This window comes from Amycolatopsis sp. NPDC114484, assembly GCF_055633755.1.
In genome coordinates this window covers 95271-180479 of sequence record NZ_JBVKDQ010000020.1, presented here as the reverse complement: position 1 = coordinate 180479, position 85209 = coordinate 95271, and the positions used below count along the sequence as shown (strand labels likewise).

Annotated in this window: 46 protein-coding genes and 4 pseudogenes; 8 read left to right on the top strand and 42 right to left on the bottom strand. The window is 69.3% G+C overall.

The genetic code is table 11. The features are described from left to right. Window positions 1–140 (top strand): annotated as a pseudogene (locus tag ACZ7SW_RS36155) (IS5/IS1182 family transposase); the annotation flags it as partial. A 43-nt stretch (window positions 141–183) separates the two neighbouring features. Here the strand turns inward: ACZ7SW_RS36155 and ACZ7SW_RS36150 are convergent. The 8 genes and pseudogenes from ACZ7SW_RS36150 to ACZ7SW_RS36115 form a co-directional block, all read right to left on the bottom strand. Further along, entirely contained in the window at window positions 184–1077 is an 894-nt protein-coding gene (locus tag ACZ7SW_RS36150; RefSeq protein ID WP_470234858.1) for an oxygenase MpaB family protein, read from the bottom strand. Then, window positions 1037–2188, bottom strand: coding sequence for an SDR family NAD(P)-dependent oxidoreductase (locus tag ACZ7SW_RS36145; RefSeq protein ID WP_470234857.1), 1152 nt, complete (start codon window positions 2186–2188; stop codon window positions 1037–1039). The genes ACZ7SW_RS36150 and ACZ7SW_RS36145 overlap by 41 nt, the downstream gene beginning before the upstream one ends. A gap of 70 nt (window positions 2189–2258) precedes the next feature. After that, window positions 2259–3128 (bottom strand): annotated as a pseudogene (locus ACZ7SW_RS36140) (FAD-dependent monooxygenase); the annotation flags it as partial. A 94-nt stretch (window positions 3129–3222) separates the two neighbouring features. Next, window positions 3223–3414, bottom strand: a pseudogene (locus tag ACZ7SW_RS36135) (FAD-dependent monooxygenase); the annotation flags it as partial. 256 nt (window positions 3415–3670) lie between these two features. Beyond that, a pseudogene (locus ACZ7SW_RS36130) lies at window positions 3671–3961 on the bottom strand (methyltransferase); the annotation flags it as partial. A 679-nt stretch (window positions 3962–4640) separates the two neighbouring features. Beyond that, a complete protein-coding gene (locus ACZ7SW_RS36125) occupies window positions 4641–5573 on the bottom strand; it encodes a hypothetical protein (protein ID WP_470234856.1) in 933 nt (310 codons plus the stop codon). 480 nt (window positions 5574–6053) lie between these two features. Beyond that, the gene (locus ACZ7SW_RS36120; RefSeq protein ID WP_470234855.1) at window positions 6054–9482 is read right to left on the bottom strand and encodes a right-handed parallel beta-helix repeat-containing protein; all 3429 of its coding nucleotides are present in this window, start codon (window positions 9480–9482) and stop codon (window positions 6054–6056) included. A gap of 76 nt (window positions 9483–9558) precedes the next feature. After that, a complete protein-coding gene (locus tag ACZ7SW_RS36115) occupies window positions 9559–10590 on the bottom strand; it encodes a hypothetical protein (RefSeq protein WP_470234854.1) in 1032 nt (343 codons plus the stop codon). Window positions 10591–10816: 226 nt separating this feature from the next. Here ACZ7SW_RS36115 and ACZ7SW_RS36110 point away from each other — a divergent pair, with 226 nt between their 5' ends. Further along, window positions 10817–11842, top strand: a complete 1026-nt coding sequence (locus tag ACZ7SW_RS36110) for a sensor histidine kinase (protein ID WP_470234853.1) — start codon at window positions 10817–10819, stop codon at window positions 11840–11842. A gap of 29 nt (window positions 11843–11871) precedes the next feature. Here ACZ7SW_RS36110 and ACZ7SW_RS36105 read toward each other — a convergent pair whose 3' ends face one another. The 14 genes from ACZ7SW_RS36105 to eccD form a co-directional block, all read right to left on the bottom strand. Further along, window positions 11872–13965, bottom strand: coding sequence for a hypothetical protein (locus ACZ7SW_RS36105; protein WP_470234852.1), 2094 nt, complete (start codon window positions 13963–13965; stop codon window positions 11872–11874). Next, window positions 13962–14621, bottom strand: a complete 660-nt coding sequence (locus ACZ7SW_RS36100; protein WP_470234851.1) for a response regulator — start codon at window positions 14619–14621, stop codon at window positions 13962–13964. The genes ACZ7SW_RS36105 and ACZ7SW_RS36100 overlap by 4 nt, the downstream gene beginning before the upstream one ends. A 105-nt stretch (window positions 14622–14726) precedes the next feature. Next, window positions 14727–15284 carry a sigma-70 family RNA polymerase sigma factor gene (locus ACZ7SW_RS36095; protein ID WP_470234850.1) on the bottom strand — a complete coding sequence of 186 codons (558 nt, stop codon included), beginning with the start codon at window positions 15282–15284 and terminating at the stop codon, window positions 14727–14729. 67 nt (window positions 15285–15351) lie between these two features. Next, on the bottom strand, window positions 15352–15807 hold the full coding sequence (locus ACZ7SW_RS36090; RefSeq protein ID WP_470234849.1) for a hypothetical protein: 456 nt from the start codon (window positions 15805–15807) through the stop codon (window positions 15352–15354). 75 nt (window positions 15808–15882) lie between these two features. After that, window positions 15883–19227 carry a hypothetical protein gene (locus ACZ7SW_RS36085; RefSeq protein WP_470234848.1) on the bottom strand — a complete coding sequence of 1115 codons (3345 nt, stop codon included), beginning with the start codon at window positions 19225–19227 and terminating at the stop codon, window positions 15883–15885. Window positions 19228–19321: 94 nt separating this feature from the next. Next, window positions 19322–19642, bottom strand: a complete 321-nt coding sequence (locus ACZ7SW_RS36080; protein WP_470234847.1) for a hypothetical protein — start codon at window positions 19640–19642, stop codon at window positions 19322–19324. Next, on the bottom strand, window positions 19639–20091 hold the full coding sequence (locus ACZ7SW_RS36075; protein ID WP_470234846.1) for a YbaB/EbfC family nucleoid-associated protein: 453 nt from the start codon (window positions 20089–20091) through the stop codon (window positions 19639–19641). Before ACZ7SW_RS36075 ends, ACZ7SW_RS36080 begins: the two co-directional genes overlap by 4 nt. A 44-nt stretch (window positions 20092–20135) precedes the next feature. After that, window positions 20136–22439: a hypothetical protein gene (locus ACZ7SW_RS36070; RefSeq protein WP_470234845.1), complete on the bottom strand. Its 2304-nt coding sequence runs from the start codon at window positions 22437–22439 to the stop codon at window positions 20136–20138. Continuing rightward, the gene (locus ACZ7SW_RS36065) at window positions 22432–24456 is read right to left on the bottom strand and encodes a hypothetical protein (protein ID WP_470234844.1); all 2025 of its coding nucleotides are present in this window, start codon (window positions 24454–24456) and stop codon (window positions 22432–22434) included. The genes ACZ7SW_RS36070 and ACZ7SW_RS36065 overlap by 8 nt, the downstream gene beginning before the upstream one ends. A gap of 135 nt (window positions 24457–24591) precedes the next feature. Beyond that, the gene (locus tag ACZ7SW_RS36060) at window positions 24592–25074 is read right to left on the bottom strand and encodes a hypothetical protein (RefSeq protein WP_470234843.1); all 483 of its coding nucleotides are present in this window, start codon (window positions 25072–25074) and stop codon (window positions 24592–24594) included. An 80-nt stretch (window positions 25075–25154) separates the two neighbouring features. Beyond that, complete coding sequence (locus tag ACZ7SW_RS36055; protein ID WP_470234842.1) at window positions 25155–25451, bottom strand: WXG100 family type VII secretion target; 297 nt, start codon at window positions 25449–25451, stop codon at window positions 25155–25157. Window positions 25452–25496: 45 nt separating this feature from the next. Beyond that, entirely contained in the window at window positions 25497–25793 is a 297-nt protein-coding gene (locus ACZ7SW_RS36050) for a hypothetical protein (protein ID WP_470234841.1), read from the bottom strand. Window positions 25794–25854: 61 nt separating this feature from the next. Then, a complete protein-coding gene (eccB, locus tag ACZ7SW_RS36045) occupies window positions 25855–27258 on the bottom strand; it encodes a type VII secretion protein EccB (protein WP_470234861.1) in 1404 nt (467 codons plus the stop codon). Between the two features lie 43 nt (window positions 27259–27301). Beyond that, window positions 27302–28657, bottom strand: coding sequence for a type VII secretion integral membrane protein EccD (gene eccD, locus ACZ7SW_RS36040; protein ID WP_470234840.1), 1356 nt, complete (start codon window positions 28655–28657; stop codon window positions 27302–27304). Window positions 28658–28838: 181 nt separating this feature from the next. Here eccD and eccCa point away from each other — a divergent pair, with 181 nt between their 5' ends. From eccCa to ACZ7SW_RS36025, 3 genes are all read left to right on the top strand, one after another. Further along, window positions 28839–32825 (top strand): type VII secretion protein EccCa, encoded by a 3987-nt coding sequence (gene eccCa, locus ACZ7SW_RS36035; protein WP_470234839.1) that lies wholly within the window; start codon window positions 28839–28841, stop codon window positions 32823–32825. Between the two features lie 35 nt (window positions 32826–32860). Further along, entirely contained in the window at window positions 32861–34075 is a 1215-nt protein-coding gene (locus ACZ7SW_RS36030) for a S8 family serine peptidase (RefSeq protein WP_470234838.1), read from the top strand. Window positions 34076–34176: 101 nt separating this feature from the next. Next, on the top strand, window positions 34177–37260 hold the full coding sequence (locus ACZ7SW_RS36025) for a hypothetical protein (protein ID WP_470234837.1): 3084 nt from the start codon (window positions 34177–34179) through the stop codon (window positions 37258–37260). A gap of 207 nt (window positions 37261–37467) precedes the next feature. On the opposite strand, the gene ACZ7SW_RS36020 is transcribed toward ACZ7SW_RS36025, so the two are convergent. The 3 genes from ACZ7SW_RS36020 to ACZ7SW_RS36010 all read right to left on the bottom strand — a co-directional run bounded on the left by ACZ7SW_RS36020 (window position 37468) and on the right by ACZ7SW_RS36010 (window position 58933). Then, window positions 37468–38526 carry an Hsp70 family protein gene (locus ACZ7SW_RS36020; protein WP_470234836.1) on the bottom strand — a complete coding sequence of 353 codons (1059 nt, stop codon included), beginning with the start codon at window positions 38524–38526 and terminating at the stop codon, window positions 37468–37470. A gap of 51 nt (window positions 38527–38577) precedes the next feature. Then, window positions 38578–40554 carry an Hsp70 family protein gene (locus ACZ7SW_RS36015; protein WP_470234835.1) on the bottom strand — a complete coding sequence of 659 codons (1977 nt, stop codon included), beginning with the start codon at window positions 40552–40554 and terminating at the stop codon, window positions 38578–38580. 205 nt (window positions 40555–40759) lie between these two features. Beyond that, complete coding sequence (locus ACZ7SW_RS36010) at window positions 40760–58933, bottom strand: hypothetical protein (protein WP_470234834.1); 18174 nt, start codon at window positions 58931–58933, stop codon at window positions 40760–40762. A gap of 706 nt (window positions 58934–59639) precedes the next feature. Here ACZ7SW_RS36010 and ACZ7SW_RS36005 point away from each other — a divergent pair. Next, window positions 59640–60941: a ferredoxin reductase family protein gene (locus ACZ7SW_RS36005; protein ID WP_470234833.1), complete on the top strand. Its 1302-nt coding sequence runs from the start codon at window positions 59640–59642 to the stop codon at window positions 60939–60941. Window positions 60942–61080: 139 nt separating this feature from the next. Here the strand turns inward: ACZ7SW_RS36005 and ACZ7SW_RS36000 are convergent, their stop codons facing one another. From ACZ7SW_RS36000 to ACZ7SW_RS35970, 7 genes are all read right to left on the bottom strand, one after another. After that, a complete protein-coding gene (locus ACZ7SW_RS36000) occupies window positions 61081–61581 on the bottom strand; it encodes a hypothetical protein (protein ID WP_470234832.1) in 501 nt (166 codons plus the stop codon). A gap of 352 nt (window positions 61582–61933) precedes the next feature. Beyond that, entirely contained in the window at window positions 61934–63121 is a 1188-nt protein-coding gene (locus ACZ7SW_RS35995) for an MBL fold metallo-hydrolase (RefSeq protein ID WP_470234831.1), read from the bottom strand. 190 nt (window positions 63122–63311) lie between these two features. Further along, on the bottom strand, window positions 63312–63584 hold the full coding sequence (locus ACZ7SW_RS35990; RefSeq protein ID WP_470234830.1) for a hypothetical protein: 273 nt from the start codon (window positions 63582–63584) through the stop codon (window positions 63312–63314). Next, window positions 63581–64597, bottom strand: a complete 1017-nt coding sequence (gene gntD, locus ACZ7SW_RS35985) for a guanitoxin biosynthesis L-enduracididine beta-hydroxylase GntD (protein WP_470234829.1) — start codon at window positions 64595–64597, stop codon at window positions 63581–63583. Before gntD ends, ACZ7SW_RS35990 begins: the two co-directional genes overlap by 4 nt. A 3-nt stretch (window positions 64598–64600) precedes the next feature. Next, window positions 64601–66301 (bottom strand): carbamoyltransferase family protein, encoded by a 1701-nt coding sequence (locus ACZ7SW_RS35980; RefSeq protein ID WP_470234828.1) that lies wholly within the window; start codon window positions 66299–66301, stop codon window positions 64601–64603. Window positions 66302–67014: 713 nt separating this feature from the next. Beyond that, window positions 67015–67272: a DUF6924 domain-containing protein gene (locus tag ACZ7SW_RS35975; RefSeq protein ID WP_470234827.1), complete on the bottom strand. Its 258-nt coding sequence runs from the start codon at window positions 67270–67272 to the stop codon at window positions 67015–67017. A gap of 59 nt (window positions 67273–67331) precedes the next feature. Then, window positions 67332–67484 (bottom strand): hypothetical protein, encoded by a 153-nt coding sequence (locus ACZ7SW_RS35970; RefSeq protein WP_470234826.1) that lies wholly within the window; start codon window positions 67482–67484, stop codon window positions 67332–67334. Between the two features lie 321 nt (window positions 67485–67805). On the opposite strand from ACZ7SW_RS35970, the gene ACZ7SW_RS35965 reads away from it, so the two are divergent. Then, window positions 67806–68039 (top strand): hypothetical protein, encoded by a 234-nt coding sequence (locus tag ACZ7SW_RS35965; protein WP_470234825.1) that lies wholly within the window; start codon window positions 67806–67808, stop codon window positions 68037–68039. Window positions 68040–68150: 111 nt separating this feature from the next. Here the strand turns inward: ACZ7SW_RS35965 and ACZ7SW_RS35960 are convergent, their stop codons facing one another. From ACZ7SW_RS35960 to ACZ7SW_RS35930, 7 genes are all read right to left on the bottom strand, one after another. Then, window positions 68151–71558 (bottom strand): BTAD domain-containing putative transcriptional regulator, encoded by a 3408-nt coding sequence (locus ACZ7SW_RS35960; protein ID WP_470234824.1) that lies wholly within the window; start codon window positions 71556–71558, stop codon window positions 68151–68153. Window positions 71559–71630: 72 nt separating this feature from the next. Next, window positions 71631–75278, bottom strand: a complete 3648-nt coding sequence (locus ACZ7SW_RS35955) for a BTAD domain-containing putative transcriptional regulator (protein ID WP_470234823.1) — start codon at window positions 75276–75278, stop codon at window positions 71631–71633. A gap of 341 nt (window positions 75279–75619) precedes the next feature. After that, complete coding sequence (locus tag ACZ7SW_RS35950) at window positions 75620–76249, bottom strand: helix-turn-helix transcriptional regulator (RefSeq protein WP_470234822.1); 630 nt, start codon at window positions 76247–76249, stop codon at window positions 75620–75622. Window positions 76250–76334: 85 nt separating this feature from the next. Continuing rightward, the gene (locus ACZ7SW_RS35945) at window positions 76335–76535 is read right to left on the bottom strand and encodes a hypothetical protein (protein ID WP_470234821.1); all 201 of its coding nucleotides are present in this window, start codon (window positions 76533–76535) and stop codon (window positions 76335–76337) included. 141 nt (window positions 76536–76676) lie between these two features. Then, window positions 76677–79382 (bottom strand): AAA family ATPase, encoded by a 2706-nt coding sequence (locus tag ACZ7SW_RS35940; RefSeq protein WP_470234820.1) that lies wholly within the window; start codon window positions 79380–79382, stop codon window positions 76677–76679. Window positions 79383–79640: 258 nt separating this feature from the next. Further along, window positions 79641–80270 (bottom strand): helix-turn-helix transcriptional regulator, encoded by a 630-nt coding sequence (locus tag ACZ7SW_RS35935; RefSeq protein WP_470234819.1) that lies wholly within the window; start codon window positions 80268–80270, stop codon window positions 79641–79643. 67 nt (window positions 80271–80337) lie between these two features. Beyond that, a complete protein-coding gene (locus tag ACZ7SW_RS35930; RefSeq protein WP_470234818.1) occupies window positions 80338–80982 on the bottom strand; it encodes a helix-turn-helix transcriptional regulator in 645 nt (214 codons plus the stop codon). Window positions 80983–81213: 231 nt separating this feature from the next. Between ACZ7SW_RS35930 and ACZ7SW_RS35925 the strand changes: the two genes are divergently transcribed. Then, window positions 81214–81522 carry a hypothetical protein gene (locus ACZ7SW_RS35925; protein WP_470234817.1) on the top strand — a complete coding sequence of 103 codons (309 nt, stop codon included), beginning with the start codon at window positions 81214–81216 and terminating at the stop codon, window positions 81520–81522. A gap of 42 nt (window positions 81523–81564) precedes the next feature. Here ACZ7SW_RS35925 and ACZ7SW_RS35920 read toward each other — a convergent pair whose 3' ends face one another. Genes ACZ7SW_RS35920 through ACZ7SW_RS35910 form a run of 3 tightly spaced genes read right to left on the bottom strand, consistent with a single transcriptional unit; the run spans window position 81565 to window position 84562 of the window. Further along, entirely contained in the window at window positions 81565–84150 is a 2586-nt protein-coding gene (locus ACZ7SW_RS35920) for a helix-turn-helix transcriptional regulator (protein ID WP_470234816.1), read from the bottom strand. Continuing rightward, window positions 84150–84278, bottom strand: coding sequence for a hypothetical protein (locus tag ACZ7SW_RS35915; RefSeq protein WP_470234815.1), 129 nt, complete (start codon window positions 84276–84278; stop codon window positions 84150–84152). The genes ACZ7SW_RS35920 and ACZ7SW_RS35915 overlap by 1 nt, the downstream gene beginning before the upstream one ends. Window positions 84279–84313: 35 nt before the next feature. After that, a complete protein-coding gene (locus ACZ7SW_RS35910; protein ID WP_470234814.1) occupies window positions 84314–84562 on the bottom strand; it encodes a hypothetical protein in 249 nt (82 codons plus the stop codon). Window positions 84563–85209: the final 647 nt, after the last annotated feature.

Sequence of the window (85209 nt, the reverse complement as noted above, 5' to 3'; positions counted from 1 at the left end):
GATGGGTCATCGAGAGGACGATCGCCTGGCTGACCGGCTACCGACGCCTCACCATCCGCTACGAACGCAAACCCAGCCACTACCTCGCCTTCCTCACCCTCGGCACCGCCATCACCTGCTACAAGAAACTCACCAAATGAGACATGCTCTAAGCCGACGCCCGAAACCCGCGACAGATCGATACTACTGCGCTGCGCGCGACAACGCGCGGTGCTCGATTTCGCGGGCTTCGACCATCAGTTTGTGCACGTGATCGCCGAGCGCGCGTTCAATCGTGTCGCGAATAAAGGCAATCTTTGCCACCGTGAAGATGGCGATACCGATCTGACGAGTGATGGCCATGCGCACAGATGACCGACGTCGACCGTACATGGCGCGTTCCAGCGGTCCGAGGGTGGCAAGGACCAACTCCATGATAGCCCACACGCCGAGTCTGATCAGTGGTGCCGCCCACGCTGGCTTGAACGGGCCGACACGGGCCGCCTCGACCATCTGTCTCGCGGCCGCCGAGTAGTTCAGTGCGGGAAGGATGTCGGCTTCGTACCGCGCCAGCCATTCCGTCCACGTCTTCGGCAACGTTGCTGGATCGATGTCCAGCAAGTTAGCGTAGTTGATGCCTTCCTGCCAGTATTGTTCAAGATCGTCATCGGACAACTTGCCCAGGTAAGCCTCGTAGACCGCTGGATAGCTGCCCCAGATCAGCCCGAACCCGTTTCGGGCGATGTCCGGGTCCACCGCGCTGTAGTTTGACTCCGTCACTGGGTCGTAGCCCTTGACCTTGGCATGCCTGCCCTGCACCCATTTGCCTGCCCGGGTCGCCTCTTCGGTGTCGCCAAAGACTGCCGTGTAGGCCCAGTACGTGAACATGCGGCCCCGTGCAACCGGATCGGCGAAGTGCGCCTTACTGTGGTCGACGACAGCTTGCGACGTCCTGGAGTCCAGAGCGGTGTAGACCGAAGCCCGCAACCCGCCGAGGAACGCCGCCGGATGCCCCATGATCTTCCAAGTCGCCGATCCCGGTCCGTAAAAGCCGTCATCACTCCGTGGACCGGTACGATGGGGAAAGTTCAGTTGCATAATCGTCCTTTGAAGGTTGTATACGAGATCGCCCGGAAAATATGCTGATTGCGACGCTGAGGTCTTCTCCGCGGGGCAGGCAGTTGTGTTCGAAATTAATGATCGTGAGGGTGCCTGGGGTGCTGTTGCCGGTTTTGCGGGCTGGTGCTGATATGCTGCGGGCAGCGCCATCGGTTGGTGAGCGGGGCGAATCCGCGTTCCCCGAGCGCAGGCAGCAGGTTGGCGCAGAAGTGGTTGTAGACAGCAGGGTGCCGAGCGCGTGCTCGCGGGCCGAGGTCGGACGTGCGTGGGTCCTCGTGCGACCGGCGAGATCCAAGCCAGCAGTCCGTCCCGGCGCATCACGGCCTCGATGTTGTCGCCAAAGTCGTGAGTCTTGCCCGCGTACTAGACCTCGACTGCTTCGCTGCGGTTGCTGAGCGTCTTCTCCGCGCGGCGGTCGGAATCCGCGGCTTTCCCGTCCAGGATCGAGTGCGACCAATCCTCGTAGCGCGTCGTGCAGGTCGGAGAGCGCGCGGCCAGCGCGCCGATCGCCTCGTCTAGGCCAGTGGCAGGACGTGGCCAGGGAAATCCCGAACCCCTTTCCAGGAAACGGAACGTTGTGCCTTTCCCGGAGCCAGGCCAGTGCGAACGCCGCTTGCCTGAGGCCCGTCAGAGCCCGCCGCGTCCCGGTCGCGGGCGTAATGATCAAGCCGGGACTGATGGCACTGCCCCGGACGCCAACCGGGCCGTCGTCTTCGGCCAGCTCACGCGTCGTGCCGATAACCCCGTGCTTGGCGGTCTCATGTGCGAAACCCTTTGGAGCGTTCGCTGCCGCGCTGATGCCCTGTACCGAGACGATGTTGACGACGGCTCCATCGCCTCGGGCAACCAGATGCGGCCACCCCGCCTGCGTGGTGTGGAGTGTGAGGTCGAGTTCGTTGCGCGGCACGAACCTCCAGCCGTGAATCGATGTCTCGATGATCGGCCCGGACTTCGTCGCCGTGACGTTATTGAAGAGCACGTCGAGGCCCTTGTATTCTGTGACGGCGGCACAGTTCCGCTGCTGGGCGACCAGACGATCCGCCATGTCGAGGGAGCGCTGTAACGATGGTCGCACCTTCTGCCCTGCCATGCGCGGACCGTAACAGCCGCCTTGTCCACGTGTCGTGGCAGCAGTGCTATCTGACGAAGAATTTCGGTACTTATGGGCACCTGTTGAACGGTGCCGGCATCGACACCCGCAGCAACCACCTTCGGCCGAGTTCCGTATCAGCCGCGACCGCCGGGAGCGAATCGCGCACAAACCGTTCCCGCGGCATTTCGGCAGCGAGCAGGAGGCTGTTGAGGTCTGCCTGGACGGTGATGCGCGCGGCCGCCTTTCGCCGCCGGACCGCGGCGTATTCGTCGATCGCCGCGTCCGAGCCGGAACGAAGAGCCTCGTCCAGCGCCGCCGCCAGGAAACTCGCGTCGTGCAGGCCCTCGTTCCTGCCGAATCCGCCGACCGGGTTGTGCACAGGCGCGGCGTCCCCGGCCGGCAGCACCCGGCCGGCCTGGAGCTGGTCCGCTATCCGCTGCCGAACGCGGTACACCGATGCGTTCTTGACCCCGAAGGGCGCGTCGATGCCGAGAAACCGGGCTGCTCTCGCCCGCACCGCGACCGGCCCGCACACCGACGCTTCACCTTCGTCCGGACCGGCCCGGAAGACAAACCGGGCGTGGGCCAGCGCCACGCTCTGGTCCGGATCGGACAGATAGCCGACCCGACCGGCTTGCGGCAGCAGCGCATCGAGGTCGAGCTCGAGGTCGGCGGGAAGGAAGCGCTCGGAGAAGGCACGGCCGGCCAGCCGGATGCCTTGCGACTCGCGAACGGTGCTGCCCACCCCGTCCGCTCCGACCACGAAACGACCCCGGATCTCGCGCCGTCCGGCCGCGGTCGTCACCGCGACCGTCGCTCCGGCGCCATCCGCGCGCACTCGTCCCGCCCGGTGCCCGAAGCACAGCGAACCGCCGCGGCGCAGCAGTTTTCGATGAAGCAGCCGGGTCACCGTGCTTTGTGGACACTGCAGTCGAAACGCGCACGGGGTGTCTCCGACGACGAGCGCGAACGGGAGATCGGGCGATCAGCTGCCTTGTCCGGCGATCCCAGTACTGCAGCCGGTCGACGGTTCGACCGCGAGCCACCGCTTCGCGGAGAACACCCCACTCGCGCAGCAGCTCCAGCGTCGGCGGATGGAAGGCGCTCGCCCGTTCCTCCTCGCTGGGACCGGAACCAGCGTCCAGCACGACGGCATCGTGTCCTGCCCTCGCGAGCGCGGCCCCGAGAGCCGCGCCGGCCGGACCGGCGCCGACCACGATCACGTCCGCGTCGAACCTCGTCACGACCGACCGCCGACCGGCCCGCTCCGGAGTCGGAGTTCATGCCGGACACGCGACCAGCAAGGCGGTTTCGAGCGGCTGCGGATGCGCCGAACCCAGCCGGAACCCGCCGGCCGCGAGCAAGTCCGCGAGCTCGGCCCTGGTCCGTGCCCGGCCCCCGGTCGCTGCCGCCGCGATCCGCACGAAGGACGACGCCCGCGCGGGCCGGGCGTTGCCCGGGAGTTCCGCGCTCCAGAACCAGCAAGACCGCGTCCGGAGGAGTCGCTTCGCGGCACACCCGCAGGATCCACACGCATTCGTCGTCCGGCCAGTCGCTCATGATACGGGACAGCAGGTAGACATCGCCGCCGGGCACCGCTTCGAAGAAGGCGCCGCAGACCGCGCTCCGCCGAGCGCCGATTTCCGTGCCGGCGAACCGTTTCCGGCAGCCGTCGATGACCTCCTCGCGATCCATGACGACCCGTGCGTCTTCCGGAGAGGCCCGCGGCACCGCCTCGATCAGCAAGCCGTCGCCTCCGCCCGCGCCCACTGCCCGCACGGCCTACGTGAGGTCGACCGACCGCACCGGCTGCTCCGCGACCACCGGACTGATCGCGGAGCAGTCGGCACGCCGGCTCCCGGCACGAAACCGGCTCGGGCAAGACAGCGGAGCAGCCGCGCTGCCCAGGACTTCGCGGCAGGTTCTGCGGCCGGTCGAATCCTGACTTCCCCGTGCTGCCCTTTCGAACTCGCGAATCCGGCGGACGACGGCATCCCGCCGGCCGGTCCGGCGGCGAATGTCCTGCATTGTTCCGCGACCGGCCGGGCAAGATCGGGAAACCGAAGTGCGTCCGCACAGAATCGAGAGACCTGCGGGCAGCGAGATGCGGCTCGGCCGTCGGCGAACGTCCACCTTCCGCAGTGCAGTCACGCCTGCGTACAACCTGGCGTCACCAGCCTGTTCGCCGCATTCACCATCGCCGACGGGCCGTGATCCACTGCCGGCACCGCGCCGCGAAGTTCAATAAGTTCCCTGCTGCCACTGACAAAGCCGTGCCCGCCGAACTAGACCTGCACGTGCCGCGCGACAAGGTTCGCGCATGAATCGAGAGCCGGAACCGCGCCCCGAAACCCGTCACCTGCGCGAAGACCGCAGTTCGAGAGCCTCCTCTCCTCGGCCAGGCCGAAGCGCGTTCCAACGGCTGAGGCACCGCCAACCGCCGTCGCGATCAGCGGACTTCTGGCTGCCGATGCGGTCTGAGGCTTTCCGGCTCCCACTGGGACGGCTGAGTTTCCGCACTGTTGCGCAGCCCCCACCAGGTGTGGCCGACTCCGGTCCTGGTGTGCCGGGGTGAAAGGCGGAGAGGCCCGGTCGCGGGCGAGCCGCTGTTCCAGACTTCCTCGACCAGCTCGGGGCTCAAGCTCGTTTCGTCGCTTCGCACAGTCGGCCGATCGGCTATGCGGCCGGCTGTGATGACCGCGTCGTATATGGCGTAGGCACAGAAATGGAGAGGTCTCGGCAGGGCAAGAGGCAGCCGCGCCGCCAAGGATTTCGCCGCGCGCGTGGCGGGGACCGCCGGCGAGCAGCAGAGGAGATCGACTCGCTGTGCGATTCGGGCGGCGAGACGGCTCGTGTTCAGTTCCCGGCTGAGTCCGACGCCTTCGCCGCCGAACCATTGAAGGTTCAGCAAGGACGGGTGTTGTGCGGCGCAGAGCAGCGTGGCGACGATCTCGTCCCCGTGCAGCAGGGCGAGGATCGCCGTCGACCGGTGCTTGACGCCGACCCGGTCGGACAGCCGGCGCAAGTCGCCCGGCCCGACATGGCCCGGTCGGACCCAGCAACCCGATTCCGCGGTGACACCGAAAATTTCGCCCTGTCGGCATAGTTCGAGGAACATCTCCCTGCCGTACGCGTCATCACGGCCGATGCAGAAGATTTCTCGTATTCCCCGTTGTGCCAATGACCTTACGACAAAGGCGCCATGCTCTTCCCTGTCGGGGAACACCGACAAGGCCGGGCAGTCCGGCGAGTCCGGCAGCGAACTCGCGCCGTAGCTCACGAGCAGAAATCCGCGCCGGGGAGCCTGAAGCAGATTGCGCACTCCCTGGCTGGTCTCGGGCCCGACGATCACCGAGGGCGCGGCGATCGGCAGGGTCGCCACGATTCGCCCGGCGTCTTCGACGCTCGGAGTTCCCCGGACAGGCCAGACGCGGATCCGGCCCGCGGCTCGCAGCGCGGAAGTTCCCGCGCTGAGATCCGCGAGAGCCAACTCGACAGCTGCCCGGGTGTCGGAGTGCTGCTCCGAGACGAGTACGTGGAGTTCTCCGCCGCTCTCGGCAGGGCTGCGCGGCGCCTTCGGTCGCCCCTTTCGCGCGTATCCCATCGAGACCCCTACCGCGGATTCTCCGGCAGTTTTGCGGCGACCGCGGCGATGACCGGGTCGGCCGGTATCCGGACAACGCGTGGTCGACCGGTTTCCGGCGATCGGTCAGATGCCAGCCCAGCCAGGTGATCTGGCCGGGGGGTGAAAATCCGGTGCTGCGATCGCCGCACCGATCCCAGGTGATCATCCGCATCCTCGCCGTCAGGGGTCGCGCGGCCGTCGCCGCGAAAGTTTCTTTTCTTGCCGCGAAAACGGGCCTCACGTTTCCGCGGCCAGCGCCCCGTTCATCCCCACCGTCCCGGCGGCCGGAATGTCGGCCGATCGCAAGGTGGACAGCTCGACGACGGTCGGCGAAGCCAGCCCGCGCATGCGCTTCGCGTGCCGGGTGATGGCCTCGTCCAGCACCTGCCGGGCGTACCGGCCGTTGCCGAACGCCGGTCCCCGCTCGATGTTGGCGAAATGCGCGCGCAGCGCGCTGATCGTCTGGCCGTCGCATTCGTATCCGGCTGCGGACGAATGGCGGTTGATGATGGTGACCAGCTCGTCGGTGTTGTAGTTGCCGAACCGGACCCGGTGCGAGAACCGGGAAGCCAGCCCCTGGTTGGCGGCCAGGAACCGCTCCATGTCCCCCTCGTAGCCGGCGGCGATCACCACGACCTCGTCCCGGTGGTCCTCCATGAGCTTGACCAGGGTGTCGATGGCTTCGCGCCCGAAGTCCGAGCTGGCCCCGCCGCGGTCCGACAAGGTGTACGCCTCGTCGATGAACAAGACGCCGCCCCGTGCCCGGTCGAAGGCTTCCGCCGTGCGCTGCGCGGTCTGGCCGACATAGGACGCGACCAGGTCGGCGCGCGCCACCTCGATCACCTGACCGCGCTGGAGGACGCCCATCGCGGCAAGGATCTGCCCGTAGACCCGGGCGACCGTGGTTTTCCCGGTGCCCGGCGGGCCGGCGAAGATCAGGTGCCGGTTCATCGCGTGCACGGGCAGCCCGGCCGCTTCGCGCTGGCGCGCCGACGCCAGCAGGTCGACCATGTTCCCGACCTCGCGCTTCACATCGTCAAGCCCGACCATCTCGTTCAGCTCGGTCAGCAGGGCGTCCACCCGTTCCTTGTCGACCGCGCCGGCCCCGGCGCCGACGCCGCCGCTGGGCAGTTCGCCGATGTCTTCCGGCAGCAGCCGGGTCATCGTCACCGTCGTGAGTTCCGGCACGTCGGCCAGCCGGTAGGCCTGCCGGCCCAGCATCTCCTCGAACACTTTCCGGGCGCTGCGCCCGTTGCCGAAAGCCGCGTCGCGCGGCATCCGCTCGAAATAGGTCAGCAGCGCGTTGCGGGTCTCGAACTCCAAGCGGTAGTCGTTGGTCTGGCAGAGACCTTCGACGATCGAAACCAGTTCGCTCGCCGTGTAGTCGGCGAACTCGATAGTGCGGGTGAATCGGGACGCCAGACCGGGGTTGGTAGCCAGGAACGAGCGCATTTCGTGGGTGTAGCCCGCGACGATCACGACCACCTCCTCGCGGTGGTCCTCCATCAGTTTTACCAGCGTGTCGACGGCCTCGCGCCCGAAGTCCGGCCCGCCGCTCGCGCTCGCGGCGAGGGTATACGCCTCGTCGATGAACAAGACGCCGCCGATCGCGTCGTTGAAGCGCTCCGTCGTCTTCAGCGCGGTTCCGCCGACCACGCTGGCGACCAGGTCCGCGCGCCCGGTTTCGATCAGCTGGCCCTGCTCGATCACGCCCAGCTCGGCGAGAATGCGCCCGTACAGGCGCGCCACCGTCGTCTTGCCGGTGCCCGGCGCGCCGGTGAAGACGAGGTGCCGGCTCAGCGGCGGCACCGGGAGCCCGGCCTGTGCCCGCCGCTCGGCCATCTGATGCAGCCGGACCAGCGTCGCGACTTCCTTCTTGACCTCGGCCAGCCCGATCAGCGAGTCGAGCTTCGCGAGTTGCTTGCGCACCCGGTCCCGCCGGCCGGACTTGAGATGCGAGACCGAGTCCTGGGAGCCAGTGCCGACGTCGTCGCGATCGGCCCGGTCCGCGTCCTCGCCGGAGCCGGCGGGTTCGGCCGGTTCGGCGTCCGTCTCGGCCGAGGTGACGTCCCGATCGTCCGGAAGCCCGTTTCCGTCGCTTCGGACACCGGCGACCTTGAGTGCGGGAGCCTCGGAGATGATCCGGATCCCGCGCCCGCCGTTGTTCCGGACCTGACAGTCGGCGATGACGACGGCTTCGTCGGTCTGGACGCGGATCGCGTCGCCGCCGCAGTCGATCACCTCGCCGCCGGAAACCGAGCCAGTGCTGCCCGCCAGCCAGTCGATGCCTACCGAGAAGCCGCGAAGCCCCGATTCGGTCAGGTCCAGCGTTCCAGCGTCCACCGTGATGCCGGCGGCCTTCCCGTCCCGGAGCTGACACTGGTGCAGGACGGCCCGCGAACGGTCCACGGCCAGGGCCGGACCTCGCGTGTTCCGCACTGTGCAGTCGCTCATTTCGAGCTTCGCGCCGCCTGTCGCTTTCAACCCGCCGGCGCCCGCGTCGTGCACCTCCACCGCAGAAAGCACCGCGGACGAATCGCCGCCGACAACGATCGCCTCCGCTCCGGACCGGCGGATCTCGGCGGTGTTCACGCGCACCGGCCCGGCCGCCTCGATACGCACCGCTTCCTGCTGCGTGTCGCGCACCGTGAGTTCGTGAAATTCCGGCGCGGCCGAACCCTCGACGATCAGGCCGACCGCGACGTCCGACACCAGCAGGGTCTCGAAGGTCGTCGTAGAACCCGCACCGACGAAAACCCCCGCCTGCGCCCCGCCGACGACCTCCGCTCCGACGATGCGGCCCGCCGCCCGGTCGACCACGTGAATGCCGTAGCCGGAGCAATTGCGCACCGACAGGCGTTCGACCACTGGCGCAGCACCGTCGAGCAAGACCATGCCCTGCCGCTCGACGTCGGTCGCGACGCAGTCCTCCAACCGCGGCTCGGAGTTCGAGGCGACGAGGAACGCCGCGCCCGCGCCGCCGGTCACCTCCACCCGCCGCAGCTCGGTCGTCGACCCGCCCTCGATCGCTACCGCGGGATTGCCGATCCGCGTCATCCGGCAGTCCTCGAACACGCCTTGGCCGTGCTCTGTCACGAGCACCGCACTGCCCTCGACGTCGGTGAAGACGCAGTCCTCCACCCGGGGGTTCGCGCCCGTCCGGACCACGACAGCGGAGGTGACAATCTGCTCGAACCGGCACTGCTCAAGCAGACCGCCGGCCCGTTCGGCCATCACCACGCCGGCGTTGACGGAATTGCGCACGACGCATCCGTGCGCCAGCAGCGTCGCTTCGCTGTGGCACCACACCGCGGCAGCGGAGGCGGCCTCGACAACGCACTCCTCCATCCGGAGCTGGCCGGCCGGGACCTCGATCGCCGCCGAGTCCTCCCCGTTGTGCACGATGACGAGGCCCGACAGGGTCGCGCGCTCGGTGGCCACCCGGACCGCCGGACCGCCGGCGCACTCCAGCCGGACCTGTCCGGACGAGCCCGCCGCGGACAGCGTGACGTCCCGGTCCAGGACAATCGATTCCCGGTAGGTACCCGGCCGGATCGAGACGACATCACCGCTGTTCGCCGCGGTGATCGCGTCCCCGATGGTGTGAAAGCAGTCGGGCTCGGCCGGCGCGACGGTGTGCACGACGCGTCCGCGGGTGCGTGTCATCGGCGATTGCCTCGTTTCGTTGTCGAGCGCGACGGCGAGCCGCGCGGGGGATCCCGCTGGAGAGGCGGGCGGGTGGCTAGCTCAGCCGCGGCTCGCGGTCAAGCAACGCGTCCAGCGCCAGATGCCGCTGCAGCCGAGACAGGAAATCGCTCGGAGGCCCGGCCTGTTCGATGTGCGCGCGCAGAGCGGCATCCGGAGCCAGTCCGTGCTGTTCCAGGTAGTAGAGCGTCGCGTCCGGCCACACCCACAACCCGTCGCTGCGGTACCCGGTCGGGACGCACACCTCCTCGCCGGTGACGATGTCGTTCATCCAGCCGAGGCTGGACAGAATGCGTTCGCCGCCCCGCAGAAATCGCGCCAGGCCGGCTTTCTCGGTTTCCGGGACGCGCGCGTGGTCCGGCGCGAAAAGCGGCTCGCCACGCGGATTGACCCCGTCGTAGACGGCTGCGACCCGCGGCGGCACGAACTCCTCCGCGACCCAGACCAAGGCGGCGGCCGCGAGTGCTTCCTCGTGGTAGCGCGCGAGCGCGGCCCCCTCGGCGAAAACCTCGATTCGGGACGGGTCCTCGCCCAGCCCCGCGATGTGTTCTTGGATCCGGCCGGCGATCTCGACCGGGTCCGCGTCGGGCAGGAGTTCGACAAGCCGGACATGGGCGGTTTCCCCGTCCGCGGTGCGCGACGCGCGCCACACCGCGCGGGCGGCCAGCGGCGCGTCCGGGTCGAAGGACTCGGCGGTGCCCTCGTCGGGGTCGAACCCGATCGCGGCGTTGATCACCGCCTCGTCGACGTCGTCTGCCCACTCGTCGTCGAAGTCGGCCGCGCCGAAGGTGCAGGCCAGACCGGCACCGGCGGGCGGAGCGCTCGCGGCGTCCACCGCAGCGGTGCCGAGGGCGTATTCTTCGCACAAGCGCCGCGCGGCGCACTGCTCGGCGGGGGCCAGGAGAATCTCTCCGGTGCCGATCGCGGTGCACAGCTTGTCGAGCGCCGCCGCCGGATCGTTCACCGCGAGATCGAACCGCATGCCCGCGAGATGCCTGTCCGGCAGGCGTCCGGCGAGCCCGAACACCAGGTCGTACAGGTCCCGCCTGGACTGGTCGACCGCGGTCATGGGGTGCCTCCCGAGTAGCGAAACCGGCATGCTTTAACCACGCGCTGCCCGCGCCGGATCGTTCACGTATGTGCGAAACGCGATCGCGTTCATCCCGACGGCGCAGCGGCCGCGTGTATATCCCGTACGATCGGGCCGAGCAAGGAGCGCGAATGGCCGACACAGTCACCGGTCGACGGCGACCCGCGAACGAGCCGGCCGCCGCGCAGGTACGGCGGACCGTCTGATGACGGTAAGAACCGCGATCCAGCCGTCCGCGGCGCGCCGGAAGCTGCCGGATGTGCTCGCCGCCATCGTCGCCGCCGCTGTCGCGCCGCATCCGCCGGCGCGCGGGGCGCTCGCCGAACTGGTCCGTGCGGGGATCTGCGCGCGCCGGTGCTCTGTGGTGGATGTGCGCGCCGACCGGCCGGTGGTCACCGGCGGCCCCGCGGCGGTGCCGGTCTGGTACGAAGCCAGGCAGATCGGCTTGATCGAAGTCGAGATGGGGCCGGCGGCGGTGGCCCGGCCGTCGTGGCGCCGGCAGCTCCGCCGCATCGCCGCGGTCCTCGGCCCCGCGCTGCGCGCCGTGCAGCTGCGCGAGGCGCTCGCCGAGCAGCAGCGCCGCCTCGACGAGGTGGCCGATCAGGTCCGCGCGAGCCGGGTGCGCGCGGTCGCCGCTCAAGACGAGGAGCGGCGCGCGCTGGAACGGAACCTGCACGACGGCGCGCAGCACCATCTGCTGGCGCTGCGGGCGGCCATCGGGCTGCTGGAATTCGAGCTCGGTTCGGGATCAGCGGAAGGCGCGAGGAAGCGGCTCGCGTACATCACCCAGATACTCGATCTGACCGAACGAGGGCTGACCGCCACCGCGACCGGCACGCTGCCCGAAGTCCTCGTCCAGTCCGGGTTGCTGGTGGCATTCTCCGAAGAATTGCGGCACAAGCCGCGGGTTTCGGTCCAAGCCGACGAAACCGTCCGGGACCGGCGGTATCCGCTCGAAATCGAAGTGAACGTCTACTACGCGTGTCTGGAAGCGGTGAACAATGCGGCGAAACACGCCCCGGGCGCGCCGGTGCGGATCGAACTGCGGCACAGCTACCGCGGCCTGCAGTTCGAAGTGACCGACGACGGGCCTGGATTCGATCCGGCGACCTTGTCCCCGACATCCAGCCTGGCGCTGCTCGGCGACCGGATCTCGGCCGTCGGCGGCCGGCTGAGCCTGCACTCGGCGGCCGACGCGGGAACGCTGATCTCCGGCATCATACCGATCTGATCGCCGACCCGCGCCGCCCGGAAATTCGGTCAGGATTTCACCGCCGCGAGAATTCCTTCGCAGGTGCGCACCACCGTGTCCGCCAGCCGGCCCTCCCGGCCTCTGGCCCACCACCGGGTCAAGGCATCCGCGGCCGCGGCTTCCACTTGCTGAGGAGACGCATCGTCCTCGATGCCGAGCCGCGCCGGCGCGGCGCGCCCCTGGCCGCCGAGCAACCGAATGGCTTCCCGCGCGAACGGCAGCGGCAACGCTCCGGCGCCGCGGTGCAGCATGGCCAGTGCGTCCAGCTCCCGCAGCTCGTGCGTCGCGGCCGAGATCTGCTCCGCTTCGGCAAGCAGATCGGGCGCGTCCTTCAGCACCTCCGCGGAGAGCCGGAGCGCGGACCGCAGGCGCAACACGTCCGACCAGGCCAGCACCCGGCTCGACACGACGGAATTGAGCGGGAGAGCCCGCCCCTTCTCGGTGATCAGCACCCGGTCGCGCGATCGTCCGCCGCAGGCGGCGAACACTCCCAGGCACGGCACCGCGTCGGCGAGATATCCGCCCGGCCCGGGACCGTTCTGGGCGGTCGACGGCAGCAGCACGAGCACCGCGTCCGCGTCGGTGACCGTTCCGGCCCGCCGGACCAGTTCGGCTGCGGTCAGCTGCGGTTCGGCCCGGCAGAGCGACACCTCGACCCGGCGCGCCATCGCGTTGTCCAGCACCAGCCGGAACCGGGCGGAGCCCGGCCCCGGCCAGGTCCGCGCGTCCCGCTCGCCGCTCGTCGTTCCCGGATCCGGAACCCGCTCCGGGATGCCGGTCCCGTTGCCCTGAACATAGGACATGACGTCCGCGCCTTCGGCGACCGGCAGCCGCCGCCGCCGGAGCAGGCTGCGCGCGGCCAGCGCACCCAGCTCCAGGTCGCTGGTCAGCAGGCCGAGACGGACCGGCCGGTACGCCCGGTCGGCGATGGCCGCCAGCCGGTCCGCGGCCGGCTCGCCGATCCGCGCCAGCCGGGCCCGTCGCACGAGGTCGTCCACCGGCGCCAGCAGTCGTTCGCCCGGCGGTCGCTCCGCCGTCGTCCTGCGCGACCGCGCGGTCGTGACCGGCCGGAGATCGTGCGGCAGCGACAGCCGGACGACCCCCTCCCCCAACGTGAACCCGACGCTGAGCCGGCCGCCCAGCGCACTCGCATGGCCGGCCGCGACGCTGACCAGCGAGCGAAGCCGATCCTGCGCTTCGACCTCGGCCCGGAGGGTGACCGTCAGTTCGTCGCCCGAGTTCGACAGCTCGGCCCGCACCGGCCGGGTGCCGCCGGTGGCGTACTCGCGCAACACGATCGCCGTCAGATGATAGGCGGCCACCGACAACTCGGCGGACACCGCGCGTCGCGGATCGTCGTATTCCGACACGATCACCCGGCGCGGCAGGCCGCTGGCGAGTTCCACCAGCGCCGGCCGCAGCCCGCGCTCCTGCAGGACCGGCGAATGCGCGCCGGCCACCACGCCCCGGAAGCGTTCCACCAACTCGATGACGCCCTCGCTCATCCCGCACGCGACGGACATCGCGGCAGTCGTGTCCCCGGCGTCCAGACTGGCTTCGCACTGCGCGACCGCGCTGCGCACCGCGTTGAGCCGCGGTGTGCTGATGCCGAGGATCTCGGTGACCACCGCGCGCCGTTCCCGATCTTGTGCGGCGGACATTCCGGTGCTCGCGGCACCCGCCTGTGCTTCGAGAGCCCGGGTCCGCTCGACGAGGTCCTGCCGCTCGGCTTCCAGTTGCGGGACCGCGAGCAGCATCGCCGAGCATCGAGCGGCATGCTCGAGAAGTTCGTCCGCGCCACCCGGGCGTCCGCCCGGCCGGAACGCCACCGAGATCTGGGCTGCCGGGTCGTCGCCGGGGACGTCGGGCAGCCGAGGCGGGATCGGCACGACCTGATCGAATGTCTTCGGGTCCGCGGCTTCGCCGGGCCAGACCGCGAGCCGCACCATCGCCCCGCGTCGCCTGGCGACCCATACGGCAAGATAGCGCGCGCCCAGCTGTGGGCCGACATCGTCCAGAATCGCCTGCACCGCACGGGCTGTCGTAGCGTCGGGGGCGGAGTGGGCGAGAGCCAGATACGGCGCGATCCAGCCGCGTATCACGGAGCTGCTTCCATCGCACGCAGGTAAGCGAGGACCGCGAGCACCCGCCGGTGATGCGAGCCGCCGTTGCCGGTCAGGCCCAGTTTCGTGAAGATCGCCGCGGAGTACTTCTCGACAGCTTTCACCGACACGAACATTTCGCCGGCGATGCTGGCGTTCGACCGTCCTTCGGCCATCAGCCGCAGCACGTCCGTCTCGCGGTCGGTCAGCGCGGCGAGCTGCCCCGACTGCGGCGAGGTCATGCGCCGCACCCAGTGTGCGGCCAGCGCGGGTTCGATGACGAGTTCGCCTTCCACGATCCGGCTCAGGGTGTCGGACAGAGCGGTCACGCTGCCGATGCGCTCCTTGAGCCGGTAGCCGATGCCGGTCGTCCCGATGTCGAGCAGCTGGGCGAGATAGTCCATTTCCGCGTACTGGGACAGCAGGAGGATGCCCGCCTCCGGCTGTACGTCCCGGATCCGCCGCGCGGCGGCGAGACCGCCCTGCGGTTCCGGCGGCATCCGGATGTCCAGCACCGCGATGTCCACCGGCGTCGTCCGGACCAGCGACACCATCGCGTCGCCGTCGGAGACGCATCCGACGACCTCGTGCCCGCTCGCTTCGAGAAGGAGGACCAACCCGTCTCGGAACAGGACTCCGTCGTCAGCTACTGCCACCTTCACGGTACCGCCAGTTCTCCAGAACGCCCGAATCGGACACGGGCCGCTGTCGGCAGTATAAAGCCGTCAGGGGGAACGCCGGGCAACCGCGGCGACGCTCCGTCACGCCGCGAGCGATTCCTCGTCGACCGAGGAGCGCAGCATGCGGAGGCCGTAGTAGACGCGGCTCTTCACAGTCCCGACCGGGATGCCGAGGACGGTGGCGGCCTCCGTCGCAGTCCGGTCTTCCAGGTAGGTGGCGAAGAGCGCGACCCGATGCGGTTCGGGCAGCTCGGCGAGGAGCCGGTGCACGTGGAGCCGGGTCAGGGTTTCGCCGCTGGTGTCCAAGGCGGGCTCGCCGCCCTCGTCCTCCACCGCGGCCAGCCCGGGCCGGCCCTTGGCCGCCCGGTAGCCGTCCACCACCACGTTGTGCGCGACCCGCATCAGCCAGCCGCGGACCGAACCCAGACCGGGGTCGAGGCGCTCGATGTGCCGCCAGGCACGGACGAAGGTTTCCTGCACCGCGTCCTCCGCCCACTCCCGGTCGCCGCGGGTCAGGGTGCGGGCGTAGTCGAGAACGGCGCTTCGGTGTTCGGCGACGAGAACGGCCGTCCGCTCTTCGATGTCGGCGACGGCCGAGGCGGCGGTGGTCAGCGGGGCAACTGCTGTGGTCTTGGTCATTCACCAAGATTCGCCGATTCCGGCCGCCCGTTCAGTGGAGTAAGTCCTACGTCCGAGGGAGTTTCCCCTACGCATCCCGTAGGGGAAACCCTACTGACGCCTGCCGCACCGGAGGCACCGCCGCGGTCCCGACGCTCGGCCCGGTCGGCGGCAGGCCCGCGGTCGTGCCGGCACCGGCCGGACGCGCCTGGGCGCGAACCATCCGGTTCGAAAGTTTCGGCACCCGGTCCGCTGCGGGGCTCGCCGCCGCCGCACAGGCTTTCTCCCCGTCTTCCGGGAAGCTGTAGGCAGCGAGGTACTTGTGCTCCGAGCCCTCCCGCTCGATCCCCAAGTCGCCGATCTCGGCGCGCGGCCCGAGGTCGCGCCGGACGTGCCGCACGAAGTCGCGCAACGCGGAGATCTCCCGTGCACCGAATCTGCTGCCCTCGCCGGCCGCGTATGCCGCGACGAGGGCAGCGTCCTTCTCCTCGCACTCCGTGGCCGCCATCGCATCCGCCAGCTGGGAGTTGGGTTTCCAGGCCATGTTCGTCCCTCTCTGCTGTCCGACCGTCACAGGTATCACGCGCACGAGGCCAACTGGGGTTCACGCGGAAGCCGGTCACAGTTTGCCCTTGTACCGGGAGGGCGTCGGCCTGATGACCATCCCGCACCCGAGCATGTTCTGGCCCAGGATGTCCATCTTCGCTCGCGTCGCCGAATCTTCCGGATGCTTTTGCGCTTCGCTGATGATGTACAACGCGGCATACGGTTTGGCTTCGTCGGTGACACTGGCGCGAAGGGCTCTGATCTGCACGTTGTAGTCCGACTTCTGCGCCAGGTCGGCCGGATCGATCTCGCCGCTTTCGATCTTCCGGGCAATGTCCTGGAGGACCGGGAAGTCCTTCCAGCCGCGCAGTGCGGCCTGGTGGCTCAGCCGCAGGCCGACGGCCCGCGCCGGTGCCGGCTCCGCCGGTCGGGGCGCGGTGGTTTCCGCTGGGTGCTGCGTCGCCCACGCCGGCGGCACCGATGCCGCAGGTGTCGCCCGAACGATCGAGAAGTCGTCGCCCTTGCCGGGGAGCGGGGTGAACTGCTCGGCGTCGTAGACCGCCGGCATCCGCGAGTCGGGGACCTCCACCGGCACCCGCGCGTGGTCCGCCAGGTTCTGAACGGTGTCCAGATCGGCCGGACGGGGCGAAGGGCCGGTGTCGTCGGCCAGCCGGAAGACGACGCGGTCCGCGAGCGCGGGATCGCGCAGGCGCAGGTTTTCGAGGATCGCGGCGGTGTTCTCCCCCCACCCCGGGGTGTTTTCCAGTTCCGGACTGACGGTCAGGATGATCGTTTCCGCCGGCTTCGCCGCGGCAGGCGGCTTTCCTGTCCCCTTCGGCCGGCCACCGACGCCGTTGCCCGGGACGAGGTTCAGTCCGCCCGGCTCGGCGTGCCCGGCGATGCCGGGCGGCAGCGCCGAGACGATCGCCGCTTCGGCATGGAGGCTGCCAGCCACGTCCGCGACGCTCGGAGCGTCCTGGTGGCCGGACAGCGCAGCGTCGAATTGGTGCTGGTACTCAGCGATCCGATCCGGCGGCAGATGCTTGCTGCCTTCGGCGATCGCCTGGCTTACCGTGCTCTGCGGAGTTGCCGCCGCGGCATGCCCGGCAGGCGCGCCGATGCCGTCGCTCTCCTTCGAGTGGTGACCGCCGACGACCGACGTGGCGGAGGCATCGCTGGTGCCGTCCGTCGGACGATGGCTGCCGGTGTCCGGCGTCGCGTCGTGGTGCGGTGCCGGTCGATCGGCACTCGCGGTGTCGTTGGCCTCCGGCGCATGACGGCCATCCGTCTCAGTCGCAGTGTGAGGTGCGACCCCGGATCCGTTGTCTTCGACGCGCGTGTGCTGGCCGGTCGTGTCGCCGGAGCGGGGCGGCGTCCCCGGCCCGGCGTGGCTTGCCGGGTCGCCGCTCTTCCCCGCCGGGGTCTGCTGCGCATTGGCGTCGGCCGCGTGATCGGCATGGCTCGGCGACGACGGAGCGTCCGCTCCGGGCCGCGTGCTTGAGCTGCCGGGCTTGGCCGCCGCCGGCGCCGGTTGTGCGCCTGGGTCCTCGTTGTGCCGCGCGTCGGCCGGAGCGGCCTTGCCGCTCGTATCTCCGGAGTGCGCGGCCGTCGACGAGGCCGTGTTCGGGGCGGCGGGCGCCTTGCCGCTCGCCGCGACCCCGCTGCTGTCGGATTTCGTTGTCGGCACTGTCGTTTCGGCCTTCGCGGCAGCTCCGGTACCCGGCGCTCCGTTCGCGACGGTCTTGCCGACCGCCGCCGGTTCCGTCGTCCCGGAACCGGCCGGGGCCTTCTCGCCCGCAGCGCCGCCGCTTTCGGCAGCTGCCGGCGCCGGCGGCGCGGCGACGGATTTCGTTGCGGCCCCCGGTACCGATGGTCGAGCGGCCGGGCGTGGCGCTTTGGGCGACTCGGGGCCGGACTCGTATCCCGAATCGTACGGATCTTCCGCATAGTGCCGAGCCGGCTGCTTGCCGCTCGTGGACTCGTCCGCGGCTGCCGACGACGTTTCTTCGTTCGGCTGCTCGCCAGTACCGCTCGCCTGCGCCGTGCTGGCCGGCGGCAGCGCGGGCACGCTGGGCGCACGCCATTCCTGCGCGGTCTCGGCGGCCTTGCCGGACAACTTCCCATACGTCGTGTCGATCGCGCCGGACGTAGCATCGCCCCAGCCGATTGCGGGCGGCTGGCCGGTAAGGATCGCTACCGCGACCGCAACCAGGAGCTCGTGGGCGGTCCCGAGGCCGGCGTCCTTGACCAGTTCGACCGAGAAGGGCAGCCCAGCGTGGTTCTTCACGTTGTTGTCGAATCGGTTGACCAGGTCTCGGCTGGACAGCGGACCGTCTGCGGCGCGCGCGTAGGCATAGGTATCGTCGAGTGCGCTCCGGAACGCACTTTCGGAGACCGCGCCCCGGCCTTCGCCGTTGGCGACCGTCTGGAACAGCTTGCTCTCGATCGTCTGGAACGGCATGTGCACAAGGTTCTGCAGCGGGCCGCCGATGATGCCGGTAAGGGCGGTCGCGAGCGAGAATTTAGCCAGCTTCTCGTTGAAGCCGTCGCGACCCATCATGAGCCGCGCGATGATGTCGGGGAGCATTTGCTGCACAACGCCCCAGGTGATCATGTCGGTCGTGTCCGCGAGGACGTTCGCGACCTTGTTGCCCTCTGCGGCGTGACTGCCGGCTTCGGTCGCGCCCCTCGCCAGACCGCTTTCTGCGGTCCCCTTGCCGAGAGCGCCCGCCGCCGCATCCGCGCCTAGCCCCGCACCCGGCCGCGCACCGGACCCTTGGACCGCACGCGCACCCGTGCGCACGCCGGAGCCCGCACCGTCCACCGCCACGTCTGCAACCGCACCCGACCGTGGCCCGGTGTGCGTCACGACGTGCGCCGCAAGGTCGGCGACTTCATTTCGCACTGCTGCGCCTTCACCGACTCGCGTGAGCGCATTCTCAAAAAGGCGATAAATGAAGTCACGAAACGCCCTGAACAATCCAGAAATTGCAGCGACCAGCCCGGCGAAGCCAAATATGACACCCAGCACCATCAAGGTAGCAAGGTCCACCACCATTTGAATCGCCTGCAAGACGGCCACGTTCGTGGTGTACTGGGCAACTCGGCCCGAATCGACGATGTAGTCGCCGGTCTTGCCGACGCTTCGCCCAGCGGAAGAGATCAGGCCGTTGTCAGAAAGAAACGGGGCAAGTCTTTGCATGAACTCATGAGCACCCTTCCCCTCCAACGAGGTCGGCACCAGCCTCGCGGCCGCTTCGACGAGCTGGGAAAGCTCCGAAAGACCGTCCTTCAACCTCGCCGTTTTGCCACCCAACTGGACAAAGCCCACGACTCCGCCCGGCGGAAGTCTCATGCCGGTCAATACTTCGACAACCGTCCGACTTTCCGCCGTGAACACCCAGTCAAACCCAGACATGTCAAACCTCCTCCCTCAGCTTGCGGACCGAGAGCTTTTCATCCAGTCGAGCCGATCCGGCACCGGCACCGGCACACGAGACGACCGGGATCCGCTACTTGCGCGCAACGCCAGTAGCGGCGTCGTTGGCGTTCGCGGTCAAATGCGCCGCCGTGGCCACTTGACCGCCGCGACCGTCGGTAAAGTCCATAAAACCCTTCAGCATTTCTTCCACGAATTGCAATGCCGGGAGCACGCAGGCCCGCGTGCCTATCGTGATGTCGTCCTTAGCTCCAGCGGGCAGGGCGCGCTCGGCATCAGACCTCATCTCCGCCACCAGACCCTGCAGATTTTTGCACAAGTCCCGGGCCGGGCCCCAAGTTTTTGCCGATTGCCCGAGCCCGTCCGGATTGGCCGCGAACCGTCCGTCGGTCATTTTCGCTCTTCCTTTCCGCCCCTCGGCGGGTCCATCTCCAAGCCGAACGCGGATATGTCGATCCGGTTGTACGCGGCATCGAACACCGCGCCGAGATCGGTGGCCGGCTCGCCGTCCTTGCTGAGACCGAAGGCTTCGAAGAATTCCTGCGGAATCAGACCGCTCGACGCCGAAATGGTCTGTGCCATCACGTCCTTGTGCGCGGCGTTCACCGCCTCCATCACCAGCGAAGCCAGCTCCTTCGGAGGAAGCGTGCGGTACCGGTTCCCCTCGAACACCAGTTCAGTAAGCGTGCCTTGCTGGTCGACCGTAGCGCTGACCATGCGGTTCGCCGAGAGCGCCGTGCCGACGATCCCGGACAGCTTGCTCTGGTACTCCTCCAGCTTCTTCCGTTCCTCCTCGACCCGGGCGAGTTCGAAATCCAGCCGATCGCGCATCGGTTCTGTCATCACGCACCTCCTGTCCTTTTCACGGATTCCGGCTCCGCCGCGGTTCACCCGTTGCGGCCGACCGCGGTCCCGTCCGTCGTTTCGTCCGTCGTTTCGTCCTGTCCGCCGCGCGGCCCGGGGCCGGCGGGCCGGGTCGCCGAGGTGTCCCGGCCGGGGCGGCGCGGCACTGCGGTCACCTCGTCGTCGAACTCGTCTTCGAGATCGTCCGGACGGCCGATCACGCCGATGCCGGAGTCTTCGTCGGCACCCCACACCTTTTCGTCCTCGGACAGCCAGGTCTGGCGCTCCCGTTCCTTCTTGCCCTGGCCTTGGCCGCCGCCGGGCGGCATCATCGGCGGCATCCCGCCCATGCCGCCCATCCCGCTCGTGCCGGCGCTGCCCGGAGCGCCCAGCTCGGGCGGCACCCCGCCGGACAACTTGGCATTGGACGGAACCAGATCGGGCATAGCAGAGTTCGGCCCCGAGCCGGGGCTGAACCCTGACCCGCCGGGAGACGACAAGCCGCTGCCCGCGGTCGCCGGGATGCCGCCGGAGCCGCCGCCGGGCAGGCCGCCGGGGATGCCGGGCACGGACGTCCCGGAACGTCCCGAGCCAGGCGACCCGGAGCCGCCCGGCAGCGAGCTGTGAGGGATGCCTGCGCCGCCGATGCCCGGCAGGCCGTCCAGTGGATTGCCCTTGTTCTTGGAGCTGCCGGACGACGGCGCCGAACTGCCGACGCCGCCGGCCGGGATGACCGGCAGGCCGGGGTCGGTTACCCCGGAAGGCAACGAACCGGCACCGGTGCTGCCACTGGGAAGCGAGCTGTTCAGACCTGGGACGTTCGCGCCCGAACCGCCCGGCAGCGAGCTGTTCAGACCTGGGACGTTGGCGCCCGAACCGCCCGGCAGCGAGCTGTCCAGGCCGGGCACATTGGCTCCGGAACCGGTGCCGCTGGCCCCGCCCGGCAGCGAACTGTTCAGGCCGGGCACATTGGCCCCGGAACCGATGCCGCTGGCCCCGCCCGGCAGACCGGCGCTGGATCCCGCACCGCCCGGGTCCGTGTTCAGGCTCGGCAGATTCGGATTCCCGGCAGAGCCCGCGCCCCCGTTCAGGCTCGGCAGATTCGGATTCCCGGCAGAGTTCGGGTTCTCGTTCAGATTCGGCAGGTTCGGATTCCCGGTGTAATTCGGGTTCTCGTTCAGATTCGGCAGGTTCGGGTTGTTGAGATTCAGGTTCTGGTTGAGGTTCGGCATCGGCGGCGTCGAATAGCTGGACGGTGCCGGGTTTTTCAGCGGATTCAGCGCCTGTTGCAGCGTGACGAGGGCCTGGTTGTACGGCGCGAGTGCGGCCCGGGCGGCGGCAGAGACGTCGTCGAGCGCCTTCTTCAGCTCATCCGTGATGGTCTGGCTGATGGCATGCCATCCATCCGGAGACAAGAGGTTGACGGTCTTGCCGATCGGATACCCCAGCGGCAACGCCTGGAGCGCGCTGGTGATGTACGCCTCGACAGCCGGCATCGAGGCGCTGGTATCCCAGGAAGAATTGCCATCCGCTTCATTCAGCACGGCGTTATCCCGGTACACCTTGTCCAGCTGGTATTCCGGCGTGCCGGCGATCAGTCCGGCACGGATCTGCGCCTGCGAGATCGCGTCGCTGACGGATTTGATTCCGGAATCCAGATTGCCCAGTCCGACCACGGCCGAGCTGTCGAATGTCACGGTGGTCGCCCGATGCCATAAGTTCGCCAGCTGCGCGCCGAACTCGACCGCGGCGGTGTGCGCGGCGGCGAGGGCGTCCGCCGCGGCCACCCCATAGCCGTCGAGGTTCTCGATCCACCCGCGGAGGACCTCCCCGTAGTGCAGCATGCGCTCCTGGATGACGGACGCGGCCTGGCCCGCGAAGTCGGACGACCCGCTGTCGAGATCCTTCGACCAGGTCTCGTATCCGCCGGCGGTCGTGTCGAAGTAGCCGCGCAGGTTGTTGACCAGCTGCGCGAACACCGCCAACGGCTCGATGACGAATTCGCCGTGGTTCCCCTTGTAGATCCCGGTGACGATCTCGCCGGCCTTCTGGATGTTCTTGCCGAGGTCGACGATCACACCGGGGTTGAGGTTCGCTCCGTAATACTGCTTGCCGAACGCGTAGTAATAGTAGTCCGGCACGGCGGCACTGTTCCGGAAGTTGTCGCCGCCGCCCAGTTTCGGCGTATCGCCGGTATTCCAGGTTTTGCTCGGCGCACCGGTGAATTCGAACCATGGCACGTCGATGAGCTCGGCAAGCTGGACGTATTCTCCGGTGACCGCCTTGAGCAGCGCACCGATGTTCCACTCACCCTGATTGACCGGGACGGCGGGAGTGTCGTCAGCCATGGTTCAGCACCCTCTGCTCGTCCGCGGGTTCGGCAACTGCGGCCGGGCGGCCGACCACGCCGCCTGCCGGCAGTTCGACCGGCGCCGGTTCCGGTGCCTCGCCGAGAGCAGCCATCCGCTGCTTTTCGGAAACGGAGAGGCCGATCACCCCCGCACCGGCCGCGACCCTCGTCCCCCATGCCTCTTCGTCCTCAGCCAGCCAGGTATGCCTGCTCAGCCCGGCACCGCCCCGCCGGGTCGCACCCGGCCCGCACATCGGCGGATACATCGGGCCGCGCATCGCCGCCGAAAGGGTCGGCGTGGTCTTCAGCGCGCTGGCGGCCGCCAGCTGCGACGCCGGCGGGAGGTCGCCGGCCCCGAGCCCCATCGGGAGGAACATCGGAATCGCACCACCACGATCGTCGTGTCCGCCGCCGCCGACGGTGAAGCCGCCGAGCGTGTCCGCTCCGGTCCACTCGCCGTCTGTCCTGGCACCGGACCCGCCTCCGGAAACCCCGCCGCTGCCGATCGATCCGATCAGCAGCGGGAACCCGGCCGCGTCCAAGCCGAACGAATCGGCGCCCAGTCCCTCCCCGGCGAGGCTCCCGGGCAAACCGGTGCCCACCTCATTGGCGGTGCTCCCGGGCGCGGTCGGCAAGAATGCCGCGGAGAACGGCGAAGACACGCCGTCGCCCGCGGCGACGCCGAGACCGGCGCTCCCCCCTCCGTTCACGTTCAAGGAACTGTCGCCCGCGAAGGAACTGCTGTTCGCCGAGGAGCCGTTCGCGCTGCTGTTCGCGAACGAACTGCGCACCGCCCCGCCGCCACCGGCAACTGCCGACGTTCTGCCGCCCGCCTGGCCGGCACCGGCGAGCCCGGGACCGCCCGCGGAGCCGCCGAGCGTGCCGCCGCTCCCGCCCGCCGCAAGACCGTTGGCCGCAAGGCCGTTGGCCGCAAGACCGTTGGCCGCAAGACCGTTGGCCGATGCCGCACTGCCGTTCGCGCCGGAGCCGGCGGGCGCGGCCGAACTGCCGCCGCCGGCTGCGCCGCCCGCCCCGTTCCCGGCACCGGGCGTGATCCCGAGGTAGGCGTTGATCGTATCGACGAGCCTCTGGTACGCCGCAGACAGCGCGGCATGCGCCGCCGAAGCCGACTGGTCGAGCTGGTCGAGGAGACCGGCGACCTTCGCGGTCACTTCGCGATTGATCGCGTCCCAAGTGCTTTGGACGCGCAGGTCGCCCTTCGGGTAGGCAGCCAGCGCGGCCTGGATCTTCGCGTCCGCCTCCGCCTGGAATTGCTCCGGGGTCACCGTGGAGCCCGGGTTGTTCGCCGGGTCCAGGCTGCTGAGCTGGTCCTGCGGAGTTCCGGCGACCACGCCCTGCGCGGTCAGATAAGCGACGACTTGCGCGATCTCGTCGGCGACAGCCTGACGGATGTGATCGCGAAGGCCGCCGCCGGTCGCCGCCGCCCAGGCGGACGCCATCGCCGCCCGGAACGCACTGAGTTCCGCGCTCGCGTCGCCGATGACCGCGGACAGCGGCGCACCGGTCGCGTTGAGCCGGCCGAACCAGGTGCCGAGCGCGCCCCCGGTGTTTCCCAGCTGTCGGGCGATGACGTCGGCCGCCGCACCGGCGATCTGCGTGCCCGACGACACGTCGCCAGCCCATTGCCGGTACTCGCCCGCCTCACGCTCGAGGTATGTTTCCAACGCCAGCACGCGGGCCTGGAATTCGGGCAGGGTGGTCGCGTCGAGCGTGCCGCGCACCCCACCGGAGAGGTCGCTGATCACCGGTTGCAGCTGGTCGACGGCCTGCTCATAGGCGCTCACCGCGCCGGAGTCGACAGAAACGTTGAGATATGCGGTGGAAAACGCGCTGTAGCTGATGCCGGTCGTGGACTCGCCGAGCTGCCCCGAACTCCCGGTTGCTCCCGCCGAGACGGTGAACCATCGCGCCTCGCTGAGCGGGCGCAGGTCGATGTCGTCGCCGGTGACGTCCCGGAGCGCGAGAGCGAACGTCACGGGCTCACTGTCGGCCATGGGTGCCTCCGTGAAAGTTGTCGAGGATGGCGGTCCGCGAGGCAGGGGGGGGGGAATCGGCGGGTCGTAACGGCCGGAGTCGCCTGCCCTCCGCCCGTCACGGCCCGCCACTGCCCGGTGCCGCCGTCCGGTCCGTCAATTGCCGGTAGCGGACGTGCCGCCGTTGGTGTTCGACGAACCGGTGCCCGTCGAACCGGTGTTCGCCGAACCGCCGCTGGTGTAGTACGACCCGCCGCCATTGGCCATATCCGGATACTTCGACTCGAAATCTTGCGCGGTCATCGTAGCGAGGTCATTGCAGTCCTCGAATACATTGGCGGATTTGGCCAGCGCTTTGGTGTAGCGCGTCCATTCGTCCACCTGCGCGGTCAGTTGAGTGTGCACCGAGTCGCCAAAACTCTTGGCAGCATCCTGAACCTCGCCGGCGATCGGCCAGTTCGCTTTGGAGCCGGGCATGATCCGGGTTCCGAGAGTGCCGTTAAGGGCGATATCACTGGATGGTTTGAGAAATACTTCCATATCTTTGTTGCCGGCGTCGACAAAACTGGTCAGCCGAGTGTAGGCACCCTTGTCGAACTTCGTAATCTGCCCGCCGGGCGAATTATCACTGGTACTCATTGTCCCTCCGAAAATAGGAGCAGTAGACGAGACCGCGGCCGGTGCGGAGGGGCGGCCCGGCGGGCCGCCCCTCCGCACGCTCAGCCACCGGACATGATCTGGCCGGTCCGGCCGTCGGCGCCGTGGAAGATGCCCCCGATTTCGCCTGCCCGGTTGTGATGGCCGCTCAAGTCGTCGACCATCATCTCGTAACTGGTGTTCCACGCCCGCTGGCGGTCCTCCCACGGCGTGCTCGTCTGACCGGCCATCGCGCCGGGCATCGAGTTGATCACCGGGTTCAGCTCGTCGAGAATGGCCCGAACCCGCCCCACGATTCCGCCAAGGCCGCTGGTGGCTTCCTCGTAGGAGCCGTGATGGTAAGTAAATCCGTTGTCCATTGTTCCTCCTCAGGTAAAGTTGCCAGTGAATCAGAGGCCGACGGCCTACTGCATTTTGCTGACGTCAGTGGCCTGATCGGCGGCGGTCTGGCTGACGAGCGACGAGTTCTGCACGTCTTCGTTCAGCCCTCGGATCGCATTGACGACGCCGTTGAAATCGTCCCGCCAGTTGTGCAGGCCATGGGCCTGCAGGCCGCCGGAAGTCGACTGGTTGGCCTGCTGAATGTCGGCAGCCGAGGCCTCGGTGGACGACCCGGCCTGGTTCATCTGGTCGATCGCGGTGTGGGTCGCCGTGACGATCTGCGCGACCTGGTCGGGTGTGAGGTGGTAAGGAGCGGTCATCGGTCTTCCTTTCATTGACGAGTGCGACATGAAGCAAGGTGCGTTCTGCGCGGTACCGGGGTCAGGCACCACCTCCCGGGGCGGCCAGGATCGGCCCGGTCGGCAGCATCGCCAGCACCGCGGGCGGCACCGGGGCAGCGGCCGGGTAGCCGAGCGCCTTGGCGGCGTCGTCGTTCGCCATCGGGTATTTGGCGCCGTCCTCGGTGATCAGGAACAAACCCCCGATCGAGGCGGTCGGCGCGGGCATGGTGCGGGCGAGCATCCCGCTGCCGGTCGCGACCGAAACCCGGTCGGCGGTCCCGGCCCCGGCTTGCATGCCCGGGCCCGGCGGGATTCCGCCGGCGATCCGGTCCGCGGGCACGGTCACCAACGCCGCGTCCGATTGCGTGGCGTCGGTGCCGATCCGCACACACGGCACGGTGTCCGTCGCGTCCGCCGGGACGAGGCGCGGAATCGGCGGCAAACCGGCCAGCGAGTCCGGAGCGGACACGACCGAGAGCTTGGCGAGTTCCGCTACCGAAAGCTCGCGTTCCCGGACCGGCTGTCCGGGATAGGCGGCCGCGGTGGCCGGGTCGGCCAGCGCCAGCAGGGAGGCAAGCGGTCCGATGGGCATCAGCCCGCCGGTCACGATCACGTAGTGCCGGTCCGCGCCGGTCGGCGAGTGGCTCACGAACAACTGCCCGACCCGGGAGTCTTGCCCGTCCACCGCCGGACCCGCGGCTCCGCGGTTCCCGATCGGCAGCGACCCGAGATCCGGGCCTTGCGGCAACGCGTTGAGCCAGGCGTCGCGCACGTCGGCGGTCGGCGCGGTGCCGTCGCCGACCGCCGCGACCACCCAGGGCGCGGAGATCGCCATCCGACGGCCGTCCTCGATCAGGAAGAGGCGGCCGTTCGAGTCGCGGGCCACGATCGCCGCGGTGGTCGAGGCGGCGTTGGTCGTGATGCCGGGATCGAGCAGCAGCGTGACCGAGGGCTTGCGGACGCCGTCGCGCACGGTTTGCCCGGCGCAGGCCAGCCAGACGTGCCCGGCGTCCGTCGTCGCCGGCGGCAAGGTCTCCGGCGCCCACTGGATGCCGGCCGCCGGGCCGCGAGGCAGCCCGCGCAGGCTGCTCCCCGCGACTTCGACCACCTTCATCTGCGAGCCCAGCAGCAGTTTGGCCGAGGTGTAGTTGAGCACCGGCCGCAACTGCCCGCCGGCCAGCAGATACCGGGCACCGGTTTCCTTGACCACGATCAGCGTGCCCGGCTTGTTCCACTGGGCCGCCGACGCACCCTTCGGCGAGACGAGCCCGATGATCACCACGATGACGGTGATCAGGACGCCGAGCGCCACCCCGACGGTCAGGCCCAACGGGGTCCGCCGCATCGGCGTCCGCACCATGTCCGGCTCGCCGCGGAGCAGCGCGGCCCGCATGCGATTGACGACGAACGAGTGCGCCTCGACGTGGTCGCGACGAGAGTGCATCACGGCTGCTCCTCCTCTCCGGTCCGGGAAACGGTCCGCTCGCTCATGACCACAGCCCGCTCACCGCGTCGTAGACGCCGGCGATCCACAGCGCCAGCGGCACTACCGCGATCGCCACGATCCAGTGCACGATGTCGCCCGCCAGGCCCCAATGCGGGATCAGCTTCCGGCTGGGCACCACGTGCGCCGCGACGCAGGCGAGCAGCGTGACCAGCAGGAGACCGCCCGACGCCGCGAAGGGGCGGACCGGAGAACCACCAGCCCATTCCAGGACCAGCCCGCCAAGGCCGGCTGCCGGCGGCGCCAGCATCGCGACGCGATGCCAGACGCTGATGACTTCCCGGCAGTGCAGCAGCAGGAGAATCGAAACGTCGATGGCCAGGACCAGCGAAAGAACCGTTCCCTCGGCGGCCAGTACGGCCAGCGCCGCGGCGGACAGCACGGAGAAAGCGGAATAGAGCGCGGTTACGCAGTTGTGCACCAAAGTGGCCCGCTGCAACAGATTCTTGCTGGATTCGGGTTCGAGGTCGGCCTGGAACTCCTCCGTCGAGTTCGGCAGCAACGGCACCCGCAACCCGGCTGCGCTCGCCGACAGCGTCGGCACGAAATAGCCGATCACCAGCACCACCGGCAAAATCGATGCCGCCATCGCGGCCACCGGCAAGTCCAGGAAGGTTCCCAGGCAGCCGGTGAGCGCTACCAGCGTCGCCGCCACCGCCGTCGCGGTGTACGCGATTCCGTATGTCCCGCTGCCGAAGCGGGCCACCAGCGCACTGACGGTGACGAATGCTCCGAAGGACAACAACGACGGCGCGATCAGGAGATGGCCGGGCGTGCCCGGCGCGGCCTGCATCGGAAGCGCCGCGCCGGCGTAGGCGGCGTAGACGACGCCAAGCAGCGCGAGCAGCCGCGCCGACGCGCGGTCGCCGAATGCCCGGCTCGCCGCGGTGGCACCGACCAGCAGGAGGATCGAGAGCCCGCCCGCACCGCGCCAAGCACCAGCCGCGGCCGGAAGGGCGCTGAGCAGATACAGCCCGAGCAGGCCGGCGATCGCCGCGCACCCGAGGCCCAGCCACTTCCCGTGTTCCGGCCGCCACTTGTCCTCGCGGGCGTTGACGGTGGTCGCGACCCCGTCGACCAAGTCGTCGAAGTCGATCGGCGGCAGTTGATCGTCGCGGGGACGCAGGTAGACGACATCCCCGTCGTACAACCCGAGCGCCGCGGTGCCGAGTTCTTCTTCCAGCGGCGCTTCGCCGAGGCGCTGCAGCACCCAGCCGCCGTGGTCGAGCCCGGTCGTCGCGAGCTGGTCGCCCAGATTCTGCAGCAAGGTCGGCAGCAGATCGGTCAGCGGCACGTGCGCCGGAACAGCGAGCTCGACCCGGGAGTCGGGTCCGTACACGCGAAGACGGCAAACGTCACCCGCCGGGGCCGAAGTCTCAGTCATGGCTAATACACGCGACGGATTCTCGCTTTGGTTCACGACGGCCGTCTCCGGCACGGATTCGGTGCGCGTTCAACCCGGAGGCGGCCGGCACGCGTGAGTACTGCACAGGACGTGCACTGGGAGAACGGATGTACAGATGACGGTCACCGTGTACCACCGCCCGGCTCGCCGGCGTCCGCCGGAGATGCCGAGCGGGCAACTGAAACTGGAAGAGCCGCCGGTACTGGCCGAGATGATCGGCAGCGGCATGATGTCGAAGCTGCCGATGGTGGCGATGGGCGCGGGCATGTCCATCATGATCATCCCGGCGCTGGCCGGGGGCAGCGGGCTCACCTCGATGTTCTACCCGCTCGGGATGATGCTGATGATGGGCTCGATGATGTTCATGCGCCAGGGCGGGGGCAACGACCAGCGCGGCAAGATCCGCGGCGAGCGCAGGGACTACCTGCGCTATCTCGCCACCGTGCGCAAGCAGGTCCGGGAGGCGGCGTCCGACCAGCGCAAGGCGCTGGCCTGGCGGCATCCCGATCCGGAGTCCCTGTGGTCGGTTTCGATGAGCGGGCGGCTGTGGGAACGGCGGAGCTCGCACCCGGATTTCGCGGAGATCAGGATCGCGCGCGGTCCGCAGAAACTCGCGCTCGCGCTTTCCGCGCCCAAAACCAAGCCGATCGAGGACCTTGAACCGCTCAGCGCCCGGGCGCTGCGCCGGTTCATCGCGGCATACGGCACCGTCGCGGACTTGCCTTCCGCGGTGTTCCTCCGCGGTTTCTCCCATGTGCAGATCCACGGCGATCTCGACGCCGCGCGCGCGATGATCCGTGCGGTGCTCGCGCAGCTGGCGACGTTTCATTCGCCGGACGACCTGAAGATCGCGATCTGCGCGGACGCGGAGTCCGCGGCCGAATGGGATTGGGTGAAGTGGCTGCCGCACAGCCAGCACCGCACCGATCAGGACGGCGCCGGAGCGGTCCGGCTGGTCACCGACGGATTCGACGGCTTGCAGCGAGTGCTGCTGAAGGACCTCGAGCCGCGCGGAAGGTTCGACGCCGGCGCAACCCCGTCGTCGGAAGAACCGTTCACGGTCATCGTCGTCAACGGCGTGACGCTGCCGCCGGAGTCGCGGCTTGCCGGTGCCGGATACAGCAACGCGCTGGTGATCAGCACGACCGCGGACCAGAGCCTGCCGGACGGCCGGACCACCCTGCGCCTCGACATCAGCGAGTCCGCGTTGGACATGGTGCGCACTGACCGGGCCGGCAAGGAGATCCGCACTCCGCTTGGCAACCCGGACGCGCTGAGCATCGACCGGGCCGGCTCGCTCGCCCGCACGATCTCGCCGTTCCGGCTGCCCGACACCAACACCATCGAAGAACCGATGATCACCGACTTCGACCTGGGCACGCTGCTCGGCGTCGCCGACGTCGAGCAGTACGACGCGCGCACCGCGTGGCGGCACACCGAATCGCCGGCGAGCCGGTTCCGGGTGCCGATCGGGGTCGCCGAGGACGGTTCCAAGGTCCAGCTCGACATCAAGGAGGCGGCGCAGGGCGGGATGGGGCCGCACGGCCTGCTGATCGGCGCGACCGGGTCCGGCAAGAGCGAGTTGCTGCGCACTATCGTGCTTGCGCTCGCGATGACGCACTCGTCGGAAGTGCTCAATTTCGTGCTCACCGACTTCAAGGGCGGCGCGACGTTCCTCGGTCTCGACGGGCTGCCGCACACCTCGGCCGTCATCACCAACCTGGCCGACGAGCAAAGCCTGGTCGAGCGCATGCAGGATGCCCTGCAGGGCGAGATGAACCGTCGGCAGGAACTGCTGCGCCGGGCCGGCAATTACAGCTCGCTGCTGGAGTACGAAGCGGCCCGGCGGGCAGGAGCCCCGCTCGACCCGATGCCGACGCTGTTCGTGATCGTCGACGAGTTCAGCGAGCTGCTGACCACGAACCCGGAGTTTTCCGAGCTGTTCGTGATGATCGGCCGCCTCGGCCGTTCGCTCGGCGTCCACCTGCTGCTGGCCAGCCAGCGCGTCGACGAGGGAAAGATGCACAAACTGGAGAGCCACCTCTCCTACCGCATTTCGCTGAAGACACTGTCGGCGATGGAGAGCCGGTCGGTGATCGGCGTGCCGGACGCCTACAACCTGCCCGCGGCGCCGGGCAACGGGTACATGCGGCTGGACGTGCAGACGCTGGTGCGGTTCAAGGCCGCCTACGTGTCGGGGCGCTACCAGCGCCGGACCAAGGAGCAGCGGCAGGAAGAGGTCGCGCGCCAGGTCGTGGTGTTCGACGCCGCGCACAGCGCCGAACTGGTTCCCGATGCCCCGGCCACGCCCGCCGAGGTGCTGACGCCGGATACCGGGCCGGCCCCGCCCGGATCGGTCACGCTGCTCAAGGTGATCGCGGACCAGCTGCGCGGCCAGGGCCCGCCTGCCCACCAGGTGTGGCTCCCGCCGCTGGTCCAGCCGCCGACGCTGGACCAGATGCTGCCGCCGCTCGTCCCGCACGCCGAACTGGGGCTCACCCCGGCGACCTGGCCCGGGCGCGGCAAGCTGATCGTGCCGATCGGGCTGATCGACAAGCCCTACGAACAGATCCGCGACCTGTACATGATGGACCTGTCCGGCGTCGGCGGGCACGTCGCCATCGCCGGCGGCCCGCAGGCCGGGAAGAGCACCTTGCTGCGCTCGCTCATCTGCGGGCTGGCGCTCACCCACACTCCCCGCGAGGTGCAGTTCTACTGCCTCGACTTCGGCGGCGGCGGCCTGGCCGCGGTGGCCGGTCTGCCGCACGTCGGCGGAATCGCCGGCCGGATGGCGCCGGAACGGGTCAGCCGCACGGTAGCCGAGGTCACCGAGATCGTCGCGGCCCGGGAGCGGGCGTTCGCCGAACACTCGCTCGAAGGCATGCCTGCCTACCGCGCGGCCGTCGCCGCCGGCGAGATCGACGACCCGTACGGCGAAGTGTTCCTCGTCGTCGACGGATGGGCGTCGGTGCGCTCCGACTTCGAGCGGCAAGGCGACGAGATCCGCCAGCTCGCCTCGCGCTCCCTCGCCTTCGGCGTGCACGTGATGCTGACGACCGGGCGCTGGCTCGACATCCACAGCTCGCTGCGGGACATGATCGGCAGCCGGATCGAGCTGCGGCTCGGCGACGCGATCGACTCGATGATCGACATCCGGGCGGCGGGCAAGGTGCCGCGCAGCCCCGGGCGCGGGCTCACCATGGACAAACTCCACTATCTGGCCGCGGTCCCGCGGATCGACGGGCGGTCCCGGACCGACGACCTGACCGACGCGACCCACTCGCTGGTGGACGCGATCGCGGACAACTGGTCCGGCCCGTCCGCTCCTCCGGTGCGCACTCTGCCCGCGCTGTTCCCCGCGACCGAGCTGCCCGCCCCGGAAGGCAAGCTGCGGGTGCCGCTCGGCTTGGCGGAGAAGGACTTGCGGCCGGTCTGGCACGACTTCTCGACGCACCCGCACCTCACCGTGCTCGGCGACACCGGCAGCGGCAAGTCCGGTGCTCTGCGGCTGGTGGCCAACGCGATCGTGGCCAGCTACGGCCCGGACCTGGCCAGCATCGTGGTCGCGGACACCCGGCGGACACTGCTGGACTTCGTTCCGGCCGAGTACCGGCGCGGGGCGGCCTTCGCGACCGACTCGTTGCGCGCCCTCGTCGAGCCGCTCGCGACGGAACTGCGCGGGCGGCTGCCCGGACCGGACATCAGCCCGCAGGAGCTGGCTCAGCGCAGCTGGTGGAGCGGGCCGGAGGTCTTCCTGCTGATCGACGACTACGACCTGCTCATGGGGTCGGCCATGCCCGGTCCGCTCGATCAGCTGATCGACCTGCTGCCCAGCGCCGCCGACATCGGCCTGCACGTCGTGCTCGCCCGGGCCGCGGCCGGCTCGGCGCGCCTCGCGATGAACCCGGTCATCCGCCGGCTGCACGAATCCAACACGCCGGACCTCGCGCTGTCCTGCCCGCCGAATGAAGGCATGCTGCTCAACGGCCAGCGGCCGCGGCCGTTCCAGCCGGGGCGCGGACAGCTGATCACCCGGCGGTCGGCCGAGATCCTGCAAGTCGGCTGGGTGCCGGCCGCAGGCGACCGCGAGAAGAGCCAGTGATGCGGCGCGCACGGAATTCGGCCGCAGTTTCCCGCTTGGGCAGGTCCCGCCGCGAACGCGGCCGGCACCGCGTCCTGGTCCTGCTCGCGACGACGGTGATCGGCGCGGCCGGCCAGCTCTCCCTCGGGTCCGCGAGCGCGGCGGCGAACACCCCGCAATGCCAGCCGGGCAGCGACGTCACCAGCGTTGAAAAGCCCTGGCCGCAACAAGTCCTGTCCAGCGACCAAGTGTGGCCGTTGACCCGTGGCGCCGGGGTGACGGTCGCGGTGCTCGACACCGGCGTGTCCCAGGGGGCTCCCGCGCTGTCGGGCCGGGTCAGCCAAGGCGCCGATGTCACCGGAGCCGGCAGCGCCGACTCCGACTGCGCCGGGCACGGCACCTTCGTGGCCGGGTTGATCGCAGCGGGCTCGGTGCCCGGCTCGGGGTTCACCGGCATCGCGCCCGGCGCGCGGATCTACCCGGTGCGGGTCTCCGACAAGTACGACGACGTCGCTCCGGACGTGCTTGCCCGAGGCGTCGACGCGGCCGTCGACGGCGGGGCCTCGATCATCGTGACCGCGATCTCCGCGCAGGGCCTTTCGCCGTCGTTGCAACGGGCAGTCTCCCGCGCGCAGAACGCCGGCGTGCTCGTCATCGCCCCGGCCGGCGGCAAAGGCGGACCGCCACAGGCCGTCGCCGAACCCGCCGGACTGCCCGGAGTGTTGTCCGTCGCCGCCGTCGACCGACACGGCAAGGCCATGACGCAGTCGGCGGGGCCGACCGCCCCCTCGCTCTGCGCACCGGGTGCGGAGCTGACCAGCGTCGCCCCGACCGGCCGGGGAACCGTCACCGGCTCGGGGGAGGCTCTCGCGGTCGGCTACGTCGCCGGCGTCGCCGCGCTGGTGCGTGCCTATCGCCCGGACCTGACGGCGGACATGGTCCGGGAACGGCTGATCGACACCGCCGATGCGGTCGCCGGCGGCGCCTCGGCCGCACTGGTCGGGAATGGTCTGGTCAACCCGGTCTCCGCGGTCACCGCGATCCTGCCCGCGCAGGACGCGCACACCCCGTCGCTGCCGGCCGGACAGCCGCTGGTGGTCGCCGCCCCGCCCGCCCCCGACCAGACCGCCGACCAGCAGACCATGCGCTGGACGGCGATCGCGGTGGGCGCCGCCGCGCTGCTGGCGATGGTGGCCACGATCGTCGTCCGCGGCCGTCGCCGCAATTGGCACTCGCCCGGTGCGCCCGCACCGGAGGAAGCGAAACCGTGAACTTTCCGGCCTCGCCGACCCGTGACGAGAAGAGAACACCCACTGCGGGCGGCAGGCACGCTCCTGGCGCGGAAACGCCTCGAATCGAGTTGGAGACCCCCATGACGCTGGCACAGCCCCGCGCGGAGCGGACCAGGCTCGTCGTCGAGCGAGTGGCGCACTGCGTCGTCGTTTCGGCCGATGCGGAATTCCCCAAACGGTTCGCGGCCGCCGAAATGGTGCCGGTCGAATCGGCCATGGTGCCGGTCGTCGTCGATCCGGACGCGATGGCCGCCGTCGACGATCTCAACCCGGCCTTGCTCGACGACCTCTACCGGCATCTGCCGGTCGGTCCGGAGAACCGCCGCGGCGGGCTTCGCTTGCTGGCCGACTGCGCCGCCCGCCCGCGCGCCAACGGCCGCGCACCGCTCGCGTCGCTGCTGTCCAGCAGCCTCAACGTCGACGTGGTGGCGCCGACCGGACAGGTCTTGTTCCCCCGGCCCGGGCAGGTGTTCAGCGCGGGCGGCGACGGCTGGCAGACGTTCGTGTCCGGCAACCAGATGGGCACCGCCGGCTCCCGCCATCCCGCCCCGCACTGGCAGGACAGCCTGCCGCACGAGGGTTTCCTGGCCGGGCTGCCGACGTTGTCGGTCCGGGCGATCCCGGCGGGGCTGTGGTTGCGAACCGGCCAGCCGGCCAGCGCCGCGCTGCCCGAGGCGGTCCTTCGGTTCCCCAGTTCCGAAGAGCGGATCGCCGTCCTGGTCGGCGCACCCGGCGAGAAACCTCCCACTGCCGAAGACGTGTGCGCGCTGCTGAGCTTGCTCGCTCCGATGCTCGCCGGACGCGCCGTCCTGATGCCCTACGGGGACCGGGCCGACGACCGTCCGCTCGGCCAGCAAGTCGCGGACCGCTCCGGCCGTGACGTCCTCGCCGCACACGTACTGCCGGTCGAGTCGCCGGCCGGCCGGATCGAGTTCCGCGCCGTCGACGCCGCCGGCGAACGGACCTGGCGGCCCTACGTCACGATCAGCCTGTACCGGCGCGGGCAGCGGCCGGTGCCCTGGTTCTGGAATTCGCCGCTCGCCGAACTGCGGTTCGAACCGACTGCGGTGTGCTCGTTGACCAGGTCCTGGGTGCTCGAACTCATCCCCAGCGGCATGCTCGTCCGGCCGGCCGCGGCGCCGACGCCGGACGATTTCTACCACCGCGCGGTCGATCCGAACGGAATCGACTGCGTCTTCACCACCGCGCCCGGCACGGCCGATCCCATTCCCGACGAGGCCCTCCGCGCCGTGCGCACGCTGCTCGACCGCATGCCCGCGCCCGATCGTCAGCGGCTGCGGCTCGTCGCGGGCGTGCCGCAGCTGCGGGCGCAGGTGGACGCGCTGGCGGACCTGCTGACGATCCGCGACGAGGCAGCAGCCCCGGCAGCGGTCGAGGTTCCGGTCGCGGAAGCAGCCCCGGCAGCGGTCGAGGTTCCGGTCGCGGAAGCAGCCCCGGAGGCGGCAACGGCCGGCCCGTCGGAGGCCGCGGAGGCAGCAGTGCCAACGACCGACGAGCCACTGCTGGCGGACGTCGAGCGGCCGGCCGTGGCGGACCTCGTCGCGGCCGCCGCCGCGTCGCTGGACGCGGCCCTCGCACCGTCGGTTCTGACCTCGGTGCCGGAACCGGCTTCGAACCTGATGGAAGCGACGGAAGTGCCCGCGGTCGCGGTGCTGGCCGCGGCGCCGGCCGATGCGCCCGAGCCGGACGCCGCCCCCGAGGAACTCACGCGGACCCTCGCGACCGTCGACGTGACCGACGACGGCCGGATCTGGCCGCCGCCGTCGACGCCGCGGCCGATCCGGTACGCGCCCGAGCCGGCGGTCGCGGAACAGCGCGCCGACGATCGTTCGTCGTTGCTGCGAACCGGTGTCTCGCAGGCGATTCCGCACGTCCCGGACATCCGTCCGGCGCCCGTCGGCGGTTCGGTGAGCGCGAGCGCGGTTCCCGTCCCGGCGCCGTCGTCGGCCCGACCGTCCGGGAAGGAGGCTGAGCCGCGGACCGAGGCACCGCCGCTCCGACCGGTCCAGGGTTCGGTTCCGGCCCAGCCGCTCGGAGTCCTCCGCCCCGCTGACGCCGTGGCCGGCTCCGAGCCGGCCAGTCCTGCCGAAACGCCGGCACCGGTCGTGCTCGCCTTGCCGGACGAGCCAGCCCCGCGGCCTTCGGATGCGGCGCGGCACGCCGCCGTGCCGGAGGTCCCGAACCCGGCCGCTCCGGACGACGGCGCCGAGGCGCCGGCCCAAGCTGGCAGCCTTCCCCTGTCCGGCGAAGAAGCATCCGCCGACGAGAGTGTCCACCGCTCGGACGACGACCAGGCACCCGCCGATCCGCCTCCGGCTCCCGTGGCCGATTCCGGTCCTCTCCGGATGCGCGCGCTGCGTGCCGGGACGGAGAAAACCGATCCGATCACCGCGCAGCGGGTCAGCACCCCGGCGGATCGTCAGCAGTTCCGCGACACACTGGGCTGGCGTTTTGACGCCGCGGCGCAATTCGTCGCCAAACTGCTCTCCGCCCGTCCCGGTTTGCGTGGCAGCACCGGAGACGACGCGGTCGCGGCCGAGCTCGCCGCCGCGCATCTCTACGCGTCTTCGGATCCGGCCGAGTTCGCCGCCGTCCTGCGGGCAGGTGCGGTGCCGGACGAACAACGCGCCTATCTCGCGTGCGCGGTCGCCGGTCTTCACCGGCTTCCGTCGTTCACCGGCCCGGTCTTGCGCCTCTCCCCCGCCGGCTTCGACCTCGCCGAGCTCTACCGCCCAGGAGACGAACTCGTCGAACCCGCACCGTTGCCCGCCCGGTCCGATCTGTCCCGGCCGGGGAACGGCGCCGGCGAGCTGATCGTGTGGTCCAGCACCGCGCGGCACCTCGACGGCCTCGCCGGCGACGACCCGACCGACCGGGTGCTGTTCCAACCCGGCACGGCCTTCCGGGTGCTGGAGGTCGACACTTCGGCACCGGTGGCCAAGGTGCTGCTCGCGGAGATGCCGCAGTCCTGGGGCGGAAAGCCCCATCCGGAACGCGAACAGCGCATTCTCACCCGGCTGCGCTCGGCTGTGGAGGCCCGTGCCGCCGCGGCCGGCGAGGACGGCAGCCAGACGATCGAGGAGAAGGCCGAGTTCGCACCGGGCCTCTTGCTCGGCATGATCCCGGAAGACGGCCGTGCGTGACCTTCCGATCGGTGCTCGGCCGACCAGCCGGCCAGGCCGAGGACCGATCGGGAGGTTCGCACCGGGTGCCGGCCGCGCCCTTTTCGTGAGTGCGGCCTGGGTCGACGAGCGGCTTCGCACGCTGGGCGGCGCCATCGGACGGCAGGTGGGTCGAACTGACGGAAGCAGCCGAGACCGCACCAGCGCAGCGGAACGCAGCGCATTCGGTCAGGCGCAGTCGAAGTTCTGCCGCGATGGCTCGTGGCTGTCCGGCCGAACGGCGGGATCTGGCTGTGCTCCGGCAGGTCGGCCCTTGCCCTGCCCGGGGCGTGCGCGAGGCCAGGCGGCGGCCGAACGAACCGCTTCTGCTTCCGGTTCGGGAGGACTGTGCAACGCTATTCCAGTCGCCGCCGCGATCCTGCGAAGCAGCGCGGGCGTGGCCGAAACCCCCCCGATCGCGATGACCGCGGCGAACGCGCCGAGCGGCAGCCCGGATCGGTTGAGCGTCGACTCGATGACCTCGACGGCACGCTCGAACACCGGCGCGGCCGCGCGCTCGAAGTCGGCCCGGGTGACAGTTTCGGCGGTCTGATCGTCCCCGAGCGACAGCCGGACCTGGACCGACCCGTCCGTGGTCAGCCTCTCGCGCGCCTGCCGGCAAGCGCCCAGCAGCACATCAGTCGGCACTCGCGCCAGCCGCGCGTTCCGCGCGGAGAGCAGCGCCGCCAACGCCGAATCCAAGTCGTCGCCGCCGAGCCGCTCCACGCCGTCGGGTTCGCCGGTCAGGTCGATCGATCCGCCGGCGAGACGCACCGCCGCGCAATGCGTGCTGAGGCCGCCCATGTCGAACACGAGCACCGCCTGGCCCTCGTGGAGCCAATATCGTTGCCCGAACCGCCGTGCCACCGCGATCGCGCTGGTGACGACTTCCACTTCGGCAGCGCCCAGCGACCCGAGCAGGTCGACGACCTGGCGCCGCCGCCAAGGGCCCCACGATGCCGGCACCGCGACGGTGATCGGCCGAACCGCCGCATCCGCGTCGGGCACCGCCGCCAGCAGCCTCGACAACAGATCGCGCAGCAGGTGCGGCGGGCTGGTGCGCACCCCGTCTGCGAGCACCGGCCGGGGGTCGCCTAGCCGCAGCATGAGGTCGGTGACCGTGTCTCGCGCACTGACCCGCGCCGGCGTCGAACCCGGCCGGTCGAACGCGGTGCGCAGCCACGTCGAGCCGATGTCGAGCCCGAGCACCGGAACGGTGCTCTCGTGGCGCGCGCCGCCGTCGTTCATCGGATTTCGCCCCGGGTGCGCCCGCCGCGCGTCAGCATGGTCCGCCGGATCTCAGGAAAGGCCCGCACAGGGGGTCGCATCGCTGTCCTGTGCCGCGCCGTTGACCCACCGGACATCGGCGAATGCGGCGCTGAACCGGCCCCCCGTCGCCACCACGAACGGAGTGTTGACTTTCGCCGGATCGAGTCCGGCGGCGGTGAAACACGAGAGCGGCACCTTGACGGTCGCCTTCTGCCCCACCGGGAGCTTGCGGAAAAGCTCGCCGGCTTTGAGCTGGCCGGCGCAGGGATAGGTGCAGTGTTCGGCGAGCGTGACGTCACCCGCCGGCGGCTCGCGCACGATCACGTCGAACACCAGCGCGCCGGAAGCGGTGAACGGGCGCGCATCCGTGCTCGTGCCCATCGGCTGCTGGATGTAGAACTGGCCCAGCCCCGACCCGTTCCAGGTGATCTGCCTGCCGTCGGCGGTCCCGTCGACGGCTCCCGGCGCCGCACTGACCGCTGGCATCGACACCGCCGCGGAAGCCAGCTGAGTGCCGGCCCAGTTCGACGGGTCGTCGATGAAACTCTTGTACGCGCCTTGGTCATGACCACCGAGAAAGAACGCCGGGCCGGTCGGCTGCGGCCGCGAGACCGCTCCCGGCGCACCGGAAACGGGGCCGACCGGCGAGGACGGGCGCCCGGCACTCGTGTCCAGCGGAGCGGCCGTCATGGGCGGCACCGCGGCGCTCGTGGCCGGCGGAGCGGCAGAACCGGCGGCCGGGCCGCTCCCGTTCAACGCGATCAGCACAGTGGTCGCGAGAATGACCGCGGTGGCGGCCGCGACCGCGACGGCCGGGCCGCGCCGATACCATTTCGTCTCCTGCCCGGTGCCGCCGTTTCCCTCCGCCGGAACCGGACTGGGCATCGCCGACGCGCCCGCCTCCGCCGGACCGGGCCGGGCCGGCTGTGGCGCCGCTCCAGCCGGACGCAGCTGGGCGCGCGCGGTCGCCGCCGCTCCGAGCGCGACGGTGAGCTTCGGATGCATGCTGGCCCGGATCGGCTTGCCGAATGCGTCGGAGACCATCTGATGCACCAACGGGACCCGGGAAGAACCGCCGGCCAGCAGGATGCCGGTCAGCTGGGATGGCCGCAGGCCGGCCGAGTCGATGGTGCGGTGCAGCGCTTCCAGCGTCAAATCGAGGTGGGGCCGGATCAGCCGGTTGAATTCGATCCGGGTCACGAAGACTTCGCGATGCCCGCCCGGCAGCGGAAGGCGGACCTTCACGTCCGGCTCGTGCGACAGGGCTTCCTTGGCTCGCTGGCATTCCTGCTGGATCATCAGCCGGAGCAGCGCTTGGTCCGGGTCGGCGGTGTCCAGCGCCGAGATCGCGCCGTCGGCTTGGGAGTCGACGTGGGCGAGCAGCGAGTTGTCGAAGTCCAGGCCGCCGAGCTGTTCCAGCCCCTCCGGGGTGCCGAGGATCTCCATGCCGTGCGAACGAGCGCGCAGCACGGTGGCGTCGAAGGTGCCGCCGCCCAGGTCGTACACCGCGACCACTTCGCCCTCGCCCAGCCGGCGTTCGGTGGAGTAGTGCATCGCGGCGGCTTCCGGCTCGGTGATGATCCGGGCGTCCGGCAGACCGGCGAGCCGCGGCACTTCGGCGAAATGCTCCCGGCGGTACGGGCCCCACACCGCGGGGCAGGTGAGCACGAGCGCATCCGGCGCGCTGCCCATCACCGTGGCGACGGTCTTGACCACATCGCGGGCTTGGGCGGCCATCAAGCTCGCCGAAGAACGCACTTCGCCGCCGATCGCCCGGGGTTCCGGATCGCCGAGCCGCCGCTTGTGCGCGAACGACGCCCGCTGCGGCTTCCCTTCCGCCGCCCGCTGGGCAAGGTCGCCGGTAAGCAAGGCCCCGTCTTCGGCGACGAAGACCACCGAGGAAACTGCCGCCCGCTCCCCCAGCGACACGATCCGAGCGCTTGCGGCATCGGCGATCGCGGCAGCAGTCGACGTGGTGCCGAGATCGATGCCGACCGCGTACGCCATCCTGACCTCCGGGTTTCGGGACCAGTTCCGCTGGTCCGAGTGAGCGTGGACACATCCGACACCGCCCAGGATGCGGCCGCCCGGGCACCGATAGGCCGATCGGCGGACGCCTCGCGGCTCTCCCTAGGGATGTCCCTCACGACCGGCCGGCCGGGCACTCCCTGGCCGGCCCGATGCCCGCAACCCGTGCTGTCGCCGCCCTTACCTATTTGCCGCGGCATTTCGTGAAGACACTGAGCAGCTCCGGCGTCGTATCGGCTACCGGCGTCTCAGCAAGCATCCCGAGCCACCGCGTGTATCGCGGTCCGGCGAGCCACGGCCCCGTGGCTGCGGCTTTCAGCTGCGCCGCCTCGTCATTTCCGGCCCAGGCATACTGCAGGGCCATCGCCAATCTGGCCATGGCCTCCTCGGCAGGATGCTCGGCATACTCCCGGAGCACCTGAATCAGTTCATGCGTCAGCAGCGGGAGACTGTTGCTGATGTTCCACCTGACGGCGGCCAACATGTCGTCGAGCATCTCGAGCCGGGTGTCGCGGCCCTTTTCCGCCAGGTAGCCGAACGCATCCACGCCCTGCCGCGCCATCGACAGCACGAAGTTTCCGGCGAGCCGCTGCTGCTCGTTGACCATTCTGTGGTCTTGCCCATTGCCAAGCAGAACGGTGTTTCGCACCTGGAACGCCTGCCCCGGCACTGGTCCGGCGACCAGCAACACGGGATGGCCGACCAGATATTCCCGTGCCAGCGCGAACACGCTGTCGTCTGTCGCGCCCGGACGCAGCTTCAACACCGCGAACGGATCCTCCGGGAAAGTCGCGTAGAAACCCGCGGCCGCGTTCGCCACCCCGAAGAACTCCGACACCGGCGGCAATTTCGCGCCGGCCTTCTTCCCGAGCAGATAAGCCTCCCGGTACTGGTCGATCAAGGCGTTCGCGCGCTGGAGAACTCCCCCGTGGTGATAGACCTGCAGGTCCTCGGGCCTTGCGGCCAGCGCTTTATCGATGTCGTCGAGTTTCCCGCGCACCTCCTCCCAGACAAGCGCCGCCAACGTGTAGTCACGGTCGAGCGTGCCGTTGCCGGGAGCCAGGTCCCAGGGCATCGTGCCGAGCAGCTGAACGTACCGGCTTTTCGCCGCGGCGTGCAGCTCTCGCAAGCCGTTTACCACGGTCGCCGCGTCTACTGCCGGTGCCGGCAGTATCCGGAACTGCCCCGCCCGGCTCACTCGCAGGCCGTCCGGCCTGGTGCCGCCCCATTGCCAATGTCCGTCGGCAAAAAACTCGATTGCCGAACCGGCAAGAGCGCCGCCCTCGCCCCGCCGGTCGATGGCGAGTTCGCTTTTCAGGAGGCCTTCGATATCGTGGTCCTGGATCGCGAGACCGTTGCCGTAGTCGTACCCCGGCCACACCCCCGCCCAGGTCCGCAATGGGCGGCCGGTTTCCGGATCCAGCCGGTGGAACTTGAGATGCCACCGGTCCGCCAGGCGAGTCGCGACCACCACCAGCGCCTCGCCGTGGACAAGTTCGTCTGCCCGAATCCCCATGGCCCCGAAGACCCCCCTGTGCGATCCCAGGTTGACGTCTGTGCCGTAGACCGTGACGGGGAAGGTGACCGAGCCGGGAGCCGGAATGACATCCGGCTCGCGAATCAGCTCGACAGACTGCAGAGCAAGATACATCGCCCTCTGTCGCGGACCTTCATACCACAGTTCGTCGAACTGGCTGCGGGTCGCCCTCAGACCGTAGTACAGCCTCTCGTTGGTCCATTCGCTCTGGGCACCGGCCATGGTCGACACAGATATCGCGCGCGTGTCGCGGCTGACGTGCACTCGGTACGGTTCGCCGGGCGAGTCGACGACGCGACCCACCCCTTCGCCAGGAGTGGGCATCCCGACGACCCGATCGGTGCCGAACGACAGGTCTCCCTGTTTTCCCAGCGGAATGATCACAGTGAGATACGTGCCCGGATCGCGCGTCTGCAGGTCCGTACTACCCGGCGGCCGCGGCCGCTGGCCCAGGCCGGCCGGACGTGTTGCCTGGACAACCGGCTCCACCGCCGTCGGCGTGCGTTCGCGCGCCCGCACGCCTTCGACAGCCTTCTGGCCGCCCCACTGCTCCGGGAGGCCGGCTAGGAGGTCGTGCGCATCACCGCCGACCGCCCCCGCCAATCGACTGACCGCCCCCGTTGGATTGAACCGGCCAGGCTCTGCCCTAAACGCCGTCGCGTCAGCCGTCTCATCCTTCGAAAAGGTCCACAATAGAGCTCCGGTTACCAGGTCTACCCCATGAACGAAGAAGTCCAAATACGGGCCAACCGGCTTCGCCGTCACCAACACCGGCCCGCGCGACTCTTGCCATGGCCCAGGAGTATCCCCCAAAGAAAGAGGGCGATTCCTATCGACATACACGACCCGCCGGCCGACCGGGCCGAGCAAATCCCGGACTATGGCCACGCTGTCGGCCAGAACCTTCCTAAGAGCACTCCCCGAAGGGTTCACGGCATGCCACAGCAGCATCTGCTTGAGCAACTCCGAGTCCCAATCTTTCACCAAAGTCGAAGTTATTAAACTATCCTCACCCAGATCAATTACTTCCGTCTTGAGGTCAGCCACCACGCCCGGGATCGGATCCTCCGCCAGAGAGGACAAGTGCAGGTATCGACCCTCGCGTACCTGAACTCGAACACTTTTTCCGCTCCAGATCCCAGCAACCCTGACTCCCCGCGCTTTCCAAACTTCAACAATCTCACCGCGAACCTCCCACCACTGGGAAGGACCGAACATTATCCTCCCTTCCACCGACGGAAACCTGACATAATGCGCGAAATTTAGATAACCTTCCTTATTGACAGGCCTAACCGAAATTGGATTCGTTTTCTCATCAAGGACAGCAAGCGAGTAAACCCGGGCATTCCGGGAAATCCCGCCCGTCTGATCGACGGAAAATCCGAGCCGCGCCGCAGCAGCACGAAATCCCTCAAACGCGGCCTCAATTTCCTGAACGAACTGGGCGTCGTGAATCCTGGACTGGCTAGCCACCCGCAACGCTTCCTGCGCGCTGTCCGCCAGAGTCGGTCTCCCGCCGGATCTTCCGGTGAGCACGCTGAAGCCAATCTGCCTTCGGAGCTCGCTGAGCCACCTGCGGATCAGTCCCTTCAACACCGCCACTCTCTGGGCCGGGTCCTCGCCCGTGGAGGACTGCGCCGCCTCCCCGGCCCCAAGGACCGGGACCAGCCCGGACGACCCTGCGATCGTCAGCGGAGCCACTTCTTCCGGCCGCCCGTGCGACGCCGACGAGTCGGTCCGCCCGGGACCGACTGGGCCTGGGGAGCCCAAGTAAGCCTGGTTCGCGCCAGGCGGACCGGCCCCCGGAGCACCGCCGCCAAGCCGCTCGCGCACCGCGTACTTCGGCGCAGCAGTGCCCACCACGCGGCCCAACCGCCAGGCATACGACATCGCGGTAACTGCCGTCAACCCTGGGTCCGCAGCGACCAGCCTCGCGATCACATCCTGCCATTCCTGGCCGGCCGCGTCCTTCGCCACGTTCGTCTCGAGCACATACTCCCAGGCGTTCTTGAGGTTGCCTGCCGACGGCTCCGGCAGCGACCACGCCGCCTCCGCCATCTGCTGTCCGCTGGCGACTTCGACTTGCGTGGCTGCCCCGCGCAGCCGCACGCTCGGTTTCAGATCGAATTCCCCCACGTGGTCCGGCAAAAGCGACCGCAAGCCGGCCCCGATCTCGCGCGACACCTCCTCGGTGAAAGCCTTGTCGCCGTTGCTTCTCCGCGCCGCGACCGCGACCTGCTCCACCACCTCGGGCAGCAACTCGCGAGCCAGAAGCTGCCGGAAATCGTGCATCTTGAGGACAGTCTGCAGCGCGAGCAGCTCGAACTCGTCGTGCGCGCGCGGCAATGCCAGCGGACCGGCCGCCCGCACCGGCCCCGGCGGAGCCGCGGTGATCTCGTCGTCCCCGCCGCGGCGCGGCGGCACGGCCGGTTGGGAAACCGGGGCGGGCCGGGCAGGCACGGAACCGCGATCGCCCAGCCGGGCACGGGCCTCGGCCGACTCGGACGGCGGCACCGGCCCGCGGGAAATCTGCGCGTTGAGAAGATCGTTCACCAGCCCAGCAGCAGCTCCCTTGGGATCGCGCCCCGGCGGGTTGTCGCCGTCGTTCCCGAACAACCGGAGTGCCCGGACCTCTTCGGCGACGAGCTTGACGGACCAATCCCGCAGCTTGACGTCCTGCCAGAAATCCACCAGCCGGCGACCGGACCGGACCCACTCGGCAAGCTCCGCCTTGCGCAGATGCCGCTCGGCCCTCGCGATGTCCGCAGGCGAAACCCCTGTGCTGTCCGTCGGGTCAGACTGGACCCGGACCCGCGCCGCCGCCTCGGCGACGGCCGTCGCGGCCGGGTTCCGGTCGGCCGGGTTCCGGTCGGCCGGGTTCCGGTCGGCCGGGTTCCGGTCGGCCGGGTCGATCAGGACTTCCCCGGCGGGTTTCGGCAGTGCCGACCGCAAGAAGGTCGCCAGCGCCGCCGCGGTCTGGACAGCTTTCTCCCCTTGGTGCGGCGTCGGTCCGTCAGCGGCCGCGACGGCCCGCACCACGTCGTCGTACAGCCCGAAGTAATGCAGCACGTCCAGGTCGTGGAACGCGGCCACGATCTGCTCGGCGTCGGCCAGCCGGTGGTCGTCCGGCCGGACCCGGGCGGCGACCTGCGCAAGCCGCTCCAGGGTCCAGGCCAACTCGGGCAGCGGAGGTATGCGGCTCAAGTGAGGGGGCAGCGCCTCGGGCAGATGTAACCGGGAAGCCAGCCCAGTGCGCGGGGCTCGCAGCGAGGGCAGCAGCGGCGTCGCTCCGCCAGGCACGAACGCGACCCCCCTGACTTGCGGGAGCACCGGCACGGTGTCCGCCCGAGGCGGGCCGTCGTCCCGGAGTTCGACAACTTCGTAGTCCCGCAAGGCGATCAGCCACGTCTGGGGACGGTCGCCGTACCTGGTCACCTTGATCTGGTGGTCCTCGTTGTACACCCGGTAGACCGCCGCCGGGTCTGCCGGGAAGACGAGGGCATCCGCACCGGGGCCAGCCATCGCCACCTCGTCGGCGATGTGCTTGATCACATTCGAGCTGGTGGCGCTCCAGAACTTCCATTCCGTCCGGCTGGCGGGCGACGGGTCGACCTCGATCCCGTGGAAAGTCTTGTTGGCTTCCATCGCGAGGTCGTAGCCGCCATACCGCGGCCATGCCCCCGACCGGTGAGCGGTCTGCTTCGCTTCGGCTTCCTTGGCTGCCGTGGCTGCTGCGGCTGCCGCGGCTTCGGCAGCTTCCGCAGCTGCTGCGGCCTCTTTGGCTTCCTTGGCTGCCGCGGCTGCGTTGGCTTCCGCGGCTGCGTTGGCTTCCGCGGCTGCGTTGGCTGCCGCGGCTTCCGCGGCCTCCGCGGCTGCCACGGCTGCCACGGCTGCGTTGGCTGCCGCGGCTTCCGCGGCCTCCGCGGCTTCCGCAGCTGCCGCGGCTTCCTTGGCTTCCGCGGCCCACCGCACCATGGTGCGTGTTTGCACCCTGTCGTCGACCCGATGCCAGTTTTCCCCGGTTGCCATCTTGGCGCGGGCCGCTCCGATCTGCCGGACCGGGAGCGCGCGTTCCGGACCGGCCCACGTGGTGTCGACCGCGTCCGGGTTCCGGCGCGTCACCACCGAGCGGAGATCGTCGCTGATCGTCAACACATGGTCGAGCAGTTTCCACGCCGGGCCCGGCTTCACCAGCACGGTGCCGCTCTGCACCGTCGCCGGCCAGGCCCGCACCGTGCCAGAACGGTGGCGGTACACCGTCAGCACGCCGCGGTAGTTGACCACCCGCCACACCGAATCCGGCTGGCTGGTCAGGACGATCGCGTCCGCGCTCTCCTCTGCTGCCACGGCTTTGACGATCTCGGCGAACGCCGCGGCACCCGCCCCGGACGGGCGCATCCGGTACCGCACCGGCACGCCGGCGAACCCGTGGAACGACGTGTGCGAGGCCAGCACATCGAATCCGCCTGGGCGTTGCTCGATGGACTCCGCCTCGACGAGCACGGCGGGGTCGGCGGTGCGCTGATTCCCAGGCTGCGCGAACGGTGACGATGCAAAGCGTCCGGGATCCGGCCGGTTCTGGGGCCGGACACGATACCCGCGCTTCAGCCCCTGATGCTGGGTCGCGCCCGTGCGTGCCGGTCCAGGTGCGGCCGGCTCGGGCAGAGATTGTTGCGCATCGACCAGCCAGCGCACCACCTCCATGGCGGCGCTCTCCGTCGGGGTGTGCTTGCCGCCCGCCGTTCGCGGTTCGTGGACGACCCAGGACGGGTCCGCGATGAGCGCCACTGCCGCGTTCTTGAATTGCTCGTCGTCCCAGAACCCGAGCATTCGGCGGCGGGAAGTCATCCACAACCCGAACTCGGCGGTGCGGAGCGCCGCTTCGGCCTCCTGCAACTTCAGCGAGTCGGGTTGTCTCGGGAGCGATGCCGCGTGGCGCGTCACGTAGTACTTGACCGTGTCCAGTTCGCGGTGGTCCACCGCGGGCTCTGCCACCGGGTTCAGCCGGTCCGTCCCCAGCAGAACGGCGAGCTCGTCGGTCGCCTGCCGGTATTTCACGAGGCCGCCGAGGATCATCCCGGACTCGCTCGCGACCGCCTTGACGACGCGATCGGTCAGTTTGAAATGCTCCAGGATGGCCAGGTCGTGCCGGTCGGCGACGAGCGTACGGACGATCGGAAGGCGGTGGTCGTTGTCGCCGACGCGCTGCGCCGCCTGGGCAATCCACGGCACCGTCCGCGCGGTCGCACCGGGCTGGGCAGCTTCCCGGGGCGGCGGCAGCGGCGTCCCGGCCGGCACGAACGCCACGGCTGTCACGGTGCGCAGGAACGGGAGCGTCCCCCTGCGGATCGAACCGTCGGACAGCACTTCGACGATCTCGTCGTTCCGCGCGCCGAGACGCCAATCGCGCCGGCCGTCGTAGCGGGTCAGCCAGATCTCGCCCTCCCAGTTGTACAACCGGAAAACCGAGTTCGTGCCGGCGTTGCGCTGCGGAAGTCCCGCACGGCGCTTGTCCTGGGCAGTCAAGTAAATCAGCGCGTCGGTGCCCGGAGCGCCGTGCCACAGTTCCTGCGCGATCATCCCGAGCGCGTGCGTGTCCACCGCCGGCTTCAGCAACGGCCGTCCGTATGCCGGCGGCAGCTTCTCCTGCTGGACCTGATGGAACTCCTTGTTGTCCTTCAGCGCGAACTCCTCGCCTGGGAATTCGCTGTTCAGCACCGTCTCGTCGGCCGGCTGCCAGATCCTGCGGTAGACACCCATCGGCCGATACGCCCTCGGCAACGCGGAGGTCAGCCATGTGGTGTCCGAAGGGATCGGGGAACGTCTGGTCACCACCGCGCGAATCGGGTTGTTGCCGCGCACCAGCGCCTTCAGCGGAACCTGGCCAGTGGTAGCCACCACCGTCACTTGCGTCTTGGTGATCTTCACCGGCCACACCTTGACGTCGCTCTCGCGGTGGTCGTGCAACGTAACCTCACCGCGGACGTTCACGACTCGCCACGCCTCGCCACGCGCATTCACCAGCACGATCGCGTCCGCGCTCGGTACGACCTCCGCGACCTCCCTGATCACCTGGGCCAGCCCGGCATGACCCTCTCCGAACGGCTCGAGCTGCCCGGTCGCGTCGCCGACCAGCCCGTGGAACTCGGTGTGCGCCTTGCGCACCCTCTCCCCAGACTGCGTCCGGGTGAGCAGGTCTCGGAGAGCGACAGGCTTCGCCGGCGGGACGACGACAGGCTTCGCCGGCGGGACGACGACGGCCGTAACAGTTCTGAACTCCGGTAACGTCCCGGTGTGGGCTTGGTCGTCTCGCAGTTCGACAACCCTGCCGTCAATCAGCCCGAGCTGCCACATTCTCGGCAGCAAGCCCAGGTCGCTGTACTGGGTCAGCCACACGACGCCATCCTGGTTGAAGACCCGGAACGTCACCTTCGGGTTGCTGTCGAACATCACCGCGTCCGTGCCCGGACTCCCGACCACCCGCTCGACGACGGCCGTGAATTCTTGCCGGGACACCAGTTCCCGCGACAGGTCGGAGAAGACCGGCGGCTGGTCGGCCGGCTTTCCGTGAAACACGGCGTGGGCCTTCAGCGCCGGCAGTAAGCCGCCGACCTTCCTCATGTCGAACGGAGGGCCGACCGGCTCCCAGCTCGGCCGTTGAGCCTGCTGCGTGGGGGGCACCGTTTGGCTCTTGTTCCCGACCGGTCGGCGGCGGATGCCAGGCTGCGGCTTTGGTTGTTTCGGCTTTGGTTGTTTCGGCTCCGCTGGTCCCGGGACCGGCGGAGCGGGCAACGCCAGCGTCCGCCCCGGGCTCGCATCGCCGGTCCCCGACACCTCCGGACGCGCCGGCTGCTCCACGACCGGCTCCGGCACCGGCACATGCGGACCAGGCCCCAGCAAAGTAGCCGCCACAGGAACGACCGGATTCCCGTCCTCCGACACCTCCGGACGCGATTCCGGCTGCTCCGCGACCGGCTCCGGCACCGGCTCCGGCACATGCGGACCAGGCTCCAGCAAAGTAGCCGCCACATGAACGACCGGATTCCCGGCCGCGTCCGCCATGAACGCATACACGTTGCCATCGGCGCCGAACGTCTCCGGCCGGAATTCCCGGTCGGTGCTGCCCGGCTTCCGCACGAACACCCGGTTCAGGTGGTCGCGCACCACGTTCCACGCTCGCACGTACCACGCATCGTTCTCGTCACGGCCGGATACCAGCACCAGGGCGCTGCTACTGGGCCGCAGTTCCGAGACGACCTGTTGCATGCCTCCCTCGACCGGGCGCAGCTCCTGAACCTCGGCCCTGGCCAGGCGGTGCGCCAAGCGCTGTCCCGCGAAATCGCTCAGCACTTGCTGGGCGTTGCCGAGGTTGTCCCGCAGCCACTGGGCCAAGATCGAACTCGATGGACTTTCGGCCAGCGGCTGCGCCGGATTCGGCGACTCCGCCCGATCGTCGATATATCCGTAACTGGAACCGTCCTCCAGGACGGCAGAGCTGCTCGGCGCACCACCGCCAAGCTGCGGCCGACCGCTCACCCACCCCGGATGGACCGCCCGGAGCAGCTCGCCGAACGAGGCCGCATACCTGGTCTTCGTGAGCTCATCGGGTCCGAAATGGTACGCGGTGAACCCCTCGATCGCCTGGTACAGCGCCTCCCGCCGGTCCGATGGCAGGGCCTCCTCGAAGATGACCGACGCGACGATCTTCTTCGCATCGCTGACGCTCTTCTGGTTCGGCTTCGGCTTCGTGCCCGTTTCCTGGTCCGCAACGAGCTTGGCGAAGGCCTCCAGAACCTGATCCGCGTCCGCCAAGTCGCCGTGTGCTCGGATCTGTTCCTCGAGCGCATCGGAGGCTTTGACCGCAGGCCCGTAAGGCCCGTGCGCGGCTCCGTCGGCAGCCGCTCCCAACACCCTCGCCACTTCGGCGGCAAGGACTTCCTGATCGTGCGGACGGCTTTCCTGGATCTCGGCAAGATGTCCGACCGTCTCCCGGTAAATCTCGCGCTTGACGAGGAGGCCGATGTCGAAGTGCCGACCGGCAAGCTCTTTTGCCGCCTCGCTCAGCGGCTTGGTCGCACGCACCTTCGGGGTGACCGGCGGCGCGGGGGTGATCTCGTCGCTGTCCGTCGGCTTGGACCGCACCGGCAGCGTCCGGGAATCCGGCAAGAGCGCCGCGGGCATCGTTTCCGAAAGGGCACCAATCGACAACGCGAGCTCGCGAGCGACCAACATGTCATCGTGGCCGAAAATGCTCGCGAACATACCGACGACACTGGCGAATTGCTCAAGCGTGACACCGTTCAGCGTCAAGCCCGAAATCTCCTGAATCCTCTCTTCGCGCGCCTTCCGCTCACTGTCGGTCCAGCTGACCTGGACGCCTTCAATCACCGTCAAATCCGGAAAGAGGCGCTCCAGTCGCGATCGCACGGATGCCGACTCAGGCTCGGCCTCGGCCAAACGACCTATAAAACTCACGGTCTCCGCCAAGTCGGCGATGCTCCACGGGGTGTACCCGGTGCCGAGACCACGCGCCATCCGGCGAGCGACGTACCGCGCGACCTCCGCCTTCTGCTCCTCGGTTCCGGGAGCGATCTCCAGCACGCGCGCGACCACCGTACTCACCCACGAGACCTGATCACCGCTCAGACTCTTGCGGTCGTGCGTCAGCCCGGCTACCGCATCGACCTTCGCCTGGGTCGACTTATCACGCTCGGCCGGCAACCCGTCCATCCGGCCCGTCAACGACGCTGCCTCGACCCGGGCCTTCGCCTCAGTCCACGAGGTTTCCGCGAGCGCGCTGAGCGGTTCGTCCGAGAGGTTCGACGGTTTCCATGCCATGTCAGGCGCGACAATGCCCAACGAGGACGTCAATTCACCGGCCAAGCCGACCACCGACGCGAAATCGGTGGGAGAGTTGTGCAGCCGGTTCATCAACAGTACCCGCAGCCATTGATCCGCGACCGTCCGCACTTCAGGTGCCGGCGGCGGGCGGAGATTGTCCAAAATGGCGTCGGCGAAAACCTCCAGATTCTTCTCCCACTCCCAATGCTCAAACACGGTTGCCTGGTCCCGCTGCATCTTCTCGACCAGCGCCGCCCGCAGCTGCACGTGTCCGATCCGGGCTTCGAGCTCGAGCTGCACCGTAGTCTTTATCGTCTCGGCGATCCGTTTGTTGACTTCGCCGGCGAGCACCGACTCGTCCGCCAGAACCGGCGTCCACTTGCCGTCTGCCGGCGTCCTGCGACGCAACTCTGCGATCCGGTGCGCCAGCAGCACCACCGACGACACGCTGTCGCCGGTCAACAGACGGTGAAGGAGGATCCGGGGCACCGAGCGGCGAATCGCTTCAGACTTTTCAGACGTTCGAGGATCTTCATACGTTGTAGATGTCTCGCTGTACGTCGCCCGCACAATTTCCTTCGACAGCTGTTTCAGCGAATCGTCAGACCGGTGGGGGGCGATGAAAAATTCGACGGCCTCATTCAAAAGCGTCACGAATTCATGCGATGACATACGGACGCCGGCCGAACCCGCCGCAATATGCGGCCGTTTCGCCGGGGGCCCGGCGGGCTCTGGCGAATCAGGGCGAGGATGCTTGCCTTTGGCTTCCGTCGCGCCTGCGGCCACCCCTGTCCTGGACCGGGCCAGCGCGCCGTTTCCGATCACCAGTTCCCGTTCGCCATTGAAAACCAACGCGAAAATCTTGCCCAGCGGTGCCACCTGCGCGGACTCGGCGGCCTGTCCGGCCGATGTCGCGTTATCACCGAAATAGTCTTCAAAGTCGACGTCAGCCAGCTCCGGGTTCTCTACTTCCTGAGGATCGTCCGCGACCCGCTCAACCCTCTGCCGCAACGCATCCGTCAGCTCAGTGCCGACCGGCCCGAGCAGCACCTGCTGCACGGCCTTGTTCTCTCTCCAGCGCTTCAGGTCCTCCAGGAAGCCGGACCTGCCGCCGGTGGCATCCAGGCGGGGAACAACGTTCAGGACAACACCGGGACTCTCGCCTCCGTTTTCGTCTTTCCGCACCTCGAACACGATCGCGGTCGAGGTGCTTGCGCCTGCGACCACCAGATGATCGAAAACCGCCTTGAGCCCCTCCGCGCCTTCGCCCACGAACTCCGGACGGGGCTGAAGCCCGTCCGGCCAGGAGGGCAGGCCGGGCAGCCGTACCTGCGGGAAGAGCGACCCGGAACGATATTCCGACTGGAATGCATAGGCGCCGAAATCCGGAATGACCACCCCGTCCGGGAGGTGCTCTGGATCAACGAGCTCAAACCTTCCCGAAGGATAGTGGGTGCGCGCGGAAGCAGTGTCCGGAAGCCCCATGCCGACATTGGACAGAAACTTCTTGGCAAAACCACCGGAACCAAATGCGCGACGATAGAAGACACCGTCATGCGGCCAGTGCCCGGCATTGGCGATAATCAAGGCGAGATCTTCGATGGCAAACCCGGCCGCCAGCACGCTGTTTGCGTCAGCATACGTCGACAAGGAAACCGTAAGTTTGCCGACGAACAGTTTCGTCTCATCAGAAGCCATTTCCTGCGGAAGGTTCGCGAGCGCCGAACTCAGCCGCTCCGAGTTCCACCCGCTGCCCATCCTGTCCGCCAGTGCTTGGGACCTCTCCAGGGCGACTTGCATCTCCCGAACGTTTGCCCGGTCGGCGATCCATTCCGCTCGGTCCTTTTCCCTCCGCTCCTTCTTCGCCTGGACGTCCCCGGGGTCCTCGGACGCCTCCTGGACCTCGTACCCCTTCTCGGCCTGCTCTGCCCGAAGCCTTTCCAGGAAAGCCTTCCCGCCTTCCTCCTTTTTCCGGCGCTGCTCCTCGGCCAGGTCGTATTCCCTCCCGGCCTTGTCGGTCTCTTCCAAGCCGGCCCGGTACATTTGCCGCGCGATCAGGAACGCAGCATCGCCGAAATTCATTTTCCTGTCGAGCGCGTCCGGACTGTTCGCGGCCAGCAGCGCCGCCGTCGCATAGTCCACCCGGCCGAGACCGATCTCGCCCACCCTCGCCCGGGCGGCGGCGGCCGCGGCGGTCATCGCCTCCCGCTCTGCGTCGTCCGCCTTTTTGGCCGAATCCCCGGCAGCTTTGTCCGCCTTCTCCGAAGGCGTCGTCTTGGCCGCTTCCGCCAAGCGTGTCGCCTTCGCCCTGGCCGCTCTTGCCGTCCACTCAGCTTCGACAGCGGCGGCCTCGGCGGCCTCGCCAGCAGCAGCCACCCCGGCAGCATTGGCCGGAGCGGCTGGTTCGAGCGAAGGCGTCGACACACCGGCCGACGCGGGCACCGTCCCGGCCGGACCGGGCTGGTGCCGCGGTGCCGGGCTCGCCGGCTCGGTCGTCGCGCCGTCCACCCTCGGCCGGCCGCCTCCCTCGGCCGGAACCACAGGCGGGCCTGCTCCCCCGGCACTCGTCGGGGACTGCGGCTGCTTCCGCCAGGCCTCGACCCGTTGGCTCGGCGGCCGGAGCGTTCCCAGCAGCTTGCCCAGCCGACCGGAGACCTGCCGCACCCCGCCGAACCGGCCAGCCTCGCCGGGGAGCGACAAGTAGGCCACCATCGCGGCCATCTGGTCGGACGTGATTTTGCTGCTGCGCAGTTTCGCCGTATCATGATCGTTGTCGACCGCGCTCCGTGCGGCGGCGGCCATGGCTTCCGGTTTGACGCTTTTCAGCGCGTGCGGAAGGACCTTCGAGAAGGTGCCCTTGGTCCACCCGGTGTCCAAGTCGTCCGCCATCTCGGCGGAGACCGCCGCGGCGGCAGCCATGCCCTTCGAGGTGGGCTCGGCGTCGAGTTTCCGCGCAACGATCAGGACAACGTCGTCGAACAGGCCTCGACCGCGCAGTCGGTCCCGGTCATGGAAAGCGTTGACCAGGGCGACCGCACGATTCCACAACTCTTCGGTCGGCTGCCGGCCCGGCGAAGTGAAGTAGTCCTTCGCTGCGGCCGATTCCGACTTGACGCGTTCGCTGTCCCAGTATCGGAGCGCCAACCCGCGATCAGCGCCGCCGGGAAGCTGCCGCTGCTGCTCCTGAACGTCGAGTGCACCGTTCACGAAATCCCGGGCCGCCACCCGCGCCGGTTCCCAGGCAACGACGCCCGGTCCGGCATCCGCTTGCTGGCCGTCGGCCGCGCGGTCGGCGTTTCGCATCTCCGTCGCAATGTGCACCTGATACAGGCGCGTCGTGGACTCGTCCAGGAACAGCCTGTCGCGACCGCCTGCCCACGCCTCCAGTTCCGCATCCCGCAATACACCGAGCGCCAAGTCGAGGTAGCGGGAGAGGTCGTCGTCGCTGACCGCTGGCCCGGAAACGTCGTCGCCGAACGGCTCGCCGGGAGGGGACAGCCCCTCGCTCGGTGCCGCCGGCACCTCCCGACGACTCCACGCAACGCCCCGCCGGTCCGCCTTCCACGAACGAAGCGCGTTGGCAATCCCCGCGGACGCATGCTCTGCCAGCGCGGTTTCCGTGCCGGGGCCAAGGCGGCTCGCGACCGCCTTGACGACCTGGTTCCATCGGCGGAAATGGCGCAGCATTGCTTCGTCGTGCACACTGCGGACAATCCCTTCCGCGCCTTTCAGCCGCGGGTCATTGTCAGCGACGCCAGCTGCCGCCGCCTCCACCGCGGTCAGCGGCCACAAGGTCGGGAAAAGCACGAGCAACCTGGCGCGCTCACCGCCGTCGAGAACTCCCCACAGCTGATCGAACGCCTCCGGGATGCGCTCCCGTGCGCCGATGCTGCCCGGCGGTTCGGCTTCCGCCAACGCAACAAGCTGGTCGATCAACCCCGACGTCGAACCGGCTTCCGCCGCGAGACGGCGTACAGCCTCGTCCACCCGCGCAGAGGACTCGAGGGTCGCCTGTTCCACCACTGTGCCGGCGTGCTTCCAGACCTGGTCGTGCGTCTCCCGCAGCGATTGCAAAGCCTGCGGATTGTCGCCGACGGTCCTGATCACGACCTCGCTCGAATCGCCGCCGCCCGCCCGTGCCGCCAGCCATTCTCCCTGGCTCACCGACCCGAGCTCCGGGTCGAACAACCGCATGTGTTCCTCGCCGCGAATTGCCAGGCCAACCGCGGAATAGGTCCGCGACCCCAGTCCGGTCACGGAGAGGATCTTCGGCTCGGCGCCGAGCCGGATCAGTTCCACCACCGACGCGTCCAGCCGCGCTGCCGCGACAGCCGGATCGGAGTTGTCTTCCGGGAACCGGAAAGCACCCCACCGCGGGTGCTCGAATTCCATCGCCGCCAGGCTTTCGAACCACTCCTCGGCTTGGTCCCGGCCGACTTCGACACCGGTCGGCGCGCCGAGCAGATAGCGCGCATACGCGCTTCGCTCGTCGTCCCCGAAGGTCAGGCCCAGATCGTCTTCGAGGGTCGTGCCGGCGGCCACCATGTAAGCATCCTCGAGAACCCAGCGCTTCCGCAGATCCCGGCCTACCTCCTCGAGGTGGGGCCATATCTGGTCGGCCTGCCCGCTGAAGACGGCCGTGGCCAGCTCCGCCGCCAACCCCTGGACGTCCTGCTGCCGGATGTCGTCCAGCGGTCCGAGGACCGCCGGGATCTTTCCCGGCCCGCCGGCTCCAGCCGGGGCCGGACGGAGAGCTGCCGCACGGACGGCCAGTTCGTGCAGGGTTCCGGTCAACCGGCCGTCCTGGCGCGCCGCGGACAACGCGTTCTCCAGCGCCGCGGAAGCATCCCGCACCGCCTCCGGGTCCGCGTTGGCAGCTGCCCGCACCGCACGCCCCAGAAGACCGAAGAGCCGGGCCGGCACGACCGATCGCGCGCCTTCGGCCGGCTGCTCCAGTTCCGCGACGACCGCCTGATAGGCAGGCAAGATTGCCCCGCCGGAGGCAGAACTCCGGCTCGCTGCGGGCGACCTGCCCGGCGAGGCTGCTGCCGTATCCGGCCACGTCTCCGAAACCGCCGGCGTGCCCGGGTGCCTATCCGGTGCCACCGACGGATCCTGCCGCATACGCTTCGCCGGTGGAAGAGGATTCCCCTCGCCAGGGCGCTCCTCCAAACCGGCCGGCGGCGCGGCCTGCTCCACGCCGCCGGTCGACGGTCCAGGCGCAGCGAATGGCTCCTGTTCGGCCGGCCAGCGGATCGAACCATCCGGATTCATCCAGCTCGGCGACACTCCGCTGACCAGCGAATCGAAGTCATAGAACACCTGTTTCGGAATGACGACCACCGTCTTGCCGATCGGCAGCGCGGCTCCATATTTCCCGGGTACCGGATTCAGGCCCGATGCTTGATGCGCGTTGTTCACCCATTTGGCCAACGCTTCTTCGTCGAACACAGCATTATTGTCCAGCCATTCCGGCGTACCCCCCTCGCCAATAGGCGCAGGAGCTGCTTGGTCCGGTTCGATAAAGCAGTAAGTCCTGCGCGATGTACCCCCGCCGGGCTCAGCAGCCCTGATCCGAATCGCCGCAGAAGTATTCACGACGTCCGACCCCGAGCCGCTCCGACTAAATGCGAGCACCTTGGTCGGCGAAAAGCCCAGCTTCCTGGCCGCCGACCACCACCAGTGCAGCCGCTCGGCCAGCGGCCGGTCCTTTACCGAAAATTCCTTGCGGGAAATCGGGTCGAGGTAGCGCAGATTGCGGAGGTACTCGGTCAGCCGGGGCAGCAGCCGGATGTCCGGGACAATGTCAGCATTTTCTCCGAACAGGAAGTCGATATATTGCCGGGGCCCGATCTCCGCCTCCGCCAGGCGCTCCCGGAGGTCGTCACCGGTCCTGCGGAACGCGGCTTCCAGAGGCAGAGCAGCCTGACGGTCCCGGCGAAGACCGTAAAGGAGTTGTTTGACCTCCATCACGTTGGCAGCTCGGTAATCGGAATCGGCTGAAGCCAGCCACGACAACAGCACTCGCAACCGCCCCGCCACCCAGTCGGTCCCCACAGGGCCCGAAACCCGCTGGACCTTGGCCGCCGCGGCCTGGTCCCGCATCAGCGCCAATTTTTGTCCGTCCGCGCCGATCCCCAGCGCGTCACGCAATGCTTGTGCGTCGCCGGGAGTGAGCGGGTTAGCGTGCCCGGGCCTGGTGCCGTCGATCCTATTGGCTATCGATTTAAGGTCCTCGCCAAGGGGCGGTGCCATCAGCCAGAGCTGAGTCAGCAGCTCCAGCAGCTCAGCGTGCCGCTCCCGCGGCGAAGCCAGCCGATACAGGAGTTGGACCAGCTCTGCCGACGGGGCCCATTCCGGGACAAGGAGGTAGAACGGACTCGCGGCCTCCTGGTCGGAGTCGGACGCCGACGCTCCCGGCTGGGACGGTACGATCTCCTGCTGGCTCGCTGCGGGCGACCTGCCCGGCGAGGCTGCTGCCGTATCCGGCCACCCGCCCGAAACCGCCGGCGTGCCCGAGTGCCCGCCCAGCGCCACCGACGGATCCCGCCGCATACGCTTCGCCGGTGGAAGAGGATTCCCCTCGCCAGGGCGCTTCTCCAAGCTGGCCGGCGGCGCGGCTGCCGGCTTCACGCCGCCGGTCGACGGTCCAGACGCAGCGAATGACTCCTGTTCGGCCGGCCAGCGGATCGAACCATCCGGATTCATCCAGCTCGGCGACACTCCGCTGACCAGCGAATCGAAGTCATAGAACACCTGTTTCGGAATGACGACCACCGTCTTGCCGATCGGCAGCGCGGCTCCATATTTCCCGGGTACCGGATTCAGGCCCGATGCTCGATGCGCGCTCTTCACCCATTCGGCCAACGCTTCTTCGTCGAACACAGCATTATTGGCCATACTATTGGCCAGCCATTCCGGCATACTCCCCTCGCCAATAGGCGCAGGAGCTGCTTGGTCCAGTTCGCCAATAGGCGCAGGAGCCGCTTGGTCCAGTTCGATAAAGCAGTAAGTCCTGCGCCATGTACCCCCGCCGGGCTCAGCAGCCCTGATCCGAATCGCCGCAGAAGTATTCACGACGTCCGACCCCGAGCCGCTCCGACTAAATGCGAGCACCTTGGTCGGCGAAAAGCCCAGCTTCCTGGCCGCCGACCACCACCAGTGCAGCCGCTCGGCCAGCGGCCGGTCCTTTACCGAAAATTCCTTGCCGGAAATCGGGTCGAGGTAGCGCAGATCGCGGAGGTACTCGGCCAGCCGGGGCAGCAGCCGGATGTACGGGACAATGTCAGCATTTTCTCCGAACAGGAAGTCGATATATTCCCGGGGAATGATCTTAGCCGCCGCCAGGCGATCCCGGAGGTCGTCACCGGTCGCCCCGAGGAACGCGGCTTCCAGAGGCAGAACGGCCTGACGGTCCCGGTGAAGACCGTAAAGGAGTTGTTTGACCTCCATCACGTCGTCAGCTCGGTAATCGGAATCGGCTGAGGCCAGCCACGACAACAGCTTTTGAAACCGCCCCGCCACCCAGTCGGTCTCCGCAGGGCTCGAAACCCGCTGGGCCTCGGCCGCCGCGGCCTCGTTCCGCATCAGCGCCAATTCTTGTGCGTCCGCGCCGATCCCCAGCACGTCACGCAATGCTTGTGCCTCACCGGGAGCCGGCAGGAGCCGCTTAGCGAACGCGGGATTGCCGTTGAGCCTATTGGCTATCGATTTAAGCCCCTTGCCACCGGGCGGGCCCTTCAGCCAGAACTGAGTCAGCAGCTCCAGCAGCGGAGGCTCCCGATGCAGGAGTGTGGACAGCTCCCCTGCGCCCCATTGCGGGACAAGGGGGTAGAACAGACTCGCGGCCCCCGCGCCGGAGCCGGACGCCGACGCTCCCGGCTGGGACGGTGTGGTCTCCTGCTGGCTCGCGTCCGCTGCCGGACCCTGGTTTGGCGGCATGCGCCATTTGGCCACCTGGTCGCCGCCCGTGGAGTCCATCGCCTCGTACTCCTTACCGCCGGAACCCGGTTCCGGCAGGCACCGTCGTCGTTCTTGCCCGTACCCCCGCACCGCCCTCGCCCCGCGGCCGCACCTCGGCCCCGCCGCAGCCGTGACACTCGACGACCGCACTGGTTCACACCATGTCTGCTACACGGCGCAAGCACTGCGCAAGGTTCAGCGAACTGCCGGCGGAGGGGTGAAATCGTTCCTACGGGAAATGCGCACGGCAGCGCACGCAGGCCGGCGGGCGGGCGCGCCTTCCAGCCAGCCGACCGGCGCCCTTATTCCGGGGAGAAGAACACCGCGGAGAAAAAGAGAACCAACAAAGGCTTCCGCGCGCCCGAAACGAGCCACGAACACAACAATCGCAGCACGTCCGGAACCTTCGCACCGCCGCGACGCCGGCAACCCCGCCTGGTTCAGGCGGTCCGTTCGCCGGGCCAGCGCACACCACTGGCCCGGCGAACTGCACACATCCGGATACCAAGTTCGGGGGGGGTAACTCGATCCCGGACGCCCTCATGATAAGCCGCCGCACACCCCTGATCCGGCAGTACGGCAGAGAGCAGGGGAATACGGACAACGGCCTTGCCCCGGAAACGTGCCGCACCCCGCCTCCGGTTCGCGAGGGATTTCCCTACCTTGTCCGGATGCCGGCCGAACCGTCCCCCGCACCGCACCGCATCGCGGGCAGTGTCCGCCGATGACGAAGATCCGCTGGGCAATCTGGCTTGTGGCATGTCTGTTCGTCGCGCTGGCGGCAAGCCTTCTCCAACAGATCATCCCGGCGCTCGGCTGGGCGAGCGGCGCGGCGTTCCTCGCCGGCGGGACGGCGTACGCCCTGATGGCGACCAATCTTCTGCTGGCGGTCCGGCGACCGTTCCTGGAGAAGCTGTTCGGACCGCTGGACCGGGTGTACGGTGCGCACCGCCGCATCGGAACGCTGATCCTCGCCGTCGTCGCCGTGCATCTGCTGCTGATCCCGGTCGCGTCCGTCGTCGATCGGCACCAGAGCGTGCTCGCGGAATTCAACATGGCCCTCCCGCTCGGCGCGCTCGGTGCACTGCTGCTCGCCGGTTCGGTCGCGCTCGCGCTTTCGCCGAAGTTTCCCTATCACAAGTGGCAGCGGGTGCACGCCGCCACCGGAACCGCGTTCCTTGTCCTCACCGCCCATCTCGTAATCGGCGCGGCGACCTGGGCCTCGATCCGGACGCCGGCCGGGATTTTCCTCGGCTGTTTCGCGGTCATCGGCGTCGCCTGCTTCGCGGTCCGGGTGACCGACAAGATCCGCGGCGGCGTTCCGTACGTCGTGGTTCGCTCGATCCAGCGAGAACGCGGCACCGAGGTCGTCCTCCGCCCGCACCGCGCCCGGATCGCCCGGCATCGCCCGGGGCAGTTCGTTTTCCTCACCGCGGAGGCAGGCGGAGCCACCGAAACCCATCCGTTCAGCCTGACCAATTCCCAGGACGACGAACGCCTCAGCGTGTTGATCTGTCCTGCCGGGGACTGGACCGCGAACGCACAAGCCGGTTTGGCGGCCGGTGCCACAGTGCACATCGACGGCCCGTTCGGGGCCTTCGCACCGACACCGGCCGACGAAGCCCGTCCGCACCAGGTCTGGGTGGCGGGCGGCGCCGGCATCACGCCGTTCCTGTCGGTCTTGCGAACTGCCCGGAACCGGACCGGCGAGAATCCGGCGGCCACCGTCGACCTCGTTGTCGCCGCACGGGATTCCGCCAGCCTGCCGTGCTGGGAAGAGCTGGCCGGCCATGCCCGGCATCTCCCGTGGCTGACCCTGATCCCGGTGTTCAGCGCACAAACCGGGCGGCTCGACGCCGATACCGTCAAGGCGCTCGCCGCCGACCGCCCGGCCGAAACCGACTGGTACCTCTGCGGCCCGGCCGCGTTGATGCATATGGTCGCGCAGACCGTCCGGTCGACCTGCCAGAGCCCGCGGCTGCATCGCGAACGATATGAATGGCGAGCCGGAGCATCGGCTCGATAACCACCGTGGGGCTGCCCGGGCCAGCGACAGCCTGCGGACATCACCGCTGCGCCGGACGAAGCACGACGCCGCCGTCCTGACTCCGTACCCCTGCCCCAGGCTGCCGCTGAGCGGCAGCCTGCGTCGGCGGGCAACTCCGTCACCCGATGTCGGCTGGCATGTCCGGATGCCAGAACCGCCCCACCTCGCTGGTCACTTTGACCGCGCGCGGCGGGGCCGGTTCAGCGGGCCAGATCTGCACCAAGCCCTCCCCGATCCGCCGGCCGCTCATGCCCCGAGCGTGATAGCGAAGACGGTGCCAGCCCGCCCCGCCGGGCAGCTGCGGCAGCAGACACTGCAGCGCGCGACTCCAGTCGGCCACCGCGAGTTCTCCGGTCACGGAAAGGTGACTCACCTCCGCGATGTCGTCGAAGGACCGGTCGCACTCCGGCTCGTCCGCCGTCACGGTCACCGTCAACAACATCTGGGACGTACGCCACCCGGTCCGGCACCGCACCGTGCCCGGCTGGTCCTCGATCAGTCCGCTGGTCCGCAGCGTCGGCAGCGCTGTCCCGGCCGGCGGATCTTCGACGAGCAGAAATTGCGCGAACCGAATGGTCAACGGCAGCCAGTCCACAGACAACGACGACGAGTCCGGCATGAATCTCCGCTATCTCCCATTTCCGAGGAACCCTAACAACCGCTTTCGGAAGCCAGGAACGGCTCCGGAAAGCGGCTCAGAATGACGGCACGACGCACGCGCACGGCGACGCCCGGACATCCCGGCGATTCATGATCCCGGGAAGCGACCGGGACCGCACGCCGCACGTCCGCGCATGCACGCTACACCGAAAGCGGGGCAGCGCAATGGCTGCCCCGCGAAGAAGGGGAAACGACAAAACTGATTTCCCGGAAGCACCCTGCCTGCCGGGCACTCACCCGTACGAGCGAAGAAGGCCCAGAGCAAAGCACAGTCCGCGTCGGCACGAGGGCGGCCGCCCTCCGCAATCGCCCTATTTGACCACCGGAATGCTCATCAGGTCGCGTCCGACGACCACCGTTCCGGCATACCCCGCTTTCGCCTGCCGGACCCAGCCGGCTTCGTCCAAAGTTCCGCTGAAATCGCCGATGTGCGACAGCGCCAGATGCGGTACGTCGGCTCGCTGCGCGATTTTTCCGGTGTCCGACACCACCGTGTGGCTCTTGAGCATGTGATCGGCGGCGACCGCCGGGAGGCCGCCCTTCTTCGGATCGCTGATCGCTTCGTGCACCAGCAACTGCGAGGACCGGGCAAGGGAGATCAGGTTGTCCGTCGGCGTGGTGTCCCCGGAGAACGTGACCGAGCCGAACTCGGTGTCGAAACGGAACGCGAACGAGGGAAAGACCGGGCCGTGCGGAACCAAGGTCGCGGTGACCCGGACCCGGTCGTCCTCCATCACCGGAACAGGGGACATCGGCGGCGCCGTCTTGCCCGCCGCGCTCGCGCCGACCGCCGCCGGGATCGGGATCTCGTGGACGATGCTCAGCGACCGCGGGTCGCGAATGCCGGTGTCGCGGATGAAACAGTTGCTGCTGTAGGCGAACGCATCGTGACAGTGTTCGGTCATCTTGGCCGTGCCCGGCGTCGGATCCGCCGGGTTCACCGTCGGCGCCGAACCGCCCTTGAACGGCGGCGACAGCGCGCCGGCCGGGCCCGGGCCGTAGACATTGACCGGAGGGAGGAGGTCCTTGTCTCCGGAAAGGCCGAAACCGCCGCTCAGGAAAAACGTGAAATAGTCCATCACGTGGTCGGCGTGCAGATGAGTCAGGAAGATCCCCTTCATCGACTCGAACCGCAGGCCGGCGGCCTTGTACTGGTTGACGGCGCCGCGGCCGCAATCGATCACGTAGGTGGCCCCGTCGACCACCAGCGCGGACGAAATGCCCATCCGGCCGGTCTGATAGGGCGGGCCGGCCGAGGTCCCCAGCAGCACGACCCGGAGTTTCGCCTGTTTCCCGGGATCCGGGGCCGGGCTGGTCGCGGCGCTCTGATCGCTGCCGGACGTGCAGGCCGCCAAAACCCCGGTAGCCGCCAGCCCGAGCCCGCCGAGCATTCCGCCGCGCAGCACCGACCTCCGGGAGCGGACGTCGGCGCCTTCCTGACCGCGGTCCGCTGCGGGCTTGCCTCCGCCACAGCAGCTGCCCTCGAAGGGTTCTGTCATCGACTGCTCCATCCTAGGTTGTCGGCCAGCCCGGCCGCCCGAACGCGTGCCGTTCCGGAAGTCTATTGTGGACCGGTCAGCTCGTCCGTGCCTCGCACGAACACTGTGCGAACTTTGTCCAGAAACGCCGTGACGCTGCGGCCTGTCCAGCGCAGAAGCGAGAGACCGCACGGCCCGAGGGGCCGCCCGGCTAGGCGGCGTCCGAGTCGTCCGCCCGGGACAGCTCGGCAGTGTGCCGACGCGTTGCCCGTGCGCAGCCGTCCGCGTCGACCAACGCCATCGAGAGTTGCAGCACCAGCGCACGCGCCGCCGCGACCGCCACCCTGATGCTGTCCGGGTCACAAGATGCGCTGGACGTCTGCCGGAGCTGCGCGACCCGGAGCGCACGAACGCACTCCTGCGCGGTGTCGGCCGCGGATTCCAGTGCGTCCTCGACAATCCGCACGGGCATCGCGCTGCTCATCCGGCATCTCCCCCGGCGGCGATGCCCGCGTCGACTACCCGGCCCTCGGCACCCGACCGGGTCTGCCTGGAACGGCGGAGGTCCCGGGTCACGCTGACCCGTTTGAGCCACCGGTCCCGCCCGTCGTACCGCGCGACGAAAGGCTTTCTCCCGTGCACGGCACGGAAATTGTCGACGAACGCCATCTCGCCCGGGTCGAGTGCGATGCCCGTCTGCAGGCGGCTCAGCTCGCCGGACAACGCCCGGAACGCTTCGGCCGCTTCGAGGTCGTCCTCGTCCCACTCGATGAAGTAGTCGTCCACCACGAGGTACGGGTCGCGTTCGTCGCCGAACAGCAGGCCGGTGTTCCGCGCTCCCGGCGGGTTCTTCCCGAGCGCCTCGGCACGGCGGAGGTGCTCCGGGTCCGGCAGGAGCCGGTACCGCGGCTCCCGGAGCACGCGGCGGTGCCGCTCGCTCAGCTCGACCTGGTTCATCGGGGCATACGTCGTCGGCACCCGGTCGTCGTTGCGCAGGCACAGCAGCCCGAGGTAGTCGCAGCGCAGATCCGAGAACGCGTCTTCGGTGTGCAGGTCGAGGAGGCTCGCGCTGCTGCCTGCGTTCTTCTCGTCCTCCTGCCCGGCGATCGGCAGCAGGTCCTGGACGAGCTTCCCGTCCTGGACTGTGTTCCACGCGTACACGTCACCCAGGACGGAAGCCGCCAACGTCAGGTAGGACGCTTCGAGAAGGTTGTCGTCCGAGTCCCGCCAGTGCCGCGGGGTCGAGCCGATCGCCTCGTCGTCGACGTGCCAGCCGCCGACCACGCACGCGCTGGCTTGTTCCCGGTACCGGAACGAATGCAGGAAGTCGACCAGCCGTTCCGGAAGACGCCGCCGCGCGGCAAGGATCCGGCGGTGCAGCGGCGCGTCCGGATCCGCCGCCGCGAACTTGCGGACGACTTCCCGGGTCTCGGCGGCTTCCGCCGCGGTCAGGTCGAGCCGGTCCACTGTCGTCTGTTCGGCCGTCGCTTGCGCCACCCGTCAGCCCTCCCGGACCGCGACGCAGTCTCCGATGACGACCGCGTCGATCTTCGTGCCGAGGAAAGTCGCGATGGCGTCCTTCGGGCTGCACACGATCGGCTCGCTGTCGTTGAACGACGTGTTCAGCACCATCGGCACGCCGGTCAGCTCGTGGAACCGGGAGATCAGGCGGTGGTAAGCCGCGTTCGACTCGCGCGAAACTGTCTGCACCCGGGAGGTTCCGTCGACGTGCACGACGGCCGGGATCGAGTCCGCGCGGCCGCCGGCCGCCGAACAGGTGAAAAGCATGCACTGCAGCGAGTCCGACCACCGGCCGATTTCGAACCAGGACTCCGCTTCCTCGGCGAGAACGCTTGGCGCGAACGGACGGAAACTTTCCCGGTGCTTGACCTTGTGGTTGAGCATGTCCCGCATGCCCGGATCGCGCGGGTCGGCCAGCAACGACCGGTTCCCGAGCGCACGCGGGCCGAGCTCCATCCGGCCCTGGAACCAGCCGATGACCTTGCCGCTCGCGATCGCCTCCGCCGCATAGGAAGCCGGATCGTCCAGTTCCCGGTATTCGAGCCCCGCTTCGTCGAACGCAGCGCGGATCTCGTCGGCGGAGTATTCCGGTCCCACGTACACGGTGTCCGTCGTCGGCACCAGCGGAGTGCCCGAGGGCTGTTCCTGGTAGTAGGCAGTCAGCGCCGCGCCGATGGCGGTTCCCCCGTCGTTCGGCGAAGACGGGATGTACACGTTGGCGAACGGGCCGATATCTTTCAGCCGACCGTTTGACGTGCAATTCAGCGCGACGCCACCGGCATAGCAGAGGGTTTCCGCGGGATGCAGCTGATAAGCACGATTCGCCAGCGCGAGAAGGACTTCGTCGTTCCACTCCTGCAAAGCCGCGGCGATATCCCAATGCCGCTTGTCCAGCTGCTCGCCCGACGAGCGCCGGGGCCCGAAAAACGATTCGAGCCCGTCATACCGGCCCATCCGGAACTCGAACACGTCCGGCAGGACTGCCAGCTCGTCCGGCTTGCCGGCGATCTCGAGCATCGCATTCCGGTACTCCGCCGGGTCGCCGTACGAGGCCAGCCCCATCACCTTGCTGGCGTCATAGGGCGAGAAGCCCAGATAGTCGGACATTTTCTCCCAGACGAACCCGATGGAGTTCGGATAGGCGATCTCCCCGGTCTTCCGCATGACCGGCCCGTCGCCGGCCCCGAACAATCCGGTGGCCACCTCGCCGATACCGTCGACCACCAGCAGCGCGGCCGATCCGTCACCGCACGGATAGTACGCCGACCCGGCATGGGCGACGTGATGCGGAATCCACCGGAACCGATCCTCGACCGGCGCTCCCAGCAGCTCGCCCAACGCCTCCGGAATCCGGCGGACCGCACCGGTGAACGCCGCCTCGCCGGCCGCACTCCCCCAGTCGCCCGGAAGGCTCAGCGCGTCCAGTTCGAACTCCCGCTCGCGCAGTCCGAGATCGAACGAGCAGGCGACGAGGTCGACGTCCTCCGGCCGCAGTCCGGCGAAATCCAGGCAGAATTTGATGGACTCGATCGGAAGAACGTCTGCATTGTCGATATCCGCCGGTTTCCCGTGCTTCACCCGGTTGAATCGTTCTTCTTCGACCGCCGCCAGCACTCTCCCATCGACAATGATTGCCGCCGACGACTCGTGGTAGACACAATTCACGCCCAAAACGTTCACGGGAATACCCCTTCGACAAGAGGAAGCCGCCATCACGCAGCTGTGCGGCTGCGCAGTGAAGGGAATTTGTTGTTGCTTTGTCTTCGGCCGAAGTCTAGGTCGGCGCAACCGCGAAACCCAGCGGAGGCTAGGCCGTTCGGCCCACCTTTGCCTGAAGGGGCAACCTCGCTGGCGAAGCCGCCCAGCACCGGCTGCCGGAGACCCCCCGGACGGGGAGCGCACGCACTGCTCAAGCGGGTTCGAGCACCCGGCTGGCTCCAGCGGAGCGCTGGCTCCAGGGGAGCCGGGTTTCGATGACCTGCGACCCTGCGCAGGTCATCCACGCGCGGAAGATGGAAATTCCGCATAGTACCGGCTGATCCGGTGCCCGTGCCCCAGGCCGGTCGCCGGCTGCGACGCCAACGCGCCCGGCAACCCGCCCGTCAGCCCGGCCGCTTCCGCGGCGGAGCAGCAAAACACCGCTCCGGCCCGCGACACGACACCCGAACCCGCCCCCATCCGCATCCGGCTGCGGACACTGAATGCAAGCCGGCGCGTGAGATCGTGTCACTCATCCGGCGGGGCGTCGCGGATCGCCCGGAAATGTCCGTGAAGGGCTCCTTCCGGGACTTAGATTCCCTCAAGGGGCCCTTCACGGACGAGCGGCGCGCCCGAGCAACTGCGCCAGGCGAAGCACCATTTTGGACGTCTTTGCCGCCAAGGGAGGGACCACTTCAGCGGGCCGGACTCAGCCGACCCGGCAACTGTCCCGGACGCCGCTTCACGAACGCTCCACAACGGCCGGGGGCCTTGCGCAGCCCGCTGTCACGAAGCCGGGGGCCACCGGGCAAGTCCGGGACTCGGCCGTAGAGCAGATGTTCGCGCAGTACTCCGTCGTCGTCGACGCGATCCGCGAACTCCTCCCAGCCCATATTCGAGATCGACAGGAACGGCGTGCGGCAAAGCGCGGAACGACCGGCCGGCCGGCGCACCCGGCCACCCCCTCTCCGGATAAGGGTCGGAGCCCAGGTCCACAACCAGAACCGGATGTTCAGGGAGTGCGGATCGTCGTTTCGCCGACTACCAGAAAACGTGCGTGGTCGCCCGGATCCGGCAAGCGCTCCAGCAGCCTCGCGGCAGGCAGGCCGGTGAAGTCAGGGTCGTCGACATAGGCCGCACAGGCGACGAACTCATCCGGCGTCACCCACTGAGCGGCGCCTTCACTTGTTCCCAAGCCGCCTGATCGGAAAAGTCAGTGCGGACCGCCGGCGTCTCCGAGGTCAGTGGCAAGGTTTTCGTCATGTTCCCTCCTCGTAGCGGTGCTGACGACCGCACGCGCGGGTCAACCGCGCGCGCTTCCTGACAGGGCGGTTGACCCTACTCCCATGGAAAACACTCTTGAATTCGCCGGCCGGGGAGAATATCCGTACTTCCCGCCAGTCATCCTGCCCTGCCCGCACTTTCCGAAAACCCCGGTTGCCCTATTCAATAGTCGGGACAGCGCACCCGATCCCGAGGAGAAAACATGAAGATCCGACGTTCCCGCACGATTCTGACCGGCTTCGGGCTGGCCGCCGCAGCGGCTGCGATCTCATTGGCCGGCGCCGGCACCGCGTCCGCCAGCGGCGGATACCTCGCCCAGTGGTATCCGACGTACGGCCAGTGCCAGTACGCCGGCAACGTGTATGCACAGCAGGGGATCATCCACCAGTTCAGTTGCACGCCCCAGAGCAACGGGTACGCCCTGATCGGCCGCTAGCCCAGTCGCTCTCGCGGCGAGCAAGCAGGGCGCGCGGCCATCCCGGCAGTTCCGCGCCCCGCTGCTCTCCGCGGGGCGGCATCCGGACCATTCGGATCCGGTCCGACCGGGTCACCCAGCTTCCGGATAGCTCATGCCCGCCTGGTCCGGCAGTGTTGCAGTCCCGCCAGCCGCCGCATACCTGGCCCGAGCACGGCGAATCGCCCACTTCGCACCGAACCTTGCGTATCCGTCCACTGCTTTTGCCAGCATCGCACGGGCATCGTCGTAACGCCCGGCAAGCGCCAGCAGTTCTGCCGCGTCCTCCGCCGACCAAGCCAGTTCGACCGCCCAGCCGACCTCCTCGTAGTGCTTCACGGCGGCCAGAACCGGATTCGGTTCCCCGGTCGCGAGCCCTCGGCACCGGGCAGCGGCAGCCGCGGCTCGCGCCGGCTGTTGCTCCCTTGCGGCTTCCGCTTCAGCCATCTCGACCGCGCGGCCGGCCACTGCGCGGTCGCCCGCCAGCTGCGCGATCCGGACGATCTCGGGCAGCCAGTGGCGCAGCGAAAGAACCGGCAGGTAGCCGTCATCGAGCAAGGGCGCGACCGCGCACAGCGCCTCCGCGAACTGCCCGGCGCGCTCGGCCGCGTACGCCTCGGCCATGATCAGGAAGTCACTGGACGCCCGTTCCTCGGCCGTCAGCAACGGGATGTCGTCGGCCGCGGCGAGGTGTTCGGCCACCTCGGCAGGACGGTCCTGGAACACGGCGATCAGGGCGGCGATTCCGCGGAGCCGCAGCAGCATCGGCCCCGGGTCGCGCAGCCCTCCCACGGCTGCTCCGGCCCCCATCGGGACGGCCGCGGCTTCGGCAAGCGCTGATTCCCAGTGCCCGGTCCAGAAGGACGCGGTCGCGGCGTAGTCCGGCAAGCCGGCCAGCCGATGGTGGCGGGCTGCCGCCGCTACGACACCGAGCGCTTCCTCGGCTTCGCCGGGCCGGTCGAGACTCAGCAGGCTGGCGATGCGGTTCGCCAGCATCCCGACATACAACTGGCCGAGTTCGGCGTTCGCGGCCACGCCCGGAACCGCCTCCAGCAGCCGCACTGCCTCGTCCGCGAAGCGCAGCGCTTCGAGATGGTTCCGGTCGGCAGTATGGAACATCCAGACCGCAGCCAGAGCGCACGCGCCCGCGAACGCATCGCTCAGCGCCTCCGCCTCGCCGGCCGCGGCACGCACGGTCTCCTCCGCCGCGAGCCGATCGCCCAGGCCGAGAAACTCTCGCGCAGCGAGCGACGCCCGGCAGCGAACCCGCCACTTCTCGGAGATTCCGGCCGCGTCCGCGGCCTCGCGCAGGGTCTCTGCCGCCAGCCGTTCCCGGCCCTGCCGGGCGTAGACCGAACCGAGAAGCCAGCGCATTTCCCCGGCCAGTTCCGGATCGCGCGTCGAGGCCAGTACCGCCAGCACCTCATCTTCAGGAGCCTTTCCCAGCCGGTACAGCACCCGGGCCAGCGCCGCTCTGAGCCCGACGACCCGCGGATCCGCCGGATCCGCGGCGACCCGCACGCGCCGCAGCAAGTCGACGCCGATCTCCGGTGCCCGGGTCGCGACTGCTTCACCGTGTGCGCACACCCATTCGGTCATCCACGGGTCTACCGTCAACGGCATCGCGGTGAGCTGCCGAGCGACCGTATCGATCGACGCGCCCGACCGCGCGAGGCGTTCGGCAGCCTGCCGGTGCAGCGCCGCCCGTACCGGCGGCGGCATTCGTCCGTACAAAGCCTGCCAGATCAACGGCTGCCGGAACGACATCCGGTCGCCGTTCGCGACCGTCACGCCCGCGGTCGTCGCTTCTTCGAGCATCAAGACCAGCTGGACCGGGGACGCGGCGACGACCACCGCGAGCTCGTCCACCCGGAAGTCCCGCCCGAGCAGGGCGGCCTGGCGCAAGACCTCGAGTGTTTCCGAGGGAAGGAACGCCAGCCGGTGCGTCAGCACACCGGCCAGGGACTGCAGCTCCGCACCGCCGGTTTCCCCTTGCCGCACCGAAATTTCAGCCAGTTCCCGCAAATACAGCGGGTTGCCGTCCGCCTGTCCGGCGATGGTGCGGAGTCCGCTCCCGGCGGGCACGCCGAGGCCGATCAGCAGCTCTTCGACGGCCCGGCCGGACAGGCTGCCGAGCTCGAGCACAACGCCGCCGCACTGCTCGGCCACCGTGCGGAGGCGGTCGAGCGCGGCACGGTCCGGAACCGTCCGACACGCCCCCGCTACCAACAACGGCAACGTGCGCGACACGCGGGCGAGTCGCTCCCAGACGGTCAAGCTCGCCGCGTCCGCCCAGTGCAGATCGTCCAGAACGACCGCGACCGGGCCGTCCGTGCACCAGTTCCGCACCTTCTCGACCAATTCGTCCGCCGAAGCCGACATCTCGCTGCCGCCGAACAACCCGCCGTCGGCGGGCGAATCGCCCCCCGGCCCCAGGCATTCGGTCATCGCGCGCAAGGTAAACCGTTGCGCCAGCTCGTCCCCGGTTCCCCATCGGACCCGTACCGCGGCCGTGTCGAACCCGGCCAGGCCGACGGCGAGCATCTCGGACTTGCCGATCCCCGGCGGGCCTTCGATCCAGACGACGCTCCCGCATCCTTCGGCGAGATCAGCCACGGCCTGTTCGAGACGGCCGAGTTCGCCGCGGCGGCCGACGAACGCGGCCGCGCGCGGCCGCGGACGGCGATTGTCCCGGACCGCGGAAGCCGGGGCGCGGCCCTCCGCCGCCATGTGCGGATCGTTGACCAAGATGCGCTGATGGATATCGGCAAGACGGTCGCCGGGCGCGGTGCCGAGTTCCGCGGCGAACGCCTGCCGTGCGAGCCGGAACTGGTCGAGTGCGTCCGCCTGGCGCTCGCAGCGGTACAAAGCGATCATCAGCAGCCCGCGCAGTCCCTCGTGCAACGGGTACTGCGCGACCAGCGCCGTCAGCTCGGCGACCAGCTCGCGGTGTTTCCCGGCGCGCAGAGCTGCGGTCGCTCTCGTTTCGAGGAGGCTGAGACGGGTGTCCAGGAGGTGCTGCCGGCAACTCGCCGCGAACGGCCCCGGCAAGCCCGTCAGCGGTTCGCCGCGCCACAGCGCGAGTGCCTGGTCGGCCAGCGCGGCCGCCGCGGCCGAGTCTCCTCGTGCGAGCGTTTCCACGGCGGTGAGGCTGACCGCGTCGAACTCGCTGGCGTCGAGGGCTCCCGCGGCGAGCGCCAGCCGATAGCCTGGGCCCTCCGACGCCAGCAGCCCGCAGGCGGAGCGCCGGGACCGATTCGGTTCGAGCACCTTCCGCAGCCCGGAAATGTAGGTGTGGATGCTCCCGCCCGCAGTGGCCGGAGCGTCCTGTCCCCAGACCGCGTTCACCAGCTCCTCACGCGATACCACGTGCCCGTGCCGGAAGACCAGAACCGCCAGCAGGGCCTGCTGGCGAGCCGGGCCGAGACGCAGCTCCTCGCCCGCTCGGGAGACCCGCAACGGACCCAGCACCGACACGCGCAACGCGTTGGATTCCGTCATCCGCGGCCTCCTCGCTCTGCCACCCAGCCCGACAAAGTTCCCGGAGTGTAACCACGCGGCCGTGCGGCCGGTTCACGAGCGCCGTTCACTGACCTCTGCCACCGCCAGCGATACCGCCTCGGACATCGCTCCGGACACCTTCTCCGCGAGTTCGGCCCGGGTCTCGAAACCGAGCTTCTGCAGAGCGGACGAGAGGTGGTAGTGCACGGTCCGCCGGGCCAGGCCCAGCCGCGTCGCGACCTCCGTATTCGAGGCCCCGGCGGCGACCAGGCTCGCGGCTTTTCGTTCCACCTCCGACAACAGCTGCCAGCCGAGCAGATTCGGCTGGCCGGCCGCCACGTCGGAACGCGGTGCCCCAGCCGCGGCCATCCGCGACAGCAGTGCGGCGCTGTCGGCCGCCGCCCGCAATCCGCTGAAGATCGTCAAGGCGTCGTTGCAGACGCCCCCAGCCTCGTCCGGCCGTCCGCGCTGCGCCAGGAGCACAGCCGCGTCCGCGAGCGCTTCGGCCATCTCCACGTGCCGGCCTGCCTCGCCGAGCTGCCGGACCACCTTGAGCATCCCTTCCGGATCGTGGCCTGCCAACGCCGTGCACCAACCCAGCGCGGTGGCCGCGCGCGCCTGCGGAATCTCGCGGGCTGCCTCGGCATCGCAGACACTCAGCGCGCTCCGGACAGTGTTCTGGTCGTCAGCAGCCTGGGCGAACCGGATCAACGCCGGCATCCACAGGTAGCGCATGGTCATGTTCCCGTACTCGAAATCGAGCAATACGTCCATCGCGGCCACGCCCGCCGCCGGCCCGCCCCGTCGGGCTGCGTCGAAAGCCCGGGCCATCACCAGCAGGTCGCTGTTCTCCTGGAAGCCGCGCGTCCGCAACGGCAAGTCGTCTGCCTGGGCCAGCCGCTCCCGAACCGTCCCCCATTCGCCTCGGCGCGCGGCGATCAGCGCCGCCACTCCGTGTTCCAGCAGCGGCGCTTGCAGCCGAAGGTCCGCGGGCCCGGCGACGAACTCCTTTTCGTCGACCAGGCCGAGTTCGGCGACCGCCTCGTCCCAGCGGCCGAGCCAATACAGATGGACAGCGGTGACCACGTGCACCCGGCCCGACCGGGGCCGCACCCGGCCGGCCAGATCGCGCATCCGGTCGAGGGTCTGGGTCGCCTCCGGCAGCCGGTTGAGGCTTTGCAGCGTCGTCGCGCGGTTGTCCAGCAGGTCGAGCGTCTGCCGGTTCAAATGGCCGATCGGGGTGGCCTCGGCCAGAGCCCGGTCGATGTGCTCGAACGCCGCCAAGTGATTGCGGCGGACCGTTTCGGCGTACCAGAGCTCCTGCCGGGAATGCGCCATCTCGGTGCGGTCGAAGGTGCTCGTCGCTTCGGCCAGCACCGAGCGGGCAGTCGCTTCCGCGCGCTCGAGATCTTCCAAGCCGGTCCGCTCGAACTGCGCCCGCAGCCCGCGGCAGCGGATCTGCCACAGCTGCGGCGCAGTCCGGGATTCTTCGACCGCGCGGAGGATGTCGATCGCCTGGTCGACGTCGCCGGTCCGATAGGTCAAATGCGCGAGGATCCAGCTCAATGCCGCCGCCTCGCCCGCATCGACCGCCGCTTCCAACGCGGCGCGAGCGTCGTCGATCGGATGCCGCCCGACGCGGAACATCCACCGGACGCGCAGCACTCGGAGAGCGTCGCGGACATTCCCGGCGACCGGTGCGCCGGCCGAAGCGCGTTCGAGCAAGTCCGCAGCAGCGATCGGATCCTGCGCTGCGACCGCGTCGACGTGGGCCAGCAGCCACCGCGCCACCCATTCGTCGAAATCCGCTGACACGGCGAGCAGCTGCGCCGCCACCAACAGGACTGACGCGCCCGACTTCGCGAGTGCGGCCGCCGCCGCTCGGTGCCGGGTGCTCCGCTCTGCCTCGGAGATGTCCCCGAGCAGCACCTCACGCAAGGCGACGTCGCGAAAACCGAGACCGCGCGCGGTGTCCACCAGGATTCGGGCGGCGGTCGCTTCGGCCGTGCGGCCGACCAGGTCCGAGGCCGGCACCCCGACGATGCACGCGAGATCGGCCAGCTCGAAATCGTCGGTGAACAAAGCCGCCGCGCGCAGCATTTCCCTGGTCTCGTCCGAGACCAGGGAAAGACGCCGGTCGGCGATCCGGGCGACGACATCCGCCAGCCGCGCCTCGGCGCTCGGCGGTAGCTGCGCCACCTCGTCCTCGAGTTCCAGTGCCCCGGCCGTCACGACGGCGTCCAGCAATTCCTGCACATCCCGCGGATTGCCCGCAGCCGCCCCGGCCAAGCCCGCGAGAGCCGGCCCAGGACTGGCGTCCGCGCGCGCCGCGACGAGTTCGAGAACCTCGTCCCGGCCGAGCGGACCGAGCTCCAGGACTCGCCCGCCCACAGCCGTGATCGCCCTGCGCATCCCGATGATCTCCTGATCAACGGAACCGGCCCGCGACGTCCCGACGAGCAACAGCGGCCGACGTACGGTGAGGCGGGCGAGCTGCTGCCAGACCAGCCGACCAGCCGGGCCGGCCTCGTCGACATCGTCGATCACTACCGCCAGCGGGGCTTCGGCGCACTGCCGGGCGATCGGGCGCACGATCCCGTCGGCTTCGGAGAACTGGGGAGTTTCCGGCTGGTCGCCGTCCGGTTCCGGACCGACCAGCGAGCTGCCGGTCAGCCAGACGGTCCGGTGGCCCGCGGCGCGCGCCGAAGCGAGAATCTCGGACGCCAACGCGGTCCGCCCGGAACCCGGTTCGCCCTCGACCCACGCACAGCCGCCGCGGTCGTGCGGCAGCCCGGCCAGCAACGAACGCAGCATGCGGAGTTCGCGCTGCCTGCCGACGAAAGCCGCGGGACGGGCGGGTTCCGGATGACCCGGCAGCACGATCGCGTCCCCGGCAGCCGGTCCGACTATCTGCGGGGAACCGATCCGCAGGTCCGCAGCGGTCACCGGCTCGTTCCGGCTGATCTTTTCGGCGATCTGCCGCAACGCCGCGGCCGGGGCCAGCCCGAGGTCCTCGTCCAGCGCCCGTTCCGCCTCCCGGTAGACCGCCATCGCGTCGTCTGGCCGGCCGCTGCGGTACAACGCGGTCATCAGCAGCGCCCGCGCCCCTTCCCGCAGCGGATGTTCGGCGACGAAGTCCGCCATCCCGGCCATCGCCTCGTCGTTCCGTCCCAACAGGAGCAGCAGTTCCGCGCGCCGCTCCCGAGCGGACCGGCCCGCTTCGTCCAGCCGGGCCCGGTGCGGTTCGAGGAACGGCCCGGCGACCCCGGTGAGCGCCGGACCGCGCCACAGCGCCAGCGCGCCATCGACTGTCCGGACGGCGGCCTCGATCTGGCCGTTGTCCCGGAGGCTCTGCGCGGTGGCGCACAGCCGCAGGAATTCGCGGTCGTCCAGGCCGTCGGGCTCGGCTTGGAGCAGGTAGCCGCCGCCCGGGGAGAGCAGTACCGAAGCGTCCGCCGCGCCGCTCGTCCCGGAGGGTTCGACGACCCGCCGGAGACCGGAGATGTGGGTGTAAATAATGCCGACGGCCTTGGCCGGCGGGGTTTCTCCCCACAGCCCGTCGACGAGTTCCTCGCGCGACACCACTTCGCCGGCCCGCAGGGCGAGCATCGCGAACAGGGTCCTCCGCTGCGCCGGCCCGAGATCGACCTCGTGGCCGTCGAGCCGGGCGCGCACCGGCCCGAGCAGTTCGACGCGCAAGCCGGACTGGTCGGCGGGCATCATCGCACCCCCGGGGCGCGGGCAGGCACGCCCGGAACACGTCTGGCGGCAAGCCACACGCTGCTGGAACGGTCGGGAACACGTGCGGCATCGTTCACGCGCGAATCGTAAAAGACAGCGCGGCTAACTGCCCAATCTTGATTCTCCGACGGGAGCCGACGGCAGCTTCGAGTTTACAACCGGTTAGCCTCGCTTCCGGTCAAAACATCACACGAATTGCCGCCCGCAGTCATTCGCCTGTTCCCAATTTCAATGACAACGGTGGACACCGAGGAGGACCTGAAATTGTCTCAAATAAGCAGGGGCGGGCCAGCAGTCGCATACCCGAAAATCAATGTGATCTAAATCACTCCGGATCGCAGTGCTTCGGCTACCGCATGCGTACGGTTGCGCAAGTCCAGCCGGCCGGTGATGCCGTAGACGATGTTCTTGATCGTGCGTTCCGCGTAGCACAGCTCCGCCCCGATCTCCGCGGTGTCCAGTCCCTCCGCCATCAGGCGGAGCACCTCCCGTTCCCGCTCGTCGAGCCCGAGAGCGGCCGGACCGGCAGCCTCCGCCCTCGACTGCTCCAGACCGTCGGCGAGCTCTCGCACCAGCTCCGCGCCGGAACCGCCCGCCCCGGCCGCCGCCGCCCGGACGCTCGACCGCAGCCGGTCGGAATTAGCGCTCGACCGGGGCACGACCGCGACCACCCGAAATTCCGCCGCCGTCCGAAGATCGGCATGGGCGATCTCGTCGACCACCAGCACGACCGGCAACGCCCCGTCCCGCGAGATCTGCCGCAGCAACGCGACCACCTGCGGCGTGAGGCAGTCGGCCGCGAGCACGATGACGTCCGCGCTTTCGTACTCCCGCGCGGGGACGACGACCAGTGCATCGTCCCCGTGCAGGAAACTCGCGAGACCTGCCCGACTGAGCGAGTCCGCCGCGTCGACCACGACTCGGACCCGCGGGGTGGTGAAGCGTTCCATGACAAGTCCTCTGGCTGGTGACATGACCGGAGAGAAGGATCTGCCGGACGCCTTCACAACAGCTCTACGCCCGTCCGGCGGCAAGTCACAGCTCCAGGATCAGCTCCGCGTTGCAGGCCGACGGGCACGGCATCGGCTGGCCGCACGACGAACAGCGCCCGTCCTCGCACGTCTGGTGCTCGAGCAAAGCGGCCGCCGCCGTCATCCGATAGCCCGCGAGCACCGCATCCCAAGCGGCACTCTGCGAAACCGGGTGACTGGGCTTCTGTTCCCGTACCTTCGTCATTGTCCTCACGCCCTTCAGCTGCTACTGCCGAAGCGTCGGGCTCGGACGACCCCTGGCCGAGGGAGCTGGCGCTTACGGACTGTTCGTCCGACCTGTCCAATGCTCGCCTTCGCGACTTCACAAAGGCTCTACCGCCCACTATTAGCGCTGAAACTCGCCCGCCCGCACAGCCGTCGCCAGCTCGACCCGCGATTGACACCCGGTGCGCGCGAACAAGCGGCCGAGACGGCTCTCGACACTCTTCTCGCTGGTCTGCAGGACCAGCGAGAGCTGGCGGTTGCTGAGACCTTCCGCCACCAGCGTGGCGATCAGTTTCTCGTTCTCCGCCAACGCCTGCGCCCGGCCGCGCACCAACTCGCCGCGCGTTCGCATCACGGTGCGCAGCCACGCCCGGTACAGCGGCACGTCCAGCGATTCCAACGTCTCGTACAGCCGGCTCAGCGGGCTGGCATCCCCCAAGCCCGCAGCAGCGAGCCGCACCACGGCACCGGCCAGCTCCAGCGGATTGTCCCGCTCGCGGGCGAGGTGCAGCGCAGCATTCGCCTTCTCCTGGTCGTGTTCGACGATCGCTTGGGCGATCAGCGAGCGCAGCGTGGCTCCACCGGACTTGCTGAGCGCGACGCCCCTCGCGGCTCGCGCCAATGCATGGTCCGCCGAGCCGCTGCCGCCGACATGCGTTTCCACTTCCGCGAGCTGCGCCCACAACCGTTCGACGCCCAGCACGATGCCGCGTTGCTCCGCATAGTCCAAGCCGCGGCGAAGGAACGCCCTTGCCGCGTCCCAGTCACCGACCAGCTGGGCGATCCCGGCCTCCGCTCCGTCCAGCAGGTGCGGCAGCTGAGTCATCGTCGCGCGCGCTCCGTCCAGCAGCTGACGTGCATAGCCAAGCTGGCCTCGGGCGCCCAGGGTCAGGGTCAGCCAGTGATACATCGCACCATGCACGAGGTCATTCCCAGGGGCGAGGCCCAGCGCGATGCAACGCCGTGCCAGCTCCTCGCCGGTCTTCCCATCGCCGCGCTGCATCGCCAGGACTGCCCGAACCGGCGCGGACAGCAGCTCCGCCGAGCAGCCGGCAGCCAGCAGCAATTTGTCGACCTTGTTGCGGTCTCCGGCAAGCAGCGGAGGAGCGATCCGCAGCTCGACCAGGTCCAGCTGACGCTGTCCTTCTCCCGGCGGAAGTCGTCGTTCCGCCTCGTCGGCGCACCGCTCGAAACTCTCCCGGCGGCCCTGCAACAGGTGCGCCTGCGCGCTGACCGACCATGCGAGACTCGCCGACAACGGGCTGTCCTGCCATTCCGCCCGAGTCCGCACCAGCAGTGCGATGCTCGCATCGCACAGTCCGGCGAGCAGCAAGTCAGTCGCTTTCCCGATCGCCCGGTGCCCCGGCGCATCCGCACCGTCGGCCCGGTCCCGCACACCGTGGCCGAGGGCATGCCGGATCAGCGCAAGGACGTGCGCCAACTCGTCCAGTTCGGCTTGGCCGAGGCCGGCCTGCTCGGCGAGCAGCACACGTTCCGCACTGTCCAGTCCCTCTTGGTAGGCGCCCAGCCGAAAACACTCGACCGCGTGCCGCACCAGAATCGACGCGCGGCCGCCGTCGTCGGCCATCAGGTTGGCAGCAGCGCGCAAGCACCGTTCGCGACCGTCCGCTGCGGCAGACCTCTCCGCGAGAGCGAGCAGCTCCGCGCACGCGCGCTCCGGATCGACCAGTTTGCCGGCCGAGATCAGCTGATCCGCATAGAAGTCCGGCTCGTCGAGCTCGATGCCAGCGCCCCACAACGTACGCACCGCGGCCTGGGCCAGGTGCCGACGCTCGTACGGCCCCAGCCGGCTGACCAGTGCAGTCGCGACGAGCGGCACGCGGAAGCGCCATCCGGATCGCCCGCGCCGGAGCACTCCGGCGCGGGTCAACGACCGCAGAGCCCGGGCAGCTTCCGCCGCGGACTGCCCGGACAGCTCAGCAAGCAGGTCCGGCAGCGCCGCACCGAGCGGCGCGAGAGCGGCAGCTGCCTTCGCAGTCGACCACGCTTCCGAGCCCATCCGCCGGATCGCGGTGAGCAGCGGGTGGTCCTCGGGCAACACCGGCGAGTCCAGCCGCTCCGCGAGGTAGGCGCGCCGATCGGCGACCCGGATCGCGCCGTCCCGGCAATAGGACGTGACGGCACCGACGAGCGCCGCCGCGTTTCCGCCGGTCAGCTTTCCGAGGTGGGCGACGAGCTCGGGCTCGCACTTGGCGTGGAGCAGGTCTGCCGACAATTCGGAAAGTTCGGCCGCTCCCGCCGGGCGCACCGTGCGCACCGAAGCCATGCCCAGCGCGGCGAGCCGGGCCACTGTCTCCCGGATCGGGTCGCGCACCGGCAGCTGCGCGGCGACCACCAGCGTCAGCTCGGGCGCCGCACCGCGGACCAACTGTTCGAGCGCACTCAGCGAATGCGGGTCCAACCATTGCGCGTCGTCGATCAGCAGCGCCTTGACACCCGCCCGGCGAACGCTGGCGAGGATCCCGGCGACAATCTCCTCCGCAGTACCGTGGACTCGCCCCGGACGGTGCACCGGGAGCCAGCTGGGAGCAAGTTCTGGCTGGTCAGGCGCGAGTGCGCACAATGTCGCGTACAGCGGCACTGCCAGTGCGTGCGGAGAGCATCCAAGCAGCACCGGCGGAGTTCCGCGATCCGCGAGCGCGTCCCGCAGCCCGGCAAGAATCGTGCTGCGCCCGCACCCGGCGGGCCCGGCAAGCGCCGTCAGGCGCGGCGCGGTCCCGGAAGAGATCGCTTCGGCCAATTCGACGGCGATCGTCGCCGCGCGGCTTCCCGGAGCGGCTCCTTCAGCTACGGCCATGGCGGTCATGGGTTCGAGCACCTCCACGCAGAATCGGAATGGAAACCCCGGGACCGGGCCGTCGCGTCCCGGACCGCAGTGCGGGATTGGCCCGGCGGCCTCCGGACCAATCCCGCATCGCTGCCGGCCGGCCCGGGACGCAGACCGGCAGATCGCCTCGATCCCGGACCGGCAGGGTCTGCCCGCGACCCGGAAGAGGTCGGTGTCCAGGTTCTCCCGGTCTTCTTCACGGTGTCTCAAACGCGAACCGGCTCTGGGGGAGGCTGGTCAGAGCACGCCGGCCCGCATGGCGTACGCGACCGCGTGCGGCCGGTTGCGCAGGTTCAGCCGGGTCGTCATCGCGTAGACGATGTTCTTCACCGTCCGCTCGGAATAGCACAGCACCTCGGCGATCTCGACGGTGTCCCGGCCGTCCGCCATCAACTTCAGCACGTCGACTTCCCGTTTGGTGAGCCCGGACGCGTTCAAACCGAGAGGCGCCAGCACTTCGCGCTGCAGCCGCTGCACCTGATTCAGCAGTTCGCCGAGCAGCTCAGGCGGCATCGCGCCGCGGCCGGCCGCGGCCGCCGCCACGGTCGCCGCCAGCTGGTCGCCGGCTGCTTTCGCACGCGGCAGCATCGCGACCACGCGGCATTCGACCGCGGTGAGGACGTCCTCGTTCTTGAACCCGCCGGCTATCAGCACCTTCGGCGCGGGCTCGGCCGCATGCAGTTCGCGCAACCGGGCCGCGGCTTGCGGAGTCATCCGGTCGATCTGCACGACCGCGACGTCAACCGACGTCTGATCCGCGCGGTCACCAGGGACCAGCGCGAATTCGCTTCGGAGTCCCAAACAGGACACTAGGCCCGCATGCGTGATCGGATCGGACGCGTGCACCACGACTCGGACCGGTTTCATGATCTTTCCTTCCTGCTGTGCCAAAATCCGGCCGCCTCCCGCCGACCGGGTGTTCCGTCCCCGCCGCTCAGATCATTCCGGCCCGGATGGCATACGCGACCGCATGCGCGCGCGACTTCAGGTTCAGCCGCGTCATCAGGCCGTACAGAACGTTCTTCACGGTTCCCTCTGAGCAGCTGATCCGCTCCGCGATCTCCCCGGTCGCGCACCCTTTCGCCATCAGCCGGAGAATCTCGCGTTCCCTCGCGGCCAGCCCGAAGAGCGTCAGATCATGCGCCTCGAGCAGGACGTCGCACACTCCGGCGAGCTGGGCGAGCAGCGCGCCCTGCAGATCCGAAGGCAGCAACGCCGCGCCCTTGCTCACGGCGAGGACAGCCCCTACCAAGCCAGTGGCGTCCGCTGCCGCACGCGGCAGGACGGCCGCCACCCCGCACTCGATCGCAGGCATCAGGTCCTCGTGCCGGAACTGGTCGGCGATGAGCACGCACCGCGGCGACGCTCCGGCGCCCGCTTGCTCCCGCACACCGCGCAAGTACGCGAAAGTCGCCTTGCTTACCGCCTGTTCCGCAGCCATCACCACCACGCGGGGATCGCGGCCCGCGCCGAACGTCCCGTCCACAACGCGCAACTGCGGTGCCACCCGCAGTATCGCTTCCAATCCCGCACCGCTGACCTCGTCGCTGGTACAGGCCAGCACCTCGACGACCTCCACAGCGCCTCCTCGTGAGCGACCGTGCCACTTCCGTTAGCGTGGGGACGTCGACTTCACGATTGCTCAACGCCCAGGAAACGCCGCAGAAACCGGCCAGCAGGGGTCGATCGGGCAGCGATCGCCGACGGATGTCCCCGGTCCCCGGCGAGAGCCCGCATCAGGATGGCTCCGGTCACCACAATGACTCGACCGTGCCGAGCCACCAGCATCGTGCCCGTCGAGGGGAACCCTGTGAACCTGCTCAACAGTGCAGAAGCAAGCGCCGACACCGACTCGCCCGGCTTTCCCAGCGCAGTCACCCTCCCGCAACTGGAACTCGCCCGACAGCTCGACCAGTACGTCGCCGATCTCGCCCTGGTGACGGCCGCCCCGCAGGACGACTTCGCCGAGCTGCTCGCCGGCTTCCAGTCCGCAGCGGACGCGCTGCGCGCCGCCGAACGGCAAGACGCGGAAACTTGCGCCAGGTGTCTTCGCACGGCGCTCGCGCACCTGCGCCGGGTCGAGCGGATCAAGACACCGATGCCTGAACCGCGGGCGTGACACCCCGAACCACGCCGGTGTGTCGGCCTCAGCCAAGGTCGTTCACGCGCCGATCGGGTCCGATCGGCGCGTCGCCGTCGCCCCGGCCAGCTCGACCCGAGTCCGGCAGCCGGTCTTCGCGAACAGCCGGGACAGGTGGTATTCGACGGTCTTCTCGCTCACCTGCAACGCCCCGGCGATCTGCCGATTCGTCGCCCCCGCCTGGACGAGGCCCAGCACCCGGACCTCGGTCTCGGAGAACACGCCGTCCCGCGCCTTCGGCCGGGGCGCGGCAACTCCCCGCCGGCGCATCGCCTCGCGCAGCGGCGCGCGGAGTGCGACCGCGCCCAGCCGCCGGACGAGGTCGTGCGCCTCGTGCAGCCACTCGCGCGGGTCCTCGACCAGCGTCCCCGCCAGCAGGCACGCCTGGACCAGATCAGGCAGGTGCCCGCGCCGGCGCGCCAGTTCGGCGGCCGTCGCGGCGGCAACGGTGTCCACGCCCGCCGCCGCGCGCGCCATCAACGCCGCGAACCGGTGCGCCGAACTCTCCCCGCCCGAAGGCCCGCCGCCGACCGCCGCGAGCACGACCGCACCCTGATCGGGCCGGCCGCTGCTGGCCGCGATCGCGGCCAGCCGTGCCAGCAACACCGCTCGACCGGTCTCCCGGCCGCTCGACTGCACCGCGCCGTAGCCACGCCAGCCGAGCTCGAAGGCCGTGTCCCGTTCTCCGGCCCGCCACCGCATCCCGCATTCGACCCAGGACCGCCACGCCGCGGTTTCCGGCTGCTCGGAGCCTCGGCCCAGCCATGCCTCCGCCTGCCGCAGATCGTTCTGGACCGCACAGATCTCCGCGGCCAGCAGGCGGGACATCGCCCGCAGCGCCTCCGGTGCCTGCCCGGCCAGCTCCAGGCTCCGCGCTGCTGACAACGCGTCGTCCCAGTCGCCGGTCTCATAGCCGGCCAGCACCCGCCGGTACAAGGCGGGCGGGTGCTGGACCGCGTCCGACCCGGTGCCCAGGACCGCGGTCGACAACGTCTGCAAGTCCCAGCGCTCGGCCGCTTCGACCAGGTCGCCGACATCGGCCGGAACGGCCAGCCAGCCCTGTCCCAGTTTCTCTGCCCAGGGCAGCAGATCCACGTGCGAGACACCGGTTCCGGCCATCCATCGAGCCCAGGTCGCGTCGGCGCCGGGCAGGATCGACGGAATCGCCGCCGGCAGAGGCCGAGCGGTGTGCAGCGCCGCGACGGCCGCCGAAGCCGCCAGCTCGGCGGTCAGCTCCTCAGCGTCCAGCAGGTCGAGAATCTCCGCGAACCGCCCCGCGCCGAGAAGCAGGCCGGCAAGCCGGGACAACGCCGCGTCCCGGTTCTCCGGTTCCAGTCCGCGCAAAGCGAGGCGATACCAGTCGACCGCGCGCACCGGGTCGGTCGCCGCCACGCGATTCGCCTGGACCTCAAGAAAATTCGCGAGCGCGGACGTCACCGGCAGATCCGGTCCGGCGAGCGCGAGGTGATCGGCGAGCGCATGCGCGTCGACCACGGACGACGTAGGACCGAGCAGACCCTCCGCGAACGTCCGGTGCAGCCACGCCGTGCGGTCTCCGGCGTCCGCGCGCACCCGGCCGCCGAGCGCGGCGGACGGGCAGCTGAGCCGACCGGCCGGGTCGCAGTCGAGCGCGCCCCCTGCCACCAGCTCGTCCGCCGCGCGGCCGTAGTCCGCCACTTCCCGGCCGGTGACCTCGGCCAGCGCCGGAAGGTCGTCCATGCCGAACGGAGCCGGCCCGCTCGCCAGGACCATCAGGTCCGCGGCGGCCGACCCCAGGCGTTCGATCCACGCGGTCTGCCTGGTCGCGGAGGGCAGCAGGAGCGGGCCGTCCCCGGCCAGGCAGATACGGCCGTTCACCGTGGTCAGCCGACCACCGTCGAGCAGGCTCCGAGCCGTCGCGGACAGTGCTTCCGGGTCGCCGGCCAGCGGACCGAGAGCGGTCCGGACGGCCTTGACCAGGTCTCCGTCGACCCGGCCGCCCGCGATCTTGGCCAGCAGATCGCCGACGCTGTCCTCGGCCAGTGCGCCGAGCCGCACCACCGCGTCGGCGAGTTCGTCCAGTTCCGCGGGCACCCCCTCCGAGCAGGTGTCGTCGCAGCGGGACGCCACGACCAGATGACCGGGGCCGCACAACGGCGCCAGCGCCAGCGCGGGAGAACCGACCGCATCGACGTCGTCGGCGAAGAACGCGGCCCGGGTCCCGCCGGCGACGTGACTCACCATCCGGGCTACCTCGACCAGCAGCATCGAGCGGCCCTGCGGAGAACCGTAAGCCTCCTGGCGGTACAGCTTCTCGACCCGTGCCGCGGCGGCCGCCATCCGGGGCTCCCCCGTGTCCGCTGCCCGATCGCGGACCGCCGAAATCACCGCGCCGGCACCGAACTCGTCCCAGACCGGCAGCGGTTCGCCGAACGACACGAACAGCGTCGGCACCCCCTGGCTCTCCCAGGCTTCCCGCGACTGGCGCAGCAGGGCGGATTTGCCGATGCCCCGCCGCCCGCGGACGACCGCAAGCGTGTGCCGGTCCGAATGCCCGCCCCGCAGAGCCGCGTCCAGCACTGACAACTCAGTTTCCCGGCCGACCACCCACGTCCGTACCGAGCTCATCAGCGGTTCTCCCTTGTCTCCGTGACCAGCGCGCCGCCCTGCTCCCCCGGCCGTGACGAGCAGTCCGCGCCCGGGCCGGCGACGTCCGCCGCGGGCATGCACCCAGACGTCACCTGCCGTTTCGTCATGCCGCAATCGTCATGGGAAGCACTTCACGATCGCTTCATTCGAAGCTCGCCCGGTCCTGCGCCAGCTCCGGAGCAGGCAGCTTGGCGGCGCTGTGCACGCCGTCGCACACGTCGCTGAACGCGCCGCGGAGCGAGTTCGCGCGCTGCTGCAAGGCTGCCACCCGGTCTGTCACGCGGTCCTGCAGCCAGGTCTCGGACGGAAACCTGCCCGCGGCGCATTGCCGGTCCGCGGCGTCGCCGGAGCCGTCAGCGGGATCCATGTCGGCCCGCTCCGGTTTTCCCACCGTTCTTCCCTTCCGTCAGTCGGCCGAGGGAGGGAAGAACGAACTCGTCCTCCGCCCCCCGCTGCCGGTTCGCCGCCTTCGGTTCGCGCGCCGCCGAGTTCGTTCCAGCGCACCGGAACCGCGGCCAGCTGCTCGAGTCGGCAGCTGGCCGCGTCCGAGGGAGGGCCGCCGGTCCGCGACCGCGACGTCGGCAGGGTCCTGCCCCACCGTCCTCCAGCTCTTCCGATGGCCTGGTCGACGGGCCTCCCCGCGGCCCGCGGCATGCGACTGCTCGGAACGCCCTTACCGCGCTCCGAGCAGGTACGGCTTAGCCCGGACGAGCAGGGACGTTCCGGTGAGCGAGCCGTCTCGCCCGCGCGTCGTCAACGCCCTGCACTGTCTCACCCCGGCCGGTGCCGTGAGCGGACGGTATTCCGATCGCAACGGTGGCCGCGTCGGCGAGCGGAGGACGGTGCGCTGGCCCCCGGGAAACCACTCGCGAAGGTCCGTGACCGCCGGAGCCAAGCCGAGATCCGCGGACAGGCGGTCCGGCCGGGATCGGCTTCCGATCCCGCCCAGCCTCCCTGTCTGCCACTGGGCCCGCCAGGGCGTCCCCCCCGCCAAGCTCTCCCCAACCCCTTCCTTGTACCACCCCTGTTCGACCCACC

Bases quoted from the DNA above. Each gene is read 5' to 3' on its own strand.
- ACZ7SW_RS36150 (WP_470234858.1), bottom strand. From the start codon at position 1,077: ATGCAACTGAACTTTCCCCATCGTACCGGTCCACGGAGTGATGACGGC.
- ACZ7SW_RS36145 (WP_470234857.1), bottom strand. From the start codon at position 2,188: ATGGCAGGGCAGAAGGTGCGACCATCGTTACAGCGCTCCCTCGACATG.
- ACZ7SW_RS36120 (WP_470234855.1), bottom strand. From the start codon at position 9,482: ATGACACGCACCCGCGGACGCGTCGTGCACACCGTCGCGCCGGCCGAG.
- ACZ7SW_RS36115 (WP_470234854.1), bottom strand. From the start codon at position 10,590: ATGACCGCGGTCGACCAGTCCAGGCGGGACCTGTACGACCTGGTGTTC.
- ACZ7SW_RS36110 (WP_470234853.1), top strand. From the start codon at position 10,817: ATGACGGTAAGAACCGCGATCCAGCCGTCCGCGGCGCGCCGGAAGCTG.
- ACZ7SW_RS36095 (WP_470234850.1), bottom strand. From the start codon at position 15,284: ATGACCAAGACCACAGCAGTTGCCCCGCTGACCACCGCCGCCTCGGCC.
- ACZ7SW_RS36090 (WP_470234849.1), bottom strand. From the start codon at position 15,807: ATGGCCTGGAAACCCAACTCCCAGCTGGCGGATGCGATGGCGGCCACG.
- ACZ7SW_RS36085 (WP_470234848.1), bottom strand. From the start codon at position 19,227: ATGTCTGGGTTTGACTGGGTGTTCACGGCGGAAAGTCGGACGGTTGTC.
- ACZ7SW_RS36080 (WP_470234847.1), bottom strand. From the start codon at position 19,642: ATGACCGACGGACGGTTCGCGGCCAATCCGGACGGGCTCGGGCAATCG.
- ACZ7SW_RS36075 (WP_470234846.1), bottom strand. From the start codon at position 20,091: ATGACAGAACCGATGCGCGATCGGCTGGATTTCGAACTCGCCCGGGTC.
- ACZ7SW_RS36070 (WP_470234845.1), bottom strand. From the start codon at position 22,439: ATGGCTGACGACACTCCCGCCGTCCCGGTCAATCAGGGTGAGTGGAAC.
- ACZ7SW_RS36065 (WP_470234844.1), bottom strand. From the start codon at position 24,456: ATGGCCGACAGTGAGCCCGTGACGTTCGCTCTCGCGCTCCGGGACGTC.
- ACZ7SW_RS36060 (WP_470234843.1), bottom strand. From the start codon at position 25,074: ATGAGTACCAGTGATAATTCGCCCGGCGGGCAGATTACGAAGTTCGAC.
- ACZ7SW_RS36055 (WP_470234842.1), bottom strand. From the start codon at position 25,451: ATGGACAACGGATTTACTTACCATCACGGCTCCTACGAGGAAGCCACC.
- ACZ7SW_RS36050 (WP_470234841.1), bottom strand. From the start codon at position 25,793: ATGACCGCTCCTTACCACCTCACACCCGACCAGGTCGCGCAGATCGTC.
- eccB (WP_470234861.1), bottom strand. From the start codon at position 27,258: ATGCACTCTCGTCGCGACCACGTCGAGGCGCACTCGTTCGTCGTCAAT.
- eccCa (WP_470234839.1), top strand. From the start codon at position 28,839: ATGACGGTCACCGTGTACCACCGCCCGGCTCGCCGGCGTCCGCCGGAG.
- ACZ7SW_RS36025 (WP_470234837.1), top strand. From the start codon at position 34,177: ATGACGCTGGCACAGCCCCGCGCGGAGCGGACCAGGCTCGTCGTCGAG.
- ACZ7SW_RS36020 (WP_470234836.1), bottom strand. From the start codon at position 38,526: ATGAACGACGGCGGCGCGCGCCACGAGAGCACCGTTCCGGTGCTCGGG.
- ACZ7SW_RS36015 (WP_470234835.1), bottom strand. From the start codon at position 40,554: ATGGCGTACGCGGTCGGCATCGATCTCGGCACCACGTCGACTGCTGCC.
- ACZ7SW_RS36010 (WP_470234834.1), bottom strand. From the start codon at position 58,933: ATGGACTCCACGGGCGGCGACCAGGTGGCCAAATGGCGCATGCCGCCA.
- ACZ7SW_RS36005 (WP_470234833.1), top strand. From the start codon at position 59,640: ATGACGAAGATCCGCTGGGCAATCTGGCTTGTGGCATGTCTGTTCGTC.
- ACZ7SW_RS36000 (WP_470234832.1), bottom strand. From the start codon at position 61,581: ATGCCGGACTCGTCGTCGTTGTCTGTGGACTGGCTGCCGTTGACCATT.
- ACZ7SW_RS35995 (WP_470234831.1), bottom strand. From the start codon at position 63,121: ATGACAGAACCCTTCGAGGGCAGCTGCTGTGGCGGAGGCAAGCCCGCA.
- ACZ7SW_RS35990 (WP_470234830.1), bottom strand. From the start codon at position 63,584: ATGAGCAGCGCGATGCCCGTGCGGATTGTCGAGGACGCACTGGAATCC.
- ACZ7SW_RS35965 (WP_470234825.1), top strand. From the start codon at position 67,806: ATGAAGATCCGACGTTCCCGCACGATTCTGACCGGCTTCGGGCTGGCC.
- ACZ7SW_RS35960 (WP_470234824.1), bottom strand. From the start codon at position 71,558: ATGACGGAATCCAACGCGTTGCGCGTGTCGGTGCTGGGTCCGTTGCGG.
- ACZ7SW_RS35955 (WP_470234823.1), bottom strand. From the start codon at position 75,278: ATGCCCGCCGACCAGTCCGGCTTGCGCGTCGAACTGCTCGGGCCGGTG.
- ACZ7SW_RS35950 (WP_470234822.1), bottom strand. From the start codon at position 76,249: ATGGAACGCTTCACCACCCCGCGGGTCCGAGTCGTGGTCGACGCGGCG.
- ACZ7SW_RS35945 (WP_470234821.1), bottom strand. From the start codon at position 76,535: ATGACGAAGGTACGGGAACAGAAGCCCAGTCACCCGGTTTCGCAGAGT.
- ACZ7SW_RS35940 (WP_470234820.1), bottom strand. From the start codon at position 79,382: ATGACCGCCATGGCCGTAGCTGAAGGAGCCGCTCCGGGAAGCCGCGCG.
- ACZ7SW_RS35935 (WP_470234819.1), bottom strand. From the start codon at position 80,270: ATGAAACCGGTCCGAGTCGTGGTGCACGCGTCCGATCCGATCACGCAT.
- ACZ7SW_RS35920 (WP_470234816.1), bottom strand. From the start codon at position 84,150: ATGAGCTCGGTACGGACGTGGGTGGTCGGCCGGGAAACTGAGTTGTCA.
- ACZ7SW_RS35915 (WP_470234815.1), bottom strand. From the start codon at position 84,278: ATGACGAAACGGCAGGTGACGTCTGGGTGCATGCCCGCGGCGGACGTC.